The organism is Streptomyces venetus (assembly GCF_039540295.1).
Taxonomy (GTDB): Bacteria; Actinomycetota; Actinomycetes; order Streptomycetales; family Streptomycetaceae; genus Streptomyces; species Streptomyces venetus.
In genome coordinates this window covers 452,461-564,948 of sequence record NZ_BAABET010000003.1, presented here as the reverse complement: position 1 = coordinate 564,948, position 112,488 = coordinate 452,461, and the positions used below count along the sequence as shown (strand labels likewise).

Sequence of the window (112,488 nt, the reverse complement as noted above, 5' to 3'; positions counted from 1 at the left end):
CGCCCATGATGAGCTCATAGCGGGCCGGTCCCACCTGCCGTACGACAACCGGCTGGAGGAGCCCCACTTCCTTGATGGAGGTGATGAGCTCGGACAGCGCGTCCTCGTCGAAGACCTCACGCGGCTGCCGCGGGTTCGGTGTGATGGCGTCGAGGGGGATCTCGGCGAAGTGCGCACCGATCGGCGCCGCAGGCGCGGCCGGCGCGGCAGGAGCAGCGGGCTGTGCCGGCTCTTCTGTTTCACGTGAAACAGGCGGCAGAGTTGCCACCTTCGCCGCCGCCACCCCACGGTCGTTCGGCAGCGCGGGGACTGCCGTGGGTGATGTCGAAGCGGCTCCCGCCGCAGCCTGAGCCACCGACTTCTCCGTCGGCGCAGCAGGGATCAGTGCGCCGAGACCACGGCCCAGCCCCCTCCGTCGCTCGCTCACTGGATGCCCTCCACCATGCTCGGGTCGTTCTGCTGTGCGCCGATGTGAGCGTGCGTCGCGTCATAGCTGACGCCAACGCCCTTCAGCGCAATCTCTCGTGCCGCCTCAAGATAGGAGAGGGCACCACTCGATCCAGGATCGTAGGTCAGTACCGTCTGCCCATAACTCGGCGCCTCGGAGATACGGACGGAACGGGGGATGCTCGTCCGTAGGACCTCGTCGCCGAAGTGGGTGCGCACCTCGTCCGCGACCTGGGACGCGAGGCGCGTCCGGCCGTCGTACATGGTGAGCAGGATGGTCGACACATGCAGGGCGGGGTTGAGGTGCCCCCGTACCAGGTCGACGTTGCGCAACAGCTGGCCCAGGCCCTCCAGTGCGTAGTACTCGCACTGGATCGGGATGAGGACCTCCTGGCCCGCCACCAACGCATTGACCGTCAGGAGGCCGAGAGAGGGCGGACAGTCGATGAGGATGTAGTCCAGCGGCTGCTCGTACGCCTGGATGGCGCGCTGCAGCCGGCTCTCCCGGGCCACCAGGGACACCAGCTCGATCTCCGCACCGGCGAGATCGATCGTGGCCGGAGCGCAGAAGAGGCCTTCGACATCGGGAACCGGCTGGACGACCTCGGAGAGCGGCTTACTCTCCACCAACACGTCGTAGATGGACGGAACTTCCGCGTGATGGTCGATGCCCAGCGCGGTGGACGCATTGCCCTGTGGATCGAGGTCGACCACCAGAACCCGGGCGCCGTGCACGGCCAGCGACGCGGCAAGGTTGACGGTCGTCGTCGTCTTGCCCACACCGCCCTTCTGGTTGGCGACCACCATGATCCGGGTCTGCTCGGGCCGCGGCAGGCCCTCGCCGGCGCGGCCCAGAGCCTCCACCGCCAGTTGGGCAGCACGACCGATAGGAGTGTCGTCCATCGGAGGCGGTGTTTCACGTGAAACATCCGCCCCCATCGACTCGGTACGGGGACCGGGGACCGGATCGGTCATCGGTCCCGCGATGTTGGCGTCGGACCGCAAGGATTCACTCTCCTCGACTTCAGGCTCGCAATGAACAGAGCCTCCCATGTCTTCGGGGTCATGAACCAGTGAGGCCGGGCGTTCTGTGGAGAAATCCACCTCTGTGGACAACTCAGATCCCTCATCGAGTGACCCAAGAGGCTTACGGTCGCGGGGTTCGGCCGCAGCGCGGCCACGACTGATGATGCCGTGCAGAAGTGAGCGACGTTTCACGTGAAACACGATGCACAGCAGCCGCGGCCGGATCGGCGCGACACTCCGGCATGCGTAGGTTTGGCAGCTTGTGTGGAGTACGTCTCGTCCGCAGGACGGATCAGCGGCGTCGGCGTGCACGCCCCGTGCGAGCCGCCTTGGCGCGCTTCGCGGCGAAGCGCACACCGCCGGGGCTCTCCCCGACCTCGACCCGTACGACCGTGGACATCGGGTCCACCACGCCCTCCCCCACATGCAGGATGGACGTCTCGACCGCACCCAGCTTACTCAGGGCCGCCGACGCGCTCTTCAGCTCTTCCTCGGCGGTGTCGCCCTTGAGCGCGAGCATCTCCCCGTAGGGCCGCAGCAGTGGGATGCCCCATGTGGCGAGACGGTCGAGGGGTGCGACAGCTCGAGCCGTCACCACGTGGACGGGCTGGATCTTCCCCATGACCTCCTCGGCCCGGCCGCGCACCACGGTCACATGATCGAGACCGAGCAGCTCCACGACCTCGGTGAGGAAGTTGGTACGCCGCAGCAACGGCTCCAGCAGCGTGATCTTCAGGTCCTCCCGGACCAGCGCCAGCGGAATGCCGGGAAGACCGGCACCGGAGCCCACATCGCACACCGTCACGCCCTCGGGCACGACCTCCGAGAGCACCGCGCAGTTCATCAGATGCCGCTCCCACAGGCGGGGTACTTCACGCGGGCCGATGAGGCCGCGCTGTACGCCCGCCTCAGCGAGCAGCTCGGCGTACCGCACCGCATCCGCGAAGCGATCACCGAACACCTCGCGCGCCTGCTCGGGCGCGGGGGGAAGCTCCGCTGCCTCCGTCACGGGGGACCGTCCTTCCGTACCGCGTCAGCGCACCCGGCGCCGACACCAGAACCACCAGAACTATCAAGGCTGACAAAGTTCGGCCCCGCCTGCGCAACAGACGGGGCCGGAAATGTGGGGGCCGATCAGGCGGGCAGCACGACGACGAAGCGCTGCGGCTCCTCGCCCTCGGACTCGCTGCGCAGACCGGCGGCCTTGACCGCGTCGTGCACGACCTTGCGCTCGAACGGCGTCATGGGCTTCAGCTTCACTGCCTCACCGCTGCTCTTGGCCTCGGCCGCCGCCTTGGAACCCAGCTCGGACAGCTCGGAGCGCTTCTGTGCCCGGTACCCCGCGATGTCGAGCATCAGACGGCTGCGGTCGCCGGTCTCCCGGTGCACGGCCAGGCGGGTGAGCTCCTGGAGCGCCTCCAGCACCTCGCCGTCACGGCCGACCAGCTTCTGCAGGTCGCGGCCGCCCGTGTCGCTGATGATCGAGACGGAGGCGCGGTCGGCCTCGACGTCCATGTCGATGTCGCCGTCGAGGTCGGCGATGTCGAGCAGACCCTCCAGGTAGTCCGCCGCGATCTCGCCTTCCTGTTCCAGGCGAGTCAGGGTGTCTGCACCCTCGGCAGCGGCGGAGGTGGTGCCTTCCGTCACGGGATGGACTCCTTCTTACTTCTTGGACGGGGACTTGGGCCGCTGCGGGCCCTTGCGCTGTCCGGACTGGGCCTTGCTGCGGGTACCGCCGGCGGGCTTCGCTCCGCCCTTCTGGGCAGCGGCGGCGGGCTTGGCGTCCTGGGGCTCGTCGGACTTGGTCAGCGACGTCTTCGGCTCGTGCTCACCGGCCGCCTTGGCGCCGGCGGCGCCACCGTGCTGGCGCTGGGACTTGCTCTGCCGCTTGGGCTGCTGACGCTTCGGGGCAGCGGTGGTCGGCGTACCGTCCTCAGTCTGCGCGACGGCCGCCGTGTCGCCCTTGATCACGGTGCCGTCGGCCTGGGCCACGAGGCCTGCCTTGCTGAGGCCGTTGATGAACTTGCGCTCGAACTCGTTGCGGTCGCGTCCCTTGGCCACGATGGCCTTGACGATGACCCGGTCCCGGCGCCGGCCGACCTTGTCGTGCTGCGTGATGTGCTTGGTCAGGCGGTCCAGGTACGCGGCCTGGGCCTTGGAACCCGGGGTCGGGTTGTTGTGGATCACGTACATCTGCTGGCCCATGGTCCACACGTTGGTGGTCAGCCAGTAGACGAGGACACCGACGGGGAAGTTGATGCCGAAGACGGCGAACATGACCGGGAAGACGTACATCAGCATCTTCTGCTGCTGCATGAACGGCGTCTTCACCGTGGTGTCGACGTTCTTCGTCATCAGCTGGCGCTGGGTGAAGAACTGCGAGGCCGACATCAGGACGATCATGATGGCGGTGACCACACGGACGTCGGTGAGCGAGGCGCCGAGCGCCTCCACCTTCGAGGCACTGTCCGTGAACTTCGCGGCCAGCGGAGCCCCGACGATGTGCGCCTTCTGCGCGCTCTGCAGCAGGCTCTGGTTGATCACGCCGATGGTGTCGCCCGTCGCGATGCCGTTGAGCACGTGATACAGGGCGAAGAAGAACGGCGACTGCGCCAGGATGGGAAGGCACGAGGAGAGCGGGTTGGTGCCCGTCTCCTTGTACAGCTTCATCATCTCTTCGGACTGACGCTGCTTGTCGTTCTTGTAGCGCTCTTGGATCTTCTTCATCTCGGGCTGCAACGTCTGCATGGCCCGAGTCGACTTGATCTGCTTCACGAAGAGCGGGATGAGGCAGATACGGATGAGGATCACCAGGGACACGATCGACAGGCCCCAGGCCCAGCCGGTGTCGGGGCCGAAGATGGCGCCGTACACCGAGTGGAACTGGACGATGACCCAGGAGACGGGTGTGGTGATAAAGCTGAAGAGGCTGGCAATCGTGTCCACTAATCATGCTCCTTGGGCATGGGACGGTGTCTCTGCGGCCGGGCTCGAAGGACTGGACTGACTTGTGGGAGAAGTCTGTCCCTCGGTGGCCGGTTCGCCGGCGGAGGTCCCGCCCTTGCGTGCACGCCACGCGTTACGCAGCATTTCGTGCCACCGCGGGCGCTTACGCGGCGGGACATGGTCCACACCGCCCAGCGACCACGGATTGCACCGCAGGATGCGCCAGGCCGTGAGTGCCGTTCCCTTGATGGCACCGTGCCGGTCGATGGCCGTGTAGCCGTAGTGGGAACACGACGGGTAGTACTTGCAGACCGGCCCCAGCAGCGGACTGATCGTCCACTGGTAGAGCTTGATCAGAGCCAGCAGCGGGTACTTCATCGCGCGCCCCCTCCCAGCAACCGCTGGAGAGCGGCATCCAGGTCTCGGGCCAGCTGTGCGTGGTCGACGTCGCCCGATCCGGGCAGCGCTCGTACGACTACCAGGCTACCGGGGGGCAGCTGGGCGACTCGCTCGCGCATCAGGTGGCGAAGCCGGCGCTTCACTTTGTTGCGTACGACCGCGCCACCCACCGCCTTGCTCACGACGAAACCCGCACGCGTCGGGGGAGCGCTCTCCCCAGGCGCATGCGGGTCCGTGGCACCGCTTCGAAAGTGGACGACGAGGTGCGGGCGTCCTGCCCGACGCCCTCGCCGTACCGCGGTCGCGAAGTCCTCGCGCCGCCTCAGCCGGTTCTCGGTGGGCAGCACGACGTCATGACCTGATCGAGATCAGGCGGACAGACGGGCGCGACCCTTGCTACGGCGGGACGCGAGAATCGCGCGGCCGGCACGGGTGCGCATACGCAGCCGGAAGCCGTGGGTCTTCGCGCGACGACGGTTGTTCGGCTGGAAGGTGCGCTTGCTCACTCGGGGGCTCCAGAAGAAATCGGTAGTTGCGGGGTGCCGTCCTGGCTGTCACCGTGCGCCCACGAGTAGCTCGCAGTTACGCCCGAGTGCACCGCTGACCGATCACCCAAATGATCTGTGCCCATCGGAGGCAGGCGGCAGCAGCCATCGACAACTCGACCTGGTTACGGTACGCGCGGCTACGCCATCCGGTCAAACCAGGAGTCGCCGGGAGACACTTGTCCACAGGCTGGGGACAACAACTTGAACCGTACCGGCCGCCCTGACTACCGTGACGGAACTCCGATTCGTTCCCTTGTCCCTGCCCCAGCGGGTTTGCTCCCGCCACCCGGATGACATCCCGACCCGTCCCAGAACCACACGTTCGTGGGACCTGTGAGAGAGCGTGCCCTGTGGCTGACGTACCTGCCGATCTTGCCGCAGTGTGGCCACGCGTACTGGAGCAACTCCTCGGAGAAGGTCGCGGCCAGGGTGTCGAGACGAAGGACGAGCACTGGATCCGGCGCTGCCAGCCGCTGGCCCTGGTCGCGGACACCGCCCTGCTCGCCGTACCGAACGAATTCGCCAAGGGCGTACTCGAGGGACGCCTCGCGCCGATCGTCAGCGAGACGCTGAGCCGTGAGTGCGGCCGCCCGATCCGGATCGCGATCACCGTCGACGACTCCGCGGGCGAGCCCCCGGCCACCCCTGCGCCCCCGGCCCGGCCCCAGCCGCGCTACGAGGAGCCCGAGCTCCCGGCCGCACGCCAGGAACGCGAGGGATACGAGCGCCAGGACCGCGACGGATACGAGGGGTACGGCCGCCACCGCGCCGACCCACTGCCGGGAACGGCCGGCGACCAGCACCCGCCTACGCGCGGAGATCAACTGCCCACCGCCCGTCCCGCCTACCCGTCCGAGTACCAGCGCCCCGAGCCCGGCTCCTGGCCGCGGCCCACGCAGGACGATTACGGGTGGCAGCAGCAGCGCCTCGGCTTCCCCGAACGTGACCCGTACGCGTCACCGAACCAGGACACCTACGGTTCGCAGGACTCTTACGGCACCCCGGACTCGTACGGCTCCCCCCAGGACTCCTACGGATCCCACGGATCCCACGGATCCCACGGATCCCACGGATCCCACGGATCCCACGGATCGCAGGGATCGCAGGGATCGCACGGCTCCCACGGATCGCACGGCTCCCAGGACTCGTACGGGCCCCGCGGATCGCAGGACGCCTACGGCTCGTCCGCCCAGGACTACCGCCCCCAGTCCATGGAGCGCCCCTCCTACGAGCCCCCGCGCTCCGACTACGAGACGCCTCGCGCCGAGTACGACCAGCGCGACCCCGTCCGCCGGGAACTGCCCGAGCCGCCGCCCGGCTCGGGGCACGTGCATCGCGGCGGCCCCGTCGGACCGAACCTGCCCACGACCGGTGCGCCCGGCCCGCTGGCCGCGCAGCCCGCGCCGGCGACCGGCCCGGGTGAGCCCACCGCGCGGCTGAACCCGAAGTACCTCTTCGACACCTTCGTCATCGGCGCCTCCAACCGCTTCGCGCACGCGGCCGCGGTCGCCGTCGCCGAGGCACCGGCGAAGGCGTACAACCCCTTGTTCATCTACGGGGAGTCCGGGCTCGGCAAGACACACCTGCTGCACGCGATCGGGCATTACGCGCGCAGCCTCTACCCGGGCACCCGCGTGCGGTACGTGAGCTCGGAGGAGTTCACCAACGAGTTCATCAACTCCATCCGCGACGGCAAGGGCGACAGCTTCCGCAAGCGGTACCGCGAGATGGACATCCTGCTCGTCGACGACATCCAGTTCCTGGCGGACAAGGAGTCGACGCAGGAGGAGTTCTTCCACACCTTCAACACGCTCCACAACGCCAACAAGCAGATCGTGCTCTCCAGCGACCGGCCGCCCAAGCAGCTGGTCACGCTGGAGGACCGGCTGCGGAACCGTTTCGAGTGGGGTCTGATCACCGACGTCCAGCCGCCGGAGCTGGAGACCCGCATCGCGATCCTCCGCAAGAAGGCGGTGCAGGAGCAGCTGAACGCCCCGCCGGAGGTGCTGGAGTTCATCGCGTCCCGGATCTCGCGCAACATCCGCGAGCTGGAGGGCGCGCTGATCCGGGTCACGGCGTTCGCCTCCCTCAACCGGCAGCCGGTGGACCTGGGCCTGACGGAGATCGTCCTGAAGGACCTGATCCCCGGTGGCGACGACGCGACGCCGGAGATCACCTCGACGGCCATCATGAGCGCGACCGCCGACTACTTCGGCCTCACGGTGGAGGACCTGTGCGGCAGCTCGCGCGGCCGCCAGCTCGTCACGGCCCGGCAGATCGCCATGTACCTGTGCCGTGAGCTCACGGACCTGTCGCTGCCGAAGATCGGCGCGCTGTTCGGCGGCCGCGACCACACGACGGTCATGCACGCGGACCGCAAGATCCGCAATCTGATGGCCGAGCGCCGCTCCATCTACAACCAGGTCACCGAGCTGACCAACCGCATCAAGAACGGCTGACGGCCACCGCAGCAGGCCGCTGAGGGCGCTCCCGGAGACCTCCTCCGGGAGCGCCCTTCGTCATGTCGCGGATGCCAGCTGTTCGATTACCTGCGGGGTTACGGCCACTCTCCACAGATTCGGTGACTTTTTCCCGTCCACATCCTGGGGACCGGGAAGTTGTCCAGACTGTGTCCACAGGCAGCGTTGTTGAAGGACCATCAGACCAGGTCACCGGGGTGTGGATTCGTGGACGAAGACTCTCCACAGACTGTGGACGAAGAGTTGATCCACAGGCTGTGCATCGAGTTGTCCACCGGCAACCCACAGGCTGAGGTCGGTTGTCCCCAGCGATCCCCAGCTTCTCCACATGACTGTCCACTGTTCGGCAACGCGACGCGCCTCCTCACCGGGTCGAGTGAAAGGCGTCACACAAAGGTGCCGGGTTGGCTTGTGGGAAACGTGGGTAAAGCTGGGGACAGCGCTGGGGAGAACTCGCCTCCCCCTGTGCACGGGGTGTGCAGAACTTTCTGTTCTCCACAGAGACCCCAGGTTGTCCACCGCCGCCACCCACAGGCCCCGTGGACAAAATTTCCGCTCTGAGCTGGGCAAACGTGGTTATCCACGGTATCCACAGGCCCTACTACTACTCCCAACTAGAGAGAGCTGGGAATTCGTTTCGAAGCGGGTCCTGTGCACAACTCGCTCTCCGGTGCCCGACCGCCCCTCGTCACGACTTGACCCCGAGAGGCACCTACTGTCAGTGCGGTGCGTCAGACTGGTCCCCGGTGTCCTCCCCGTCACAGGGGCCGTCGACACCGAGACAGACGACGAGGGCCAGGCAGAGCGAGAAGCGCCGGCAACAGCAGGAGGCGGCAACAGTGAAGATCCGGGTGGAACGCGACGTACTCGCGGAGGCAGTGGCCTGGGCGGCACGCAGCCTCCCGGCCCGTCCGCCGGCGCCTGTCCTCGCCGGCCTGCTGCTGAAGGCCGAGGACGGCCAGCTGAGCTTGTCCGGCTTCGACTACGAGGTCTCCGCACGGGTGTCCGTGGAGGCCGAGGTCGACGAGGAGGGCACGGTCCTGGTCTCCGGCCGGCTGCTCGCCGACATCTGCCGCGCCCTCCCCAACCGTCCGGTGGAGATCTCCACAGACGGTGTGCGGGCGACCGTGGTCTGCGGCTCCTCCCGGTTCACACTCCACACACTGCCTGTGGAGGAGTACCCGGCCCTGCCGCAGATGCCGAACGCCACGGGCACGGTCCCCGGTGAGGTCTTCGCCTCCGCGGCCGCCCAGGTGGCCATCGCGGCCGGCCGTGACGACACGCTGCCGGTCCTCACGGGCGTGCGCATCGAGATCGAGGGCGACACCGTCACGCTGGCGTCCACCGACCGCTACCGCTTCGCGGTCCGCGAGTTCCTGTGGAAGCCGGAGAACCCGGAGGCCTCCGCGGTCGCCCTGGTGCCCGCCAAGACGCTCCTGGACACCGCCAAGGCCCTGACGAGCGGCGACCAGGTGACCCTGGCGCTGTCCGGCTCCGGCTCGGGCGAGGGCCTGATCGGCTTCGAGGGCGCCGGCCGCCGTACGACGACCCGCTTGCTGGAGGGCGACCTCCCGAAGTACCGCACGCTGTTCCCGACGGAGTTCAACAGCGTCGCCGTCATCGAGACCGCCCCCTTCGTGGAGGCCGTCAAGCGCGTGGCCCTGGTCGCCGAGCGCAACACCCCGGTGCGGCTCAGCTTCGAGCAGGGCGTGCTCATCCTGGAGGCCGGCTCCAGCGACGACGCACAGGCTGTGGAAAGGGTTGACGCGCAGCTCGACGGCGACGACATCTCGATCGCCTTCAACCCGACGTTCCTGCTGGACGGCCTGAGCGCCATCGACTCCCCGGTGGCCCAGCTGTCCTTCACGACGTCCACGAAGCCGGCGCTGCTCAGCGGCAAGCCGGCGCTGGACGCCGAGGCGGACGATGCCTACAAGTACCTGATCATGCCGGTGCGTCTCAGCGGCTGAGCCCTCGAAAGCCGTCGGCGGTTGTCCACAGGCTGAGGGAAACCCTGCAGGTGAGGGCCTACGACTGAGCGCGTATGCCCACAGATGTGCGCGAGCGTCCGGGTTTAGGCTCGGACGCGGCACGAGAGTGCCGGAACGCCACGTCGGACACCTGTACACCTAAGGAACACAACTGATGGAGCTCGGTCTCGTCGGCCTCGGCAAGATGGGCGGCAACATGCGCGAGCGGATACGCCGCGCCGGCCACACCGTCCTGGGATACGACCGCAACCCGGACCTCGCCGATGTCCACAGCCTGGAAGAGCTTGTGGGCAAGCTCAGCGGCCCGCGCGTGGTCTGGGTGATGGTCCCGGCAGGCGAGGCCACGCAGTCCACCGTCGACGAGCTCGCCGAGCTGCTGGAGCCGGGTGACGTCGTCGTGGACGGCGGCAACTCCCGCTGGACGGACGACGAGAAGCACGCCGCGGAGCTGGCGGCCAAGGGCATCGGTTTTGTCGACTGCGGTGTCTCCGGCGGCGTCTGGGGCCTGGAGAACGGCTACGCGCTGATGTACGGCGGCGACAGCGAGAACGTCGCCAAGGTGCAGCCGGTCTTCGACGCCCTCAAGCCGGAGGGCGACTTCGGCGCGGTGCACGCCGGCAAGGTCGGCGCGGGCCACTTCGCGAAGATGGTCCACAACGGCATCGAGTACGCGATGATGCAGGCTTACGCCGAGGGCTGGGAGCTCCTGGAGAAGGTCGACTCGGTGACCGACGTCCGGGAGGTCTTCCGCTCCTGGCAGGAGGGCACGGTCATCCGCTCCTGGCTGCTGGACCTCGCGGTCAACGCGCTCGACGAGGACGAGCACCTGGACAAGCTCCGGGGTTTCGCACAGGACTCCGGCGAGGGACGCTGGACTGTGGAAGCCGCGATCGACAACTCGGTGCCGCTGCCGGCGATCACCGCGTCGCTGTTCGCGCGGTTCGCCTCCCGGCAGGAGGACTCGCCCCAGATGAAGATGATCGCGGCGCTGCGGAACCAGTTCGGCGGCCACGCGGTCGAGACGAAGTAAGCAGCATCCGAGGGTTTGGGAGGTCGGCGAAACGACCATGCACGTCACGCATCTGTCGCTGGCCGACTTCCGCTCGTACCCCCGGGTCGAGGTCCCGCTCGATCCGGGGGTGACGGCCTTCGTCGGGCCGAACGGGCAGGGGAAGACCAACCTGGTCGAGGCCGTCGGCTATCTCGCCACCCTCGGCAGTCACCGGGTCTCCTCCGACGCCCCCCTGGTCCGCATGGGCGCCGAGCGCGCGATCGTCCGGGCGCAGGTCCGGCAGGGCGACCGGCAGCAGCTGGTCGAGCTGGAGCTGAACCCGGGGCGTGCCAACCGGGCCCGTATCAACAGGTCCTCGCAGGTCAGACCGCGTGACGTGCTGGGGATCGTACGGACCGTGCTGTTCGCTCCGGAGGATCTCGCCCTGGTGAAGGGGGATCCCGGTGAGCGGCGGCGTTTCCTCGACGAGCTGATCACCGCCCGCTCGCCGCGCATGGCCGGGGTCCGTTCCGACTACGACCGGGTCCTCAAGCAGCGCAACACCCTGTTGAAGTCGGCCGCGTTGGCCCGTCGGCACGGCGGGCGTTCCATGGACATGTCCACCCTCGACGTGTGGGACCAGCACCTCGCGCGCGCGGGTGCCGAACTGCTCGCCCAGCGGCTTGATCTGATCGCCACGATCCAGCCGCTGGCCGACAAGGCCTATGAGCAACTGGCGCCCGGGGGCGGTCCGATCGCCCTGGAGTACAAGCCGTCCGCGCCGGGTGAGGCGCACACGCGCGAGGACCTCTACGAGCAGCTGACGGCCGCGCTCGCCGAGGCGCGCAAGCAGGAGATCGAGCGGGGTGTCACGCTGGTCGGCCCGCACCGGGACGACCTCCAGCTCAAGCTCGGCCAGTTGCCCGCGAAGGGTTATGCCTCGCACGGCGAGTCCTGGTCCTACGCCCTGGCGCTGCGCCTGGCCTCGTACGACCTGCTGCGCGCCGAGGGCAATGAGCCGGTGCTGGTGCTCGACGACGTCTTCGCCGAGCTGGACACCCGTCGCCGTGAGCGTCTCGCCGAGCTGGTGGCGCCCGGTGAGCAGGTCCTGGTGACGGCCGCCGTCGACGACGACGTGCCGCATGTGCTGTCGGGGGCGCGTTACGCGGTGTCCGAGGGGGCGGTGGAGCGCGTATGAGCGCAGAGGAACCGAAGAACACCCCCGAGCCCTCCGGCGTCGACCTCGCGCGGGTGGCGCTCCGCGCCGCCAAGGAGGCCGCACGCGCGCGTGGGGACGCGGCGCAGCAGAAGAAGCAGGCACGCCGTGGCGGGCTGCGCTCCGGCGCGCGTGCCGACGGCCGCGATCCCATGGCGCTCGGCTCCGCGATCAACCGGCTGATCACCGAGCGGGGCTGGGAGGCGCCGGCGGCGGTGGGCGGTGTGATGGGCCGCTGGCCGCAGATCGTCGGTGAGAAGCTGGCCGATCACTGCACTCCGCAGAGGTACGACGAGGACGAGCGGGTCCTGATCGTGCAGTGCGAGTCTCCGGTCTGGGCGACCGAGGTGCGCCGTCTGGCTCCCAGCCTGGTCGCGCGCCTCAACGAGGACCTGGGGCATGGCACCGTGCGGCAGATCAAGGTCCTGGGGCCCGGTGGACCGGCCCGCCGCTGGGGGCCGTTGCGGGCCCCGGGAAGCAGTGGTCCCGGCGACTCCTACAGGTGACTTACGTCACGTCTTTCCGGCCCGCGGCGACTGGCTGGAGGCTCCCGTCATGCCACCGCACACGGTTGCGAATCGCGACCTGACTCCGAAGTAGCCAAGGGTTGACGGCCGGAAGCGCTGAGTGGCTCCGTGAGCCTCTTGGAGCCCCCATCCGCATATCGGGAGTCGGGGAAGACCGGTTGAGGGCGGCACATGCGGACTCAGGTACCGGCAAACCCCCATCAGTGTCGGTGCTACCGGTAGACTGGAAGCAATCCCGCCCCACTCGCTGGGGACCGTCCGGGAAAAGCTGAGCAACGCTGATCAAGGCTTACCAACGCAACATGCCGCAGCCGCTCCGGCAACCCGCCGACGAGCCTGGCTCGTGCTGTGCCAGAAAGGGCGCTTCGTGGCCGATTCCGGCAACCCCAACGAGAACAATCCGTCCGTCGAGGCCCTGGCCGGAGTCGCCGAGGCCTCAGCCACTGCTTCGTACGACGCCAGTGCCATCACCGTCCTCGAGGGTCTGGACGCGGTCCGCAAGCGACCCGGCATGTACATCGGCTCGACCGGTGAGCGAGGGCTGCACCACCTCGTGTACGAGGTCGTCGACAACTCGGTCGACGAGGCGCTGGCCGGCCACGCGGACACCATCGACGTGACGATCCTCGCCGACGGCGGCGTCCGGGTCGTCGACAACGGCCGTGGCATCCCGGTGGGCATCGTCCCGTCCGAGGGCAAGCCGGCCGTCGAGGTCGTGCTGACCGTGCTGCACGCGGGCGGCAAGTTCGGCGGCGGCGGCTACGCGGTCTCCGGTGGTCTGCACGGCGTCGGCGTCTCGGTCGTGAACGCCCTGTCCAGCAAGGTCTCCGTCGAGGTCAAGACCGACGGCCACCGCTGGACGCAGGAATACAAGATGGGCGTCCCGACGGCCCCGCTGGCCAAGCACGAGGCCACCGAGGAGACCGGCACCTCGGTCACCTTCTGGGCCGACGGCGACATCTTCGAGACCACCGACTACTCCTTCGAGACGCTCTCGCGGCGCTTCCAGGAGATGGCGTTCCTCAACAAGGGTTTGACGATCAAACTCACGGACGAGCGCGAGTCGGCGAAGGCCGTGACCGGTGCCGACGAGGCCGGGGCGGACGAGAAGGCCGAGGTCAAGGCCGTCACGTACCACTACGAGGGCGGCATCGTCGACTTCGTGAAGTACCTCAACTCCCGCAAGGGCGAGGCGGTGCACCCCACCGTCATCGACCTGGAGGCCGAGGACAAGGACAAGCACCTGTCCCTCGAGATCGCCATGCAGTGGAACGGCGGCTACACCGAGGGCGTGTACTCCTTCGCGAACATCATCCACACCCACGAGGGCGGTACGCACGAAGAGGGCTTCCGGGCCGCGCTCACGTCGCTGATCAACAAGTACGCGCGCGACAAGAGGCTGCTGCGCGAGAAGGACGACAACCTCACGGGTGACGACATCCGCGAGGGTCTGACCGCGATCATCTCGGTCAAGCTGAGCGAGCCCCAGTTCGAGGGCCAGACCAAGACCAAGCTCGGCAACACCGAGGCCAAGACCTTCGTCCAGAAGGTCGTCTACGAGCACCTCGCGGACTGGCTGGACCGCAACCCCAACGAGGCCGTGGACATCATCCGCAAGGGCATCCAGGCGGCCACCGCGCGCGTGGCGGCCCGCAAGGCGCGCGATCTGACGCGCCGCAAGGGCCTGCTGGAGACGGCTTCCCTCCCGGGCAAGCTGAGCGACTGCCAGTCGAACGACCCCACCAAGTGCGAGATCTTCATCGTCGAGGGTGACTCCGCCGGCGGCTCGGCCAAGTCCGGCCGCAACCCGCAGTACCAGGCGATCCTTCCGATCCGCGGCAAGATCCTCAACGTGGAGAAGGCGCGGATCGACAAGATCCTGCAGAACCAGGAGATCCAGGCGCTGATCTCCGCCTTCGGCACCGGGGTCCACGAGGACTTCGACATCGAGAGGCTCCGCTATCACAAGATCATCCTGATGGCGGACGCCGACGTCGACGGCCAGCACATCAACACCCTGCTGCTGACCTTCCTGTTCCGCTTCATGCGGCCGCTGGTCGAGGCCGGGCACGTGTACCTCTCCCGTCCGCCGCTCTACAAGATCAAGTGGGGCAAGGACGACTTCGAGTACGCGTACTCCGACCGCGAGCGCGACGCCCTGATCGAGATGGGCCGCAACGCCGGCAAGCGCATCAAGGACGACTCGGTGCAGCGCTTCAAGGGTCTCGGCGAGATGAACGCCGAGGAGCTGCGCATCACGACCATGGACCAGGAGCACCGCGTCCTCGGCCAGGTCACCCTCGACGACGCCGCCCAGGCCGACGACCTGTTCTCGGTCCTCATGGGCGAGGACGTCGAGGCCCGCCGCGCGTTCATCCAGCGCAACGCCAAGGACGTCCGCTTCCTCGACATCTGAGTCGGTCTCAGCTGACCGCACCAGGAAGGACCTTCACCAGCAATGACCGACGAGAACACTCCCGTCACGACGCCCGAGGGCGACGCCTTGGCCATGCGCGTCGAGCCCGTGGGGCTCGAGACGGAGATGCAGCGCTCGTACCTCGACTACGCGATGTCCGTCATCGTCTCGCGTGCCCTGCCCGACGTGCGGGACGGCCTCAAGCCCGTCCACCGCCGCGTGCTGTACGCCATGTACGACGGCGGCTACCGCCCGGAGCGCGGCTTCTACAAGTGCGCCCGCGTCGTCGGCGACGTCATGGGCAACTACCACCCGCACGGCGACTCCTCGATCTACGACGCGCTCGTGCGCCTCGCCCAGTCCTGGTCGATGCGCATGCCGCTCGTCGACTCCAACGGCAACTTCGGCTCTCCGGGCAACGACCCGGCCGCGGCCATGCGCTACACCGAGTGCAAGATGGCGCCGCTGTCGATGGAGATGGTCCGTGACATCGACGAGGAGACCGTCGACTTCACGGACAACTACGACGGCCGCTCCCAGGAGCCGACCGTCCTGCCGGCCCGCTTCCCGAACCTGCTGATCAACGGCTCGGCCGGTATCGCGGTCGGCATGGCGACCAACATTCCGCCGCACAACCTGCGCGAGGTCGCCTCCGGTGCCCAGTGGTACCTGGAGAACCCGGAGGCCTCGCACGAGGAGCTCCTGGACGCGCTGATCGAGCGCATCAAGGGCCCCGACTTCCCGACCGGTGCGCTCGTCGTGGGCCGTAAGGGCATCGAGGAGGCGTACCGCACCGGCCGCGGCTCCATCACCATGCGCGCGGTCATCGAGGTCGAGGAGATCCAGAACCGCCAGTGCCTGGTGGTCACGGAACTGCCGTACCAGGTCAACCCGGACAATCTCGCCCAGAAGATCGCCGACCTGGTGAAGGACGGCAAGATCGGCGGCATCGCGGACGTCCGTGACGAGACCTCGTCGCGCACGGGCCAGCGCCTGGTCATCGTGCTGAAGCGGGACGCGGTCGCCAAGGTCGTCCTGAACAACCTGTACAAGCACACCGACCTGCAGACGAACTTCGGCGCCAACATGCTGGCGCTGGTGGACGGCGTGCCGCGCACGCTCTCCCTCGACGCGTTCATCCGCCACTGGGTGACGCATCAGATCGAGGTCATCGTCCGCCGTACGCGCTTCCGGCTGCGCAAGGCCGAGGAGCGGGCGCACATCCTGCGCGGTCTGCTGAAGGCCCTGGACGCCATCGACGAGGTCATCGCGCTGATCCGGCGCAGCGACACCGTCGAGATCGCGCGCCACGGCCTGATGGACCTCCTGGAGATCGACGAGATCCAGGCCAACGCCATCCTCGAGATGCAGCTGCGCCGTCTGGCCGCCCTGGAGCGCCAGAAGATCGTCCAGGAGCACGACGAACTCCAGGCGAAGATCAACGAGTACAACGAGATCCTGGCCAGCCCGGTCCGCCAGCGGGGGATCGTCAGCGAGGAACTGGCCGCGATCGTCGAGAAGTACGGCGACGACCGCCAGACGAAGCTGATCCCGTACGAGGGCGACATGTCCATCGAGGACCTGATCGCCGAGGAGGACATCGTCGTCACGGTCACCCGGGGCGGCTACATCAAGCGCACCAAGACCGACGACTACCGGGCCCAGAAGCGCGGCGGCAAGGGCGTGCGCGGCACGAAGCTCAAGGAAGACGACATCGTCGACCACTTCTTCGTGTCCACGACGCACCACTGGCTGCTGTTCTTCACCAACAAGGGCCGCGTCTACCGCGTCAAGGGCTACGAGCTGCCGGACGCCGGCCGGGACGCGCGTGGTCAGCACGTCGCGAACCTGCTCGCCTTCCAGCCCGACGAGGCGATCGCGGAGATCCTGGCGATCCGCGACTACGAGGCGGTTCCGTACCTGGTCCTGGCCACCAAGGCCGGACTGGTGAAGAAGACGCCTCTGAAGGATTACGATTCGCCCCGTTCCGGCGGTGTGATCGCGATCAACCTCCGCTCGATGGAGGACGGTTCGGACGATGAACTGATCGGCGCCGAACTGGTTTCGTCGGACGACGATCTGCTTCTGATCAGCAAGAAGGCGCAGTCGATCAGGTTCACCGCCTCGGACGAGACCCTGCGTCCCATGGGCCGTGCCACCTCGGGCGTCAAGGGCATGAGCTTCCGCGAAGGCGACGAGCTGCTCTCGATGAATGTTGTTCGACCCGGTACGTTCGTGTTCACTGCCACAGACGGCGGGTACGCGAAGCGGACCAACGTCGACGAGTACCGCGTCCAGGGTCGCGGCGGCCTCGGTATCAAGGCCGCCAAGATCGTCGAGGACCGCGGTTCTCTCGTGGGCGCGCTGGTGGTCGAGGAGACCGACGAGATCCTCGCCATCACGCTGTCGGGCGGCGTGATTCGTACGCGAGTCAACGAGATCAGGGAAACCGGCCGTGACACCATGGGCGTCCAACTGATCAATCTGGGCAAGCGCGATGCCGTCGTGGGCATCGCTCGCAACGCCGAGGCGGGACGCGAGGCGGAGGAGGTCGACGGCGACATCGTCGTCGACGAGACCGCCGAGGGTGTCGCGACCACCGGCACGGACGAGGGTGAGGCGCCCTCGGCCGAGTAGCACGAGGAGTGAGTCAGCGTGAGCGGAGCCACGGGCGCCGGACCGACCGGTACCTCCAAGGGTACGGACGAGGACGGCGGCGGCCGTGGCTCCGCCGCGCGTGCTGCGGACCCGCACACGACCAACCTGAAGGCGGTCAAGTCCCCGACCAAGGACTCGCCCTCAGCTGACTCGCATGGATCCCAGGGGGGAACTGTGACGGACACCCGAGGCGGGCAGACCGCCGAGGCGGGCCCGGCCGCACCCGGCGCGCAGCCGCAGCCACAGCCGCAGCGCAAGGCGGCCGCGCAGGAGCAGGGCACCGCAGGGCAGGCGGCCTCCCCCCTGCCGGGCGAACGGCAGGCCCAGCAGCCGGCCGGGCCGTACCACCCGCCGCAGGCCTACCCCGCGCAGCAGGCGCCCGGTGCCGGCGCCGCCGCCGTACGGCGTCCCCGCACGGGCGCGCGCACCACGCCCCGCGTCCGCAAGGCCCGCCTGCGGGTCTCCAAGGCCGACCCGTGGTCGGTGATGAAGGTCAGCTTCCTGCTCTCCATCGCGCTCGGCATCTGCACGATCGTCGCGGCAGCGGTGCTGTGGATGGTCATGGACGCGATGGGCGTCTTCTCGACGGTCGGCGGCACGATCTCCGAGGCGACCGGCTCGAACGAGTCAAACGGCTTCGACCTGCAGGCTTTCCTGTCGCTGCCCAACGTCCTGATGTTCACGTCGATCATCGCGGTCATCGACGTCGTCCTGGCGACGGCCCTCGCGACGCTCGGCGCGTTCATCTACAACCTCTCCGCGGGCTTCGTCGGCGGTGTGGAGCTGACGCTCGCCGAGGACGAGTGACGTCACTTCGACCTTGCTGTGACGTCGTCCTGTCGTTGTCCCGACAACCGATTTTGGGACTGCCCATGTCGTGCGCTAATCTTCAGGAGTCAGCGCGCGGGACACACACCGCAGAGCGCGGCGGGGCTATAGCTCAGTTGGTTAGAGCGCATCCCTGATAAGGATGAGGCCACAGGTTCAAATCCTGTTAGCCCCACAGCATGATCACCCCCAACCGGTAGCGGTTGGGGGTTTTCTGTGTTGTCTCCTGTGTCTCGGGGGGCACGTCGGGACATGAGGAAGCCCGGCGGCTCTGGTGAGCTGCCGGGCCCGTACGCGGGATCGCCGTGCGGATGTGCCGAGGTTCAGCGTTGCAGGGGAGCGAGGTGGCCGGCCGTAGGGTCCGCTTCGGAGTCGTCGTCGGTGCAGTCGGGGGTACGGGAGGACGGCGGGTCCGTGAGGGGGCGGTGGCGGCAGCGGGGGGTCTTGCCGTGGGCCTCGGCGCGGATGCGCTGTTTCATCGTGGGAGGCAGGGCCTTGGCTTGGCTCCTGGGAGACGCCGATGTCGTCCGCTGCTGCGGGATGCGCTCGCTGTTGCGCTTCTGCTCGGTCTGGGGTACGGCCGCCGCGGCGGCCGTCGTGATGAATCCGAGCGCCGTGAACAGCGCGACGAAGGCGGTGACGATGGTGGTCCACAGCGTCATGACCTTGTTCCGGGCCATAACCCCTCACTTTCGGGTCGGGCGATTTGCGTACTTTCCTCATGATGTGTATGTGGGGCGAGAAGTGGTGGACCGACGCCCGTGGCGCCGCGATGTTCAGATGAACACCACCCGAATGGTCGCAAGAGGGGCGAAAATGTGAGGAGAGGGGAGAAGGGCGGTCAAAGTAACCGTCCGTCGGCGTGTGATCACCCTCCGATCGGAGCGGTGACCTCCGCTTCTACCCCGGTTGTCCGGAGGGGAGTTGAGGGCCGACGCAGGTCACCGATCGGTATCGGTCGGTGTGTATAGTCGGGCGCCAGAGGTCCCCTACGTCAAGGAAAGACGAGGTCGCGCGGTGAAGAAGCTTCTCCTGGTCGCACTGGCCGCCATCGGCGGGCTCCTCGTGTACCGCCAGATCCAGGCGGATCGCGCCGAGCAGGATCTGTGGACGGAGGCGACTGACTCCGTGCCCACGGGTTCGTGAGTCACGACAACCCCTAACGAGCACACCCCGGCCGCCTCGCGGTCGGGGTTTTGTGTGTCGAGGGACACGCGTGGACCCGGCCGGCGGGGCAGGATGGGCCACGGTTTCACGGTTCGTGGCCCGGCGACGGTGAGGGGTGGAGTGTGAGGGGACGGTGTCGTACGGCGCGGGGGCGGAGTGCGAGGGCGTGGCATGGCCGGCCGCCGGTGGCTCTGCGCATGGGCGCCGTGGCGGTGGTACTGGGGACAGCGGGCGCCGTGGCGCCGGGCCCGGCCGCCCTGGCTGTCCCACGGGACTCCGGCACGACGGTGTCACCGAGCCCGTACGCCTTCGCCGACGGCGCGCAGAACATCGACGGGGCGAAGAGCACCGCCGATGCCGAGAGCCTGACGCCCGGCACGCCCTACAGGAGCTCCCTCCCGAGCAGCGGCAAAGTCAGCTACCGCGTCGAGCTCGACGACGCCTCGAACGCCTACGTCTCCGTCACCGCCGTACCCTCCCCCGGCACCACCGTCTCCGTCATCGACGGGCTCAAGGTCTCCCTCCAGGACGACGACGGCACCTCCTGCTTCGTCGACACCGAGAGCTTCGGGGCCGCCCGCAGTCCGCACCCCATCGCGGCGTGGGGCCGACGCGACATCTCGCCCGCCCGGCCGCTCTGCCAGGAGGCCGGCACCTACTACGTCACCGTCGAACGCGCAGACCCCGACGGCGCGGGCTCCTCGCCCGGCGCCTGGGATCTGGAACTCCTCGCCATGACGGAACCACGCACGGCGAAGGCCGGGGCCACCAGCGCGCCCGAGGCGTGGAACTCCGCCTCGCCCCAACCCCTCCAGGGGGAAGCCGAGCGGCGTCGCGGCGGCGCCGGGTTCACCCGGGCGACACCCCTCGACCAGGGCGTCTGGCGGGACGACATCCGGCCCGGCCAGACACTTTTCTACGAAGTCCCCGTCGACTGGGGCCAGCAGCTCCACGTCACCGCCGAGCTGGGCAGCTCGGACTCCGGCGGCACCGGCTACGCCTCGGGCGCGCTGGACCTGGACCTCTACAACCCCGCACGCGGCCATGTCGCCGACGTGGGCGTCGGCTACGACGGCGCCCAGAAGTCCGGCAGCCTGCCTCCCCTGCCGCCGGTCGACCACGCCAACCGCAACGCCCCCACCGAACAGATCGGTGCGCTGCGCTTCGCCGGCTCCTACTACCTCGTCGCGCACCTCGCGGAGAGCGTCGCCGACGACTTCGGGGACGGGCCCTTCGCGATGACCCTGCGCGTGCGGGTGAGCGGGGCGGCACAGGATGGGCCCGGGTACGCGGGGGAGTCCGTGCCGAACGGCGTCTTCGAGGTCTCGGACCAGGACCGGGAGGCGGCGGCCGAAGGTGTGCCCGGAGGTGATGACACCACGATGCGCGCCCTCGCCGTGGGCGGGATCGGCACCGGGAGCGCACTGCTGGTGGGGCTCGGGGTGTGGACCGTGCTGGCCAGACGGAGGGGCGCCGCCGCATAGCTGGACGTGCGGGCCGGGCCGGCTGTGCGGCTCAGATACGGCTCAGGGCCCAGAAGCCGACGGCGTAGCAGACCAGGGCGAGAAGCAGGAGCGGGATCGCCACCTGGGCCGGAGGGCCGGGGCGACGACGACGTGGCGCTCGGTGCCGGGACGTCGCCTGCCCGGGCGCTGGGGTCTGCGGGGACTGGGCGGTGTAGGAGGCGGTGGAAGTGCCGCCGGTGGGCTGCTGTGCCGCGAGCGGCAGCGGCTGGCTCGGGTAGTTCGAGTGACTTATGGGACCGCCGTGACTTGTGGACCTCGCGTGACTCAGAGGCCCGGCGTGACTCATGGGCCCAGCGTGGCCCGGGTGGGCCTGGGGGAGCGGCTGAGAGGGGGACTGCGGGTGCGCAGGGGGCGGCCCACCGGGCGAGGTGGACGGAGTGACGGTGGCCTGGGGAGGGGGCAGGTGGAAGCTGCCGGTATCCGACATGGAGGGCGGCTGGGAGGGAGTGGCCGGGGTGGCCGGGGTGTGCCCCGTGCTGTCGATGCCGCCGGAGGATCGGGGCGAGGGGGCTCCTGAGGGCGACTGGGCGTCCTGGCGGGGCCGCTCCTCGCCGGCCCTATCGCCGTCCCTCTGATCGGCCCTGGGGTCGAGCCTCTGGCCGGGTCTCTCCCGGCCCGTCCCCGCACCGGCCGGCTCCCCCCTCGGGCCGAGCCCCCGCGCTCTCTCCAAGGGGCCCTCCGGGGCGAACCCCTGGGGAAGCGGGCCGAGTTGGTCGAAGATCTCGATCAGTTCGTCGTCCGGGCCGGGCTCCGGGAGAAGCTCCGCGGCGGCGGCGAGCGCCTTGCGCGCCCCCGTGGCCGTACGGAACCGCGCCCGCGGGTCCGGCTGGAGCAGCGTCGCCACCACCTGCCACAGCGGCTCCGGAATGCCTTTGGGCGCGCCGGGCGTCCCGTGCTCGGCGAAGTACTGGATGAGCGCCTTGCTGTCCGGCTTGGCGCCCTCCAGCAGATACAGCGCGACCAGCCCAGCGGCGAACAGATCGGCGGGGAAGTCCGGCTCGGCGCCCATCATCTGCTCGGGCGCGAGATAGCCCGGCGTCCCCACCACGAGGTTCGTCTCCGTCAGCCGGGGCTCGCCCAGCCGCATCGCGATGCCGAAGTCGGACAGCCGCAGCCGAGGCCGGCCCGTGCCGGTCGGCTCCAGCAGCACGTTGGCGGGTTTGACGTCACGGTGAACGACGTCCTCCGCGTGCACCGCGGCCAGCCCCGACAGCAGCTGGTCGAGCAGGGTGCAGACGAAGGCCGGCGGGAGGGGACCGTAGTCCCCGACGAGATGGACCAGGGAACCGCCCGCGACCAGGTCCATCGTGAACAGGACCTTGTCGTCGTCGGCGGCCCAGCTGGTGGGGGCGAGCACATGCGGGTGATCGATCCGCAGGGCCTGTTCGCGGACGAAGCGCAGCAGCGAGTGCGCGTCACTCTGCAGCAGGACCTTGGCGGCCACGTAGCGACGGCGGCGATGGTCCCAGGCGCGCCATACGGCGCCGACCCCTCCGCGTCCGATCGGGTCGACCAGTTCGTACCGGCCGGCGAACACCTCACCCATGGCTGTACGTCGCTCCTCCCCCTGTGGTCTCCCCCCTTGCTTCCCCCTCGGCGAGCCAAACGACTCCCCGACGGGCGGTACGACTCCCCCGATGAGCGGTACGGCTCCCCCGATGAGCGATACGAAGCCCCCGTGCCGGCCGGGTCCCCCGTGCGGAACACGCCCCCACGTGTCCGCCTGTGCCGTCCAGGCCTCGCGCTGTCCCCCGTAACAGCGGTCCATTCCCCCGCACCCCCCGTGCCCCCGTCACGTCACCCGAGCCCGCTGCCGAACCCCCTTCGGCCGCCGGGCTGCGGGATCAGCTCTGGTGGGACTGGTAGTGCGAAACCGCGTCCGACGTGCGGCCGGCGCCGTACACCCGGAGGAACTCGGCCAGCTCCGGGTGGGTCGGGGCGAGCGTGTCCGCCGCCTCGATGATGTCGCCCGCCGCCGCGACCGAGCGCAGCAGCGACTGGATCTCCCGGACGACGCGCTTGACGGTGGGCGCCCCCGAACTGCTCGTCGTCTGCGTGGTGTTGCTGAGCACTGAACCCCCCTGCGACTTCTTGATCTCCTCCATGCGTTCCGTGGCCTCGGCCGCGCTCACGCTGCCGTCCGCCACCTGCCCCGCCAGGTCCTGCAGCAGCTGCACCCGCTGCACCACAGCGGGGTTGCCGATCTTCGCCCGCTGACCGCTCATCAGCTGCGACAGCATCGGCGCGGACAGTCCCAGAACCCCCGCGAGACGAGCCTGGTTGAGCCCAAGATCGTCGATCAGCCTACGGAAGAGCGCCCCCAACGGCTCCCCGTACCAGTTCCGCTGCAGTTCCCGCGCTCTTGCGGTGGCTTCCTGCTGTGCGGCGTCCATTGCGTCTCCCCATCGCTTCCCCAAGTACGGCGGTTCGCGGTAGCGAACCACGCCGAGCATCTTACGGAGAGTGGTCGGTCACGGGGACCCCCAATCCTTTTGCGGAATCACGGGGGTGACCCGGTACTCTGGTCTCCGACGCCCACCGAGACGTGGTTTCTCCGGTTGGCGTTCCTCTTCCGGGGCCTTAGCTCAGTTGGTAGAGCGCTGTCTTTGCATGGCAGATGTCAGGGGTTCGACTCCCCTAGGCTCCACAACCGAATGCCCTCCGAACTGCGGAAACGCGGTTCGGAGGGCATTTTCCGTGACCTGGGTACCGGTCGCGACGGGTGTTTCACGTGAAACAGCACGGCGGGGCGGGGGACTCAAGGGCGAACCTCAAGTCTCCCGCCCCGCCGTGCTGTCAGGGCGGCGGACCGTCAGGAACGGTCGTCGCGCTGGGCGGCCTCTTCCTCGGCCTGCTTCGCCTCGACCTCGGGGTCCAGAGCCGACTGACCACTGCCGTCCACAGAGGACAGACGGCCCGACTCAGGGACCTCCGTCGCCGCGGGCGGCTCCACCAGCCAGTCCGGATTGGCCTGCTTGTCCCACCACTTCCAGGCGGCGAAGGCACCGCCGGCCACGGCGCCCACGATCACCAGGGACTTCACGGCCCGGCCGGCCTTCGCCCGCCGTTCCTGCTTGCGGACCAGCTTCTTGATCTCCTTCGACGAGACCTGACCGCGCAGCGCGGCCAGCGCGGCCACGCTCCGTGCCGCGGCCTCGGTCGTGACGGGTCCGGCCGCGGCCACCGCCTGCTCGAGCCTCGGCCTGGAGTACTCCGCCGCCTGCCGGGCGGCCTTACGCGTGCGGACGGCGGCGTCATGGGCAGCCTGGTCGACCTTCGGCGGCACATGTGAGCGGGCCTGATCCAGATACGGCTGCACATGGGCGCCGTACTGGACACGTGCCTGTCCGGCGGCCTGCGTCACCTTGGGCGCCAGCCGTACGCGCGCCTCGTGTGCGTAGTGCGCGGCCCTGTCCTTGGCCGTGTCGGCGTAGGGCGCCACCACTTCCGCGGCGTGCAGCACGCTGTCCTTCGCCGAACCGGTCGCGGCGCGCACGCTGTCGATGCGGGTCACGGGTTCCTCCTCCTCGGTGGCGTACGGTATTTCGACTTTCCACCCTTTTACGGATCATGCCTGTCCGGACGCATCGCGCCATGCGAGACGGGCATACGGGTGCCGATGGCGTTGATCGAGTACAAGTACGGATGAATAGGGGGCAACGTGAGCTTGTCGTCGACAATGCCACGGATCGCTGCCGCGCGCCCCCGCCCCGGGACGACTCGACCGGATTTCCGCAACCCTCCGCCCCGGTTTCCCCTCCCGGTGAACCGAGGTCGGGCGACGCCGAGCCCCGTCCATGCGAGGATCAGGGAGTCACGGAAAGACAACGGAAGGCAGATCGTGGCTGAGCAGCTCTACGCCACCCTGAAGACCAACCACGGCGACATCGAGGTCCGGCTGCTGCCGAACCACGCCCCCAAGACGGTCAAGAACTTCGTCGAGCTCGCCCAGGGCGAGCGGGAGTGGACCCACCCGGAGACGGGCCAGAAGTCCACGGACAAGCTCTACGACGGCACGGTCTTCCACCGGGTGATCAGTGGCTTCATGATCCAGGGCGGTGACCCGCTGGGCAACGGCACCGGCGGACCCGGCTACCAGTTCGAGGACGAGTTCCACCCGGACCTCCGCTTCGACAAGCCCTACCTGCTGGCGATGGCCAACGCCGGCCCGGGCACCAACGGCTCGCAGTTCTTCATCACCGTCTCCCCGACGGCCTGGCTGAACCGCAAGCACACCATCTTCGGTGAGGTCACCGACGCGGGCAGCCAGAAGGTCGTGGACACCATCGCCACGATCCAGACGAACCCGCGCACCGACCGCCCGCTCAACGACGTGGTCATCGAGTCGGTCGTCATCGAGACCCGCTGAGCGCGAAGGCTCCCATAGGGAACCAATCGCCCCGCTCATCCGTAAGGAAGGGCGGGGCCGGCTCTTCTTCACCAACGACCCAGGGGATCTCATGGACGACCAGGCTGCGGGCAGCTCGCAGGACGCCCACAGCGTCCCCATGTGCTACCGCCACCCGGACCGCGAGACCGGCATCCGCTGCACCCGCTGTGAGCGCCCGATCTGCCCCGAGTGCATGGTCAACGCCTCCGTCGGCTTCCACTGCCCCGAATGCGTCCGCACCGGCTCCGGCACAGGTCACGCACCCACGGCCGCCAGGCCCCGGACCATCGCGGGCGGCAGCATCGCATCCGACCCCCGCCTGCTCACCAAGATCCTCATCGGCATCAACCTGGCGGTGTTCATCGCCGTCCAGGTCCACGAGTCGCTGCTGACCGACCTCGTCCTGCTCGGCGCCTGGCCGCCGGCACCCTACACGCCCACCCAGGGCGTGGCGGGAGGCGAGTGGTACCGCCTGGTGACCTCGATGTTCACCCACCAGGAGATCTGGCACATCGCGTTCAACATGCTCAGCCTGTGGTGGCTCGGCGGCCCGCTCGAAGCGGCACTCGGCCGCGTCCGCTACCTCGCGCTCTACCTCGTCTCAGGACTCGCGGGCAGCGCCCTGGCCTATCTGCTGGCCTCGCCGGACACGGCCACACTGGGTGCCTCCGGCGCGATCTTCGGCCTGTTCGGCGCCACGGCCGTGCTGATGCGCCGGCTCAACTACGACATGCGGCCGATCATCGCGCTGCTGGCGATCAACCTGATCTTCACCTTCAGCCCGGGCTTCAACATCTCCTGGCAGGCCCACATCGGCGGCCTCGTCGCCGGAGTCGTCCTCGGATACGCCATGGTCCACGCCCCGCGCGAGCGACGCGCCCTGATCCAGTACGGCACCTGTGCGCTGGTGCTGGGCGTGGTCGTCCTGCTGACCCTGTTGAGGACAGCCCAGCTCAGCTGAGCGCAGGCGTTGTCCACAGCGGGTGTCGGATCTTGTGCACACGGTGCGGGAACACATGTGCCCCCTGTAACTGACTCGCGTTTCCGCAGGCCAGACAGGGGGCGAACAGGTTTTCGACTACCGGTACTTCCGTCATACCGGCGTCAACGTCCAACGAGTTATCCACAGATCGTCTTTCTTTTCCACCTGTGGATAACTGCTGTGGATAACTCAGCGAACAGCCCTGGGCAGAGCTGGGTTCACCTTGCGGAGACCGCTACTTCCACTGGGTCGAGACACCGAATCCGGCGGCGATGAAGCCGAAGCCCACCACGATGTTCCAGTTGCCCAGCGAATCGATGGGCAGCGAGCCGTCGGTGACGTAGAAGACGACGATCCAGGCCAGGCCCACGAGGAACATGGCCAGCATGACGGGGGCGACCCAGGCACGGCTGTTCAGCTTGATGGCGGTCGCCTGCTTCGCGGGCGGCGGCGTGTAGTCGGCCTTCTTGCGGATACGTGACTTCGGCACGAGGGTCTCTCCTGTCGATGCGCTGCGTGGCCGCGCAGGGAACTGGGTCGGGCTCGGGGTGGCTAGGGGACTCCGAGTGCTCCCCCGGGCGTCCGTTAGCGTAGTGCTTCCGCGGCGCCGAAGGAGATAAGGGTACGTTGAGCAATTCTGCCGACTCCCCCGGGACGGGTTCCAGCCCTGAGCGCGCGCGTCGTTTCCGGCCCGTGCGGGTCCTCACGGCGGCCGTCTTCGCTCTCGCGGGGCTCATTTTCTTCACCAGCTTCGACACCGCCAAGGGCACCAACATCCGGACGGACACCTCGCTGCTGAAGCTGTCCGACCTCATCCACGAGCGCAGCCGGGGGAACGGTGAGCTGGACGAGGCCAACGGCACCCTGCGCAAGGAGATAGAGGCGCTCGCCGAGCGCGACGACGGCAGTACGAAGGCGGAGGACGAGAAGCTCGCCGCCCTGGAGAAGCGGGCGGGCACGCAGCGGCTCAGCGGCAAGGGGCTCACGGTCACGCTCAACGACGCTCCGCCGGACGCCACGGCCAAGCTCCCCGGTTACCCGGAGCCGCAGCCCGACTACCTGGTCATCCACCAGCAGGATCTCCAGGCCGTGGTGAACGCGCTGTGGCAGGGCGGCGCCAAGGGCATCAAGGTCATGGACCAGCGGCTGATCTCCACCAGCGCGGTGCGTTGTGTGGGCAACACCCTGATCCTCCAGGGCCGTGTCTACTCCCCGCCGTACAAGATCACGGCGGTCGGGGACCCGGACAAGCTCCAGAAGGCGCTGGCGGCCTCCCCGGCGATCCAGAACTACATGGTCTACGTCAATGTCTACGGGCTCGGCTGGAAAGTCGAGGAGAACGGCCCGGTGACTCTGCCCGGCTACTCGGGCACAGTGGATCTGCACTACGCGAAGCCCGTGGAGCAGTAGCCAAGCCGGGGGAGCTGCCGGTGCGCGTGATCGTCAGGACCGTCAGCGAACTGTGCGTCACCGTGGGCAGCCTGATCGTGCTGTTCGTCGTCTACGTGCTGTTCTGGACGGGTGTGCGGGCCGAGGACGTCATGGACGACCAGATCGATCAGCTCCAGGAGCAGTGGTCGAAGTCGGGCACGCGTCCCACGACGACCGGTTCCTCGCCCGCGCGCTCTGCGAACCCTGCGAGTCCTGCGAGCCCCGCGAAACCGGCTCCGTACGCCAAGGGCAGGCCTTTCGCGATCATGTACATCCCGCGTCTTGGTTTCACGTGGAACAAGCCGGTTCTGGAAGGCACCGGCACCGGCACCCTGAAGAAGGGGCTCGGGCACTACGCGGAGACCGCGCAGCTGGGTCAGAAGGGGAACTTCGCGGTCGCCGGGCACCGCCGCACCTACGGTGATCCCTTCAAGGACTTTCCCCAGCTCCGGCGGGGGGACGCCGTGGTGCTGACGGACGGCACGACCTGGTTCACGTATCGGATCGACAAAGGCCCGTACAAAACAGTTCCGACGGATGTCGAGGTGATCGACCCTGTCCCACGTACATCCGGGTACACGGGTTCGGGCCGCTACCTGACGCTGACCACGTGCGAACCGGAATGGGGGCACAGTCATCGGCTGATCGTCTGGGCGCACCTGGACTCCACACAGCCTGTGGAGGCCGGGAAACCCGAGGCGTTGCGCCGTTAGTCTGGTGGATGTACGGCGTGGGTCTGGTGCCGTGGTACGACGGAAGGGACGGCATGTACGGCTGGATCTGGCGGCATCTGCCGGGGAACACGTGGGTGAGGGCGTTGATCTCACTCGCCCTGGTCGTGGCCGTGGTCTACGTCCTCTTCCAGTACGTGTTCCCGTGGGCGGAACCGCTGCTGCCTTTCAACGATGTGACGGTGGACAACCAGTGAGCGCGCGCATTCTCGTCGTCGACAACTACGACAGCTTCGTCTTCAACCTGGTCCAGTACCTGTACCAGCTGGGGGCCGAGTGCGAGGTCCTGCGTAACGACGAGGTGTCGACGGCGCATGCCCAGGACGGCTTCGACGGTGTCCTGCTCTCACCGGGGCCGGGCACTCCGGAGGAGGCGGGCGTCTGCGTCGACATGGTCCGGCACTGCGCCGGCACCGGCGTCCCTGTCTTCGGCGTCTGCCTCGGCATGCAGTCGATGCAGGTGGCGTACGGCGGTGTGGTGGACCGGGCGCCTGAGCTGCTGCACGGCAAGACCTCGCTGGTCGAGCACAGCGGTGGGGGTGTCTTCGCCGGGCTGCCGTCGCCCTTCACGGCGACGCGCTATCACTCGCTGGCCGCCGAGCCGGCCACGGTGCCGGCCGAGCTGGAGGTCACGGCCCGGACGCGGGACGGCATCGTCATGGGCCTGCGGCACCGTGAACTCCGCGTCGAGGGTGTGCAGTTCCACCCCGAGTCGGTGCTGACCGAGCACGGGCACCGGATGCTGGCCAACTGGCTGGTGGAGTGCGGCGACCAGGGTGCGGTGGAGAGGTCGGCCGGGCTCGCCCCGGTGGTGGGCAGGGCCACGGCGTGACGGCGCTGCGCCCCGAGCGCGAGTCCGACACCTCGTACGGGCAGCAGTCGTACGGGGTGCCGGGTGCGTTCGAGGACTGGCCGGCGGGTGGGGAGTACGGGGCTTCTCCGCAGCCGGAAGCGCGGCCGCAGCCTGAGTCGTACGCGCCCCAGCCTGAGCCGTACGGGTCTCAGCCCGAGCCGTATGCGCCCCAGTCCGAGCCGTATGCGCCTCAGCCGGAGTCGTACTCCGCGTCGTACGAGCCGCTTCCGGACGGGTCACTTCCGGGCGAGTCGTATCTGCCGCCTGTCGACGAGGAGACGGTGGCGCTGCGGATACCGGATCCGCCGCCCGCGGGCGGTGACGCGGTGTCGGGTTCTCCGGCCCCTTCCGCCGCGCGCCGCGACGGGTCCTCCCCGGGCGGCCGGGCGGCCCGCAGAAAGGCCGCCAAGCGCCGTCACGGGCGTCATGGGGGCGCTCCGGAGACCGGCCAGGCTCAGGAGGAGGCTCGGGAGAAGCGGCGGGCGCCGCAGTCGCGGGTGGAGGCGAGGCGGCAGGCGCGGGCGCGCAAGCCGAGTCCGGCGGTGGTGGCCAGCCGGGCGATCGGTGAGGTGTTCATCACCACCGGGGTGCTGATGCTGCTGTTCGTCACTTACCAACTGTGGTGGACGAACGTCCGGGCGCACGCGCAGGCGGGGAGCGAGGCGAGCAGCCTGCAGAACGACTGGGCGAGCGGCAAGCGCAATCCTGGGGCCTTCGAGCCGGGGCAGGGTTTCGCGATCCTGCACATCCCGAAGCTGGACGTGGTGGTGCCGATCGCCGAGGGGACCAGCAACAAGGGAGTGCTGGACCGGGGCATGGTCGGTCACTACGCCGAGGGTGCGCTGAAGACCGCGATGCCCGGTGACAAGTCAGGGAACTTCGGGCTCGCGGGTCATCGCAACACGCACGGTGAGCCGTTCCGGTACATCAACAAGCTCTCTCCGGGCGATCCCATCGTCGTGGAGACGCAGGACGAGTACTACGTCTACAAGATGTCGTCCATCCTGCCGGTGACCTCGCCGAGCAATACGAGCGTCCTGAACCCCGTCCCCACGGGCTCGGGATTCACCGAGCCCGGCCGGTACATCACGCTGACCACGTGCACGCCGGAGTTCACCAGCAAGTACCGGATGATCGTCTGGGGCAAGATGGTCGAGGAACGGCCGCGCAGCAAGGGCAAGCCGGATGCGCTCGTCAGTTAAGGGCAGATGACCAGTGGCAGCGACCACCGACACGGAGCACGAAGAGCACACCGGCGCGGCTGCGTCGCGGACGTCGGCGGCACGGCGCCGTCCCGGTCCGATCGCGATGGCGGTCAGTGTCTTCGGGGAACTCCTCATCACCGCGGGCCTGGTGCTGGGCCTGTTCGTCGTCTACTCGCTGTGGTGGACGAACGTGGTCGCGGACCGGGCGGCCGGGAAGCAGGCCGACAAGGTCCGTGACGGCTGGGCGCACGGCCGGGGCGGGCCCGGGGCACTGGACACCAAGAGCGGCATCGGTTTCCTGCACGTGCCGGCCATGAAGAACGGTGAGGTGCTCGTCGAGAAGGGCACGTCGAGCAAGATCCTCAACGATGGTGTGGCCGGTTACTACACCGACCCCGTCAAGTCGGCCCTCCCCATGTCGGGCAAGACCGGCAACTTCGCCCTCGCCGCTCACCGCGATGGTCATGGTGCCAAGTTCCACAACATCGACAAGATGCAGAAGGGCGACCCGATCGTCTTCGAGACGAAGGACAAGTGGTACGTCTACAAGGTCTACGACATCCTTCCCGAGACCTCGAAGTACAACGTCAAGGTCCTCTCGGCGGTCCCGGAGGAGTCCGGCAAGAAGAAGCCGGGGCACTTCATCACCCTGACGACCTGCACGCCGGTGTACACGAGCACGTACCGGTACGTGGTGTGGGGTGAGCTGGAGCGGGTGCAGAAGGTCGACAGCGAGCGGACACCGCCGAAGGAGCTGCTCTGACTGCCCTTCCTTGTGGGAGGTCAGTCGCTATCATGACGAAAGGCCCGAAGCCGCAACCTTCTTTTGCGGCTTCGGGCCTTTTGTGCAGTCCGGTTGTCAGTCCAGGACGGTGAGCCCGGCGCTCCACTCCAGTCGCTGCAGGCGGGCGTGGTGCCGGCGGAGCCGTTTCTCGATGCGCTGGACGCCTGCCCGGAGGGCGACGATTTCTCGGCGGTGTTCGCCTGAGGTTTCGATCAGCGCGTTGAACATGGGGACGACGGTCTTGCTGAGGATGTGGGTGATGCGTTGGTCGATGCGTTCGTCGAGGGCTGTGGTGTCGGCCGGGGCGGGGTTTTCCACAGGCTGTGTGCGGGCCAGGTACTCCATGTCCAGGAGGTAGACACGCACTTGACGTGCAACTTCGCTGTCTCGGAGCAGCATGGCGACGTTGAGGACGGCGCGTCGGGAGAAGAGGGCGAGGGATCGGGTGCGGGACTGGATCCCACTGAGGTTCTTGAAGGACCTCAGTTCTTCGCCGGTCAGCAGACGGTAGCCGTTGGCCTCCAGCTCGGTTCGGTGGTCCTTGACGAGTGACTTGATGGCTTCGAGGCCGACCTCGAAGTACGCCGCCACCATCGCCGTCGTCACATGCATCCCGTCCGGCAGCAGAGCCAGTGTCTTGACCCTGTCGAGTACGTCCGTGCGGTCGAGCACGCCGCGGCGCAGGGTCTGCGATTCCAGCAGCGCCATTTCGTTGATGATGTTCTGCCCTTCGGCTCGTCCGGCGGGCAGAGTCTCGATTCCCCACCCCACCCGATGAACGAGTCATGAAATGTGAAGACACGATCAGGGGGCGTATGGGTGTCCGAGGAGGGCTGTGGCGGTGGTCGGTGTCGACGAAGAGGGTTAATCTCGGGGGGATTTCGCTCTTCCTTGGTAGGGTAATCGCACGGTTGACCACCTGGGGGGATGGGTTTTCTGTGGATGTCGCTGTGCTGTCATCGCCAAGATCATCGGCTGGTCCGATGGAAGCGGTCATCCTTTCTCCCCGGGCGTCGTCCCGGCCAGTGAGGCCGGTTCCTTCCTCGACGCCCTCGGGCGCGGCGTCGTAGCGCGCCTCATTCCTGCCGGATTTTTCCTGACTTCATCGGCAGGTTCTTCCGTAATCCCACTTTTCGGCAAGAGGGCTTGATCCGGGGTTCCCGGAACGCCCTCCTGTGTTGTGGCGTGTCAGGGGCACGCCAAGAAAGGCCTGCGCATGTTCAAGAAGTCACTGGCTGCCGGTATCTCCGCCATCAGCGCCGCCGCCCTCCTCGGCCTGGGCAGCGCCCCGGCTCAGGCCGCGGACAACCCGTGCGGTGGCCCGTACCAGACCATCGCCTACGTCGACGGACGCCTCCCGGGCGACGGCGGCGACGACGACGGCAGCATGGTCGCCTACGCGGGCGGCACCGGCTACCTGTGCGTCGTCTTCTACAACGAGACGCCGGGCGGCGCGAACAGGATGTACTTCAACGTCTGCCCGGGCAAGGTGAGCGGCCCCGGATGCGGCACCGACGACGGCAAGTACGCGACGTACGCCGGTCCGATCAGGATCGAGGACACGGGGTGCTTCACCGCCGCGTACAAGATGCGGAACGAGGCGGACACCACCTGGCTCATCAGCGGCAAGCGCAGCTACGGGCCGCGCTGCTGATCCGTCTTCGGTGTTCCGCGATCCGCGATCTGCGATCCGCGGGCGGGGCCGTCACCGCCCCGCCCGCGCACCCGTCCGTGCCAAGGCTCGCCACACCCGGTGTGTCGTCGTCGTTCGGCTTCGAGGACCTCATCGACACACCGTCCTGGGGCCGGGCCGTAAGCAGCTCATCAGTCTGGGCGCCGTGTTGCCGGCGGTCTACCAGAATGCGCCGGGTGGATTCGACAAGCTCCAGAGGTTCGAGCAGGGATTCGTGGACGCGCTCCTCGCCCGCACGGGCATGGAGAAGAGCAAGGCGGCGCCCTACCGGGCCAACCACGAGGCCTTCCTCAAAGCGGCGCGCAGCCGCGCCGCGCGTTCCGCCAAGGACTGAGTCATGACCGGCGGGAACAAGTCCCTCTGGCCGGAACGCATCGCCTACCTGGCCGGACTGGCGGTGATGGGCGTCGCGCTGCTGTTCCTCCTCGGTGCCGGTGGCGTCGTCGTGGCGTCGGTGGTGGGGGTGCTGTGCGTCGGCATGGTCGCCGGAGGCCGTAGCGGTGTCCGGGCCGTGCGGGCCGGCCGGTGGGAGCGGCCCGGGACCTGGCTGTCCCTGGGGGTGGCCAGTGTGTCCACCGGCGTCGTCGGTTTCGCGGTGTCCTATCTGATCGGGATCTTCTCCGGTGGCCTGGACGTCGAGGAGACCTGTGTCCACGGGCACGGTGTCCGCTACGACGACGCTTTCCGGGAAGCGCACGCGGAGGAGTTCAACCGTTGGTTCCCGCTGCACAGCAAGTGCAACGAGGACTTCGACCTGGTTCCCGCCTGGGTCAACCCCGCCATTGTGTTCTTCGCGCTGCTGGGAGCGATCGGCGTGGTGTGTCTCGCTGCCGCAGTGGTGACGGCTCTGAGGACGAGGAGAGACAGATGAAGATGGGTGACCTGACGAGGCGTCGCTTCGCCGGTGCGACCGTCGGTGTGGCGGGGCGGCGGCCTTGGGCTCGCTGCTGCCCGCGGGGCAGGCCGTCGCGGTGGGCGAGCGCCGGATCTCGGAGGAGTACGAGTCGAACCACCTCTCCGGCACGGCGATCGCCATCCGGCCGCGGTCGTACCCGGTCGGCGTGAAGGGCGGCGGCCTGTACCCGAACGAACTCGTCGTGGTCCGGGACATCCTCGCCGAACTGGACGGCGTCGTCCGCTGGGGCGGGGACTTCACACCGGCGAAGGAGTCCCACTTCGAGATCGGCGTCAAGCCGGGGCACCCGCGGCTGAAGGGCGTTGCCCGGAAGATCCTCGGCTGGGAGGAAGGCCCCGAAGACCAGGGGGCGGGGGCGACGGAGGCGTTCGACCCCGAGCGGCGCGGCAGGGCCCGCGCGTTCGCACGCCGCGCGGCCTAGCGGGACACGCAAGAAGGGCCGGACCGCAGGTCCTGCGGTCCGGCCCTTCTTCAACCAGTCGTCACCGCGTCGCGGATCAGGTGGTCAGGTTGTACTTGAAGCCGCTGAACTTGTCGCCGCTCTTGATCAGCGAGACGCGCACGCCGACCTTGATGTTCTCGGGCACCTGGCTCCCGAAGCACTTGTACTCGTGCGACAGGGCGGGCTGCGTCGTCCTCAGTTCGGCGATCGTCTTGTAGTCGCTCATCCTGAAGAGGTGGATCTCGACGGCGTACCCGTCACTCTGGTCGTCGTAGACGGTCAGGCAGTCCCCGTCATGACCGAAAGCACCCTTGCCGCCCGGGTCCCAGTCCGTCGTGTAGACGAAGCCGCTGTTGGTCCCGGCGTTCGCCGTTCCCGACGCGAGGAAGGTCAGGGCGCAGGCAGCCCCCAGGGCGGCCACGATTCGCTTCTTGATGATTACCCCCATGTGGTCATGTCGCGTTCAAGACGCGAACAAGACGTGATCATAGACCAGTAACAGGCCATGCCTGTGGGCCTTTTGGCGTGGTGCCCGTCACTCCTTTTCGGCCACGCAGACGGACAGCAAGACGCCCCGGCACGGAGAGTGCCGGGGCGCCTTGCTGCACGCGGAGGCGGGGTCAGTCCTCGTTGCGGCCGGTGATGCCGCCGAAGAGGCCGCCGTTGCCGTTGCCGCCGTTGTTGTTGTTGCCTCCGGCGCCGATGGTCTGCAGGGTGACCGTCGTGCCCGCCGGGTCGTCGACCTCCTGGTTGGGCTGGGGGTCCTGGCCGGCGACGAAGGCGTTGTCGCTCTGGTCGCTGCCGTTCGCGAACTGGATGTTCGTGAAGCCGGCCTGCGCGAGGGTCTGCTTGGCCCGCTCGAACTGGTAGTCGTCGCCCCGAGCTTCGCTATGGCGTCCTTGAGGCTCAGACCGATCATGCTCGGTACCGCCCTTTGTGCGGTGCAGCACAGCGAAGGTGGGAACGGCGCGACCCCGGGGGGAGAGAGAGCACAAGTGATCGTGTGCGTTGCTGGATTCCAGTGAGTTGCTGGAAGTCACTGAGTTCTGTCCCACCCCTAAGTCTTGGGTGGGCTGAATTTCGAGTGGTTCGAACTCGAAGAACTGACCACTCGGTTAGCAAAGCAGTGAGGACTTCCTTGGTCTGGTGGCGTTTAACTTCGTGGTCCGGGTCGGGGGATTCCGTCCACATCTTGGTGTGTTGGAAGGTGCTTCGTCTCCCGTACTGAATGTGAGTCCGAGGTCCTAGAGAAGCACCTCAAGTACGGCCGTTCATGATCGCATTGTGGTGCCCTCCCTGACTCCTGCACTAAAAATGATCCAGTACTTAGGTTCAGGGATCGCCGACTGTACGCAGCGACCAGTGGGCGAAAGGCTCGCCGAGCTTGGTGGGGCGGGGCTCGGTCGTGACGACGAAGCCCTCTTCATCACGATCGAGCGGGCGAGGACGCTCTCCCGCCCACCGAAGCTCCACGCAAACGAGGCTGACCCCCGGTTGGACCGGTGGATGACATCGCGGACGAATTCCTCGTTTTTGCTGCGCCAGCTGGGCGATCGGTGGTGGCAGGTTGCCGCCGGCCGAAGCCGGCATCCGCGCGCCGGCAGCGCAACGCCACACCGAGCTGGTGCAGCCCGGTCGCATGTGTTGCAGCTTCTGCCCTTCTGGTCGGTCAGCCCGAGCGTATGGACAGGTTCGGCCACCGCACCTTCAGCGGTCGGATCGGATAGCGCTGCACACCCAACCGCCACGACTACCAACCCGGCGAACTAACGTGCTTTGTCCGTTAGTTCCAATCGGTGCAGGAGTTGAGCTTCCTGTCACCTTCGAAGCGCGCCACCTCGACCCCAGTGTGCTCAATGCCTGCCTCGCTCTGTGCGGTGGTGCTGACCGACAGAGTTTCCCCACTGCCCGCGGTGTTAGAGCGCCACGGCCACGTGAAAACTTGTTGACTCCCGACAGGCTTGTGGAGAAGGCGGACTCGTACGTGGTGTCCGTCGGCTGCCGTGTCCGTGACCGAGAGCGCGATTTTGAACTCCATGAAGGGCCAGTGGTCTCCGGAAGGCTTAGTCGCCCCCATGCTGCCTCGCGCCCCGGACGTGGTGCAACTGGCGGTGCCGCCCGCACCTTGGGGTGCGAGCACGGAAGCGGCGGATTCAGCTCCAGTGTCGGCGGACCGGGGCGTGGCCGATGCCTGACCGCTCAAAGTGATCGAGGACACAACCGCTGCTGCGCAGGCTGTGGCTAAGCGCGTGCGAGTTCTCATGTCGTTCTCCCCATCGGTTGCCGGTGTCCCGATCTACCTACAGACGGGACCTCCCGGTGATCACGGAGATGATCGTTGCGGAGGTACTCAGAGATCGCAAGCAGTTTATCGAACTGGTGGACGATATTCAGCCAGTCCTGTGAGCTATAGCTCAAGGGCCCTTGTAAGCGGGAGGGTTCCCTCTCTCTGGGGGAGGGGTGCTTCTAGATTGCGGAGTCTTGAGGGTGAGAGTCACGTAGTCGGCAAGCTGGCAAAAGCGTCGTGCACGCCGTATGTGGTTTTCCAACGGGTTCATAGGCGGCATGGTCCGCGGAGCCTGGCGATAGCGACTCGGTGACCCACCGGATGCGACCCAAAATGGCTCAGAACCCTACCTGATCCGAACCCATTCCCCGGTGTCGGAGTGAGGGCGCGGATACGAGAACGGCCATCGGCTGATCCTCGAACTATTGGAGACCGAAAGAGATCAGCACGATGACCGTACTCGGCATGCGTCCCTTGCCGCAGACAACCTCAAGGTGAGTTCTCATCTGCTGCGCACGATGGTCAAGACGTTCGCGCGCTAATGTCCGCAGAGGCCACGACACCCTCAACAGCAGAGCCTGGGCTCCTTTCGGTGACTCAAGCTCCGCCTGCCCAAAGCGAGGTGTCAGTCCTCGTTGCGGCCGGTGATGCCGCCGAAGAGGCCGCCGTTGCCGTTGCCGCCGTTGTTGTTGTTGCCTCCGGCGCCGATGGTCTGCAGGGTGACCGTCGTGCCCGCCGGGTCGTCGACCTCCTGGTTGGGCTGGGGGTCCTGGCCGGCGACGAAGGCGTTGTCGCTCTGGTCGCTGCCGTTCGCGAACTGGATGTTCGTGAAGCCGGCCTGCGCGAGGGTCTGCTTGGCCTGGCCGACCGTCTGGCCGACGACCTGAGGCACACGCGTCTTCTGCTTCTGCTTCTTGCCGATCTGGATGTTGACCGACGAGTTCTTGTCGACCGAGGCGCCGGCCTGCGGCGTGGTCTGGATGACCTTGCCGACCTGGTTGTCGTCCTGGGTGTCGACCTCGGTGCAGTTGCCCACCAGGTCGTTGGCCGTCATCTGCGCCTTGGCCTGGTCACAGCTCTGGCCGAGCACGTCCGGGACGGTGGACTTCGCCTCGGCCTTGGCGATGGTGAGGGTGATCTTGGAACCCTTCTCCACCTCCTTGCCGGAGGTCGGGTCCTGATCCAGGACGGTGCCCGGTTCCTCCGAGACCTCCCGCGTCTCCGTCGCGATCTCGAACTGGTAGTCGTCGCCCTCGAGCTTCGCCTTGGCGTCCTCGAGGCTCAGACCGATCACGCTCGGCACCGCCACCTTCGGCGCGCCCGTCGACACCACGAGGTTGATGGTGTCGTTCTTCTTGACGCTCGTCCCGGCCTTCGGGTCCTGCGAGCAGACCTTGCCCTTGCTCTGGCTCTCGCAGGGCTTGTTGGTGGTGCTCAGCTTGAGATCGCTGTTCTTCGCCCGTTGTTTGGCGGTGTCCAGGGTTTCGCCGACGAGGTTCGGAGCGGGAACACTGTCGCTCGCGACCCCGTCTCCGCTGAACGCCCACCGCCCGATCAGGATCGCGCCCACCAGCACCAGGACGCCCGCCACCACCAGCAGGATCGTCGAGGTGTTGCCCTTGCGCTGCTGCCCACGGCGCCGGTCCGGGCGGTCGTCGTAGCCGTAGCCGCCGTCGTCCGGGTTCATGGGGGGCAGCATCGAGGTGGCGCCCGCGCCGGAGTCCGCGCGCAGGGCCGTCGTCGCCTGGTCGTCGGGGTAGCCGCCGTAGCCCACCGAGCCCAACGCGGCCGTCGCCGCGACCGGCTGGCCGTCGAGGCAGGCCTCGATGTCGGCGCGCATCTCGTCGGCCGACTGGTAGCGGTAGTCCGGGTCCTTGACGAGCGCCTTCAGCACGATCGCGTCCATCTCGGGCGTGATCTCGGGGTCGAAGACACTCGGTGACTGCGGCTCCTCCCGGACGTGCTGGTAGGCCACGGCCACCGGGGAGTCGCCCACGAAGGGCGGGCGGACGGTCAGCAGTTCGTACAGCAGACAGCCGGTGGAGTACAGGTCGGACCGGGCGTCGACCTGCTCGCCCTTCGCCTGCTCCGGCGAGAGGTACTGGGCCGTGCCGATGACCGCCGCGGTCTGCGTCATCGTCATGCCGGAGTCGCCCATGGCGCGGGCGATGCCGAAGTCCATGACCTTGACCTGGCCGTTGCGCGTCAGCATGACGTTCGCGGGCTTGATGTCGCGGTGGACGATGCCGTTTCTGTGGGCGTACTCCAGGCCCTGGAGGATGCCGATGGTCATCTCCATGGCGCGCTCCGGCAGCAGCTTGCGGCCGGAGTGAAGCAGCTCACGGAGCGTCGAGCCGTCCACGTACTCCATGACGATGTACGGGATCGACACGTTGTCGATGTAGTCCTCGCCCGTGTCGTAGACCGCGACGATCGCGGGATGGTTGAGCGAGGCGGCCGACTGGGCCTCCCGGCGGAACCGGGCCTGGAAGGAAGGGTCGCGCGCGAGGTCCGCGCGCAGCGTCTTCACCGCCACGGTGCGGCCGAGGCGGGTGTCATGCGCGAGGTAGACCTCCGCCATGCCACCACGCCCGAGCACCTGGCCCAGTTCGTACCGGCCGCCGAGGCGACGCGGCTCTTCCATAGCTACCTACCAGCCCTCTCCGTCGGTCCCGACCGCAAACTGCTGCGGCCGGAGGCTGCCGTCCGGGCCTACCGTACCCGGCTCGCTTTGTGTGACCTGGCCAAGCCCGTCAGCCGATACAGGACCGGTATCGCAACGTGCACCGATGTGAAACAGACGTGAGCGGGGTCACTTCTTGCTGTTGATGACCGCCTCCATCACGTTCCTCGCGATCGGTGCCGCGAGGCCACCGCCGGAGATGTCGTCACGGACGGCCTTGTCGTCCTCGATCACGACCGCCACCGCCACCGGGGAGCTGCCGTCCTCGCCCTTTGCGTAGGAGATGAACCACGCGTAGGGGTTCTCGCTGTTGTTCTCACCGTGCTGGGCGGTACCGGTCTTGCCGCCCACGGTGACGCCCTGGATCTTGGCGTTGGTGCCGGTGCCCTTCTCGACGACCGTCTCCATCATCGACTGCAGGATCTGGGCGTTGTCCGAGGACAGCGGCTGGCTGAGCTCTTCCGGCTCGGTCTTCTCGATGGTGTCGACGCTGCGGGCCTGGAGTTCGTCGACCATGTACGGCTTCATCAGCTTGCCGTCGTTGGCGATGGCGGAGGACACCATGGCCATCTGCAGCGGCGTCGCGGCGGTGTTGAACTGGCCGATCGACGACAGCGCGGTCTCCGACGGGTTCATGTCCTCACCGAAGACCGAGGCGTTGGCGCGGACCGGGGTGAACTGCTCCTCGGTGAAGCCGAACTTCTTGGCCATGGCCAGCATCTTCTCGTTGCCGAGGTCGGAGCCGATCTTGCCGAACACGGTGTTGCAGGAGTACTGGAGCGCCGTCCGCAGGGTCGCGTTCTTGCAGGGGATGTTCCCCTCGTTCTTCAGCTGGGTCGTGGTGCCCGGCATGGTCCACGGCAGCGGCGTCCTGGTGTTCTGGTCCGCGTCCGTGTACAGCCCGTCCTCCAGGGCCGCGGCCGCGGTGACCACCTTGAAGGTGGAGCCAGGCGGGTACGTCTCGCGCAGCGCCCGGTTGAGCGTCGGGTCGTCGGGGTTGTTCTTCTTCAGCAGCTTCTGCCAGGCCTTGGTGTCCGTCGTCGTGGAGTTCCCGGCGAAGGACGACGGGTCGTACGACGGGTAGGAGGCCAGGGCGAGGATCTTGCCGGTGGACGGCTCGATGGCGGCGACGGCGCCCTTGGCGCCCTGCTTCTTCAGACCGTCGTACGCGGCCTTCTGGGCGGCGCCGTTCAGGGTCGTGACGACGTTGCCGCCCTCCTGCTTCTTCCCCGTGAGCATGTCGAGGGTGTTGCGGAAGAAGAGCCGGTCGTCGTTGCCGGTGAGGATGCCGTCCTCGAGGTTCTCCAGCTGCGTGGCACCGAAGGCCTGCGAGGCGTAGCCGGTGACCGGCGCCCACATCGCGCCGTCCTTGTAGGTGCGCTTCCACTTGAAGTCGCTGCCCGACGTCTCCTTGGAGCCGGTGATCGGCTTGCCGTCGACGATGATGTCGCCCCGCGGCGAGGCGTACCGCTCGATGATGACGCGGCGGTTGTTCTTGTCGGTGCGGAGTTCGTCCGCCTGGACGTACTGGATCCAGTTGTCGCGGATGAGGAGCGTGAGGACCAGCAGACCGCAGAAGATCGCGATCCGGCGCAGGGGCTTGTTCATGACGGGCGGACCACCTGGGTCATCTCGGCATCGGGATTGCCGGCGGGAGCGGGTGCCGGCCGGCGGGCGGTGTCGCTGATCCTGAGGAGGATGCCGATCAGTGCCCAGTTGGCGATCACGGAGGAACCTCCGTACGCGAGGAACGGCATCGTCATACCGGTCAGCGGGATGAGGCTCATCACACCGCCGGCCACGACGAACACCTGGAGCGCGAAGGCGCCGGACAGGCCGACGGCGAGCAGCTTGCCGAACGGGTCGCGGGCGGCGAGGGCGGTGCGCACGCCGCGCTCCACGATCAATGCGTAGAGCAGCAGGATCGCCATGATGCCGGCGAGGCCCAGCTCCTCGCCGAAGGTGGCGAGGATGAAGTCGGAGTTGGCGGCGAAGCCGATGAGGTCGGAGTTGCCCTGGCCGAGGCCGGTGCCGAGGGTGCCGCCGGAGCCGAAGGCCCACAGGGCCTGCATGGACTGCTCGGTGTGGCCCAGGACGCCCTCACGGCTGAGCTTGAACTCGTTCATCGGGTCGAGCCAGGCCTGGACGCGCTGCTGCACGTGCGGTTCGAAGGAGGCGACGGTGACGGCACCGGCCGCGGACATCAGCAGACCGAACACGATCCAGCTGGTCCGCTCGGTGGCCACGTACAGCATGATCACGAACATGCCGAAGAACAGCAGCGAGGTACCGAGGTCGGTCTCGAAGACGAGGATGAGGATGGAGATCGCCCAGACGACGATGATCGGTCCGAGGTCGCGGCCACGCGGCAGGTACAGGCCCATGAAGCGGCGACTGGCCAGGGCCAGTGCGTCACGCTTCACCATGAGGTAGCCCGCGAAGAACACCGCGAGGACGATCTTGGCGAACTCACCGGGCTGGATGGTTCCGAGACCCGGGATCTGGATCCAGATGCGCGCACCGAAGACGTTCTTGCCGAGGCCCGGGACCAGCGGAAGGACCAGCAGCAACAGGGCGCCGGCCATGGAGATGTAGGTGTAGCGCTGCAGGACGCGGTGGTCCTTGAGGAAGATGATCACCGCTACGAAGAGGGCGACACCGAGCGCGGAGTACATCAGCTGGCGGGGGGCCGCCTCGACGAACGTGTTGGACGCCTGTAGCCGCTTCGACTGGTCCAGGCGCCAGATGACGACGAGACCGATGCCGTTGAGCAGGGTGGCCAGCGGCAGCATCAGCGGATCCGCGTACGGCGCGAACTTCCGTACGACGAGATGGCCGACGCCCGCGAGCAGGCCGAGGCCGAGCCCGTAGCTCAGCAGGCCCGGAGGCACCGAGTCGTTGATGGCCAAGCCGACGTTGGCATAGGCGAACACCGGAATGACAACGGCGAACACCAGCAGCGCCAGCTCGGTGTTGCGGCGGCTCGGCGCACCGATCGCGCCGATCGTGGACGTGTGGTGCGTCGGCGAGTTCGTAGTACTGCTCATCGTGTGACGGGGCCTCTCACGGCTTGCCTACTGCTTACCGCACAGCGAGACGACCTTCTGCTCTTCCTCCGAGAGGCTGGGGCCGGGGCTGGGAGTGGGTGCGGTCGTGGTCGGGGGCGTGGACTTCTCAGGCGTCGACGGTGAGCCCGACGGGTTCGACGGGTTCGGTGTCGGTGTGGCCTTGGACGTGAAGGAGGCGGGAGTGGTTCCCGTGGTGCCCCCGGCCTCGCCTTGGCCGGTCTTGGAGTTGTTCCGGCTCTCGGCCTCGCGTCGCTGCGCCTGCTTCTTGCACGCGGAGGCCTGCAAGGACAGCTCCTCGATCTTCGCCTGGGCGTTCTTCAGCCCGCCCTCGGCGATGGTCGCCTCGACCAGCTTCTGCTGGTAGGGCGGCAGGTACTTGAGTTCGATCTCGGGGTGGTCCTTCTCGACCTTCGAGAGGGAGACCCAGGCCAGGTCCTGGCTGATGCCCCGGTACAGCGCGACGTGCTCGTCCTCGGCGCCGACGTAGTACTGCGTCTGCGTCCAGCGCCAGCCGCCGTACAGACCGCCGCCGACGACGGCCAGTGCCAGGGCGCCGTAGAACGATCTCTTCAGCCACCTGCCGCGCTTCTTCGGCTTCACGAAGTCGTCGTCGCCGTAGTCGAAGCCGGCCGCCGGGACGAAGCCGGTGGTGTCGCCGGAGCCGGGCGGGCCGAACTCGCCGCCTCCGCCGCCGTGGCCGTGGCCCTGGCGGCCGAGGCCGGAGGCGCGGCCGGCGGGGGTCTGCATGATGCCGTTGTCGTGCAGCTGGTGCTGGTTCTCGGCGACGGCGCCGACCACGACCGGGGTGTCGGACAGCTGGCCCGCGAGGGTGTCGCCGGTGTCCAGGTCGAGGACGTCGGCGACGATGACGGTGATGTTGTCCGGGCCGCCGCCGCGCAGCGCCAGCTCGATCAGGTTCTGGACGGTCTCCTGGGGGCCCTGGTAGCTGGCGAGGGTGTCCTCGAGGGTCTGGTGGGACACCACGCCGGACAGGCCGTCGGAGCAGATCAGGTAGCGGTCGCCGGCGCGGACCTCGCGGATGGACAGGTCCGGTTCGACGTGGTCGCCCGAGCCGAGCGCCCGCATCAGCAGCGAGCGCTGCGGGTGGGTCGTGGCCTCTTCCTCGGTGATGCGGCCCTCGTCGACCAGGCGCTGCACCCAGGTGTGGTCCTGGGTGATCTGCGTCAGCACGCCGTCCCGCAGGAGGTAGGCGCGGGAGTCGCCGACGTGGACCAGGCCGAGGCGCTGGCCGGTCCACAGCAGTGCGGTCAGGGTGGTGCCCATGCCCTCCAGCTGCGGGTCCTCCTCGACCATGGAGCGCAGCTGGTCGTTGGCGCGCTGGACAGCGGTGCCGAGGGAGGTGAGGACGTCGGAGCCGGGGACGTCGTCGTCGAGCGCGACGATGGTGGAGATGGCCTCGGAGGAGGCGACCTCACCGGCCGCGGCGCCTCCCATGCCGTCGGCGATGGCGAGCAGGCGCGGGCCGGCGTAACCGGAGTCCTCGTTGCCCTCCCGGATCATGCCCTTGTGCGATCCGGCGGCGAAGCGCAGGGACAGACTCATGCGCACCTCGCCTGTCGGCTCCGGGTACAGCCGGTCGTGTCGAGCCACACTGCCCACCCTCCGGTCGGGAGCGCGCCGGGGCCCGGGGTGGTGCCCGCCACTGCGTGCTCGCTCCGCTCGCTCATTTTCGTACTACTTCCGCAGCTCGATGACGGTCTTGCCGATGCGGATCGGCGCGCCCAGCGCAATCGGTGTGGGAGTCGTCAGCCGGTTCCGGTCCAGGTACGTGCCGTTGGTGGAGCCGAGGTCCTCGACGATCCACTGACCGTCACGGTCCGGGTAGATCCTGGCATGGCGGCTGGAGGCGTAGTCGTCGTCCAGCACGATCGTCGAGTCGTGAGCCCGGCCCAGGGTGATGGTCTGGCCCTGGAGCGCGACCGTGGTGCCGGTGAGTGTGCCTTCGGTCACGACCAGCTTGGTGGGGGCGTTACGGCCGCGTCTGCCGCCGGCGGACTGCTGGCGCTGTTGCGGCGGCGCCTGGCGGGCGGCCTGCTGCTGCCGGCCGGCCTCGCGGCGCGATCCGCGCTGCGTGACACGCGTACCGAACAGGTCGCTTCGGATGACCTGCACGGCCACGATCACGAACAGCCACAGTACGGCCAGGAAACCCAGCCGCATGACCGTGAGGGTCAGCTCTGACATTGCCCCCGCTTCACCCTTCGGCTTGCCGGTAAATGATGGTGGTGCTGCCCACGACGATCCGCGAGCCGTCGCGGAGCGTAGCGCGGGTGGTGTGCTGCCCGTCCACCACGATGCCGTTGGTGGATCCGAGATCCTGGATCGTCGAGGGCGTTCCGGTCCGGATCTCGCAGTGCCGGCGGGAGACGCCGGGGTCGTCGATCCGCACGTCGGCGTCGGTGCTGCGGCCCAGCACCAGCGTCGCGCGGGAGATCTGATGGCGGGTGCCATTGATCTCGATCCAGTGGCGGGTACGTCCGCCGGAGGCTGTCGGGGCGGCCGCGGGCCGCTGGCCGCCCGCGGGCTGCGGGTAGCCGTAACCGCCGGGACGGCCGCCGGGCGGCGGCGCGGACGGCATGGGCGGGGCGCCGGCGGGCGCGGCGGACGGCGGGTAGCCGTAGCCGCCGGGGCGTCCGCCCTGCGGGGCGGCGGGTGCGGCGCCGCCGCCTCCCGGGCCGCCCTGCTGGCTGCTGGAGGAGGCGAGCGTACGGCTGCGCACCCGGTACAGGCCGGTGTCGAGGTCCTCCGCCTTCTCCAGGTGCACCTTGATCGGGCCCATGAAGGTGTAGCGCTGCTGCTTGGCGTAGTCGCGCACCATGCCGGCGAGCTCGTCGCCGAGCTGGCCGGAGTAGGGGCTGAGCCGCTCGAAGTCCGGTGTGCTCAGCTCGACGATGAAGTCGTTGGGCACGACCGTGCGGTCACGGTTCCAGATGGTGGCGTTGTTGTCGCACTCACGCTGGAGTGCTCCCGCGATCTCCACGGGCTGGACCTCGGACTTGAACACCTTGGCGAAGGTGCCGTTGACCAGACCTTCGAGACGCTGCTCGAACTTCTTCAGGACTCCCATGGGGCACCTCCTCCGTCGCTGCCGTCCTGTGTACTGCCCTGCGGGCCGCTTGCCTGTGCTTGGTACTGCTTACTGATCGTATCCACGCGCCGCTCGATCGGCTGGTTCCCCCTGTCAGGCCGGTCGACGGGTGTCGACGCATGACGAAGTTCCCTGTGGGGCTCTCCTTCGAACTCCTCCGGTGTCACTGCTGCGCGGAACCGCTTCGTGTACTCCTCGCAAGGATCGTAGAGGCGGCTGTGGACCAGTGTCCCGCACCCGACTGTGGACCCGGACCGCCTCCTGGGCAGAGAGGCGGTACCGGTACGAGGTTGATACGTGAAGCAGTACGCGTTGATACGTGGGCAGGACACCGAAGGTTCGGCGGGGCTCCTGCCTGCGGAAGAAGGGATGTGAACCCACCCCGTCCAGCGTGCTAATGTTCTGGGTGTCGGAAGGCGCCAGCCCCCAAGGGGCCAACGCCCAGGACACACCCAATGCGCGGGTGGCGGAATAGGCAGACGCGCTGGATTCAGGTTCCAGTGCCCGCAAGGGCGTGGGGGTTCAACTCCCCCCTCGCGCACAGTGAGAAACCGACGAAACGGGTCTCTGCAGGTGACGGAAGTCACCGCAGGGGCCCGTTTCTCGTTTCCATGATCGCTGTGAAGCATGACACAGCCTGGTCCGATCACACGGGAGGCCCCGACACGTGAGCTAACTCACGAGTGGGGCCTGCTCCTCGCGCTGCTGCCAGAGCCGGGGTCGGATCGATCTATGCCGCTGGCGCCAGGTGGCCGGTCGGGGTCCAGCTCCTCGCTTCGTTCCGGGTCGATGAGCGGCAGGTGGATACCGGAACGCTGTCCTGCGCGCCGCCCACGGAGAGCGGTTCTTCACCGACGCGCCCCTGGCCGTCTTCCCCGTCAGCCGGCAGGACACCGGCTCCGGCGTCTTCGCCCTCGCCACTGCCGCCCTCGCCCTCGGCTTTGGCCCGCTCCGCCACGAATCCGCCCGCCACACGGTCGCCTACGCTCTGCTCGTCGGCCTGGTGGCCCTGGCTGTCGACGTCTACCTGTACTGAGGCGCCGAGAGGCGGTGAGGCGGCCAAGGCGCAGCGCTGTTCTTGTTCCCGCCAGTTCGCCCGACGACCACTCAAGACGGTCACAGCAGGGGCGAGGCGGCTGGCGAGTAGGGCCGGGAGGGTGGCCGCCGCGGCGGTCAGGTGCCGGTGAGAAGCCGCGGTACGGCCCTGCTGCCGGCATCAGGCGATCAAGAGCTTTCCGGACGAGCCGCCTCTTAAGGGATCCAGCACCCGCTCCGACCGGAGGATGCCGGATGATGGGCGGGCCATGACCAAGCTCCGTACGACGACGCGCCCCGCGCCGCTGCCCGTTCTGCGAGCGGCGGTGTTCGCGCTCGTCGGGACGGTGCTCGGGGTGAGCGCGCACCACTTGGTTGCAGAAGGGCCGGTGCCGTGGCGGCAGTCGGTGCTGGGGGCCGCGGTGCTCTTCGGGGCCGGCCTTGCGGGTGCGCGACGTCCCCGCCCGCTCGTCGCTGTCGTGACGGCCTGCGGCGCGGCACAGACAGCCCTGCACCTGTGGCTCATGGCGGAGCATCCGGACGCTACGTCGTCCATGGCCATGTCCGGGCACACGCATCACGCCGTGGACACCCACACAGCCTGGCACGACCAAGTGCACGATTCGCTGGCGATGACCGCGGTGCACGCAATAGCGGCCGTACTGGTCGCCGTGCTCCTGCACCGGGCGGACACCGCCTTCTGGTCTCTGACACGCGGTGTGACGAGTGCCGTCGAGGGGGCGTGCGCACGTATCGCCACGGCGGGGAGGCTGTTCACGGAGCGAACAGCACCGGCGCACACCACGCCGCCGGTGCTCGTCCACCCCTGGTTGGAACGCCCGCCCCTGAAGGGGACGGTGCTCGCAGACGTGGTGGTACGGCGGGGCCCTCCCCGGGCGGGGCTCACTCGCGCCATCTGATCTTGCCGGGACAGCCCTCGCGCCGTCCCGCGCCACCACCCTGCCTGGAGACACCCATGTCCCACACCAAGATCAAGCACAGTGCGCTCCGCCGTCTGACCCTTGTCACCGCGGCGACCGCGACCGCGCTCCTTGTCACCGCCGGCCCGGCCTCCGCCCACGTCGAAGTGGAGTCCGACAAGGCCCAGGCCCTCGCCGAGAACGTCGAGATCTCCTTCGAGGCCGAGTCGGAGTCCGACACCGCCGGCATCACCAAACTGCGCGTGGTGCTGCCGGAGGGCATCGCGCCCGCCGACGTGACCTACGGGGAAGGCCCCAAGGGCTGGAAGTTCACCTCCGCCGACGACGGCTACACCATCGAAGGACCGGCGGTGAAGAAGGGCGTCAACGCCGAGTACTCCATCGTCGTCAAGCAACTGCCGGACGCGAAGGAGCTGCCGTTCAAGACGCTCCAGACCTACGAGGACGGTCGCATCGACCGCTGGATCGAGTTGGACGAGAACAGCGACAACCCGGCGCCGTTCCTGAAGCTGAAGGCGGCCGCACCCGGCGCGAAGCCGATCAGCCCGTCGCCGAGTAGGACCGAGACGGCGCCCTCACCGGCGCCCACCCCCGAGGCGGCCGAGTCCCCGGCCTCCTCGTCCGCACGGGCCGAGAAGAAGGACGACGACAGCGGGCTGTCGGCCGGTGCCTGGGCAGGCATCGCTCTCGCGGTGGTCGTCGTGGCCGGCGGCGCTGTGTATCTCGTACGCCGTCGGGCCGCCGCGTCCGAGTAGTTCTTGATCTGACGGCCCGGCCGACCCTCAGCAGGGAGGCCGGGCCGTCCCGTTGCCGGTGCCGGTCGGCTCACCCACCTATGTGTGCCGTGCCGAACAGCAGTACCGCCGGTGCCAGGGCGAGCGCCGCCGGCAACAGGAACGAAGCGACGGCAGCGGCCGAGACGAGAGCACCGGCGAGTGGGCTCGGTGACACCGCCGATGGCGCGATCAGACGGCGGATGCGCTCGGCAGGGTCCGGCCCCGTCATCGCCGCCGCCGATCCACCGACCACCCCGGACGGCGCCGCCTCGCACATCCCCAGCAGCGCCGAGGCCACGGTGCGCCGACCGTGCCGCCGTGCCGCCTGGTCGTCGGCTGCCATCTCCGCGAGGCGGCGCACCTGATCCGCGTACGGCCGCAGCAGGCCCGTCCAGGTGAGGGCCGCGGTCAGGATGTCCGCGACGAGCATGGACCGGTGGTGACGCAGCCGCAGGTGGGCCCGTTCGTGCTCGAGGGTGGCGGCGTATTCGGCAGGTGAGAGCAGGTCACGGGCTGCCGTCGTGACGACGATGCGGGAGCGGCCCTGCGCTCCGGGGATGCAGAAGACGGTCGGAGCCGAGTGCGCCAGCACGCGGAGCGAAGGGTCGCCGTCGCGGTCGTGAGAGCCCTGCGCGTCGGCGGTCAGCCGGTAGCGGTCCCGCTCGCGGCTGACCCGCACGAATCTGCGCACCGCGATGGCCGACAGTCCGCCCGCGCCCAGGAGCAGGACCAGCAGCGCCGCGTCCGCCATTCCTCGCGCCTGCCAGGTGCCTCCGTAGGCGGCGTGAATCAACGGCTTGTCCGCGTGGAAGAGCCACACCATGCCGTGTTCCCACAGGTCGTGGGCGGCCAGAACGAGAGCTCCGGTCACCGACGTCAGCATCCCCAGGGCGCAGGCATGCCACAGCCGCAGGGCCGCCTGAGGGTGACGGCTGACCCAGTCGGCCCTGGCCAGTCGCGCGGCCAGCGGCCCACCGATCAGGACCGCGTACACCAGCAGTCCGGCGATGACGAGCATGGCCTGCCGCCTCAGCCGCCGGTGTCCGGGTCCGCCGGCATGTCCGCCAGCGCCTGGCGCAGGGCCGCGGCCTCCGACGCGTCGAGGCGCCCGGCGAAGCGGAGCAGGGCGCTCTCCCGGTCGGTGGACGATTCCAGTGCCTGCTCCATGAGTTCGGCCGAGTAGTCGTCGGCGTTGCGCAGGGGGCTGTAGCGGAAGGAGCGGCCCTGCTTGACCCGCTCCAGCCAGCCCTTGGTGCGCAGGCGCTCGGTCACGGTCATGACCGTGGTGTAGGCCGACTGGCGCCCGTCGCGGTGGAGGGCGTCGACGATCTCATGAATGTTGAGCGGCTCGCGGCCTGCCCACATCACCCGCATGATCTCGGCTTCGAGTTCGCCGAACGGCCTCATCACGCCCGTCTCCGTCTCTCGTCCCACGCCGCCGGTCTCTGCGGCGCCGCTCCGACGGTACAGGGAGCCGCCGGGCGCCGACGCCCTACTTTCTACGCCGCGTAGAAATTTTACTCACGATCGGACTTCTACCCTCTGTAGAACTTCTACGTGCCGTAGTAGTTTGCTTTCGTGGACGTCGATCGAGGCGCATCCGCGCCACTGAGCCCTGCCCTGCCCGCCCTCGACCCCTCCGGTCCCGTCGGCCGCGTCCCTCCATCGCGCACCCCCAGCCGAGGCACCCCCTTCGGCTGCGCACTGCGTCCGATGGGGCCGGAGGACCTGCCGTTCGTGGTCGCCGAGCACCGCGCCCACTTCCCCGACGGCTTCTTCGCCCGGCTCGGGCTGCGCTACCTGACGGCTTACAACCGCACGTACCTGACGAGCCCCCACGCGCGGGCCTACATCGCCGAAGCCGACGGCCGGCCCGTCGGCTTCCTGGTCGGCGTCACCGATCCCGTGGCCCACCGGCAGCACGTGGTCCGCGTCCACGGCCGGGGGCTCGCCCTGCGGGCCTGCGCCTCCCTTTCCGTCCGTCCCGGCCTGGCCCTGCACTTCGTCCGGACCCGCCTCGGCCGCTACGTGCGCAAGCTCATGCCCGGCCGCAACGAGCCGATACAGCCGACCGCCGATGTCCCACCTCGCGCCGGGGTCACCGCCGTCCTGGCTCATGTCGTTGTCCTCGGCCGGGTCCGCTCGTACGGCCTGGGGTCGGCACTGATCGGCCGCTTCATTGAAGACGCTGTCTCGGCCGGGTGCGCCCGGATGAGTCTGGTCACCGCGGCCGGGACCGACGGCGCCGGCGGCTACTACGAGCGCTTCGGCTGGCGGTTCGCGGGTGAGACCCGCACTCCTGAAGGCCGGACCCTTCTCGCGTACGAGTACGACCTCTCCCACGAAGCCCCAAGAGGAACAGCGCAGTGATCCGCACCTCCCGTCCCTGGCCGTTGCTCGTGCTGGCGGCCGCGTTCCTGGCCACGGCCTGCACCGCCGCCGCCGAGACCGGCACCGCCGAGCCCCGGCCTGGGACCGCCGCCCCGGCGCCGCCCCCCGCGCCTTCCGCCGACGCGGCGGTCCGCACGGTCCCCGCCGGGCAGTGGCAGAAGATCAAGGACGCCGGGATGGTGCGCAAGGGCTGCCCGGTGACCTCGCCCGATCAGCTGCGCCGCGTCGAGATCAACCACCACGGCTTCGACGGCAAGGTCCACCGGGGGGTGCTCGTCGTCAACGCGGACACCGCCGACAGCGTCGTGCGCGTCTTCACCGAACTCTTCGATGCGAAGTTCCCCATTCGGCAGATGAAGCCGTTGGAGGAGTACGGCGGAGACAACACCGCGAGCCTGGCTGCCGACAACACCGCCGCCTTCAACTGCCGCCGCGCCAACCAGATCAACGCCCCCACCAAGGAATCCCCGCACGCCAACGGCCGCGCCATCGACATCAACCCGCTGGAAAACCCCTGGCAGGACCTGCGCTGCAAGTGCTGGCAGCCGAGCGCGGAGCACAGCGCACGCACCGAGGGCAAAGGCAAGATCCTCAAAGGCGGCCTGGTCTGGCGCACTTTCGTTAATGAAGGCTGGGTGTGGCAGAACATCGACGTGCCCGACTACATGCACTTCGACACCGGCTACCCGTCCAAGCCGTACACCGGGCCGAGCCCCTCGACGTCGTAGGCCTTGTGCCGGCCGACTGTCAGTCGTGCGGGGCCTGGCCGCTCACCCGGTGGTCGGCGTGGCTCAGCGCTTCCATCACCAGCCGCCGCAGATGCCCGTCGCGCAGGCTGTAGTAGATGTGCCGCCCGTCGCGGCGGGTCTCCACGAGGCCCGCCAGCCGCAGCTTCGCCAGGTGCTGGCTCACCGCCGTCCGGGACGCCTCGCACCGCTCGGCCAGTGAGCCGACGTCCGACTCTCCTTGGGCGATCAGCCACAGCAGGTGCAGCCGGGTCACGTCGGACAGCATCGCGAACACCTCGGTCGCCTCCGCCAGGCGCGCGCTGTCCGGGGGACGCAGATGCGCACCAGGTGCAGTTGGCAGGGACTCGCGAGCAGGCATGCAGACAGCGTAGAGGCCACAGCGGGCAGATGTGGGCGCCAGGGATCTCGGCTTGAAGCCAACATGTGCGCAGGTGCGCACTTATGGGTACTGTGAAGCCGGCCGTGCTCGTCTCCCAACCCGCCGAGGGACCGCCGCATGCTCTGCGTCCTGCGCAACCGCACGTACCGGCACCTGTTCATCGCCCAGGTCATCGCCCTCGTCGGCACCGGCCTGGCCACCGTCGCGCTCGGTCTGCTGGCGTACGACATCGCGGGCGCCGACGCCGGTTCGGTGCTCGGCACCGCGCTCGCGATCAAGATGGTGGCGTACGTGGCGATCGCACCGGTGATCGGTGCGATCGCCGACCGGCTGCCGCGCCGGGCCCTGATGGTCGGCGCGGACCTGGTCCGGGCCGCGGTGGCGCTGATGCTGCCGTTCGTGGACCAGGTGTGGCAGGTCTACGTCCTGATCTTCCTGCTCCAGTCGGCGTCGGCCGCCTTCACGCCGACCTTCCAGGCGGTCATCCCCGACGTGCTGCCGGCCGAACGCGACTACACCCGGGCCCTGTCGCTGTCCCGACTCGCCTACGACCTGGAGAGCCTGTTCAGCCCGGCTCTCGCCGCAGTGCTGCTGTCGCTGGTGACCTACAACTGGCTGTTCCTGGGCACGGTGGCCGGCTTCCTCGCCTCGGCGGCCCTGGTGGTCTCGGCGGTCCTGCCGAAGCCGGTCGCCGCGGCTGTGTCACGCACGGGCGGCGCGTACGCCAAGGCCACTGCCGGGACCCGCCTCTTCTTCGCGAGGCCGGAGCTGCGTGCCCTGCTCGTGCTGAACCTGGCGGTGGCGGCGGCGAGCGCGATGGTCACGGTCAACAGCGTGGTCTACGTCCGCGACCAGTTCGGGCGCGGTGCGGCGGACCTGTCGTTGGCGCTCGGGGCGTTCGGCGGCGGCTCGATGGTGGTGGCCCTGTTGCTTCCCCGGCTGCTGGAGCGGGTGTCCGACCGTTCGGTGATGCTGCGCGGAGTCCAGCTGCTCACCGTCGTGTTCGCCGGGCTCGGTGTGATCACGGCGGCCGGCAGCGGAGGCCGGCGCTGGACCGCGTTGCTGCTCGCCTGGGCCGCCTTCGGCGCCGGGTGCTCGATGGTTCTCACCCCGGCCGGCCGTCTGATCCGCCGCGCTGCTCCTCCCGAGGAGAGGACGGCGGCGTTCGCGGCGCAGTTCTCCCTCTCGCACGGCTGCTGGCTGCTGACGTATCCGCTGGCCGGCTGGCTCGGCGCGGTCACGGGGATGCGATCGGCGGTGGCCGCGCTCGGTTCGATCGCCTTGGTGTCCGCCCTGCTCGCGGCACGGCTGTGGCCGTCGCAGGCACCGGGCCCGGTCGAGCACGAGCACAACGACCTCCACGACGGCCATCCCCATCTGGTGGATGCGGCTCGCGTGCAGGGCGGCTGGCGGCACCGGCACCACCACCTGCCCGACGGGCTGCACGCACACCGGTGAGGAGATGCCGTCGAGCACCGGATCAGCACTCGACGGCTTGCGATTCTCCTGTGATCAGATCCTGGCGATCAGCCCGTACCGTTCGTCGCTGACCGGGTGCCCCCACAAGTCGCTCTGGTGACTGAGGCCTTCGACGCGCAGGTCGGCCACCAGGGGCCGTACAGCGGCGGACGGGTCCTCGGCGCCGGTGCCTAGGGCAGCGTCTCGGCACCGGCCACGTAGGGCTTGCCGGTCTGACCTGCCTCCCTCCACCGGCCCTCGACCAGGATGAGCCTGCCGCCCGGACGGAGCCGGGCGATCCAGGCGCGCAGTGCGGACTCGGGGTCGGGCGGAGTCCACAGCAGATGGCGTGACAGGACGACATCGAGCCGGTCCGCCTCGGTGGGCGGATCGGCGGCGTCGCCCGCCATGAATCGGCCGGGAAGGCCGGCTGCCGTGAACTTGTCCCGGGCCTGGTCGGCCATTTTCGGAGCACAGTCCACCCCGGTGACCCGGTGACCGCGCTCGGCCAGCAGGCGGGAGAGCGACCCCGTGCCGCACCCCACATCGAGGACGTCCGCGGCTGCGTCAGGCATCCAGGACGTCAGGCGCTGGGCCCACGCCGTTCGGGTCGTCTCATGGCGCAGGCCATGATCCCGTTCTTCGTCGAACACGTCGGCGGCGGCGTCCCAGTAAGCGGTGATGGCAGCTGAGTTCGTCGTGGGGGCGACGCTGTCAGCCGGCACCGACATCGCCTGCTGCCGACGCCGGCACGGCCACTGGCCGCGGCACGAGGTATCCGGCACGGTGCAACTGAGCCACCAGCGCCGCACAGGCCAACCCCGTGGTGGCCAGCACGGCCCACGGCAGCCAGGACACGCCCACGTCGAACAGTGCCCCGACGGCGAGGTTCCCGAGCGAGATCGCGATACCGGAGGCGGTGTTGTAGGCGCCGTAGTACGTCGCGACCAGCCGATCGCCGGCCAGACGTACGACGGTGTCCATCTCGAAGGGGTAGAGCAGCGCACCGCCCCAGGCGAGCAGCGCTGCGCACACCATCAAGGCACCCACCCCGAGGGCCGTGTCGCGCGAGTCGGGCAGCAGAGGCAGAAAGGCCGCGCCCATCACCGCCAGCCCGCACACGATCGCCCTGGGTCCGGGCAGGTTCCGCTTCGCCCAAGCCGTCAGCTTCGGCTGGCCCGACAGGGCCGCCAGCGCCGAGACGGCGAAGATCGCGCCGGTCACCAGCCCGGCCCGCTCGCCGAAGAGGTCGCGGGCCCGCAGCGGGAGGGCGAGGTAGACCTGGAAGGCCAGGACGTACGAGCCGCTCATCGATGCGGCGAAGAGGAGGAAGGGCCGGTTGGCGGCGATGGTGCGCCAGTCGGCGGCGACCGCCCGCCAGGCCGGCTCGGCACCGCGGTCGGCCGGCGGCCGTGCGGGCAGGGCACGTGACTGCAGGACGGCCAGCACGCCGAAGATGAGCGCCGCGACCGCGCACACCGCGCTGAAGTCCCAGGCCAGCAGGGCGAGCCCGGCGAGAGGACCGACGAGGATGCCCGCCTGGTAGAAGACGTTGAAGGCCGCGAACGCCTCCACGCGCCGATCCTCACCAGCCTCGGCGGCCAGATAGGCACGCACGGCCGGATTGAACAGCGCCCCGGCCAGACCCGTCAGCGCCGAGGCCAAGATCAGCACCGGCAGGCTTCCCGCCATCGCGAGCAGCCCGAAGGCGACCGTCCGCAGGGCGCATCCGGCCAGGATCATCGGCTTGCAGCCGTAGCGGTCGGCGAGGGTGCCGCCCACCAGGAACATGCCCTGCTGGGAGAGGTTGCGCACGCCCAGCACCAGGCCGACGGCCCACGCCGCAAGTCCGAGGCCGTGGGCGAGATGGTCGGCGAGGTAGGGCATCAGCATGTAGAAGCCCAGGTTGATGGCGAACTGGTTGACCATCAGCAGCCGGGCCGGCCGGTCGAAGGAGGCCACCTGGGCCCACAGCCGCCTCATCGGACACCTGCCTGCGCCGCCGCCTCGCGCCCCAGCGGATCCCGCACCCGGCCGCACCGGGTCCAGCGGTTCACCACGCACTCGTCCGGCTCGGCGATCTCGTCGGGCCCCGGCGCGGGCTGATGGGCGAGCAGGTTGTGTTCGAGGCACCAGGCGTCGTTGTAGACGGTCTCCAGGTAGCGGTGCGGGCCGTCCGGGAAGATCGCGGCGATCCGGGTGCCTGCGGGATACGTCCGCGCCACCCACCCGGCCACCAGCGCAACGGCCCCGACACTCCAGCCGCCGGACGCGTAGTGACGGCGGGCCAGCTGGCGACAGGCCCACACCGCCTCGGCCGGTGCCACCCAGTGGACCTCGGTGAAGGCGTCGTAATGGACGTTGGTGGGGTGGATGCTCGACCCGAGCCCCCGCATGAGGCGTGGCGCGGCGGGCTGGCCGAAGATGGTCGAGCCGATCGAGTCCACCCCGATCAGCCTCAGCTCGGGACAGCGTTCGCGAAGCACCGCCGCCGTGCCGGCCGAGTGCCCGCCGGTACCCACCGCCGCGACCAGGACGTCGATGCGGCCGAGTTGGGCGACGAGTTCGGCGGCCAGCGGGCGGTAGGCGGCCGTGTTGTCGGGATTGTGGTACTGATCCGGGCAGTACCCGCCCGGAGCGGCATCCAGGAGGGCGGCGACCCGCGCGCGGCGGGCCTGCTGCCAGCCGCCGTCGGGATGAGGCGCGTTCACCATGTCGACCCGCGCTCCGACGGCGGTGAGCAGCCGGACCACCGACCGCTCCATGCCGGGATCGGTGACGACGGTGACCGGATGGCCGTACGTCAGTCCGGCCAGGGCCAGGCCCAGGCCGAGGGTCCCGCTGGAGGACTCGATGATCGGAGCGCCGGGTACGAGATCGCCGCGGCGCAGCGCCTCGCGGACCATGTGCAGGCCGGGCCGGTCCTTGATGCCGCCCGGGTTGGCGCCCTCCAGCTTGGCGAAGAAGCCGTGGCCTGAAGGGGCGAAAGGCTCGTCGATCCACAGGATCGGGGTGTTGCCCACCAGGTGGGCCGGGCGGCCGGCGATCTGCGGGGCGGGGGCGACGGCCCCGAGGGCCGAAGAGGATTCGAGCAGGGAGAGGTCCATGAACGTAGGGCTCCTTCGCGTCCGCCGGTCGGGCGGGCGCGGTGCTGGCGGTGTGGGGGCGCGCGGGCACGCCGAGCCGCGATCCGCTGCCTCGGGGCGCGGACCCGGTCACGGCGTGGGGGTCGCCTACTGCCGCCAGAGGCAGTGCTGGGCGCACATGGACCGGCCGTGTGCGGGTGGGCGGGCATCGTCCCTAGCGCCGTCACGGCCCGGAAGTGCGCTCGGCACGGGGCGGTCGACGACCGGATCGGCCGGCTGAGGCGTGCGGGCCGGGAGGTCTGCCTCGCCCCTCACGCGGTCAACCGCATGGTCGAGAACTTCCCCGGTGTCACCATGTGTGTGTCCATGGGCGGCCCCGAGCGTCACCGGCGCCGCGGCCTCCACTGCGGGAGCGGTCACGGTGAGCGGCCTATGGGGGCTCAGGAAGCCCGGCGCATGCGCACCCAGCAAGTGGGTGGCTACCAGCAGGATCAGTCCGATGAAGAGGACAGACGGCGCGAGGCGGCGCTGAGCGCGGCTGGCGGCCATCAGACTGATCACGCACGCATCGTAATGAATCGACAGCACAGGGTCATGATCCGGCGCGCTGAGCACCGCCGATCCACCGGATCAGAGTCTCTGGATGCCCCAGAAGGCGGCGATGAGCACGGCGACCGCCGCGGCCACCACTGCGACGGCCCACGCGGCGCGCCGTATCCACGGGCTCACACTCCTTCGATGCCCGGGATGCCGCACACCATGCCGTGTGGAGGATGAGCGCGGGGAAGGGGGGGAACACGGGACAAGAGACACCTTCGAGGAGGAAGAGGCCATGGGGCCAGGCCGGCGATCGCTCTGCGCCGTCGTCATGGCAGCCGCGCTCTCGTCATCCGTCATTTCCTGCACGGACGACGAACCCCGGCCCCAGCCCGTCCCGTTCTCGACACCGGCCGGAACTTCGACTCGCCCCCTCCCGCCCACCACCTCCGCTACCCCCACGCCGACCGCAACCGCCCCCGAGGATCCGGCAGAGGCAGAGGAGCAGGTCCGCGACTCCTGGGCTCGCTTCTTCAGCCCGGAGACCTCGGTCGAGGAGAAAACGGACGTCGCTGAGAACGGCGGTTTGTACCAGCTGATGATCGAGGCACTCGCCAAGGACCCCAAGACCCGCGCCCTACGAGTGCGCGTCGATGCGGTGACCTTCACCTCCGGTCTGCACGCCCGTATCGACTACACCCTGTTCTCCGGAGACCGGAAGGTCGAACCGGACGGCCCGGGGACGTCCGTGCGGCAGGGAGACACATGGAAGGTCTCGGCGAAGACCGTGTGCTCCCTGACGAAGTACGGCGACGACGTCCCCCAGGCCCCGATCTGTTCGGAGCCCCGCGGCCAGGGCCCACGGGTCGGAGCCGCGCTGCCCGCACAGCACGGGCCCGCGCCGGGAGCATCCAACCGGTGACGGCTGTGTCCCGAACGCCGACTGTGTCCCGAACGCGGTGGACGACCCCGCCGGAGTCTCCGGTCGGGGCCGTCGGAAGGACGTGCTCACTGCGGCACGGGGGCTTTCCGTGTGCCACTGCTCTGTTCACCGGCACCGGCCCTCGAGGGAGCCATCACCCGTTCGGCGAGAGCTCCGAAGACCAGCCCGAAGGCAGTCCACAAAGTCACCTGTACGGCGAGCGCGGCCAGCCGGAACTCCCACAGCACGGCGGCCGGGAAGTGCTCCGGGACCTTGTTGAAGGACGGCAGGAACGCGTACGCGAGCCCGACGGCCAGGACGAAGAACGCGCCCGCGGCGACCGTTGCGTTCCAGTTGCCCAGCCGTGGCGCCAGGCGCTTGCCCAGGATCACCGCGCCGACGGTGAGCAGCACCCCGAGCACCATCATCAGGAAGTACAGCGTGGTGCGCTGGCCGATCGTGTCGGGATCACCGACCGCGGGCGGATTGGCCGGGTACTTCAGGAACGGCACGACGTACACGGCGACAAGGCCGGAGGCCGCGAGGAGCAGTGCACTCGCACGCGGCCCGAAGCGCCCGATACGGCCGAGCGCGAAGCAGTACGCGAGGGCGGCGATGCCGCCGAAGGCGACACCATAGATGAGTACACCGGTCGACAGGCCGGCAGTGGACTGCACGGTGCGGCTGACGACTTCCACGCCGTGTTCGTGTTCGTGGGCATGCGCTTCCTCATAGGCGATCGCCGCGTCGACGCTCGGCTCACCCAGGAAGTAGGAGACGAGGAGCGCGAGCAGGCCCGCGGCGAGTCCCGCGAGCATGCCGCGCACCAGAAGTTTGCGGACAGTTGCCGAGTTCATGGGCTCGTGCGTTCCCTGCTGCCGTCAGTGGCAGGGGAAGCCGAGCAGGTGGCGGGCGTCGTGCACCCATTCGTGAACGTCCTCTCCGCTCATCACGGAGGTGGCGCTCTGCTCGACCCCGACGAAGTAGAGCAGGACCAGCATCAGGATGCCGAAGAAGACCGCCCAGGGCGCGATGGCGCCGATCGGCAGTTTGGCGGGTACGGCGGTGGGTGTGGTGGTCGGCTGAGCGACAGACTGCGCCATGGCAGGCCCTCCTGGGGAACTCGCGTCCCGTCTCGGTGGTGCACAGGACGACGGGGCGGGTCTGACTTGCGCGGCCCGCACCAGGGGTGCGAACCGGGCTTACAGTGGCGCGACCGTGCCGGAATTCCACCGGCTTCCGCGAAATCCGTCGTCGATATCGACGAGAAGGTACCGCGCGGGGAGCGGTCGGCCAAGGGCGCGTGGAAGCACGACATTGAGGCACGGGGGCTGTGAAGTGCCTGAGACAGCAGCGGCGTTGGAGGCCAGGGCGGACGTATGACGAGCCGAGTGACGTTGATCTCACCAGCCATCAGCGCGGCGCTGCGGGAGGCCCGCTTCGACGACGGGTGCCCGTTGGACGCCTCCGGCCTGAAGCTTGCACGGGCATCGGCTGAGGGCCTTCCGCCGGTGGACCGTGCCTGGGTCGCTCCAGCAGTGCGCTGTCGTGAAACGGCGAAGGCTCTCGATCTGGACGCGACTGTCGTACCCGAGCTGGCCGGGCTGGATGTAGGGCGCTGGCGTGGCGCGACCCTGGCCGAGGTGAGCACACAGGAGCCGGCGGCAGTGGGCGAGTGGCTGGCGGATCCGGAGTCGGCACCACACGGCGGAGAGTCGGTACGGCACTTCTGCGATCGGATCGCCGCGTGGATGGAGTCGGCCGCGGAGTCGGCAGGCCGGAGCGTCGCCGTGGTGGAGCCGGAGGTGGTGCGGGCCGTGGGGGTGCGAGTGCTCGGCGCCCCAGAGTCGGCATTCTGGCGGATCGACGTCCCGCCTCTGTCCACAACGGAGCTCAGCGGGCGTGTGGGGCGCTGGAACATACGGCTCGGCCAGCCTCTCAGGCAGCCGACCGAGCCGCCCTGACAACGTCCTCTGGGCATATGAAGCCGCCGCTCAGAGCCTCGAAGCCCCGGGGCGCTACACCGTGCGAGGCAGCCAGGGCGCACCGGGGGCGGTCAGGGCGGCGGTCCGGTATGGAAGGTTCGGGGCTTCAGCCTCGCGTCCAATGGAGAGCATGACTGATCAGCCCTCGTCCACGGGGCTGCGCGGTGGAACCCTGGGACTCCACCCACCAGTGTTCGTCAGCCGCGGTGCAGCCAAGCCCTCTGGCGGCTCCCGACCGGAATGCCACTGGCGCTGTGACGATCGACAGGCGTCAAGCCCAGGTAATCAGCCCGCCCCTTCTCCTCCCCCTCCTCAATGTCCTCGCGGGCCTCACGTCCGGGCCGCAGCGACCACAGCAGCATCGTGAGCGCTGATCGGCAGCAGGAAACGTAGAACATGCGGGCACAGCGAACACTCCGGTGTCGGTTAAGGCACGCCGAAGCCAGGCGTGCATGGTGACGTGGTGCGGTGGAGTGCCGTGTGGTTACGGCGCGCAGGGCTGGGCCCGGTGCAGCAGGACCGTGAGCCGCTGCGGGCATGGCAGTGACGCTGCGGGTAGCGGTCGGCGCGCCGGCCGGGGCAGCGGTGTACCCGCCAGCCTCAGGACGAGGCCGATGACGTACAGCAGCCACGGCCACCAGCCACGCACCGTGCCACCATGTCCCGCACCACTCGTCGTCTGACCGTGGCCGGGATCAGCACGCGAGGGGCGCGGTACGTCACTCCCGCACACCCGCCAGCTCCACCGGGCGTCGGCGCAGGGCGAGCGCGGCCGGGACGGTCGCGGAGGCCACGGCGAGGACGGCACAGGCCGCCGTCGTCATGCCCAGGGCCTGCCACGGCAGCGTGATCGCGGCCGGGGCCGACAGCAGGGCGAGGGCGCCCCCCATTCCGGCCAGGTTCACGGCGGCGACCAGGAGGCCGAGGAGCGCGCCGGCCGCCACCACCGCCAGGGCCTCCGCGCCGGTCAGCCGCAGCACCTGCCACCGGGTGGCACCGGCCAGCCGCAGCGCCGCCAGGTCGCGGACCCGGTCGGACGTCGCCATGACCATGGTGTTGGACACCGAGATGCCCGTGTAGAGCAGGGCGATGCCGAGGACCAGCAGGAGGCCGAGGCGGGTGGTGCGGTTGGTGCCGGGGTGGCTGTCCCGGATCCACTGGTCCCGGGTGAGGACCTGCCCGTTCCCGGCGCCGAGCGCCGTGCGCAGGGCGGTGGCCACGGCTCCCGGCTCCGCCCCGGCGGCCAGGGCCACGTCCACCCGGTCGACCGTGGCGCCGGGGGCGTTGCGCGGGGTGAGGTAGACGCCGTTGCCGCCCGTGCCGGTGGTCATCACCGCGGCGATCCGCAGGGTGCGCGGCGTCCCGTCGCCCAGCCATACCCGGACCCGCTCGCCCACCCGGTGCCGCTGCCACTCCTCGTTGACGATGATCGAGTCGTCGTCGAGGCCGCCCACCTCCCCGGCGGACAGCGGCAGGCGCGCGGTGGCCGCCAGCGGGCCGGGGGCCGCGGCACGGGCCTCGGAGCGCACCAGGGCCACGCCGTCCTCCAGGACGTGGACGGCCGTGGAGGACGAGGGCGAGACGACCGTGCCCGGTACCGCCCGCAGCTTGCGCAGGGTGCTGGCGTCGAAGCCCGTTCCGCCCGCCGGGGTCACGACGAAGGCGGCGGTGGTGCGTTCGTCCGTCTCGGCGGCCCTCGCCCCGTTCAGGGTCGCGGTGGCGCCGAGCAGGGAACCCGCGAGGGCGACCGTGACCAGGACGGGGGCGGCGAGGGCGGCGGTACGGCGTACCCCGGCGGCGGTGTTCTCCCGCACCAGCAGGGCGCAGGCCCCCGGCAGCGGGGCGAGCAGCCTGACCAGGGGACGCAGCACGAGCGGGGAGAGCAGGGCGGCGGCGCTGATCAGCAGCATGGGCCGGCTGACGTAGGTCTTGCGGTGCAGCAGGTCGCCCGGGTCGCCGGTGAGCGCGAGGGCCAGGGTCACCGCGGCGGTCAGCAGCAGGGCCGTACCGCACAGCAGGCGGCCCCGGGGCAGGGTCCCGCTGTCGGCGGACGCCTCGCGCAGTGCCTCGGTGGGGCCGGTGCGGCCCGCCCGCCAGGAGGCCGCGGTCGCCCCGCACAGTGCGACGAGCAGGCCGGTCCAGAAGGCCGCGTGGTAAGGCCAGGTGGCAGCGACCAGGGTGAACCAGGCCGGGGCGAGGCCCTCGTCGACCACCCACGCGGCCAGCAGCGGTGCCCCGTGGGAGCCGAGCGCGCAGCCGGTGGCCGAGGCGAGCGCGCCGACGGCGAGGGCCTCGGCGAGGACGGTCCGGCGGATCTGGCCCGGGCTCGCCCCGGCGGAGCGCAGCAGCGCGAACTCCCGGCGCCGCTGGGCGACCGCGAAGGCGAACGTCGACGCCACGACGAAGAGCGACACGAAGGCGGTGACACCGCCGGCGGTGCCGAACAGGGCGTTCATCGCGGTGAGCGCCTCGGCGTCCCGGTCGGGGTCGGTGTCGGCGAGGCGGCGCGCGTCCCCGGTGAGCACCTGGGCGCTGTCCCGCACGGCCTCCCGTACGGCGGCCGGTTCGGCGTCGACGACCAGTTGATGGCTCACCGGCCGCAGGTGGGCGGCCCGCGCGTCGGTGAAGAACACGGCGTGCTCGAAGCCCCGCGAGGTGAGGGTGCCGACGACGCGCAGTGTGCCCCGGTCGGTGCCGAGTCGTGCGCCGGGGCGTGTCCAGTCGCCGGTGACGGCCACCTCGCCGGCCGTGCGGGGTGCCCGGCCGGCGGTGAGGTCGTACGGGGCGAACGCGGCGGTGGACCAGGGGTGGCCGACGAGATCGGCGGGGCCGCCCTCGGCGCGCACGGCGAAGGACCGGTCCTCGACGACCCGGCCCAGCTCCTTCAGGCGCGCGACGGCCGCCGCGGGCACCGGGCGCGGGTGGGCGAGCCGGGCCTCGCGGTCGCCGGTCGGTGTGGGGACGCGCAGCGTGTCCGGTCCCTTGACGACGACCGGCGCCGCCGCGAAGCGTTCGGGCGCGCGCTGCGGGGCGGCGGCCGACGAGGCGAGGGCGAGGCCCGTCACGGTGAGCAGGGCCACGCCCAGCGCGAGCGCGACGAAGCTGCCGGTGAAGGTGACCCAGCGGGTGCGCAGGGTGCGCAGGGCGACGCTCAGCACGGGACGGCCTCCAGGCGGGTCATGCGCGCGGCGACGGCGTCGGCGCTCGGAGCTGTCAACTCCCCGTGCACGCGCCCGTCGACGAGGAAGACCACGCGGTCGGCGTACGCGGCGGCCACCGGATCGTGCGTGACCATGACGACCGTCCGGCCGTCGCGGTCGACCATGTCGCGCAGCAGCCCGAGCACCTCGTGGCCGGTCCGGGTGTCCAGGGCTCCGGTCGGCTCGTCGGCGAACAGCACCTCCGGCCGGGTGATCAACGCCCGGGCCAGGGCGACGCGTTGCTGCTGGCCGCCGGAGAGCCGGGCCGGTCTGTGCCGGGCCCGGTCGCCGAGGCCGACCTGCTCCAGCGCCTGGCGCACCCGGGCTTTCGGGACGCGGCGGCCGGCCAGGCGCAGGGGCAGGACCACGTTCTGCTCGGCGGTCAGCGTGGGCAGCAGGTTGAACGCCTGGAACACGAACCCGACGCGTTCGCGGCGCAGCAGGGTCAGCCGCCGCTCGCTCAGCCCGGTGATCTCGGTGCCGCCGACGGTGACCGACCCGGAGGTGGGCCGGTCCAGGCCGGCCGCGCACTGGAGCAGCGTCGACTTGCCGGAGCCGGAGGGGCCCATGACGGCGGTGAACGTCCCGGCGGGCAACGCCAGGGAGACCCCGTCGAGTGCCCTCAGGGGGCCGTACGTCCTGGTGACCGAGTCCAGCCGGACGGCGTCGTGTGCTGCGTGTGTCATGGCTTTCCCACCTCGTGTCGATGTCGCTTCCACGAAACCGGGCGGGGGCGGGCCGGCGCAGTGCGGCGGGGCCTAGACCTGGGGTAGGGCCAGGCCTACCCCCGGGCCTCCCTCTGGGCCCATGGCCGGGGCCGCGAGGGGCTTCTACGGTGATCCGCATGCACCCTCCCAACGTGTGGCGGGCCATGGCCCGGCCCGGCTATCTGCTGTCGGCGTGGCCCTGGCGGTCGGCCGGTTACCTGCTCACCGGCGCGGTGACCGGCGTCTTCGTGCTGGTGGGGATCGTGACGTCCGTGGCGGCCGGCGGGGTGCTCGCCCTGGCGCTGGTCGGGTTGCCGCTGCTGCTGGGGACGGCTCTGGCGGGCATTCCGGTGGCGGCGCTGGAGCGGCTCCGGCTGCGGCTGGTGGACCCGGGCCCGGCGCCCGACCCGCATGAGAGGCCCGGGGAGCCGGGTCTGCGGGCCTGGCTGTGGACGCGGCTGCGGGAGCGGGCCACCTGGCGCGAGTTCGGCCACGCCCTGCTGTTCGCGGGGCTGTTGTGGCCGGTGGACGCCCTCGCGTTCACCGTCTTCCTGCTGGGCCCCCTGACCGTGGTCGCGACCCCGTTGATCGTGGCCATCGCCGGTGAGGCGAAGGTGCTCAAGGTGTGGCTGGTGTCCGGTTGGCCGGCGGCCTTCGGCTTCGCCGTCCTCGGGCTGGCCCTGCTGGTCGTGGGCGCCTACCTGCTGGGTGTCGCGGCCGGTGCCCGGGCCGGTCTCGCACGGCTGCTGGTCGCCTCGCGGGAGGCCGACCTGGGGGCCAGGGTGGTCGAACTGGCCCGGTCCCGCGTGCGGTTGGTGGACGCTTTCGAGGCGGAGCGGCGGCGCATCGAGCGCGATCTGCACGACGGGGCCCAGCAGCGGCTCGTCGCCCTGACGGTGACCCTCGGCCTGGCCCGGCTGGACACCCCGCCCGGCCCCCTGGCCGACCAGCTCGCCAAGGCGCACGCGGAGGCGGGCACGGCCCTGGCGGAACTGCGCGAGCTCATCCACGGCATTCACCCCAAGGTCCTCGCCGACTACGGCCTCGAAGCCGCCGTGGCCGACGCCGCCGACCGCTCGGCCGTGCCCGTGGACGTCGACCTGGAGCTGCCCGGACGGTTGCCCCAAGCCGTCGAGGCCGCCGCGTACTTCGTGGTGTGCGAGGCGCTCGCCAACGTGGGCCGGCACAGCGGGGCGAGCCGGGCGGAAGTGAGCGGCGGGCACCGCGACGGCCGGCTGGTGCTGCGGATCCGCGACGACGGGTGCGGTGGCGCGCGGGCCGGGGAGGGCAGCGGACTGACCGGACTCGCCGACCGGGTGTCGGTGCTCGATGGCAGACTCTCCCTGTCCAGCCCGCCCGGCGGGCCGACCCTGCTGCGTGTGGAGATCCCTTGTGAACCTGCGAGTTGAGCGGCCGTGACGCTGCGAGTCGACCGGCCGCTGCGCGTGGTCCTGGCCGAGGACAGCGTGCTGCTGCGGGACGGACTGGTCGGGCTGCTCGGCCGCTGCGGACACGAGGTCGTAGCGGCCGTCGGGGACGCCGAGGCACTGGTCACGGCCGTCGGGGAGCACGACCCCGACGTGGTCGTCACGGACGTGCGGATGCCGCCCGGCTTCCAGGACGAGGGCCTGCACGCGGCCGTGCGCCTGCGCGCGGAGCGGCCCGCGCTGCCCGTCCTGGTCCTCAGCCAGTACGTGCAGCGCCGCTACGCCGCCGAACTGCTCGACTCCGGTGACGGCACGGGCGTCGGCTACCTGCTCAAGGACCGTGTCGGCCAGGTCGAGGAGTTCGTCGAGGCGCTCGGCGAGGTCGCCGACGGCGGCACGGTCGTCGACCCCGAGGTCGTACGGCAGTTGCTGCGTCGCCGCCGCGATCCCCTGGAGCGGCTCAGCCCACGCGAGCGGGAGGTGCTGGCGCTGATCGCGGAGGGCAGGTCCAACAGCTCCATCGCCCGCGAACTGGTCGTGTCCGAAGCGGCCGTGGGCAAGCACGTCTCCGGCATCCTCACCAAGCTGAACCTGCCGCCGGCGGACGGGACGCACCGCCGGGTACTGGCCGTGCTGGCGTATCTGCGGGCGTGAGGCCGGCCCAAGGCGCCGCGCCCGCCCCCGCGTTGTAGAAAAACCATCGAGTTGGTTTCATTGCGTCGCCCATCAGAGCCGTGCAGGGGAGCCACGGGTGACCAAACAGGACCGGGCCGTCCGGACCCGTCTCGCGCTGATCCGGTCGGCCGCCGAGCACTTCGAGTCACGGGGATACGTCAGGGCCAGCCTGGCGGAGATCAGTGCGGGAGCCGGAGTCAGCTCCGGCGCGCTGCACTTCCACTTCGTGAACAAGGCCGCCGTGGCCGAGGCCGTCGAGCACGTCGCCGCCCGCGCCCTGCGCCGGGCCGCGTCCCGGAGCCGCGGTGGTGACGGGTGCGCCTTGCAGCGCCTGGTGGACGTCACCCACCACGTCGGCCGGCTGCTGCGCGCCGACGTCGTGGTGCGCGCGGGGCTGCGGCTCAACGCCGAGGCGGCCACCGGGCGGGTGCGTGACCTGCGCCGGGAGTGGCGGGAGTGCGTGCAGGAGCTGCTGGCCGAGGCGGAGCGGAAGGGCGAACTCGCCGCCGGGGTGCCGCCGCACCGCACCATCGCCGTCGTCCTCGCCGCCACGACCGGCCTCGAGGTGCTGTCCCGGGACGACCACGGCTGGCTCGGTCGGCACTCGCTGACCGACCTGTGGCACCTGCTCCTGCCGTGCGTGGCCGCACCGCACGTGGCCGTCGCCCTGGACCCGGCGGGGAGCGGGCCGCACCTCGTGGAACCGGACACCGACGCGGATGCGGATGCGGACGCGGATGCGCCGCAGGGGGACACCGACCGGGCAGGGCTTGCGCTGCGGTAGCGGTGTCGCGGCCTCCCTCCGCCGCCCTTCACCGACGTCCCACAGCGTTAAGTCATGGGCAAAACAAACCGGTTGCCAAGTTTTTTCCGTCGCTCGCATCGGACGATGGTTCCCCCTGCCACTGGTTCAAGGAGCGATGTGTCATGGCACAGCAGGCCTGCCCCTTCCTGACGATCGACCCGTCCGGCGAGGATCTGTACGGCGAGATATCCCGGATCCGCGACCAGGGCCCGGCCGTCGAGATCGAACTCCCCGGCGGCGTACGGGCCTGGTGGATCAACGGCCTGGAGCTGAACAAGCGGCTCCTGGCCGGTCCCGAGACGAGCAAGGACGCCTTCCAGCACTGGCCGGCCTGGATCAACGGCGACATCTCCCGCACCTGGCCGCTCGCGATCTGGGTCTCGGTGCGCAACATGGTCACCGCCTACGGCCCCGACCACAGCAGGCTGCGCAAGCCGATGGCCGCCGCCTTCACCAAACGCCGCGTCGACGCGCTGCTCCCCCGCGTCCAGGAGATCGTCGACCGGGCGCTGGACGACCTGGAGCGGATCCCCGTCGGCGAAGTCGTCGACCTGCGGGCGGCGTTCGCGGCGTCGGTGCCGCACGAGGTGGTGTGCGAACTCTTCGGCGTACCGCACGGCGAGGACGGCCCGCGCAGGGCCCTCTACCGGATCATCAACAGCTTCTTCGACACGGCGATCTCCCTGGAGGACGCCCAGGCCAACGCCGTCGACCTGTACCGCACGCTGACCGCGTTCCTCCAGGACAAGCGCGAGCACCCGGCCGACGACCTGACGACCGCCCTCATCGCCGCCCGCGACGAAGGGAGCCTCAGCGAACAGGAGTTGATGGACAACCTGATCCTGCTGCTCACGGCGGGCTTCGAGACGACCGTCAACCTCATCGACAACACGGTGCACAGCCTGCTGGCCCACCCCGACCAGCTCGAACTCGTCCGCTCCGGGCGGGTGACCTGGGAGGACGCCATCGAGGAGTCGCTGCGCTTCGAGGCACCCGGCGCCATGTCGGGCCTGCGCTACGCCGTGGAGGACATCGAGATCGAGCCGGGGCTGACGATCCCGAAGGGCGACCCGGTCGTGGTGTCCTTCGCGGGCGCCGGACGCGACCCCGAGCGGCACGGTCCGGACGCCGACCGGTTCGACGTCACCCGCGCCACCAGCCGCGACCACGTGTCCTTCGGCCACGGCGTGCACCACTGCCTCGGCCGGCCACTGGCCATGGCCGAGACGACGGCGGCCCTGACGTCCCTCTTCGACCGTTTCCCGCGGCTGGCCCTCGCCGACCCGGGCCGGCCGCCGAAGCGGCTGCGGTCCATCATCTCGACGGGGCACCAGGAGCTGCCCGTGCTGTTGCACGGCCGGGACCCGGGCCCGGGCCCGGATCTGGGGCCGCGTGCGGAGGAGGCCAGGGCTGTCAGGAAGCTGACCGAGCCCCTCCGAGGAACGAGCGGTACCACGGTGCCGCCCGCGTGAACCCGGCGGCGAAACCGTCGCCGGGCGAGCAGTCGAGGCCCTTCCAGAAGGCGTCGTCCACGAACCAGTGGTCGACGGTGAGCATGCCCAGGTGATGCAGGGCGAACGGTGACCCGGCGGCCCGGTCCAGAGCGGTGGCGACATCCACCGCCGCACCGCCGCCGGGCTCCTCCACCTGCGCGCACACCGCACCGAGCAGCTCCGCAGCCCCGACCGGCTCGGGATGGTTGACGTGGTGCACCCCGCCGTCGAGCGCCGGCGACAGGGCCGCGGCCACCACCGCACGGCCCAGGGTGCCGACGTCGATCATCGACTGGAGTGCCGCGCAGCCGGTCAGGGTCGCCGACAACTCGCGCAGCAGCCGCACCAGTCCGGGGACGACCCAGCGGTCGCCCTCGCCGTACACCAGGTGCGGGCGCAGCACCAGGCCGCCGGCGTCGAGGACGTGCCGTTCGGCGGCGGCCCGGGTGCGGCTGGTGGCCGACGCGGGCGCGACCGGCACCTCCCCGGGGCGTACGCCGCGGAAGGGGCCCCGGCCGTAGACCGCGGCCGTGCTCACGTACACGATCCGGCCCACTCCGGCGCGGACGGCCTCCTCGACCAGGCTGCGGGTGCCCAGGTCGTTGACGGCCTCGACGGTCCCGGCGTCGCCGCCGATCCGCGTGGCGCAGTGCACCAGGACGTCGATGTCCGCGCAGACGCCGCGCAGGGACGGGGGGTTGAGGAGATCGCCGTGGACCAGTTCGCTGTGGCCGGGTTGGCCGTGGGCTGGTTGGCCGTGGGCCCGTTGGCTGTGGACGGGTTGGCCGTGGACGGGCCTGTCCTGGACCGGTTCGTTGTGGCCGGGCTCGCCCTGGACCGGTTCGCTGTGGCCGGGCTCGCCCTGGACCGGTTCGTCGTGGCCGCGTTCGCCGTCGGCCGGTCCCCCGGGGGCCGCTCCCGGCCGCGTCCGGCGGGACAGGTGCCGTACCCGGACGTCCGGTCGCCCCTGTGCGACGGCCGCCACCCGGCTGCCGACGAAGCCGCTCCCGCCCGTGATCAGAAAGTTGACCGTCACGAAAGGGACCGTATTCGGGCCGGCTGCGCGCAGGTCAGCGTGGCGCTGAAGACCGACTCGCCGTCCTGCCGTCCCGCGACCCGTACGGTGACCTCCCCCGGCTCCTCGGCGAGGACGCGCGTCTCGATCCAGCACGGGCTGTCCAGCTCGGCGTACCGGTCGAAGGTGGCCGTCATGGCGCGGGGCAGGAAGGGGTGCCGTCCGGAGGCGGCGGTCGCGGCCTGGCGGGCCGCCTCGAACAGGACCATGCCGGGCACGTGGTCGTTGGGCCGGGGGAAGAGCACCGGATGGCCGGTGTCGACGCGCAGTCGCCAGACGCCCGGCCGGCCGGAGGGTGCGAGGACGACGTCCTCGGCGCGAGCGCGGCCCGCCGCCTCGGGCGCGATGCCCGGCGGCAGCGGGAGGGGAGTGACCGGGGCGGCCAGCTGCCGGGCCCGCAGACGGCGGTAGGCGAGCGGGGAGGTGCAGGCGGTGCTGCCCGTGCCGCGGGCCACGAAGCGTCCCGCCCGGCGGAACTCCATGGTGGTGCGCATGCTGTGCAGCCCCCGGCCGCGGCGGCGGATCTCCGAGCACACGACGTCGATCTCGACCGGCTCGGCGGCGTCCGACAGCAGGAGTGCGGACGGATCGGTGGAGACGGTCAGGTCGTGCATGACGAAGTGGGTGTCGCGGGGGGCGCCGAACTCGGCGTGCGCGAGCACCATCGAGGCCTGCCGCAACGTTTCGCCCACGATCATCGGATCCTGGTGGCGGTCGTCCACGGGGTGGAAGAAGGTGTGGGTGGCCGGCCAGTGGGCGGTGAAGCGGAAGCGGGTCTCGGAGATTCGGCTCCACCGGGCGGGGAAGACGTCCGTGTCGACGGTGCGGTGGGCCAGCTCTGTGGTGACCGAGGTGGAGTCGGGGGGTTCGATGGGATCGACGACCGAGGCGTATGGCGCGTTCTCGACGGCCGCAGGCGTTTCGTTTGCCGGACCGGCCCGGTGTCCGGTCTGATCGTCCATGGGTGCGCTTAAAGGTCCTGACTGCTGCATGAGAACCCCCAGGATCGGCTGCCTGGCTGAGGTCGGCGTTTGACTAAGATACGGACTAGCCGGTTTTTTTCAAAGGGTGGACCACACTCGCTGGAACAGGCCTCTCGCGCCCCCGCTGCACAGCGGTTTCACAGGGATCGACCGAGATCAGGAGGCATGCGATGGCGCGACAGGAGCGCGCGATCCGCACCCGGCGGACCATCCTGGAGGCGGCCGCGGCCGTCTTCGACGAACGCGGCTACACCTCGGCGACCATCGGGGAGATCCTGGACCGGGCCGGGGTCACCAAGGGCGCGCTGTACTTCCATTTCGGCTCCAAGGAGGAGCTGGCGGTGGGAGTGTTCGAGGAGCAGCTCTCGATCGCGCTCCCGCCGCAGTCCAGCAAGCTCCAGGAACTCGTCGACTCCGGGCTGGTGCTGGCCCGCAGGCTCCGGTCCGAACCGCTGGTGCGGGCCAGTGTGGGGCTCGCCCTCGACCAGGGGGCCATGGACCTCGACCGCACCATGGCCTTCGGCATGTGGTTCGACCAGAACGTGCAGCGGCTCGGCGAGGCGAAGGCCCAGGGCGAACTGCTGCCGCACGTCGACGTGGCGGAGACGGCGGAGCTGCTGGTCGGCAGCTTCTCGGGGGTGCAGCTGCTGTCCCAGCTGCGCTGCCAGCGGCAGGATCTGGAGCGCCGTGTCGTCGTGATGTTCGAACACTTCCTGCCGAGCATCGCCGTCCCCGCGGTGCTGGCCCGACTCGACATCTCGGTGGAGCGGGCGGAACGGGTGCTGGCGGAGGGGCGGGAACAGATGGGGGCCGTGCCGGCGCAGGCCTCGCCCGGGGTGGTGCGGGCGTCCTCGGGGACGTAGGCCGACCGGCCGGGGCAGGGGCGGCTTCGGGCGGTCCGGCGGGTGGGCAGGGTGGCTCCGGCTTCGGCGGCCTCCGACCGGCTCCCGCACGAGTTGTCCACAGTCGTGGAGTTGTCCCCAGGGTCTGACGCGTTTCGGCCGCCGGTTGTACGGTCGGCATGAGTTGATGTTCTTGCGCGTGCGGGGGAAGGCGGTCGGTATGACCAGGGCTGAAGCAGAGGGCGGGACCGGGGCGCAGGACGGGACGACGCGTCGGCTGCCCCGGGTGCGAGGCTTCGCCGCATGGCCGCCCGAGGGCTCGCCCAAGGACGAGGGCAAGGCCCTGCGCAAGCGGATCCCCCGCGGCGCGCACGCCACGCTCGACCTGGACGCGTCCCGCCCCGACGCGGTGAGCGCCGTCGAGGAGTCGAGCCGCGGCAGGCTCCCGGAACTCACCCCGATCCGGGTCGGCCGCATGGCCGCCACACCGTTCGCCTTCCTGCGCGGCGCGGCGGGCCTCATGGCGTACGACCTGGCGCGCACCCCCATGACCCGGATACGAGCGCAGATCTGCGGCGACGCGCATGCGGCCAATTTCGGCCTCTACGGCGACGCGCGCGGCGGACTCGTCATCGATCTGAACGACTTCGACGAGACGGTGCGGGGCCCCTGGGAGTGGGACCTCAAGCGCCTCGCGGCCTCCCTGGTGCTGGCGGGCCGGGAGGCCGGTGCCGACGAGGACCGGTGCCGCAAGGCGGCCCACGACGCGGTGGGCGCCTACCGCCGCACCATGCGGCTGCTGGCGAAGCTCCCGGTGCTGGACGCGTGGAACGCCATCGCGGACGAGGAACTCGTCTCCCACGCCGACGCCCATGACCTGCTCGGCACGCTGGAGCGAGTCTCCGAGAAGGCCCGCCACAACACCAGCGGCCGCTTCGCGGCCAAGTCGACGGAGGCCACCGAGGACGGCGGGCGCCGCTTCGTCGACGCCCCGCCGGTGCTGCGGCGGGTCCCGGACGCGGAGGCCGCGGCGGTGGCGGCGTCCCTGGAGGAGTACGTCGGCACGCTGCCGGAGGACCGCCTGCCGCTCCTCGCCCGGCACGCGGTGCACGACGTGGCGTTCCGCGTGGTCGGCACCGGCAGCGTCGGCACCCGGTCCTACGTCGTCCTGCTGCTGGACCACCGGGGTGAGCCACTGGTGCTCCAGGTGAAGGAGGCGCGGCCCTCGGCACTGGTGCCGCATCTGGTGACGGCCGGTTTTGAAGCGCCGGAGGCCGAGCACGCGGGACGGCGGGTCGTGCACGGCCAGAAGCGGATGCAGGTCGTCAGCGACATGCTGCTCGGCTGGACGACGGTCGACGGGCGTCCCTTCCAGGTCCGCCAGTTCCGCAACCGCAAGGGCAGCGTCGACCCGGCCGCCCTGGCCGCCGACCAGATGGACGACTACGGCCGCATGACCGGCGCACTGCTGGCCCGGGCCCACTCCCACAGCGTCGATCCGCGGCTCGTCGCGGGCTACTGCGGGAAGAGCGAGGAACTCGACGAGGCGGTGGCGGGGTTCGCCGTGGCCTACGCGGACCGGACCGAGGCCGACCATTCCGACCTGGTGACGGCCGTCCGGGAGGGCCGGATCGCGGCGGAGATGGGGGTATGAACCGGCTGCGAACCGGCTGTGGGCAACAACGCGGGCGCGGCACCCCGCTCCGCTGGGTGGCATGAGCACGGACACAGCCCCCACGCGACCGTGACCTAGGCTGGTCGGGTGACGACCCCGGAAGCTGAGCAGGATGGCGGCGACGCCGCCCGCCCCGAGGCGCGGCTCGAGCGCGCCGTACGGGCCGCCGAGCAGGCCTTGATCGAATACGAGATCGCGGTGGAGACCTTCCGCGTCGAGGTCGAGAACTTCTCCCGGCTGCACGAACAGAAGCTCGGCCCGCTCTACGCCCGGCTGGAGGAGCTGGACGCCCGGATCCTCGAGGCCAGAGCCGCCCGCAGCGGCGACCCCGACGACCGGCGCCGGGCGGAAGAGGCCCGGGCCCGCCTCGCACCGATCCCCGGCGTCGAGGAGCTGCTGCACGGCTGGATGGACGACAGCGGCCTGTTCCCGGAGGCCGTGGCGATGCTCACCGACCAGGCGGTCCGGCCGCCGCAGCGGGTCCGCCCCAGCGACGAGGCCCGCAAGCTCTACCGCGACCTCGCCCGCAAGGCCCACCCGGACCTGGCCCAGGAGGAGAAGGAACGCGCGCGGCGCGAGGAGTTCATCACCCGGGTGAACGCCGCCTACGCCCGAGGCGACGAGGCGGAGCTGCGCGAACTCGCCGAGGAGTGGGCCGCGGGGCCCGAGCTGAAGCGGGTCCCGAGCCGCGCCGAGGAGCTCTACGCCCGGCTCGAATGGCTCGCCCAGCGCAAGGAGCTGCTCGCCCTGCTCGCCAAGGAGCTGGAGGAGAGCGCCATAGGCCACATGCTCCAGCTGGCGCCGGACGACCCCGACGGTCTGCTGGACGAGATCGGCCAGCAGCTGCGCACCCAGGTCACCGAGCGCGAGAACGAGCTGGCCGGGCTGCTCACGGAGGGCTGAGCCGCGTCCCGTCCGGCCCGCGTCCCGTCCGGTCGGCGGGTCGGTTCGGGTAGCGTCGGGCGCATGAGTTTTGGAGCTGGTGTGCCCACGGTCGCGGTCGCGGACCTCAAGGACGGCGACTTCCTGCTGGACGTCCGCGAGGACGACGAGTGGAAGGCGGGTCACGCCGAAGGGGCGCTGCACATCCCCCTCAGCGATTTCGTCGCCCGCTTCGGTGAGCTGACCGAGGCCGCCCCGCAGGACGGCCGGGTCCATGTCATCTGCCGCTCCGGCGGCCGTTCCGCCCAGGTCACGATGTACCTGGCCCAGCAGGGCATCGACGCCGTGAACGTGGACGGCGGCATGCAGGTGTGGGAGGCGGCGGGCCGTGCCGTGGTGACGGACGACGGACAGCCCGGGTTCGTGGTGTAGCGGCCGTTCGCCGGACCGTTCAGGCCAGTGGGTGGGCCGCCAGCAGGTCGCCCAGGGCCTCCTCGTGCGCCGCCGCCGGGCCGAGCGACAGCTCCAGGTGCTTGGCCCAGGCGTGGTAGCGGTGCAGCGGGTAGTCGACGTCGGCGCCGAACCCGCCGTGCAGATGCTGCGCGGTCTGCACGACCCGACGTACGCCCTCCGCCGCCCAGATCTTGGCGACGGCGACGTCACCGGAGGCGGGCAGCGCGCCCGGGGCACCCGTGGCGAGCCGCCAGGCGGCCTGCCACAGGGTGGCCTCCATCGCGCGCAGGTCGATGTAGCGGTCGGCGGCCTGCACGGCGACGGCCTGGAAGGTGGCGATCGGGAAGCCGAACTGCTCTCGCTCGCCCGTGTACTGCCCGGTCATCCGCAGCACCCGCTCTCCCAGCCCGAGTGCCAGCGCACAGGTGCCGGTGGCCAGCAGGTCCCGCAGCCACTCCCACGCCCCGTCGGCGTCGATCACGTCCCGGGCCGCGAGCCGCGCCGACTGAAGCCGCAGTTCGCCGAGCCGCTCGCCGCTCGTGGAGAACTGCTCGGCGAGGTCCACCCCCTGGTGCCCGCGCGGGACCAGGGCCAGCAGGGCCCGGCCGGACCCCGTGTGCGCGGGGACGACCGTGACGTCCGCGTCGTAGGCCCACGGCACCGCCGTCTGCACCCCGTCCAGCACCCAGGTGTCGCCGTCCTGCCGTGCGGTCACGGCGAGCTCGGCGGGGTCGTGGCCGGTGCGGCCGTGCGCGGCGACGGTCAGCACGAGCTCGCCCCGGCCTGCCCGGGCGAGCAGGGCCGACCTGGCTTCCTCGGCGCCGTGGGCCTGTATCACCGCGGCGGCCGCGCTGCTCTCCAGCAGCGGCACCCTGGCCAGCACCTTCGCCGACTCCCGCAGCACCAGGCAGAGCGCGATGGCGTCCAGCCCCGCCCCGCCGTACCGCGCGTCGAGCAGCAGGCTGAGCAGGTCCGCGTCGGCGAGCCTGGCCCACAGGGCGCGATCGCAGGCGTCGGCGACGGCGCCCGGGGTGAGGGCCGGGCTGGGCACGGCGTCCGGCGCGACCCCGGCGAACACGCCCTTCGCCGCCTCGGCCGCCGCCTGCTGCTCCTCGGTGAAGGTGAAGTCCACGGTGCCTGTCCTTCCGGCCGGTCCCGTTGAGCTGACGGGCCGCAAGATAGAACAGGTTCTAGAAGAAGGGAATGGGCGTGCGGCGGGCGCCGTAGGGTGTCACTCCTGTGCTGCCTCCGGGGGGTGTGGCGACGGCCACGGCAGGGACCGGCGGACGGGGGCTGTGCCCGGGTGGGCGGCCTGAGTACCGTTCCCGTGCCGACGCCGCGCAGCGGTTGCGCGGGCGGTGGCCGCCCTCGCGGCCGGCCGGGCGGACGGGACGACGGACCGGGATCGTGGAACGGGGCGGAATTGGACGCGTACGACGAGGGCTCGAACGCCCGGCACGGGCCGGACGGGCCGGTCGGGCCGCGCGAGCCGGTCGGGCGGAGTGCGCCGGCCGACCAGGGCCTGCCCGTCGCCGCGTCGGCCGAGCCTCTCGACCAGGGCCTGCCTCTCGACCAAGGCCTGCCTCTTGACCAGGGCCTGCCTCTTGACCAGGGCCTGCCTCTTGACCAGGGTCTGCCTTTCGATCAGGGCCCGCCTCCCGACCCGGGCCCGCCCATGGCCCCCCGCTCCGGCATAGCCGCGCTCTCCCTCCCCGGTCAGATCGTCGTCGTCCTGGCCCTCGCGGTCGTCGCGGTCGGGGTCTGTGTGCACCTCGGGATGACCTTCCTGCACGTCGCGCCGGCGAACACCGTCACCAGGGAGCACGGCAAGGCCGTGGACGACTGGATCTACCCGGAGTTCGAGCAGAACTGGAAGCTCTTCGCGCCCAACCCGCTCCAGCAGAACATCTCCATCCAGGCCCGCGCCGAGGTCCGGGACGGGGAGGGCGGGACGGTGACCACCGGCTGGTACGACCTGTCCGCCGAGGACGGCCGGGCCATCGACGGCAATCTGCTGCCCAGCCACACCCAGCAGAACGAGCTGCGTCGCGCCTGGGACTTCTTCCTCGCGACGCACGACACCGAGAACCGCCCGGTGGGTCTGCGCGGCTCGCTCTCCGAGACGTATCTGCGCCGGATCGTGGAGCTGCGCCTCGGCCGCGACGACGCGGTGCGGGCCGCGACCGGAGGCGGCGGTGCCGTCGAGCGCGTGCAGGTCCGGTCACGCACCAGCAACGTGCCCCCGCCCGCGTGGAGCCGGGAGAAGGTCTCCACGACACCGTCCTACCGCGAGCTGCCGTGGTGGCCGGTGCCGGCGGCCGGGGCCGGGGAGGGCGTGCGGTGAACGGTTTCTCCCTGGCCGTCTCGCGCGGCATAGCCCGCGTCACCGAGGCCGCCCTCGGCCCTTACCAGACCGCCGTGATCCGTATCGGCTTCAGCGCGACCTGGCTGCTGTTCCTGCTGCGCGAGCTCCCGCACCGCGGCGAGCTCTACGGCCCCGACGGGCCCTGGAGCTGGGATCTCGCCGAGCAGCTGATCAGGACCAACGAGGCCTTCACCGTCCTGATGTGGTCGGACGGCCGGATCTGGTTCGAGATCGTCTACGCGCTCGCGATCCTCTCCAGTGCCCTGCTGCTGCTGGGCTGGCGCACCCGCACCATGTCGGTGCTGTTCATGGTCGGTGTGCTGTCCTTGCAGAACCGCAGCGTCTTCATGGGCGACGGCGGTGACAACGTGCTGCACCTGATGTCGGTCTACCTGGTGTTCACGCGCTGCGCCCAGGTGTGGTCGCTGGACGCCCGGCGGGCCTGGCGCGCCCGGGCGGCACGTGAGCGGGGCGAGCGCGTCACCGACCGGATCGGCCCCGCCCTGTGGTGCGTGTCCGGGTTCGTGCTGGTCGCGGTCACCCTGGCCGGGCGGATGGAGGGCGACTGGCTCATACCGGCGCTGCTGTGGACGGTGTGGGCGGCGCAGGCCCTGTGGTGGCTGGTCGGCCGCCGGGCGACGTCCGGTGAGCCGCGGATGCTGCTCGATGTCGTCGCCAATATCGTGCACAACGGTGCCCTGCTCGTGATCATGGCGGAGGCGTGCCTGATCTACGCGACGGCCGGCTGGTACAAGATCCAGGGCTCCCGCTGGCAGGACGGCACCGCGGTCTACTACCCGCTCCACCTGGAGTACTTCTCGCCCTGGCCGGCCCTCGCCGACCTGCTGTCCGCGAGCGGCACGCTCGTGATGCTGGTGACCTACGGAACGGTCCTCGTGCAGGTCGCCTTCCCGTTCACGCTGTTCAACCGCCGGGTGAAGAACGTCCTGCTGGCACTCATGATCACCGAGCACGCCGTGATCGCCGTCGTGCTCGGCCTGCCGTTCTTCTCGCTGGCGATGATCGCTGCGGACGCGGTGTTCCTGCCGACGTCCTTCCTGCGCCGCCTCGGCGGCTGGGCGTCCCGCGCGCGTGACCGCCTCCTCCGCCGCGAGGGGCGTACCCCGCCCACCCAGCGGCACGCCCCGGAGAGCCCCGAGGCCACGCACGTAGGCTTCGGGACATGACCGACCCCGTCCCCGTCTGGCACCGGCTCGCCGGCAGCAGTGTCCTGCTCGACGGTTTCCACGCTCTCAAGCACGCCGTGCGGTTCGGCGCCGAGGTGCCGGTGGCGGTCACCGCCGACCGGGCGGCCACGCTCGCCCTCGCCGACGAACTGGCCCCGGACGTACGGGACGCGCTGGCCGGCCTGCTGACGGAGGTGCCGTACGAGACGTACGCGTCCCTCGTGCCGCGCCCGCATCCCACGGCGGTGGCCGCGCTGGCGGTACGGCCGTCCCGCGAGTCCCACCTCGCGCGGCTCGCGCGCACCCCCCGCACGGCCCCGGTCGTGGTCCTCGACAACCCGCGCAACCTCGGCAACGCGGGGGCGGTGATCCGCCTGGCCGCCGGTTTCGGTGCGACCGGCGTGGTGACGACGGGCACGGTCGACCCCTGGCACCCGACGGTCGTACGCGGCGGGGCGGGGCTGCACTTCGCGACGGCGGTGGAGCGGCTGGAGGTCGCCGACCTGCCGGCCGGCCCGCTGTTCGCCCTCGACCCGGAGGGCGACGACCTCCGGGCCACCAAGCTCCCGGACGACGCCGTCCTCGCCTTCGGCTCGGAACGCACGGGCCTGTCGACGGAACTCCGCGCCCGCGCGGACCACCTGCTGTCCCTCCCGATGCGCCCCCAGGTCAGCAGCTACAACCTCGCGACGAGTGTGGCCATGACCCTGTACCACTGGAGCCTCGCAGCGCCCCTTCAGGGGCGCGGGGAACTGCGCGAGTAACCACAACGGACCGGCACCCGCGCGACAACGACGGCCCCCGAGCTCCTAGGCCTCCCTGCGCACCTCGACCACCCGGAACCGGTTGGCCACGAACGCCCCGTCGCACAACGCCGCACTCGCCGCCGGGTTACCTCCCGACCCGTGGAAGTCGGAGAACGCGGCGGTCTGGTTCACATACACCCCACCCGTGAGATTCAGCGACAGCTGCGCCGCCTCCTCCAGACAGGCCTCCTGCACGTCCCGCTCGACCTCCGGGTCGGTCGTGTACGCCCCGACGGTCATCGCGCCCTTCTCCCGCACGGTGCGCCGCAGCAGCTCCACCGCGTCGGACGCCGAGTCGACGGCGACGGCGAACGACACGGGCCCGAAGCACTCGCTCATGTACGCGGCCTCGTCGTCCGGCTTGGCCCCGTCCAGCTTGACGATCACCGGCGTCCGCACGACCGCGCCAGGGAAGTCCGGGTTGGTGATCTCGCGGGAGGCCAGGGCGACCTCGCCCAGCCCGGCCGCGGCCTCCAGTCGCGTCTTCACGTCCGGGTTGACGATCGCACCCAGCAGGGCGTTGGCCCGCGCGTCGTCACCCAGCAGCCCGTCCACCGACTGGGCGAGGTCGGCGACCACCTCGTCGTAGGACTTGGGGCCCTGGTCCGTCGAGATGCCCTCCCGGGGGACCAGCAGGTTCTGCGGGGTCGTGCACATCTGGCCGCTGTACAGGGACAGCGAGAACGCCAGGTTGGAGAGCATGCCCTTGTAGTCGGACGTGGAGTGGACGACGACCGTGTTGACGCCGGCCTTCTCCGTGTAGACCTGGGCCTGGCGGGCGTTGGCCTCCAGCCAGTCACCGAACTCGGTCGATCCCGTGTAGTCGATGATCCGGATCTCCGGGCGCGTCGCGAGGGTCTTGGCGATGCCCTCACCGGGGCGCTCGGCGGCCAGCGCCACGAGGTTCGGGTCGAAGCCCGCCTCGGTGAGCACCTCGCGCGCGACCTGCACGGTGAGCGCGAGCGGCAGCACCGCGCGCGGGTGGGGCTTGACCAGGACCGCGTTGCCGGTGGCGAGGGAGGCGAACAGGCCCGGGTAGCCGTTCCACGTCGGGAAGGTGTTGCAGCCGATCATCAGGGCGATGCCGCGCGGGACCGGCGTGAACTGCTTGGTCATCGCCAGCGGGTCGCGCTTGCCCTGCGGCTTGGTCCACTCCGCGTTGTCGGGCGTGCGCACCTGCTCGACGTACGCGTACGCCACCGCCTCCAGGCCGCGGTCCTGCGCGTGCGGCCCGCCCGCCTGGAACGCCATCATGAACGCCTGGCCGGAGGTGTGCATGACCGCGTGCGCGAACTCATGCGTCCGGTCGCTGATGCGCTTGAGGATCTCCAGGCAGACCACCGCGCGCTGCTCCGCGCCCGCGTCCCGCCAGGCCCGCTGCCCGGCCTTCATGGCGGGCAGCAGCACGTCGAGGTCCGCGTGCGGGTACGTCACGCCCAGGTCGATGCCGTACGGGGAGGTCTCGCCGCCGACCCAGTCGTCCGTCCCGGGCTGGCCGAGGTCGAGGCGGGTGCCGAGCAGGGCGTCGAAGGCGGCCTTGCCCGCCGCCGCGTCCAGGCTGCCGTTCTCCCCGTAGGCCTTGGGGTGCTCGGGGTGCGGGGACCAGTACGCGCGTGTGCGGATCGCCTCCAGCGCCTGGTCGAGGGTGGACCGGTGCCGGGCGATCAGCTCGTGCGCCGAGAGTGCGGCGGTCATGGGTGACCAACTCCTCGTATCGAGAACTCTTCGTCGAGTTCAGGACCTGGGCAGAACCCTGGGCAGGAACGGACGGACAGGGCTAGAGTAACCGAACGATCGGTCGGTTCAAGGGGGTCCGCCGCATCTGTGGAAAACCCCGTGCGGGAGGATCGCGCACATGACAGCACTCGACCTCAGCAGCCCCGTGGCCGTCGTCGGCACCGGCACCATGGGCCAGGGCATCGCCCAGGTCGCGCTGGTCGCGGGCCATCCCGTACGGCTGTACGACACCGCCCCCGGGCGGGCTCGGCAGGCCGCCGACGCGATCGGGGCCCGTCTCGACCGGCTCGTCGAGAAGGAGCGGCTCACCGGCGCCGACCGGGACGCCGCCCGCGCCCGGCTGCTGCCCGCCGAGACCCTCGCCGAGCTCGCCGACTGCGCCCTGGTCGTCGAGGCGGTCCTCGAGCGGCTGGACGTCAAGCAGGACCTGTTCCGCGAGCTGGAGGGCATCATCGACGACGACTGCCTGCTCGCCACCAACACCTCCTCCCTGTCCGTCACCGCCATCGGCGGCGCCCTGCGCGCCCCCGGCCGCTTCGTCGGCCTGCACTTCTTCAACCCGGCGCCGCTGCTGCCGCTGGTCGAGGTCGTCTCCGGGTTCGCCACCGACGTCTCGTCGGCCACGCGCGCGTACGAGACCGCCCGCGCCTGGGGCAAGACGCCGGTCGCCTGCGCGGACACCCCCGGCTTCATCGTCAACCGCATCGCCCGGCCCTTCTACGCCGAGGCCTTCGCGGTGTACGAGGCGCAGGGTGCCGACCCGGCCACCATCGACGCCGTGCTGCGCGAGTCGGGCGGCTTCCGGATGGGCGCGTTCGAGCTGACCGACCTGATCGGCCAGGACGTCAACGAGTCCGTCACTCGGTCGGTCTGGCAGTCCTTCTTCCAGGACGTGCGCTTCACGCCGTCCCTCGCCCAGCGGCGGCTGGTCGAGTCCGGCCGCCTCGGCCACAAGACCGGCCACGGCTGGTACGACCACCGGGACGGCGCCGAGCGCCCCGAGCCGGACACCGCCGAGAAGCGGAAGCCGCCCGCGTACGTCGTCGCCGAGGGGGACCTGGGTCCGGCGTCCGACCTGCTCGAGCTGATCCGCGAGGCGGGCATCCCGGTCCGTGACGACGGCGACGACGAGGACCAGGGGGCGTGTCTGCTCCTCCCGAGCGGCGGCCGGCTCGTCCTCGCCGACGGGCAGACCGCCGGCGAGTACCGGGACTTCGTCTACTTCGACCTCGCCCTGGACTACCGCGCGGCCGGCCGGATCGCCCTGTCCGCCTCCCAGGACACCTCCCCGCAGGTCCTCGCCGAGGCCATCGGCCTCTTCCAGGCGCTCGGCAAGCGGGTCAGCGTCATCGGCGACGTCCCCGGCATGATCGTCGCTCGCACGGTCGCGCGGATCATCGACCTGGCGCACGACGCGGTCGCCAAGGGCGTGGCCACCGAGGAGGACATCGACACCGCGATGCGCCTCGGCGTCAACTACCCCCTGGGCCCCTTCGAGTGGAGCCGCCGCCTCGGCCGCACCTGGGCCTATGTGCTCCTGGACGACCTGCACCGGCGCGACCCCTCGGGGCGCTACGCGCCGTCCCTCGCGCTGTACCGCCACGCCCACGCCTCCGACAAGCGGGAGGGCACCGCCTCATGACCACCGCCAAGCGCGACACCTACACCCCGGACACGCTGCTGTCCGTCGCCGTCCAGGTGTTCAACGAGCGCGGCTACGACGGCACCTCCATGGAGCACCTCTCCAAGGCCGCCGGCATCTCCAAGTCGTCGATCTACCACCACGTCGCCGGCAAGGAGGAGCTGCTGCGCCGGGCCGTGAGCCGGGCCCTGGACGGCCTCTTCGGGATCCTCGAGGAGGAGCACGCGCGCGTGGGGAGCGCCGCCGAGCGCCTGGAGTACGTCGTGCGGCGCATGGTCGAGGTGCTCATAGCCGAGCTGCCCTACGTGACGCTCCTGCTGCGGGTGCGCGGCAACACCGAGACCGAGCGCTGGGCCCTGGAGCGGCGCCGCGACTTCGACCACCGGGTGGCCGACCTGCTGAAGGCGGCGACCGCGGACGGCGACGTGCGCGGGGACATCGAGGGACGGCTGGTGACCCGGCTGGTCTTCGGGATGATCAACTCGATCGTGGAGTGGTACCGGCCGGACGGACGCGGTATGAGCGAACGCGAGGTGGCCGACGCGGTGGTGCGGCTGGCGTTCGGAGGGCTCCGCAAGGGCGCCTGAGCTCAGCTCTGCGGCTCCAGGTCCTCCTCCTCGAAGACCAGCAGCGTGCGCGAGCTGAGGACCTGCGGGATGGCCTGGAGGCGGGTGAGCACCAGCTCGCGCAGCGCCCGGTTGTCGGACACGTGCACCAGCAGCAGGACGTCGAAGTCGCCGCCCACCAGGGCGATGTGGGAGGCCCCGGGCAGCTGTCTGAGCTCCTCGCGCACCGTGCGCCAGGAGTTCTGCACGATCTTCAGGGTGATGTACGCGGACGTCCCCTGACCCGCCCGCTCGTGGTTGACGCGGGCGCCGAAGCCACGGATGACCCCGTCCTCGACGAGCCGGTTGATCCGGGCGTAGGCGTTCGCGCGCGAGACGTGGACCCGCTCGGCGACCGACCGTATCGAGGCGCGGCCGTCCGCCTGGAGCATGCGCAGGATGTCCTGATCGATGGCGTCCAGCGGCCGCGGCGGCGGCATCACACCGTGGTCGTCCGGGCTCGCGGCCGTGCTCTCGGCCATTTGTTCAGATGCCACCTGCGCCACCCTCCCTGCCATGGACGTACTGCGTCCATCTCAGGCTGTGGAGAACCGTTTGTCCACAGCCTGAGGCCACCCATAGCCAAATTGTGCCGTCGACCGAACAATCGGTAGGTGAGGCGGGTCACAGCCGACGCGTCTCCCGTAGCCGCTCCCACGAGGAGGTGCCGTCATGACGGTCATGGAGCAGCGGGGCGCGTACCGGCCGACCCCGCCGCCCGCCTGGCAGCCCCGCATGGACCCCGCGCCGCTGCTGCCCGACGCGGAGCCGTACCGCGTCCTCGGCACCGAGGCGGCCGCGAAGGCCGACCCGGAGCTGCTGCGGACGCTGTACGCGCAGCTGGTCCGCGGCCGCCGCTTCAACGCGCAGGCCACCGCGCTCACCAAGCAGGGCCGCCTCGCCGTCTACCCCTCCACCACCGGCCAGGAGGCCTGCGAGGTCGCCGCCGCCATGGTCCTGGAGGAGCGCGACTGGCTCTTCCCGAGCTACCGCGACACGCTCGCCGTGGTGGCCCGCGGGGTGGACCCCGTCGAGGCGCTCACCCTGCTGCGCGGCGACTGGCACACCGGCTACGACCCCTACGAGCACCGGGTCGCCCCCCTGTCCACGCCGCTCGCCACCCAGCTGCCGCACGCCGTCGGCCTCGCGCACGCCGCCCGCCTCAAGGGCGACGACGTGGTCGCGCTGGCCTTGGTCGGCGACGGCGGCACCAGCGAGGGCGACTTCCACGAGGCGCTGAACTTCGCCGCCGTCTGGCAGGCCCCGGTCGTCTTCCTGGTGCAGAACAACGGCTTCGCGATCTCCGTCCCGCTCGCCAAGCAGACCGCGGCCCCGTCGCTGGCCCACAAGGCCGTCGGCTACGGCATGCCCGGACGCCTGGTCGACGGCAACGACGCCGCCGCCGTGCACGAGGTGCTGAGCGACGCCGTACGCCACGCCCGCGCGGGCGGCGGCCCCACCCTGGTCGAGGCGATCACCTACCGCGTCGACGCCCACACCAACGCCGACGACGCCACCCGCTACCGCGGCGACGCCGAGGTCGAGACCTGGCGCGAGCACGATCCGATCCAGCTCCTGGAGCGCGAGCTGACCACGCGCGGTCTGCTCGACGAGGCCGGGAAGCAGGCCGCCCGGGACGCCGCCGAGGCGATGGCCGCCTCCTTGCGCGAGCACCTGAACCAGGACCCGGCGCTCGACCCGATGGACCTGTTCACCCACGTCTACGCCGAGCCCACCCCGCAGCTGCGCGAGCAGCGCGACCAGCTGCGGGCCGAGCTGGAGGCCGAGGCCGAGCCGGAGGGGGGCACCCACCGATGACCACCGTCGCCGTCAAGCCGGCCACCATGGCGCAGGCCCTCACGCGCGCGATGCGCGACGCGATGGCCGCCGACCCCGCCGTGCACGTCATGGGCGAGGACGTCGGCACCCTCGGCGGCGTCTTCCGCGTCACCGACGGACTCGCCAAGGAGTTCGGCGAGGACCGCTGCACCGACACACCGCTCGCCGAGGCGGGCATCCTCGGCGCCGCCGTCGGCATGGCCATGTACGGCCTCAGGCCGGTCGTGGAGATGCAGTTCGACGCGTTCGCCTACCCGGCGTTCGAACAGCTCATCTCGCACGTGGCCCGCATGCGCAACCGCACCCGCGGCAGGATGCCCCTGCCGATCACCATCCGCGTCCCCTACGGCGGCGGCATCGGCGGCGTCGAGCACCACAGCGACTCCTCCGAGGCGTACTACATGGCGACCCCGGGGCTCCACGTCGTCACGCCCGCCACCGTCGCCGACGCCTACGGGCTGCTGCGCGCCGCCATCGCCTCCGACGACCCGGTCGTCGTCCTGGAGCCCAAGCGGCTGTACTGGTCGAAGGACACCTGGAACCCGGAGGAGCCGACGCCCGTTGAACCGATAGGCCGCGCGGTGGTGCGGCGCTCGGGCCGGAGCGCCACACTCATCACGTACGGGCCGTCCGTACCCGTCTGCATGGAGGCGGCCGAGGCGGCCCGGGCCGAGGGCTGGGACCTCGAAGTCGTCGATCTGCGCTCCCTGGTGCCGTTCGACGACGAGACGGTGTGCGCCTCGGTGCGGCGGACGGGACGCGCGGTCGTCGTCCACGAGTCGGGCTCCTTCGGGGGCCCGGGCGGGGAGATCGCGGCCCGGGTCACGGAGCGCTGCTTCCACCACCTGGAGGCGCCGGTGCTGCGTGTGGCCGGGTTCGACGTCCCGTATCCGCCGCCGATGCTGGAGCGCCACCACCTGCCCGGTGTGGACCGGATCCTGGACGCCGTGGGGCGCCTGCAGTGGGAGGCCGAGAGCTGATGGCACAGGTGTTGGAGTTCAAGCTGCCCGACCTCGGGGAGGGGCTCACCGAGGCGGAGATCGTGCGCTGGATGGTCGAGGTCGGTGACGTGGTCGCCATCGACCAGCCGGTCGTCGAGGTCGAGACGGCCAAGGCGATGGTCGAGGTGCCCTGCCCCTACGGGGGTGTGGTCACGGCCCGCTTCGGCGAGGAGGGCACGGAACTGCCCGTCGGGGCGCCGCTGATCACCGTGGCGGTGGGGGAGCGTGTGCCCGCCGACAGCACCGGAGCCGACACCGAGGGCTCGGGCAACGTCCTGGTCGGCTACGGCACCTCCGAGGCACCGGCGCGCCGGCGCCGGGTCCGGCAGGAGCGGCCGGGGCCGGGCAGGGACACGGCGGCCGGGCAGGACGGCACGCGTCCCGCGGCGCCGGCACCCGCCCACGCCGGTGCCTCCCACCAGGTGGTCGACGGGCAGGCCGGTGGCCCCGACTCCGAGGACGGCCCCGTTCCCGTGATCTCCCCACTGGTGCGTCGGCTCGCCCGCCAGAACGGCCTCGATCTGCGGGAGCTGACCGGCTCCGGCCCGGACGGGCTGATCCTGCGGGCGGACGTGGAATACGCGCTGCGCGCGGCGGGCCAGGGCGACACGGCGGCACCCCCGGCGCCCCGCACCGCGCGCGCACCTCAGCCCTCCCCCGCACCGGCCCTCGGCGAGACGCGCACCCCGCTCAAGGGCATCAGGGGCGCCGTCGCCGACAAGCTGGCGCGCAGCCGCCGCGAGATCCCGGACGCGACGTGCTGGGTGGACGCCGACGCCACGGAACTCATGCGGGCCCGCACGGCCATGAACGCGGCCGGCGGACCGAAGATCTCCGTCCTGGCCCTGCTGGCCCGGATCTGCACGGCGGCCCTCGCGCGCTTCCCCGAGCTCAACTCCACCGTCGACACGGAGGCCAGGGAGGTCGTCCGGTTCGACCAGGTGCACCTGGGCTTCGCCGCGCAGACCGACCGGGGGCTCGTCGTGCCGGTCGTACGGGACGCGCACGCGCGCGACGCCGAGTCGCTCAGCGCCGAGTTCGCCCGGCTCACCGAGGCGGGCCGGGCCGGGACGCTGACCCCTGGGGACCTCACCGGCGGGACCTTCACCCTCAACAACTACGGCGTCTTCGGCGTCGACGGCTCCACCCCGATCATCAACCACCCCGAGGCGGCGATGCTCGGCGTCGGCCGCATCGTGCCCAAGCCCTGGGTGCACGAGGGCGAGCTGGCGGTGCGGCAGGTCGTCCAGCTCTCGCTCACCTTCGACCACCGGGTGTGCGACGGCGGCACGGCGGGCGGCTTCCTGCGGTATGTCGCGGACTGCGTGGAACAGCCGGCGGTGCTGCTGCGGACGCTGTGATTCCTGTTCCTCGCATGAGCTGGTGCTCGTGATCGGGTCGGTTCCCCCGCGTTCCGTGTGATCGCGGGGGCCCGCATACTCGGGGGATGACCGCCTACGAGCCTCCCGGTGAACCCGGCGCCCCCCGGCAGCACACCGCCGGGCCGGACACCCATGGGCAGGACACCGCCGTGTACGACGCCGTCGTGCTCGCCGGAGGTGGCGCGCGCCGACTGGGCGGCGCCGACAAACCCGGTGTGCGCGTGGGCGGCCGGGCCCTGCTCGACCGGGTACTCGCCGCGTGCGCCGGAGCCCGCAGCACCGTCGTCGTCGCCGCGCCCCGGCCGACGGCACGGCCGGTGACCTGGGCCCGCGAGGACCCACCCGGCGGCGGGCCCCTCGCCGCGCTGCACGCCGGGCTCCGGGCCACCACGGCGGAACACGTCGTGGTGCTCTCCGCCGACCTGCCGTTCCTTCAGGAGCGGACCGTCGGCCGACTGCTGGGCACCCTGCGCACGAGCGGCGCCGACGGTGTGCTGCTGACCGACCCCGACGGCCGTGACCAGCCGCTCGTGGCCGCGTACCGCACGCCCCGGCTGCACGAGGTGTTCGCCCTTCTCGCCGACCGGCACGACGGACTCACCGGTCTTCCCCTGCGGCGCCTCGTCGCCGAGCTGAGCCTCACCCGCATCTCCGACCCGGTCGCGTCCTTCGACTGCGACACCTGGGACGACATCGCCACCGCCAGGGCACGTATCAGGGAGCATGGGCACGTGTTGGATGAATGGATTTCCGCCGCCAAGGACGAACTGGGCATCGACCTGGACGTCGACACCGGCGTCCTGCTCGACCTCGCCCGTGACGCCGCCCACGGGGTGGCCAGGCCCGCGGCGCCGCTGACCACCTTCCTCGTCGGCTATGCGGCGGCGCGTGCCGGTGGCGGCCCCGAAGCGGTCGCCGAGGCCGCCCGCAAGGCCGCGGCCCTCGCCGCCCGCTGGGCGGCGGAGAGCACGGGGGGCTCGTCCTCCGGTACCGCGCCCTCCGGCGCCCCGTCCGACGTCGCCCCGGACGCGACCCCGGACACCCGCCCGGACGCCGCCGGATGACCGCGCACGGCACCCGGGCCGGTGAGGACGCAGAGGACCTCGACGTCGAGGAGGTGCTCGCCCTCGTGAACGACCACGGCAACCACCGGCCCGCCCCCGCCCCACGAGCCGAGACGGACGGCGGCCGCACCCCCGACCGTCCGGACACCTCTCCTCGGTCCGACCGCCACCGCGCCACCCCCTGGCCGGACGCCCGGGCCGTCGCCGAGCGCGCCGGCCGGAACGCCGCCCGGACCGCGCGGCGCGCCCCCGTCTCCGTCCCCCTCGAAGCCGCCCTCGGCCTCACCCTGGCCACCCCTCTCGACGCCCTCACCGACCTCCCCTCCTTCGACACCTCCGCGATGGACGGCTGGGCGGTCGCCGGCCCCGCCCCCTGGGACGTACGGGACGAGGGCATCCTGGCCGGGCACGCCGCGCCCACGCCGCTGACCGACGGCGAGGCCGTCCGGATCGCCACCGGCGCCCGCATCCCCCCGGACACCACCGCCGTCCTGCGCAGCGAGCACGGCCGGACCGACGACAAGGGACGGCTGTACGCGACCGGGGCGGTCGCCCCAGGCCAGGACATCCGCCCGCGCGGCCAGGAATGCCGCACCGGCGACCAGCTGCTGCCCGTCGGCACCCTCGTCACCCCGGCCGTCCTGGGGCTCGCCGCGGCCGCCGGATACGACTCCGTCGACGCCGTCCCGCGTCCTCGCGCGGAGGTGCTGGTCCTCGGGGACGAGTTGCTCACCGAGGGGCTGCCGCACGACGGTCTGATCCGGGACGCCCTCGGCCCCATGCTGGAGCCCTGGCTGCGGGCGCTCGGCGCCGAGGTCGTCGCCGTGCGCCGCGTCCGCGACGACGCCGGCGCCCTGCACCGGGCGATCACCACGTCCGACGCCGATGTCCTCGTCACCACCGGCGGCACCGCCGCCGGTCCCGTCGACCACGTCCACCCCACCCTGCGCCGCATCGGCGCCGAACTCCTCGTCGACGGCGTCAAGGTGCGGCCGGGCCACCCCATGCTGCTGGCGCGCACCACGGAGACCCAGCACCTCGTCGGACTGCCGGGCAACCCGCTCGCCGCCGTCTCCGGGCTGCTGACCCTCGCCGAGCCGCTGCTGCGGACCCTCGCGGCCCGCACGGCCCCGGAGCCGTACACGCTGCCGCTCAGGGACACCGCGCAGGGACACCCGTACGACACCCGGCTCGTCCCCGTCGTCCTGCGCGGCGACCAGGCCGTGCCGTTGCACTACAACGGCCCGGCCATGCTGCGCGGTATCGCGGCGGCCGACGCGCTGGCCGTCGTACCGCCGGGCGGTTCCCGTGCGGGGCAGGAGGCGGAACTGCTCGACCTGCCCTGGGCGTCCGGCGGCATCGGAGTGTGTTTCACGTGAAACTTCCGGGCCACGACGCCATCGCACGCCAGGCGGACGAGCATCTGGTCACTCATCGGGTGAAACTTCCGAGGAAGGTGGTGGAGCACCCGTTCCGCCAGGTCGCCAAGCGGCTCTCCATCGCGCTGCTGGTGCTCGTCGTGACCGCTCTGATCGTCTACGCCGACCGGGACGGCTACAACGACAACGCGGGCGGCGGCATCTCCCTCCTCGACGCCTTCTACTACGCGACCGTCACCCTCTCCACCACGGGGTACGGCGACATCACCCCGGCCAGCGAAAGCGCCCGGCTCACCAACATCCTCGTCATCACGCCCCTGCGCGTGCTGTTCCTGATCATCCTGGTCGGCACCACTCTCGAGGCCCTCACCGAACGCACCCGGGAGGAGTGGCGGCTGACCCGCTGGAGGTCCACGTTGCGCGATCACACCGTCGTCGTCGGTTTTGGCACGAAGGGCAGGTCGGCGATCCGGACCGTCTGCGCGACGGGCCTGAAGAAGGAACAGGTCGTCGTGGTCGACCCGAGTTCCAAGGTGGTGGACGCCGCGGCCGCCGAGGGTTACGCGGGCATCGTCGGGGACGCGACGCGCAGCGAGGTGCTCAAGCGGGCCGAGGTGCACAAGGCGCGCCAGATCATCATCGCGACCCAGCGCGACGACACTGCGGTCCTGGTGACGCTGACGGCCCGGCAGCTCAACCGCGGAGCGAAGATCGTGGCCGCGGTACGGGAGGAGGAGAACGCCCCGCTGCTCAAGCAGTCCGGCGCCGACGCGGTCATCACCAGCGCCAGCGCCGCCGGCCGTCTCCTCGGCCTGTCCGTGCTCAGCCCGTCGGCCGGCATGGTGATGGAGGACCTCATCCAGCAGGGCACCGGGCTCGACCTCGTCGAACGACCGGTCGTGAAGGCCGAGGTGGGCAAGACTCCGCGCGAGGTCGCCGACCTGGTGGTGAGCGTCATACGCGGGCACCGCGTGCTGGGGTACGACGACCCGGCCATCGGGAGGCTGGAGCTGGCCGACCGGCTCATCACGATCGTCCGGAAGACACCGGGCGCCCAGGTCACGCCCGACATCCGCCCGCTGCCCCGCACCTGACCGGCGGGGCGAGGGAACGGCCGGCCGCCACACGCGCGACGACCGGCCGAGGACGGCGAACCGGCCGGCCGCCCCGCGTGCGCGCCGGGCCGGCCGGCCCGGAGTCCGCCTGCTTCCGGCTACTTCCGGTTGTACAGCCGCATCGTGACCGGCCCGAAGACCAGCACGAACAGCCCGGCCCACCCCAGCGACCAGGCGACCTCGGCGGCCGGCCAGTCCCCGGCCATCAGCCCCCGCACCGCCGACGCCAGATGCGTGACGGGGCTGTTGTTGACGAAGGCCTGGAGCCAGCCCGGCATGGTCTTCGGGTCGACGAAGACGTTGGACAGGAAGGTGAGCGGGAAGATCACCATCATGCTGACGCCCATCACCGACTTCTCGGTGCGCAGCATCAGCCCGAACATCGTCCAGATCCACGAGAAGGCGAACGAGAACAGCACCAGCAGCGCGACCCCGGCGAGCACCCCGGCGATCCCGCCGTCCGGCCGGTAGCCGAGGACGACCCCGACGGTGAGCATCACGACCGACGCGATCGTGTACCGCAGGGCGTCACCGAGCAGATAGCCGACCATGGTCGACGGCCGCCAGATCGGCAGGCTGCGGAACCGGTCGAAGACGCCCTTCTCGATGTCCGTGTTGACCGAGACACCCGTGTACATCGTGATCATCACGACCGACATCACGAGGATGCCCGGCAGCAGGAACTGGATGTACTCCTCCGGCGAGCCGGCCAGCGCCCCGCCGAACAGGTACGTGTACATCAGCACCATCATGATCGGGAATGCCGTGACGTCGAAGAGCTGCTCCGGCACGTGCTTGATCTTGAGGATGGCCCGCCAGCCGAAGGTCATAGAGGCCGACCAGGCACTGGGCCGGGGCGGTCGCTCCTTGGAGATGAGCAGCGCGGCGAGGGACTCGGCGCTGACCGGGGCGAGGTCCTTGCTCTCGGTCGTCGTCGCGGTGCTCATGCCGCCACCTCGTCCTTCGGGTCGTGGGAGCGGCCGGAGTCGTCGGGTCGGCCGGGGTCGTCGGGTCGGCCGGATTCGTGCGTGTCGTGGCCGGTGAGGGCGAGGAAGACCTCGTCCAGGCTGGGCTGGCCCAGCGAGAAGTTGTCGACGGTGATGCCGGCCCCGGCCAGCTCGTTCAGCGCGCGGGCGGCCTGCTGGGCGGCGCTGTCGTCGCTCGCCGCCGTACCGAGGCGGGCGGTCAGGGCGACCGGGTCGGGATCCGGCTGCACCTGCGCGTCGAGGGCCCGGCGCAGCAGGGCGGCCGCGAGGTCCCGCTGGTCCGGATCTCGTAGCCGAAGATGGACGGACCCGGCGCCCACGGACGACTTCAGTTCGCCCTTGGTGCCCTCGGCGATCACCCGGCCGCGGTCGATGACGGCGATCCGGGAGGCCAGCTGGTCGGCCTCGTCCAGGTACTGCGTGGTCAGCAGCACGGTGGTGCCCTGGGAGACGACGGCCCGCACGATGTCCCACACCTGGTTGCGGCTGCGCGGGTCGAGACCCGTGGTGGGCTCGTCGAGGAACAGCAGGTCGGGGGTGTTGAGGATGGACGCGGCGATGTCGATCCGGCGCCGCATGCCGCCCGAGTAGTGCTTGACCTGCTTCGCGGCCGCCTCCGTCAGCCCGAACGCCTCCAGGAGCTGGGCGGCCCGGTCCCGGGCGGCCCTCTTGTGGTGGCCGAGCAGCCGGCCCAGCAGGACCAGGTTCTCGGTGCCGGTGAGGTCCTCGTCCACCGACGCGTACTGGCCGGTGAGGCTCACCCGGCCGCGCACCTCGTCGGCCTCGCGGACGATGTCGTGGCCGAAGACATGCGCCTCACCACCGTCCGGCCGCAGGAGCGTGGCGAGCATCTTGACGGTGGTGGTCTTGCCGGCGCCGTTCGGGCCGAGGACGCCGTAGACCGCGCCCGCGGGCACGGACAGGTCCACTCCGTCGACCGCCCTGGTCTCACCGAACGTTTTCACCAGGCCCGCGGTCTCGATCGCCAGGCCGGACGTCTGTGTGCGCATGCTTCGGGTCCTTCCGTGCGCTTGGGCTACGCAGGGGGAGACCTTTACTGTCGCGGGAACTCATCGGTCCCGCACACGGGTTTTCGCCGGACCGGACCAACGGAGCGGGAGAAGCCGTACCGGGGACGGAGGGGACTCCGTCCGGGGACCGAGGGGTACCGTCCGTGACATGCATGCGATCACGATTCCTGAACCTGGTGGACCCGAGGCGCTGGTCTGGGACGAGGTCCCCGACCCCGTGCCCGGCGAGGGTGAGGTCCTGGTCGAGGTGACGGCGGGTGCCGTCAACCGGGCCGACATCCTGCAACGGCAGGGCTTCTACGATCCGCCGCCCGGCGCGTCCCCCTACCCCGGCCTGGAGTGCTCCGGGCGGATCGCCGAGACCGGCTCCGGTGTCTCCGGCTGGAGCGTCGGCGACGAGGTGTGCGCGCTGCTCTCGGGCGGTGGCTACGCCGAGAAGGTGGTCGTCCCGGCGGGACAGCTGCTGCCCGTGCCGGACGGCGTCGGCCTGAAGGAGGCCGCGGCCCTGCCCGAGGTGGCCTGCACCGTCTGGTCGAACGTCTTCATGATCGCCCACCTGCGTCCCGGCGAGACCCTGCTCGTGCACGGCGGCTCCAGCGGCATCGGCACCATGGCCATCCAGCTGGCCAAGGCCGTCGGCGCCCGGGTGGCCGTCACGGCGGGCACCAAGGAGAAGCTGGAACGGTGCGCCGAACTGGGCGCCGACATCCTGATCAACTACCGCGAGCAGGACTTCGTCGAGGAGGTCAGGAACGCCACGGACGGCGCGGGTGCCGACGTCATCCTCGACAACATGGGCGCCAAGTACCTGGAGCGCAACGTCAAGGCCCTCGCCGTGAACGGCCGGCTCGCGATCATCGGCATGCAGGGCGGTGTCAAGGGCGAGCTGAACATCGGCGCGCTGCTCGCCAAGCGCGCCGCGATCAGCGCGACGTCCCTGCGTGCCCGGCCGCTGGAGGAGAAGGCGGCCATCGTCGCGGCCGTGCGCGAGCATGTCTGGCCCCTGTTCAGCGGCGGCCACCTGCGCCCCGTAGTGGACCGCGAGTTCCCGATGCCGGACGCTCCCGCCGCCCACCGGGTCGTGGAGGAGAGCGGCCACATCGGCAAGGTCCTGCTGATCACGCCACAGGGCGCCTGACCCCGGATCTAGGACCGCCGCAGCCGCAGCGCGAAGAAGGCGAGGCCCAGGCCGAGGCCGATCAGTACCAGGCCGCTGCCCAGGGGCAGGATCCGCAGGACCGGACCGACGGGGCGCTCGCCACGCGCGGCGGCGGCGTCCCGTACCGGCTCCTCCGTCTGCGCCGGGGGCACGGGGAGGGTTTCAGGGGGTTCCTCGGGTACGGCGGTGGAGTCGTCGGCGCCCGTGTCGGCCTCCTCCGGCCTGCCTGGCCGCCCCGGCCGTTCCCGCCCCTCACCGGCCCGGCTCCCGGCCCGCGAGGGCTCGCCCCGGGCGGACGGTACGTCCCCGGCCCCGGCGCCCGCCCCGGTCTCATCGCCGTGCCCGGTCTCGTCACCCTGCTTGGTCTCGTCGCCGTGCTGGGCCTCGTAGTCGTACGCGAGGACGGCACCGTAGGACGGAACGGACCCGTACGGTGAGACGACCGCGCCCGCCCCCAGGGCGACCACCAGTCCCGTCGCCCGTAGTGCGCGTTGCCATGGAGTCACGTTGGTGACCCCTTCCCGCCGTGCCCGGTAGGGCAAGATCGGCAAGTTCGGTCATTTCGAGGCAATAGCCTCACACCGGTGCACTCGTCCGGCATGCCGGGCTCGGCCGAGAGACGGAATCGCTGCACAATCCGTTTATGTCGATACGCCACGGGCTGCTGGCGCTCCTGGCGGCCGGCCCCCGCTACGGCTCTCGCCTGCGCACCGAGTTCGAGGACCGCACCGGCGGGACCTGGCCGCTGAACATCGGGCAGGTGTACACGACCCTCGACCGTCTGGAACGGGACGGACTGGTGGTCCAGGAGGGCGCCGACGAGGCCGGCCGGGCGCTGTACGCGCTCACCGAGCAGGGCCGGGCCGAACTGCGGGACTGGTACGCGCGGCCCGTGGAACGGGCGGGCCCGCCGCGCGACGAGCTGGCGATCAAGCTGGTGATGGCGGTCGGGGCGGACGGCGTCGACGTACGGGAGGTCGTCGAGGCCCAGCGCCGGCACGTGGCCGAGGCCCTGCACGAACACGTACGACAGCGGGCCGAGGCACTGGCCCGCGCCCCCGGACACCCGCAGGAGGTGGCCCGGCTGCTCGTGCTGGAACAGCTCGTCCTGCACACCGAGGCCGAGATCCGCTGGCTGGAACACTGCGAGGTTCGCCTGCTGCGCCTGGCACGCGAGCCGCGTTCACCCGTTCGGGAGCAACCCGACGGCTGAGCAACTCGTCTTCTCGAACACGGTGGATCAGCCTTCCACGGGGGCACCACGGAGGTGAGGTGCAGTCGTGCGAGAGAATGGCGGCATGGAGATGCCGAGGAACGAACGGTCGCAGGAGAACCCGCAGATCCTGGTCGTGGGCCAGGACGGCATGGCGCTCGGCGGTGGGGGCGGGGACGACGACTCCCGCGAGACTCCGGTCACGGAACAGGTGGAGCAGCCCGCCAAGGTCATGCGGATCGGCAGCATGATCAAGCAGCTTCTCGAGGAAGTGCGCGTGGCTCCCCTGGACGAGGCCAGCCGGGCCCGGCTGAAGGAGATCCACGCCAGCTCGGTGAAGGAGCTGGAGGACGGTCTGGCACCCGAGCTGGTCGAGGAGCTGGAGCGGCTCTCGCTGCCCTTCACGGACGAGGTGACCCCCAGCGACGCGGAGCTGCGCATCGCCCAGGCCCAGCTGGTCGGCTGGCTGGAGGGGCTCTTCCACGGGATCCAGACCACGCTGTTCGCCCAGCAGATGGCGGCCCGCGCCCAGCTGGAGCAGATGCGCCGCGCCCTCCCGCCGGGCGTCGGCCACGAGGGTCTCGATGAGAAGCACCCGGGCGCCCGTACGGGCGGCCCGTACCTGTAGGACGCCCGCTGACGAAGCGCCCGTCCAGGTGGCGCCCGCGCAGGAACCGAGAAGAAGGGCCCGGCAGCCGAAGCTGCCGGGCCCTTCCACGTGGGCGGGGTCAGGAGGGCGGGTTGCCCGTCGAGACGCTGAGCTCGATCTGGGGCATGTCCTCCGGATCGACATCGGTGCTCTCGGACGGGAACTGCTGCATGACGGTGCCCTCGCCGTAGGTGTTCTCGTCCACCCTTTTGATCTTCGACTGCCAGCCGGCCGCCTGGAGGCACGCCTTGACCGAGGTGATGTCCTTGAACTGGAAGTCCGGGATCCGGATCTTCTCGGGGTCGTTGTACGACTCCTGCGGCTCCGTGCACTCCTCGCTGTCGATCGTGCGCGTGGTGTCCGGCCCGCGGTAACCGGGCTTCTTGGCCGCCGAGGCCGACGTGTCCGGGCTGCTGCCGCCGCCGCCCTGGTCGTCCTCGCCGCCGCCGCTCATCATCAGGGCCGCGATCAGGCCGCCGACCGCGAGGACGGACACGATGACCGAGCCGATGATCACCGGCTTGTTGCTCCTGCCGCCGCCGGGGGAGCCGGGTGCGCTCTGGGGCGTCAGGTTGTACGGCGGCGGGGTCGACGGGCCCGGCGCTTGCGCGTAGGGGGCCGGGGACGGCGTCTGGTAGCCGCCCTGCTGCGGGTAGCCGTAGGCCGGGGACGGCGCCGACGGCGGGGGCGTGCCGTACGGGTTCGGCGGCGGGGTCGGCTGGTACGGCGTCTGGACCTGGCCCGAGGGCGCCGGGGATGCCTGGTCGACCGGCGGGAACACGGCCGAGCCGACACCCGCGCCGCTCGGGGTCTGCGCGCCCGGGACGATGCTCGGCGGCGTGGCCTGGAGGGACGCGGCCACGCGCAGGCACTCGTCGCGCATGGCCTCGGAGCTCGGGAAGCGCTCGTTCGGGTTCTTCTTCAGGGCACGGGCGATCAGCGCGTCCACGGCCGGGGGCAGCGAGCGGTTGATCGAGGACGGAACCGGCGGCTCCTCCTGAACGTGTGCGTACGCGATGGCCAGCGGCGAGTCAGCCTCGAACGGCAGCCGTCCGGTGACCAGTTGGAACAGCATGATGCCGACCGAGTACAGGTCGGAGCGGGCGTCCACACCGCGGCCGAGGGCCTGTTCCGGCGAGAGGTACTGCGGGGTGCCGACGACCATGCCGGTCTGTGTCATCGACGTCACACCCGACTGCATGGCGCGGGCGATGCCGAAGTCCATGACCTTCACCACGCCGCGCTTGGTCATCATCACGTTGCCCGGCTTGATGTCGCGGTGGACCAGCCCCATCTCGTGGCTGATCTCCAGCGCGGCCAGCACGTCCGCGGTGATCTTCAGCGCCTTGTCGGCGGGCATCGCGCCCTGCTGCCGCACGTCCTCGTCGAGCACCGAGCCGAGCGGGCGGCCCTCGACGAACTCCATGACGATGTACGGAGTGGTCATGCCGTCGAGGGTGTCCTCGCCGGTGTCGAAGACCGAGACGATGTTGGTGTGCGTGAGCTTGGCCACGGACTGGGCCTCGCGGCGGAACCGCTCGCGGAAGGCTTGTTCCCGACCGAGATCGGTGTGAAGTGTCTTGATCGCGACCTGCCGGTCGAGCACGCTGTCGTACGCGAGGTGCACCGAAGCCATGCCGCCCTGGCCGAGGAGATCACGCAGTTGGTAGCGCCCACCGGCGAGCGCCCGCCCCGTGTACTGGCCCTGTGCGCCGTCCTGGCTCATGTTCCGTATCCCCCGTAGCCCTTGAGGCGCCGCCGACTTGTCGCAGATCCGTCGTTGATCCACACCGCCATTCCCGGCCAAGTCTGCCCCAGGGCCCTGCCACGTCAAGCGCGGTGCCCGTTCCGTGACCGTACGCGAAGGAAGCGTCGCGGAAGCGTTACAGGGGGAGTACGGCCGGTGCACAGAATTTGCACGACAGTACGGAGTAAAGGTTTCATGGCGCGTCCGTACCGTGCCGGTTCCGGCGCCCGTCTCGGACCGGCGGCTTGCGCCGAGGCTGTAGCGTGGCCGACGGAGACCGTAACAACACCGCGCGCACCGCGGGCAGAAACGACGGCGAGGACTGATGGCACAGCAGCAGCGCGCTCAGGGCCCGTCCGACCCCGAGGCGAGTGGCGGCGGGATGTCGGAGGCGCCGGAGTCCTGGGGTAACGGCGGGTTGGTCGGTGACGGCCGGTACCGGCTGACCCACAGACTCGGCCGGGGTGGCATGGCCGAGGTGTTCGCCGCCGAGGACGTCCGTCTCGGGCGCACCGTCGCCGTCAAGCTGCTCCGTTCCGACCTCGCCGAGGACCCGGTGTCCAAGGCGCGCTTCACGCGTGAGGCACAGTCGGTCGCCGGCCTCAACCACCACGCGATCGTCGCCGTGTACGACTCCGGCGAGGACGTCGTCGGCGGCCAGTCCGTGCCCTACATCGTCATGGAGCTGGTCGAGGGACGCACCATCCGCGACCTGCTGCTGAACGCGGAGGCGCCGGGCCCCGAGCAGGCGCTGATCATCGTCTCGGGCGTCCTGGAGGCGCTCGCCTATTCGCACCAGCACGGCATCGTGCACCGCGACATCAAGCCCGCCAACGTCATCATCACGCACAACGGCGCCGTGAAGGTGATGGACTTCGGCATCGCCCGCGCCCTGCACGGCGCGCAGTCCACGATGACGCAGACCGGCATGGTCATGGGCACCCCGCAGTACCTGTCCCCGGAGCAGGCGCTCGGCAAGGCCGTCGACCACCGCTCCGACCTGTACGCGACGGGCTGCCTGCTCTACGAACTCCTCGCGCTGCGCCCGCCCTTCACCGGCGAGACCCCGCTGTCGGTGGTCTACCAGCACGTCCAGGACATCCCGACGCCGCCGTCCGAGGCCTCCGACGCCTGCCCGCCGGAGCTGGACGGCCTCGCCATGCGCGCCCTCGCCAAGGAGCCGGACGACCGTTTCCAGACGGCCGAGGAGATGCGCGGGCTGGTCCAGTACGCGCTCCAGATGCTCTACGACCAGGGCGGCCACACGGGCACCTGGAACACCGGCCCGGTCGACATGCACGAGGGCCGGCACACCCCGTCGGGCGGCTTCGCCCAGACGGCCGTGATGGGCCATCCCGGTGACGTCTCCGGCACCGCGCAGATCCCCTCGCCGATCCTGCCCTCCGGCTACGGCGGCGGGGACGAGGGCGGCTTCGAGGGCCACGGCAACAAGGGCAGCGGCCGGGGCAAGCTGTGGATCCTCGCCGTGCTCGCGGTGATCGCCGTCGCGGCGGGCGTCGCCCTGGCGCTGCAGAACACCGGCGGCGACAAGAAGGACCCGAGCAAGGAGCAGAAGCCGACCTCCTCGCAGACGACCGAGAAGAAGACGCCCAGCGAGACGCCGAGCGAAGAGGAGACCGGCGCGCCGACCGACACCTCCACGGACGACGGCACGGGCAACGGCACCGGCGGCGGCTGGACGCAGCCGTCGTACACCCCCTCCTACTCGCCGACGCAGAGCGCTCCCGAGACACCCACGGACCAGCCGACCACCCCGGAGCCGACCGGGGAGCCGACCGGCGAGCCGACGGACGAGGAGCCCACCGACCCGGGCACCCCGCCGGACGACACGGGCGGCACCGACGGGGGCCCCACGGGCGGAGTAGTCGCCGGCGCGGGCGGCGGCGAAGGCTGACCCGCCCCCGCGGAAACGAACGATCCACGCGCGCGTGGGACCCGGAAACGGGCCCCACGCGCGCGTGCCGTTTCGCCGGGCCGTTTCGGCGCGCCGACAAGTTGACTCTTCCCGTGACCTGGGTCACCGGGTTAACGTGCGGTTGCTCCGGCCTCCTGCAAGGCTGTGACCAGGGCCCCTTCGGCGCCTTCCCGATTTACTTGGAAATCCAAGCAAAATCGCAGGTCAGATAGGGTTTCACAGAAATGTGGAGCACTGGGTAACGTGCTTTTTGCAGGGCGCTCGCCGGGGCACCTGTCACGCCTGTTCCCGGCCGAGTGGCACCCACCCCGTGCCCCGGTGGTCGAGAACAGGTGAGCCGCACTGGCCTACCGGCAACCCCGGGGGCCGGACCGACGGAGGAGCACACGTGACCGTGGAGAGCACTGCCGCGCGCACATCGCGACGCAGCGCCGGAAGCAAGGCCGGCACCACCGGCACCAAGCGCACCACCCGCACCACCGCCAAGAAGGACGCAGACGCTGCGAAGGGCACCGAGCCCCAGCTCGTACAGCTGCTGACGCCCGAGGGCAAGCGCGTCAAGAACGCCGAGTACGACAAGTACGTCGCCGGTGTCACTCCCGAAGAGCTCCGCGGCCTGTATCGCGACATGGTGCTCACCCGCCGCTTCGACGCCGAGGCCACCGCCCTGCAACGCCAGGGCGAGCTGGGACTGTGGGCGTCGCTGCTCGGCCAGGAGGCCGCCCAGATCGGATCCGGCCGGGCCACCCGCGAGGACGACTACGTCTTCCCGACCTACCGCGAGCACGGCGTCGCCTGGTGCCGCGGGGTCGACCCGACCAACCTGCTCGGCATGTTCCGCGGCGTGAACAACGGCGGCTGGGACCCGAACAGCAACAACTTCCAGCTCTACACGATCGTCATCGGCTCCCAGACGCTGCACGCCACCGGCTACGCGATGGGCGTCGCCAAGGACGGCGCGGACAGCGCGGTGATCGCCTACTTCGGCGACGGCGCCTCCAGCCAGGGCGACGTGGCCGAGTCGTTCACCTTCTCCGCGGTCTACAACGCCCCGGTCGTGTTCTTCTGCCAGAACAACCAGTGGGCCATCTCCGAGCCCACCGAGAAGCAGTCCCGCGTCCCGATCTACCAGCGCGCCCAGGGCTTCGGCTTCCCGGGCGTCCGGGTCGACGGCAACGACGTGCTCGGGGTCCTCGCGGTCACCCGCTGGGCCCTGGAGCGGGCCCGCAGCGGCGAGGGCCCGACCCTCGTCGAGGCGTTCACCTACCGCATGGGCGCCCACACCACCTCCGACGACCCCTCCCGCTACCGGGGCGACGAGGAGCGCCAGGCCTGGGAGGCCAAGGACCCGATCCTGCGCCTTCGCCGCTACCTGGAGGCCTCAAACCACGCGGACGAGGGATTCTTCGCGGAACTGGAGGCCGAGTCCGAGGCGTTGGGCAAACGAGTGCGCGAGGCGGTCCGCGCCATGCCGGACCCGGACCACTTCGCCATCTTCGAGAACGTCTACGCGGACGGGCACGCGCTCGTCGACGAGGAGCGCGCGCAGTTCGCCGCGTACCAGGCGTCGTTCGCCGATGAGGGGGGCAACTGACATGGCCGACAAGATGGCACTCGCCAAGGCGATCAACGAGTCGCTGCGCCGCGCCCTGGAGTCCGACGACAAGGTCCTCATCATGGGCGAGGACGTCGGCAAGCTCGGCGGCGTCTTCCGGGTGACGGACGGCCTGCAGAAGGACTTCGGCGAGAGCCGCGTCATCGACACCCCGCTCGCCGAGTCGGGCATCGTGGGCACGGCGATCGGCCTGGCCCTGCGCGGCTACCGCCCGGTCGTGGAGATCCAGTTCGACGGGTTCGTCTTCCCGGCCTACGACCAGATCGTCACGCAGCTCGCGAAGATGCACGCCCGCTCGCTGGGCAAGGTCAAGCTCCCGGTCGTCGTCCGCATCCCCTACGGCGGCGGCATCGGCGCGGTGGAGCACCACTCGGAGTCCCCCGAGTCCCTCTTCGCCCACGTGGCGGGCCTGAAGATCGTCAGCCCCTCCAACGCGTCGGACGCGTACTGGATGATGCAGCAGGCCATCCAGAGCGACGACCCGGTGATCTTCTTCGAGCCGAAGCGCCGCTACTGGGACAAGGCCGAGGTCAACCCGGAGGCGATCCCGGGCCCGCTGCACAAGGCGGCCGTCGTGCGCCCCGGCACCGACCTCACCCTCGCCGCCTACGGCCCGATGGTGAAGCTCTGCCAGGAGGTCGCGGACGCGGCCGCCGAGGAGGGCAAGAAGCTGGAGGTCCTGGACCTGCGCTCGGTCTCCCCGATCGACTTCGACTCGATCCAGGCGTCGGTGGAGAAGACCCGCCGCCTGGTCGTCGTCCACGAGGCCCCGGTGTTCTTCGGCTCGGGCGCGGAGATCGCCGCGCGGATCACGGAGCGCTGCTTCTACCACCTGGAGGCCCCGGTGCTCCGGGTCGGCGGCTACCACGCGCCGTACCCGCCGGCCCGCCTGGAGGAGGAGTACCTGCCGAACCTGGACCGGGTGCTGGATGCCGTCGACCGCTCGCTGGCGTACTGAGGAGAGGGTCGTGACGACGATGACGGAAGCGTCCGTGCGCGAGTTCAAGATGCCCGACGTGGGCGAGGGACTCACCGAGGCCGAGATCCTCAAGTGGTTCGTCCAGCCCGGCGACAGAGTCACGGACGGGCAGGTGGTGTGCGAGGTCGAGACGGCGAAGGCGGCCGTCGAGCTGCCCATCCCGTACGACGGCGTGGTCCGGGACCTGCACTTCCCGGAGGGCACCACGGTCGACGTGGGCACGGCGATCATCTCGGTGGACGTGGGCGGCGGTTCCGCCCCGGCCGCCGAGGAGCCCGCGGCCGCTCCGGCCGCCCCCGAGGAGCCGAAGGCCGAGGGCTCGGGCCGCCAGCCGGTCCTCGTCGGCTACGGGGTGGCGACCTCGTCCACCCGCCGGCGCCCCCGCAAGGGCCCGGAGGTCCCGGTCCAGCAGGCCTCGACGGCGATCCAGACGGAGCTGAACGGCCACGCCCCGGCCCCGGCCGCCCCGGCCCCCGCCGCCCCGGTCACCGCCGAACGCCCGCTGGCCAAGCCCCCGGTCCGCAAGCTGGCCAAGGACCTGGGCGTCGACCTGGCGACGGTCGTGCCGACCGGCCCGGACGGCATCATCACCCGGGAGGACGTGCACGCGGCGGTGGCCGCCGCCGAGCCGAAGGCCCCCGAGCCGGCGGTGGTGCCGGCCCCGGCCCCGGCCGCCGCCCCGGCCCCGGCGTCGTACGACACCGCCCGCGAGACGCGCATCCCGGTCAAGGGCGTGCGCAAGGCGACGGCGGCGGCGATGGTCGGCTCGGCGTTCACCGCGCCGCACGTCACGGAGTTCGTGACGGTCGACGTGACGCGCACGATGAAGCTGGTCGAGGAGCTGAAGGAGGACAAGGAGTTCGCGGGCCTGCGCGTGAACCCCCTCCTGCTGATCGCCAAGGCCCTGCTCGTCGCGATCCGGCGCAACCCGGACGTCAACGCGTCCTGGGACGAGGCCGCCCAGGAGATCGTGGTCAAGCACTACGTCAACCTGGGCATCGCGGCCGCGACCCCGCGCGGCCTGATCGTGCCGAACATCAAGGACGCCCACGCCAAGACGCTGCCGCAGCTGGCCGAGTCGCTGGGTGAGCTGGTGTCGACGGCCCGGGAGGGCAAGACGTCCCCCGCTGCGATGCAGGGCGGCACGGTGACGATCACCAACGTCGGCGTCTTCGGCGTCGACACGGGCACGCCGATCCTCAACCCCGGCGAGTCCGCGATCCTCGCGGTCGGCGCGATCAAGCCCCAGCCGTGGGTCCACAAGGGCAAGGTGAAGCCCCGTCAGGTGACCACGCTGGCGCTGTCGTTCGACCACCGTCTGGTCGACGGCGAACTGGGCTCGAAGGTCCTCGCGGACGTGGCGGCGATCCTGGAGCAGCCCAAGCGGCTGATCACCTGGGCCTGAGCCGGACGAAAGGGGGGCTCGCCGCCGGCTGCGGCGAGCCCCCCTTTCGCGGTGCTGTCCTGCTTGCTGCCTGTCCTACTTGGTGAAGCCGTAGTTGAGCAGCTTCGTCGCGTCCGACTTGCGCGTGTCCAGGTTGGTCGACGACAGGACCGTGCCGATGACCGTCTTGCCGTTACGGGTGGCGGCGAAGACCAGGCAGTACTTGGCCTCCGGGCCGGAACCCGTCTTCACACCGATCGCGCCGCTGTAACTGCTGAGCAGCGGGTTGGTGTTCTCCCACGGCGCCATCGTCCGCGTACCGCCGGACTTGGTGGTCGTCTTCGCCGTGTACTTCTTCGTCTTGACGACCGTGCGGAACGTGGAGTTCTTCATCGCCGCGCTCGCGAGCTTCGTCAGGTCGCGCGGCGTGGAGTAGTTGCTGCCCTTGCCGATGCCGTCGAACGAGTCGAAGTGGGTGTTGCTCAGACCCAGACTCTTGGCGGTGGAGTTCATCTTGCCGATGAACGACTTCACGCGCGCCGCGCGCGTCGAGCCCGAGCCGAACTTGTCGGCGAGCGCGTACGCCGCGTCGCAGCCGGACGGCAGCATCAGCCCGTACAGCAGCTGGCGGACGGTGACCTTGTCGCCGACGATCAGCTTGGCGTTGGACGCCCAGTTGTTCTCGACGATGTAGTCGCTGTACGCCTTCTGGACCGTGACCTTGCTGTCCAGGTTGAGGTTCGACTGCTTCAGCACCACCAGAGCAGTCATGATCTTGGTGGTCGAGCCGGTCGAGCGGCGCGTGTCGGCCGTCTTGGTGTAAAGCGACTTGCCCGTCGCGTTGTTCATCACGAAGCCGCCCTTGGCGGCGATCGAGGGCGCCGAGGCGGCCTGCGCCGGCGCAACGGTGAGGGCACCGGTCGCGAGCATGGCGCCGGTGGTGACGGCGACGGCCGCGGCTCTGCGGAGACGGGTGCCCTTAATGCCGGTTATCAAGTGAAATACCCCGATTATCTTGAATGCCCCAACGGTGCGGCCGAGTTGAGGACGAGGGGAAAGGGGCCGCACGTGTCTGACTCGTAACTAGCACAGTTGGTTGTGCCCAGGGCGAGTGGGACCCCGACTTTGCCGCAGATGTGTGACATTCGCGTCCGCATCATGGACGGAATCGGACATGCGTACCTGTTGTATCTATGCTGTCGGCATGACCCTGGCCGTGAAGCAACCCCCCGCCGCCGACCGCGTCTACGCCCACGTCAAGCAGGGCGTCCTGGAGCGCCGTTACGAGGGCGGGACCCTCCTGACCGAGGGGGAGCTCGCGGAAGCCGTCGGGGTCTCGCGCACACCGGTGCGCGAGGCACTGCTCCGGCTGGAGGCCGAGGGACTGATCCGGCTCTACCCGAAGAAGGGCGCCCTCGTCCTGCCCGTCTCCGCGCAGGAGATCGCCGACGTCGTCGAGACGCGGCTGCTCGTCGAGGAGCACGCGGCCCGCAAGGCCGTCCCCGCGCCCGCCGGGCTGATCGAGCGCCTCGAGGAGCTGCTGGCCCGGCAGAAGAGGCAGGCAGCCGCCGGGGACCTCGCCGGGGCCGCCGTCACCGACCGCTGCTTCCACGCCGAGATCGTCCGCAGCGGCGGCAACGAGATCCTCTCCCGGCTCTACGACCAGCTGCGCGACCGCCAGCTGCGGATGGGCGTCGCGGTCATGCACTCCCACCCCGACCGCATCGCCAAGACCCTCGCCGAGCACGAGGAGATCCTCGACGCGCTGCGCGCCGGTGACGCGGAGGCGGCCGTCGGGCTCGTCCACCGGCACGTCGGCTGGTTCTCGCACCTGGCCCGGGGGGAGGTCCGATGAGCTCGACCACGCTGCCGGGCGATCCGCCGGGCGGCCGGCGCGCCCTGGCCGTCTGGGGCATCGGCGTCTCGGTCTACTTCGTCGCGGTCATCTTCCGCACGTCCCTGGGCGTCGCCGGCCTCGACGCGGCCGACCGCTTCCACGTCAACGCCTCCGCCCTCTCCACGTTCTCCATCCTCCAGCTGCTGGTCTACGCGGGCATGCAGATACCGGTCGGCCTGCTCGTCGACCGGCTCGGCACCAAGAAGGTGCTGGCGCTCGGGGCGGTGCTGTTCACGGCCGGACAGCTGGGCTTCGCGTTCTCCCCGTCCTACGGCACGGCCCTCGCCTCCCGGGCCCTGCTCGGCTGCGGTGACGCACTGACCTTCATCAGCGTGCTGCGCCTCGGCACCCGGTGGTTCCCGGCCCGGCGCGGACCGCTCGTCGCCCAGTTCGCGGGCCTGGTGGGCATGGCGGGCAATCTCGTCTCCACGCTGGTCATCGCCCGGCTGCTGCACGGCGTGGGCTGGACGGCCGCCTTCGCGGGCAGCGCGGCCGCCGGCGCCGTGGTGTTCGTCCTGGTGCTGCTGTTCCTGAAGGACCACCCGGAGGGCCACGAACCGGAGCCGCACCCGCACCAGGGCGCGGCCTACGTACGACGTCAGATCGCCGCCTCCTGGCGGGAGCCCGGCACGCGGCTCGGGCTGTGGGTGCACTTCACGACCCAGTTCCCGGCGATGGTGTTCCTGCTGCTGTGGGGCCTGCCGTTCCTGGTCGAGGCGCAGGGGCTGTCCCGGGCCACGGCCGGTGAACTCCTCACGCTCGTCGTGCTGGCGAACATGGTCGTCGGCCTGGTCTACGGCCAGATCGTCGCCCGGCACCACGGGGCCCGGCTGCCGCTCGCGCTCGGCACGGTCGGCACGACGGCGGCCCTGTGGGCGGCGACGCTGGCCTACCCCGGCCCGCACGCCCCGATGTGGCTGCTGATCGTGCTGTGCACGGTGCTCGGGGCCTGCGGGCCCGCGTCGATGATCGGCTTCGACTTCGCCCGGCCGGCGAACCCGCCCGAGCGGCAGGGCACGGCGTCCGGCATCACCAACATGGGCGGCTTCGTGGCCTCCATGACCACGCTGTTCGCCGTCGGGGTGCTGCTGGACGCCACCGGCGACGACTACACCGTGGCCTTCTCGGCGGTGTTCGTGCTCCAGGCCCTCGGTGTGACCCAGATCCTGCGACTGCGCAGGCGGGCGGCCCGGCGTGAGCGGGAGCGGCTGGTGGCGAGCCGGGTGGAGACGGTGCACGTGCCGGTGTAGGTCACCGGGTCACTGGCTCACCGGGCCACCGGCTTCTCGGGCGACTGGGACAAGGGTGAGGTACGCGAGTCCCAGGACGCCTCGGTAGGTCAGCCAGGCGGCTCGGTGGCGGTCGACGCGCTCCCGTGTCTCGGCCGCCAGGGGGTGACCGGGGTGTTCGGCGAGCCACACCTCGGTGTCCGCCTGGTACGCCGACTCGAACTCCTCCCACTCGTCGAGGCTCGCGGTCTCCGTCCACTCCGGTCTGAACCCGGCCTCGATCGCCAGGTCGATGAGGGTCGCGAGGTCGTGGTGGTCGGTGGCGGCGGCGTCCGGCCACATGCGGGACAGTTCGGTTTCGGTCGGGGGGCGCTGCCAGAAGCCCTCCCCGAGCAGGACACGACCGCCGTCGGAGACCAGTCGGCGCAGTTCGGCGAGGGCCTCGGGGAGTTGGTCGGCGAGGGCTTGGCTCGCGCCGACGCACAGGACGAGGTCGGCGGGGCCGCGGGTGGTGCCGGTGGCGGACTCCTCGACGAAACGGGCCCGGGTGGTGAGTCCCCGTTGCTCCGCCGCCTTCCGGCCACGGGCCAGGGCATCGGTGTCGAGGTCGACACCGATGCCCTGTGCCTGCGGTGCGGCTTCCAGGATGCGGAGCATGAGCTCGCCCCAGCCGCAGCCGATGTCCAGGACGGTTTTCGGGGTGTTGTGGGTGAGGCGGGCTACGAGGTGGGCGGCCCGGGGTTCTGAGAGGGGGCCGTGGAAGGTGAGGCGGGTGTGGCGGGGTATGGCGGTCATGCCGGGGACGTTACGGACCTGGTGGGTGGGCGGCACGGGGTTTTCGGTGCCCGGGCCGGGTGGGTGCGCAGCCCGGCGTGGCGGGATGCCGCTGCGCCCACCCTCCCCCAAGCTCTCGGCTTCGCTCGAGCAGGGGGGACCCCCATCGCCCCAGCGGCACGACTGCCCGCAGCTGGGTCTACTGCGTCACCGTGAAGTTCCTCAGGATGGCTGTGGTCAGGTCCTGGTCGCCCTCCGTCTTTACGCGGTCCGCGACCGTTTCCGGTGTCACGCGGCCGCAGGCCAGGCGGACGTAGGTCTCCCAGTCGAGGGTGAGGGTCGCTGCGGGGCCGAGCGCGGGGGTCGTTTCGAGGGTTCCGCGGCCCTGGATGTCGACGCGGATCGTGCGCAGGAACTCGACAGGGCCGTGGACGTCGAAGACGACGGCCGAACTGCGCGGCGCCTGCGCGTCCTCGGCCACCACGCGCGGGAGTTCGCCGAGCAGCACGTCACGGGCGACGTGCGCGCCGGGGGAGTCGAGGCTGCCGGGCCGGCCGAGGGCTGTGCGCAGGTCCTGCTCGTGCACCCACACGTCGAAGGCGTGCCGGCGCATGGACTCTTCGAGGGTGAGCTCGGCCCCGAGCGGGCCCCGCACCTTCGTGCCCGGGTCGCGCGACTCGTTCCGCAGCTGGCGGTTGCGGCGGATGACCACGTACTCCAGCTCGGAGGTCATCTCCGGCGCCGTGTGGTGGCGGCGGACGTCGACCTGAATCTCCATGTAGCGCTGGTGGTCGTTGGTGACGTGGAACAGGTCGCGCGGCAGCGTGTGGATCGGGCGCGGGTCGCCCAGCATCTCGCAGTCCAGTCCGATGACATGGGAGACCACGTCCCGCACCGACCACCCGGGGCACGGCGTCCGCCGGTTCCACTCGGCCTCCGCGAGCGGCTGGAGCAGCTCGGATATCGCTTCGATGGAGTGGGTCCAGGCGTCGGCGTAGGGCTGGAGGGTGGGATGCAGACTCACGGAACGGGACCCCTCGGCGGTCGGTGCACGGGCAGGTGGTGGCGGGCTTGCCAGTGGGAGGTGGCGGCTGTCGGCGGGTGTCTTGCGAGCTAAGTTACGCTGCTGTGGGGCACCCCGGCAGTGCTTTCGTGTGACGATCGTAGGCCCGTGGGGAAGCCCGTGTGGACGGTCCGAATGCCGGGACGGTGGTAGTGTGCGCGCCTCTGTGATCCAAATCGCCGTAGACGAGGGCGAATCGGTCGAATCACGTCGCCGACGGGTGGCGTCGCTGGTCCGGCAGCAGGCCGGGTCCGATCTCGTCGTCCTGCCGGAGCTGTGGACCACGGGTGCCTTCGCCTACGAGGAGTTCGGGCGGGAGGCCGAGCCGCTCGAAGGGCCCACGTACGAGGCGATGGCGAAGGCCGCGAGCGACGCGGGCGTGTGGCTGCACGCGGGATCCGTCCCCGAGCGTGACCCCGAAGGTCCCCTGTACAACACCTCCCTCGTCTTCTCCCCCTCCGGCGACCTCGCCGCCGCCTACCGCAAGATCCACCGCTTCGGCTTCGACAAGGGCGAGGCCGTGCTGATGGGCGCGGGTGAGGAGCTGGTGACGGTTCGTCTGCCGCGGACCACCCTGGGCCTGAGCACCTGTTACGACCTCCGTTTCCCCGAACTCTTCCGTGCTCTGGTCGACGCCGGTGCCGAGACGCTCGTGGTGTCGGCGGGCTGGCCGGAGCGCCGCCGGTCCCACTGGACGCTGCTGGCCCAGGCACGGGCCGTCGAGAACCAGTCCTTCGTCGTCGCCTGTGGAACGGCCGGTACGCACGCCGGAGTTCCCCAGGCCGGTCACTCGATCGTGGTCGACCCGTGGGGCGAGGTCCTGGCCGAGGCGGGCGCGGGCGAGGAGGTCCTCACGGTGGAGTTCGACCCGGGGAAGGTCGCGGCGACCCGGGAGCAGTTCCCGGCGCTGAAGGACCGGATGCTGGGACTCCAGCCACCGCACAGGCCCTGACGCTCCCCGCCGGGGCTCCCGGAGGCGTTCAGTCCTCCCGCTCCTTCTCCGCCAGGTGGATCACACACACCGCCACCGCGATGAGCAGCGCCGGATCCGCGTCCTCCCGGACGATGTCCACGCCGTAGGTGTCGCGTACGGTCAGCAGGCGCCGGGAGATCACCGCCAGCAGCTCGCCGTCGTACTCGACGGCGAACTCCCGGTCGAGGATCTTGCCGCTGACGTCCAGTTCGTTGCCGTCGGCCAGGGACACCCGGTAGTGGTTGCGCAGCAGCGACAGCCGCTTCCGGCGGATCGTCGCCAGCGGCTCCCCGTTCCGCTGGAGCACCATCGTGTCGCGCAGGGCGAACATCTTCTGGTGGATGTCGACGAGGACGCGCCCCTGGAGGTCCTTCAGCTCCCAGGTGTCCCGCAGCCGCAGCGCCTTGCCGTCGACGAGGAACACCTTGGTGCCGCGCTCGTCCTCGATCCAGTAGTCGTCGCCGATGCCGAGGAGCCGGTCGTACACGAGGAATCTCATGAGACCAGGGCTTCCCCGCCGCCCGTCCCGAAACGCCGCCGATAGGCCGACGGGCTGAGCCCGGTCGCCCGCCGCAGCCGCGCCCGCAGGTTGGCGGCCGTGCCGAGCCCGCTCCTGGCCGCCACCACGTCCAGCCGCTCCTCGCCCCGCTCGATCAGCCGGCAGGCCAGCGCCACCCGCTCCCCCGTCAGCCACGCCAGCGGTGTCGTGCCGAGCTGGGCTCGGAAGCGCCGGTGGAGCGTGGCCGGGCTGACACGCGCGCGTGCGGCCAGCTCCGCCACCGTCAGCGGCTCACCCAGCCGCTCCTGGGCCCACGCCAGCAGGGGGCCCAAGGACTCGTCCCGCACCCTGGGCAGCGGCCGTTCCACGAACTGCCGCTGCCCGCCGTCCCGGTGCGCGGCGAACACCAGCCGCCGGGAGACGTGGTTGGCGATCTCCGCGCCGTGGTCCCGCCGTACGACGTGCAGTCCCAGGTCGAGGGCCGAGGCGCTGCCGGAGGCGGTGAGGATGTCGCCGTCGTCCACGAACAGCACGTCCGGCTCCAGCCTGACCCCTGGGAACCGGGACCGGAACGACTCCGCCCACATCCAGTGGCAGGCGGCCCGGCGCCCGTCCAACAACCCTGCCTCCGCGATCGTGAAGGCACCCGAGCAGAAGCCGACGAGTCGCGCGCCACGCGCGTGTGCCCGGCGTACGACGTCCAGGACGCGTGGCGCGCGGGGCGTGCCGGTGTCGGGCCGGTTCGGCACGATCAGGGTGTCCGCGTCCTCGGCGGCCTCGAGACCGGCCACCCCGGTCAGCGTGAAGAACCCGTCCCGCATGCGCGTGTGAGGTGCGGCGGCGCACAGCCGGAAGTCGTACAGCTCCCGCCCGAGCTCCGGCCTGCGCAGCCCGAAGATCTCGATGGCGCAGCTCATCTCGAAGGGGTTGGAGTTCTCGTCCACCAGCAGGACGACCCGGTGCGGGCGGTGCGAGGAGCGATGCGCCAAGTGGTGCGAGGATCCTTTCGGCATGTGCGATTCCTAGCACTCGTGCGGGGCGTACGGCACCCCGGAAGATCGCCTCATGACTCAGGAACCCGTCTCCCTCGCCCACGCCCTGGCCTCCTTCACCGACCGCTGGAGCCCACGCATCGTCACCGCCGTCAACGACTACGACGTCCGCGTCGCGAAGGTCGAGGGCGAGCACGTCTGGCACGTCCACGAGCACACCGACGAGTTCTTCCTCGTGATCGAGGGAGAGCTGCACATCGGCCTGCGCGAGACGGGCGGTGAGCGCACGGTCGTGCTTCCCGAGGGCAGCGTCTTCACGGTTCCGCGCGGCACCGAGCACAAGCCGTACGCGCCTCTCCCGACCGCGATCCTCCTGTTCGAACCCACCGGCACCCTCACGGTCGGTGACCGTCACGACGAGGTCCCGGACCACGTGGACGCCACGACGGGGCACGCGCTGAGCTGACTGTCAGTGACGGATGGCACCCTGGGGGCATGGACCACTCCGCACCCCGACGCGCCCGCGTCCGTGCCCCCGAGCTGACCGGCAAGGGCGGCTGGCTGAACACGGGCGGGCAGCAGTACACCCTCGCCGACCTGCGGGGACGCATCGTCGTCCTGGATTTCTGGACCTTCTGCTGCGTGAACTGTCTGCACGTCCTGGACGAGCTGCGCGAGCTGGAGGAGAAGCACCGGGACACGGTCGTGGTCATCGGGGTGCACTCGCCGAAGTTCGTGCACGAGGCCGATCACCGGGCGGTGGTGGACGCGGTCGAGCGGTACGGCGTGGAGCACCCCGTGCTCGACGACCCGGAGCTGGCCACCTGGAAGCAGTACGCCGTGCGGGCGTGGCCGACGCTGGTGGTGATCGACCCCGAGGGATACGTCGTCGCGCAGCACGCCGGTGAGGGGCATGTGCACGCCATCGAGCGGCTGGTGGAGGAGCTGGAGGCGGAGCACACCGCGAAGGGCACCCTGCGGCGCGGGGACGGGCCGTACGTGGCGCCGGAACCGGAGCCGACGGTGCTGCGGTTCCCGGGCAAGGCCCTGCTGCTGCCGAGCGGGAACTTCCTGGTGAGCGACACGACCCGGCACCAGCTGGTGGAGCTCGCCGGGGACGGGGAGAGCGTGGTGCGGCGGATCGGAAGCGGTGCGCGCGGGTTCGCCGACGGATCCGCCGACGAGGCCTGCTTCAACGAGCCGCAGGGGCTCACCCTCCTCGACGACGGGTCGGTGGTCGTCGCCGACACCGTCAACCACGCGCTGCGACGGCTGGACCTGGCCACCGGCGAGGTCACCACGCTGGCCGGCACGGGCCGGCAGTGGTGGCAGGGGTCGCCCACCTCGGGCCCGGCCCGCGAGGTCGACCTCTCCTCCCCCTGGGACGTGGCCTGGTGGCAGGACAAGGTGTGGATCGCCATGGCCGGTGTCCACCAGCTGTGGGCGTACGACCCGGCCGGGGACACGGTCGCGGTCACGGCCGGGACGACGAACGAGGGGCTCGTGGACGGGCCGGGCGGCGAGGCCTGGTTCGCCCAGCCCTCCGGCCTCGCCGCCACCCCCGACCGTCTCTGGCTCGCGGACTCCGAGACATCGGCTCTGCGCTGGGTGGAGCCCGACGGCTCGGTCCACACCGCTGTCGGCACCGGCCTGTTCGACTTCGGCCACCGGGACGGCGCCGCCGGACAGGCGCTGCTCCAGCACCCGCTGGGCGTCACCGCGCTGCCCGACGGATCCGTCGCCGTCTCCGACACCTACAACCACGCCCTGCGGCGCTACGACCCGGCGACCGGTGAGGTCACCACCCTCGCCACGGACCTGCGCGAACCCAGCGACGCCGTGCTCGTCGGCGAGGACATCGTGGTCGTGGAGTCCGCCCGGCACCGGCTGACGCGGCTGCGGCTGCCGGAGGAGGCGGTGAAGGTGCCGGACGTGGCCCACCGTACGCGGCGGGAAGCCACCGAAGTCGCCCCCGGGCGGCTCCGGCTCGACGTCATCTTCCAGGCCCCGGCGGGCCAGAAGCT

General features: G+C 70.5%; 105 protein-coding genes, 3 tRNA genes, 1 pseudogene and 1 riboswitch (2 of these 110 cut by a window edge). Of the genes and pseudogenes, 63 read left to right on the top strand and 46 right to left on the bottom strand.

Annotated features, from left to right (window positions below; genetic code table 11):
* From ABEA82_RS12435 to rpmH, 8 genes are all read right to left on the bottom strand, one after another.
* On the bottom strand, positions 1-427 hold the 5' end (the start) of the coding sequence (locus ABEA82_RS12435) for a ParB/RepB/Spo0J family partition protein (RefSeq protein ID WP_345661466.1). It extends 680 nt beyond the left edge of the window; the window shows 427 of its 1,107 coding nt (coding positions 1-427); the start codon lies at positions 425-427; its stop codon lies off the left edge, out of view.
* Positions 424-1,500 (bottom strand): ParA family protein, encoded by a 1,077-nt coding sequence (locus ABEA82_RS12430; protein ID WP_003991507.1) that lies wholly within the window; start codon positions 1,498-1,500, stop codon positions 424-426. The genes ABEA82_RS12435 and ABEA82_RS12430 overlap by 4 nt, the downstream gene beginning before the upstream one ends.
* A 265-nt stretch (positions 1,501-1,765) precedes the next feature.
* Positions 1,766-2,482, bottom strand: coding sequence for a 16S rRNA (guanine(527)-N(7))-methyltransferase RsmG (gene rsmG / locus ABEA82_RS12425; protein ID WP_345661465.1), 717 nt, complete (start codon positions 2,480-2,482; stop codon positions 1,766-1,768).
* 125 nt (positions 2,483-2,607) lie between these two features.
* A complete protein-coding gene (locus ABEA82_RS12420; protein ID WP_345661464.1) occupies positions 2,608-3,120 on the bottom strand; it encodes a Jag family protein in 513 nt (170 codons plus the stop codon).
* 15 nt (positions 3,121-3,135) lie between these two features.
* Positions 3,136-4,419 carry a membrane protein insertase YidC gene (gene yidC / locus ABEA82_RS12415; protein WP_345661463.1) on the bottom strand — a complete coding sequence of 428 codons (1,284 nt, stop codon included), beginning with the start codon at positions 4,417-4,419 and terminating at the stop codon, positions 3,136-3,138.
* Between the two features lie 3 nt (positions 4,420-4,422).
* Positions 4,423-4,797: a membrane protein insertion efficiency factor YidD gene (gene yidD, locus ABEA82_RS12410; protein WP_345661462.1), complete on the bottom strand. Its 375-nt coding sequence runs from the start codon at positions 4,795-4,797 to the stop codon at positions 4,423-4,425.
* Positions 4,794-5,165, bottom strand: coding sequence for a ribonuclease P protein component (gene rnpA / locus ABEA82_RS12405; RefSeq protein WP_345661461.1), 372 nt, complete (start codon positions 5,163-5,165; stop codon positions 4,794-4,796). The genes yidD and rnpA overlap by 4 nt, the downstream gene beginning before the upstream one ends.
* A gap of 21 nt (positions 5,166-5,186) precedes the next feature.
* The gene (rpmH, locus tag ABEA82_RS12400) at positions 5,187-5,324 is read right to left on the bottom strand and encodes a 50S ribosomal protein L34 (RefSeq protein ID WP_003956500.1); all 138 of its coding nucleotides are present in this window, start codon (positions 5,322-5,324) and stop codon (positions 5,187-5,189) included.
* Positions 5,325-5,656: 332 nt separating this feature from the next.
* On the opposite strand from rpmH, the gene dnaA reads away from it, so the two are divergent.
* From dnaA to ABEA82_RS12355, 9 genes are all read left to right on the top strand, one after another.
* Complete coding sequence (gene dnaA / locus ABEA82_RS12395; protein ID WP_425588513.1) at positions 5,657-7,825, top strand: chromosomal replication initiator protein DnaA; 2,169 nt, start codon at positions 5,657-5,659, stop codon at positions 7,823-7,825.
* Positions 7,826-8,685: 860 nt separating this feature from the next.
* On the top strand, positions 8,686-9,816 hold the full coding sequence (dnaN, locus tag ABEA82_RS12390; RefSeq protein WP_345661459.1) for a DNA polymerase III subunit beta: 1,131 nt from the start codon (positions 8,686-8,688) through the stop codon (positions 9,814-9,816).
* Positions 9,817-9,991: 175 nt separating this feature from the next.
* A complete protein-coding gene (gene gnd / locus ABEA82_RS12385; protein ID WP_345661457.1) occupies positions 9,992-10,867 on the top strand; it encodes a phosphogluconate dehydrogenase (NAD(+)-dependent, decarboxylating) in 876 nt (291 codons plus the stop codon).
* A gap of 37 nt (positions 10,868-10,904) precedes the next feature.
* Positions 10,905-12,026 carry a DNA replication/repair protein RecF gene (gene recF / locus ABEA82_RS12380; RefSeq protein WP_345661456.1) on the top strand — a complete coding sequence of 374 codons (1,122 nt, stop codon included), beginning with the start codon at positions 10,905-10,907 and terminating at the stop codon, positions 12,024-12,026.
* The gene (locus ABEA82_RS12375) at positions 12,023-12,550 is read left to right on the top strand and encodes a DciA family protein (protein ID WP_345661455.1); all 528 of its coding nucleotides are present in this window, start codon (positions 12,023-12,025) and stop codon (positions 12,548-12,550) included. Before recF ends, ABEA82_RS12375 begins: the two co-directional genes overlap by 4 nt.
* Positions 12,551-12,938: 388 nt before the next feature.
* Complete coding sequence (gyrB, locus tag ABEA82_RS12370; RefSeq protein WP_345661454.1) at positions 12,939-14,987, top strand: DNA topoisomerase (ATP-hydrolyzing) subunit B; 2,049 nt, start codon at positions 12,939-12,941, stop codon at positions 14,985-14,987.
* Between the two features lie 42 nt (positions 14,988-15,029).
* The gene (gene gyrA / locus ABEA82_RS12365; protein ID WP_345661453.1) at positions 15,030-17,624 is read left to right on the top strand and encodes a DNA gyrase subunit A; all 2,595 of its coding nucleotides are present in this window, start codon (positions 15,030-15,032) and stop codon (positions 17,622-17,624) included.
* Positions 17,625-17,642: 18 nt separating this feature from the next.
* Positions 17,643-18,452, top strand: coding sequence for a DUF3566 domain-containing protein (locus ABEA82_RS12360; protein ID WP_345661452.1), 810 nt, complete (start codon positions 17,643-17,645; stop codon positions 18,450-18,452).
* Positions 18,453-18,574: 122 nt separating this feature from the next.
* Positions 18,575-18,648, top strand: a tRNA-Ile gene (locus tag ABEA82_RS12355).
* Between the two features lie 148 nt (positions 18,649-18,796).
* Here the strand turns inward: ABEA82_RS12355 and ABEA82_RS12350 are convergent.
* Positions 18,797-19,153: a DUF6344 domain-containing protein gene (locus ABEA82_RS12350; protein ID WP_345661451.1), complete on the bottom strand. Its 357-nt coding sequence runs from the start codon at positions 19,151-19,153 to the stop codon at positions 18,797-18,799.
* Between the two features lie 337 nt (positions 19,154-19,490).
* Here ABEA82_RS12350 and ABEA82_RS12345 point away from each other — a divergent pair, with 337 nt between their 5' ends.
* Entirely contained in the window at positions 19,491-19,619 is a 129-nt protein-coding gene (locus ABEA82_RS12345; protein ID WP_003999697.1) for a DLW-39 family protein, read from the top strand.
* 218 nt (positions 19,620-19,837) lie between these two features.
* Positions 19,838-21,124 carry a hypothetical protein gene (locus tag ABEA82_RS12340; RefSeq protein ID WP_345661450.1) on the top strand — a complete coding sequence of 429 codons (1,287 nt, stop codon included), beginning with the start codon at positions 19,838-19,840 and terminating at the stop codon, positions 21,122-21,124.
* Positions 21,125-21,155: 31 nt separating this feature from the next.
* On the opposite strand, the gene ABEA82_RS12335 is transcribed toward ABEA82_RS12340, so the two are convergent.
* A complete protein-coding gene (locus ABEA82_RS12335) occupies positions 21,156-22,712 on the bottom strand; it encodes a serine/threonine-protein kinase (RefSeq protein ID WP_345661449.1) in 1,557 nt (518 codons plus the stop codon).
* 298 nt (positions 22,713-23,010) lie between these two features.
* The gene (locus tag ABEA82_RS12330) at positions 23,011-23,559 is read right to left on the bottom strand and encodes a helix-turn-helix domain-containing protein (protein WP_003991528.1); all 549 of its coding nucleotides are present in this window, start codon (positions 23,557-23,559) and stop codon (positions 23,011-23,013) included.
* A 181-nt stretch (positions 23,560-23,740) separates the two neighbouring features.
* Here ABEA82_RS12330 and ABEA82_RS12325 point away from each other — a divergent pair.
* Positions 23,741-23,813: transfer RNA gene (locus ABEA82_RS12325), tRNA-Ala, on the top strand.
* A 165-nt stretch (positions 23,814-23,978) separates the two neighbouring features.
* Here ABEA82_RS12325 and ABEA82_RS12320 read toward each other — a convergent pair.
* Complete coding sequence (locus ABEA82_RS12320) at positions 23,979-24,680, bottom strand: DUF5324 family protein (RefSeq protein WP_345661447.1); 702 nt, start codon at positions 24,678-24,680, stop codon at positions 23,979-23,981.
* 327 nt (positions 24,681-25,007) lie between these two features.
* Between ABEA82_RS12320 and ABEA82_RS12315 the strand changes: the two genes are divergently transcribed.
* A complete protein-coding gene (locus ABEA82_RS12315) occupies positions 25,008-25,535 on the top strand; it encodes a peptidylprolyl isomerase (RefSeq protein ID WP_345661446.1) in 528 nt (175 codons plus the stop codon).
* Positions 25,536-25,626: 91 nt separating this feature from the next.
* The gene (locus ABEA82_RS12310) at positions 25,627-26,517 is read left to right on the top strand and encodes a rhomboid family intramembrane serine protease (RefSeq protein ID WP_345661445.1); all 891 of its coding nucleotides are present in this window, start codon (positions 25,627-25,629) and stop codon (positions 26,515-26,517) included.
* 256 nt (positions 26,518-26,773) lie between these two features.
* On the opposite strand, the gene crgA is transcribed toward ABEA82_RS12310, so the two are convergent.
* A complete protein-coding gene (gene crgA / locus ABEA82_RS12305; RefSeq protein ID WP_003991532.1) occupies positions 26,774-27,028 on the bottom strand; it encodes a cell division protein CrgA in 255 nt (84 codons plus the stop codon).
* A gap of 137 nt (positions 27,029-27,165) precedes the next feature.
* Between crgA and ABEA82_RS12300 the strand changes: the two genes are divergently transcribed.
* Genes ABEA82_RS12300 through ABEA82_RS12275 form a run of 6 tightly spaced genes read left to right on the top strand, consistent with a single transcriptional unit; the run spans position 27,166 to position 31,521 of the window.
* The gene (locus ABEA82_RS12300) at positions 27,166-27,948 is read left to right on the top strand and encodes a DUF881 domain-containing protein (RefSeq protein ID WP_345661444.1); all 783 of its coding nucleotides are present in this window, start codon (positions 27,166-27,168) and stop codon (positions 27,946-27,948) included.
* Between the two features lie 20 nt (positions 27,949-27,968).
* Positions 27,969-28,682: a class E sortase gene (locus ABEA82_RS12295; protein ID WP_345661443.1), complete on the top strand. Its 714-nt coding sequence runs from the start codon at positions 27,969-27,971 to the stop codon at positions 28,680-28,682.
* An 8-nt stretch (positions 28,683-28,690) separates the two neighbouring features.
* Positions 28,691-28,897, top strand: coding sequence for a hypothetical protein (locus tag ABEA82_RS12290; protein WP_345661442.1), 207 nt, complete (start codon positions 28,691-28,693; stop codon positions 28,895-28,897).
* Positions 28,894-29,532 (top strand): aminodeoxychorismate/anthranilate synthase component II, encoded by a 639-nt coding sequence (locus ABEA82_RS12285; protein ID WP_345661441.1) that lies wholly within the window; start codon positions 28,894-28,896, stop codon positions 29,530-29,532. The genes ABEA82_RS12290 and ABEA82_RS12285 overlap by 4 nt, the downstream gene beginning before the upstream one ends.
* A complete protein-coding gene (locus ABEA82_RS12280) occupies positions 29,529-30,755 on the top strand; it encodes a class E sortase (protein ID WP_345661440.1) in 1,227 nt (408 codons plus the stop codon). Before ABEA82_RS12285 ends, ABEA82_RS12280 begins: the two co-directional genes overlap by 4 nt.
* A 13-nt stretch (positions 30,756-30,768) precedes the next feature.
* Positions 30,769-31,521: a class E sortase gene (locus ABEA82_RS12275; protein WP_345661439.1), complete on the top strand. Its 753-nt coding sequence runs from the start codon at positions 30,769-30,771 to the stop codon at positions 31,519-31,521.
* Between the two features lie 96 nt (positions 31,522-31,617).
* Here ABEA82_RS12275 and ABEA82_RS12270 read toward each other — a convergent pair whose 3' ends face one another.
* On the bottom strand, positions 31,618-32,250 hold the full coding sequence (locus tag ABEA82_RS12270) for a restriction endonuclease (RefSeq protein WP_345661438.1): 633 nt from the start codon (positions 32,248-32,250) through the stop codon (positions 31,618-31,620).
* A gap of 508 nt (positions 32,251-32,758) precedes the next feature.
* On the opposite strand from ABEA82_RS12270, the gene ABEA82_RS12265 reads away from it, so the two are divergent.
* The 4 genes from ABEA82_RS12265 to ABEA82_RS12250 all read left to right on the top strand — a co-directional run bounded on the left by ABEA82_RS12265 (position 32,759) and on the right by ABEA82_RS12250 (position 34,572).
* Complete coding sequence (locus tag ABEA82_RS12265) at positions 32,759-33,196, top strand: hypothetical protein (RefSeq protein WP_345661437.1); 438 nt, start codon at positions 32,759-32,761, stop codon at positions 33,194-33,196.
* Between the two features lie 184 nt (positions 33,197-33,380).
* A complete protein-coding gene (locus ABEA82_RS12260) occupies positions 33,381-33,569 on the top strand; it encodes a hypothetical protein (protein ID WP_345661436.1) in 189 nt (62 codons plus the stop codon).
* 3 nt (positions 33,570-33,572) lie between these two features.
* Positions 33,573-34,106, top strand: a complete 534-nt coding sequence (locus ABEA82_RS12255; protein WP_345661435.1) for a hypothetical protein — start codon at positions 33,573-33,575, stop codon at positions 34,104-34,106.
* Between the two features lie 64 nt (positions 34,107-34,170).
* Positions 34,171-34,572 carry a M15 family metallopeptidase gene (locus tag ABEA82_RS12250; protein ID WP_425588512.1) on the top strand — a complete coding sequence of 134 codons (402 nt, stop codon included), beginning with the start codon at positions 34,171-34,173 and terminating at the stop codon, positions 34,570-34,572.
* Positions 34,573-34,648: 76 nt separating this feature from the next.
* Here ABEA82_RS12250 and ABEA82_RS12245 read toward each other — a convergent pair whose 3' ends face one another.
* The 8 genes from ABEA82_RS12245 to ABEA82_RS12210 form a co-directional block, all read right to left on the bottom strand.
* Complete coding sequence (locus ABEA82_RS12245) at positions 34,649-35,014, bottom strand: hypothetical protein (RefSeq protein ID WP_345661434.1); 366 nt, start codon at positions 35,012-35,014, stop codon at positions 34,649-34,651.
* A 199-nt stretch (positions 35,015-35,213) separates the two neighbouring features.
* Positions 35,214-35,543: a hypothetical protein gene (locus ABEA82_RS12240; protein WP_425588511.1), complete on the bottom strand. Its 330-nt coding sequence runs from the start codon at positions 35,541-35,543 to the stop codon at positions 35,214-35,216.
* 1,962 nt (positions 35,544-37,505) lie between these two features.
* A complete protein-coding gene (gene pknB / locus ABEA82_RS12235) occupies positions 37,506-39,524 on the bottom strand; it encodes a Stk1 family PASTA domain-containing Ser/Thr kinase (protein WP_345661433.1) in 2,019 nt (672 codons plus the stop codon).
* 168 nt (positions 39,525-39,692) lie between these two features.
* The gene (locus ABEA82_RS12230) at positions 39,693-41,171 is read right to left on the bottom strand and encodes a peptidoglycan D,D-transpeptidase FtsI family protein (protein WP_345661432.1); all 1,479 of its coding nucleotides are present in this window, start codon (positions 41,169-41,171) and stop codon (positions 39,693-39,695) included.
* Complete coding sequence (locus ABEA82_RS12225) at positions 41,168-42,610, bottom strand: FtsW/RodA/SpoVE family cell cycle protein (protein WP_345661431.1); 1,443 nt, start codon at positions 42,608-42,610, stop codon at positions 41,168-41,170. Before ABEA82_RS12225 ends, ABEA82_RS12230 begins: the two co-directional genes overlap by 4 nt.
* 27 nt (positions 42,611-42,637) lie before the next feature.
* Positions 42,638-44,194 carry a Stp1/IreP family PP2C-type Ser/Thr phosphatase gene (locus tag ABEA82_RS12220; RefSeq protein WP_345661708.1) on the bottom strand — a complete coding sequence of 519 codons (1,557 nt, stop codon included), beginning with the start codon at positions 44,192-44,194 and terminating at the stop codon, positions 42,638-42,640.
* A gap of 132 nt (positions 44,195-44,326) precedes the next feature.
* Complete coding sequence (locus tag ABEA82_RS12215) at positions 44,327-44,836, bottom strand: FHA domain-containing protein FhaB/FipA (protein WP_345661430.1); 510 nt, start codon at positions 44,834-44,836, stop codon at positions 44,327-44,329.
* Positions 44,837-44,846: 10 nt separating this feature from the next.
* Positions 44,847-45,719 carry an FHA domain-containing protein gene (locus tag ABEA82_RS12210; RefSeq protein WP_345661429.1) on the bottom strand — a complete coding sequence of 291 codons (873 nt, stop codon included), beginning with the start codon at positions 45,717-45,719 and terminating at the stop codon, positions 44,847-44,849.
* Between the two features lie 478 nt (positions 45,720-46,197).
* On the opposite strand from ABEA82_RS12210, the gene ABEA82_RS12205 reads away from it, so the two are divergent.
* From ABEA82_RS12205 to ABEA82_RS12195, 3 genes are all read left to right on the top strand, one after another.
* Positions 46,198-46,281: transfer RNA gene (locus tag ABEA82_RS12205), tRNA-Leu, on the top strand.
* A 763-nt stretch (positions 46,282-47,044) separates the two neighbouring features.
* Entirely contained in the window at positions 47,045-47,695 is a 651-nt protein-coding gene (locus tag ABEA82_RS12200) for a hypothetical protein (RefSeq protein ID WP_345661428.1), read from the top strand.
* Positions 47,696-47,751: 56 nt separating this feature from the next.
* On the top strand, positions 47,752-48,471 hold the full coding sequence (locus tag ABEA82_RS12195) for a DUF1775 domain-containing protein (protein ID WP_345661427.1): 720 nt from the start codon (positions 47,752-47,754) through the stop codon (positions 48,469-48,471).
* A 70-nt stretch (positions 48,472-48,541) separates the two neighbouring features.
* On the opposite strand, the gene ABEA82_RS12190 is transcribed toward ABEA82_RS12195, so the two are convergent.
* Together ABEA82_RS12190 and ABEA82_RS12185 are read right to left on the bottom strand one after the other, a co-directional pair.
* Positions 48,542-49,510 carry a M56 family metallopeptidase gene (locus tag ABEA82_RS12190; protein WP_345661426.1) on the bottom strand — a complete coding sequence of 323 codons (969 nt, stop codon included), beginning with the start codon at positions 49,508-49,510 and terminating at the stop codon, positions 48,542-48,544.
* A gap of 11 nt (positions 49,511-49,521) precedes the next feature.
* Positions 49,522-49,926, bottom strand: coding sequence for a BlaI/MecI/CopY family transcriptional regulator (locus ABEA82_RS12185; RefSeq protein WP_425588510.1), 405 nt, complete (start codon positions 49,924-49,926; stop codon positions 49,522-49,524).
* Between the two features lie 144 nt (positions 49,927-50,070).
* On the opposite strand from ABEA82_RS12185, the gene ABEA82_RS12180 reads away from it, so the two are divergent.
* Positions 50,071-50,862, top strand: coding sequence for a GNAT family N-acetyltransferase (locus ABEA82_RS12180; protein WP_345661425.1), 792 nt, complete (start codon positions 50,071-50,073; stop codon positions 50,860-50,862).
* Positions 50,859-51,611, top strand: a complete 753-nt coding sequence (locus tag ABEA82_RS12175; RefSeq protein WP_345661424.1) for a M15 family metallopeptidase — start codon at positions 50,859-50,861, stop codon at positions 51,609-51,611. Before ABEA82_RS12180 ends, ABEA82_RS12175 begins: the two co-directional genes overlap by 4 nt.
* A gap of 19 nt (positions 51,612-51,630) precedes the next feature.
* Here the strand turns inward: ABEA82_RS12175 and ABEA82_RS12170 are convergent, their stop codons facing one another.
* A complete protein-coding gene (locus ABEA82_RS12170; protein WP_345661423.1) occupies positions 51,631-51,990 on the bottom strand; it encodes an ArsR/SmtB family transcription factor in 360 nt (119 codons plus the stop codon).
* A 138-nt stretch (positions 51,991-52,128) separates the two neighbouring features.
* On the opposite strand from ABEA82_RS12170, the gene ABEA82_RS12165 reads away from it, so the two are divergent.
* Complete coding sequence (locus ABEA82_RS12165) at positions 52,129-53,469, top strand: MFS transporter (protein ID WP_345661422.1); 1,341 nt, start codon at positions 52,129-52,131, stop codon at positions 53,467-53,469.
* Positions 53,470-53,523: 54 nt separating this feature from the next.
* On the opposite strand, the pseudogene ABEA82_RS12160 reads toward ABEA82_RS12165, so the two are convergent.
* From ABEA82_RS12160 to ABEA82_RS12150, 3 genes and pseudogenes are all read right to left on the bottom strand, one after another.
* Positions 53,524-54,200, bottom strand: a pseudogene (locus ABEA82_RS12160) (class I SAM-dependent methyltransferase).
* Positions 54,184-55,452 carry an MDR family MFS transporter gene (locus ABEA82_RS12155; protein ID WP_345661421.1) on the bottom strand — a complete coding sequence of 423 codons (1,269 nt, stop codon included), beginning with the start codon at positions 55,450-55,452 and terminating at the stop codon, positions 54,184-54,186. Before ABEA82_RS12155 ends, ABEA82_RS12160 begins: the two are co-directional and overlap by 17 nt.
* The gene (locus tag ABEA82_RS12150; RefSeq protein WP_345661420.1) at positions 55,449-56,576 is read right to left on the bottom strand and encodes a PLP-dependent cysteine synthase family protein; all 1,128 of its coding nucleotides are present in this window, start codon (positions 56,574-56,576) and stop codon (positions 55,449-55,451) included. Before ABEA82_RS12150 ends, ABEA82_RS12155 begins: the two co-directional genes overlap by 4 nt.
* A gap of 811 nt (positions 56,577-57,387) precedes the next feature.
* On the opposite strand from ABEA82_RS12150, the gene ABEA82_RS38835 reads away from it, so the two are divergent.
* The gene (locus ABEA82_RS38835; RefSeq protein ID WP_486389417.1) at positions 57,388-58,014 is read left to right on the top strand and encodes an MTB12 C-terminal domain-containing protein; all 627 of its coding nucleotides are present in this window, start codon (positions 57,388-57,390) and stop codon (positions 58,012-58,014) included.
* 86 nt (positions 58,015-58,100) lie between these two features.
* Here the strand turns inward: ABEA82_RS38835 and ABEA82_RS12140 are convergent, their stop codons facing one another.
* On the bottom strand, positions 58,101-58,871 hold the full coding sequence (locus ABEA82_RS12140; protein WP_345661418.1) for a CbtA family protein: 771 nt from the start codon (positions 58,869-58,871) through the stop codon (positions 58,101-58,103).
* Between the two features lie 24 nt (positions 58,872-58,895).
* Positions 58,896-59,117, bottom strand: a complete 222-nt coding sequence (locus tag ABEA82_RS12135) for a CbtB domain-containing protein (RefSeq protein WP_345661417.1) — start codon at positions 59,115-59,117, stop codon at positions 58,896-58,898.
* A 35-nt stretch (positions 59,118-59,152) separates the two neighbouring features.
* Positions 59,153-59,282, bottom strand: a riboswitch (cobalamin riboswitch).
* 111 nt (positions 59,283-59,393) lie between these two features.
* On the opposite strand from ABEA82_RS12135, the gene ABEA82_RS12130 reads away from it, so the two are divergent.
* Positions 59,394-59,978 (top strand): histidine phosphatase family protein, encoded by a 585-nt coding sequence (locus ABEA82_RS12130; protein ID WP_345661416.1) that lies wholly within the window; start codon positions 59,394-59,396, stop codon positions 59,976-59,978.
* Between the two features lie 740 nt (positions 59,979-60,718).
* Here ABEA82_RS12130 and ABEA82_RS12125 read toward each other — a convergent pair.
* Positions 60,719-63,157, bottom strand: coding sequence for an FtsX-like permease family protein (locus ABEA82_RS12125; RefSeq protein WP_345661415.1), 2,439 nt, complete (start codon positions 63,155-63,157; stop codon positions 60,719-60,721).
* Entirely contained in the window at positions 63,151-63,885 is a 735-nt protein-coding gene (locus ABEA82_RS12120; RefSeq protein WP_345661414.1) for an ABC transporter ATP-binding protein, read from the bottom strand. Before ABEA82_RS12120 ends, ABEA82_RS12125 begins: the two co-directional genes overlap by 7 nt.
* 185 nt (positions 63,886-64,070) lie before the next feature.
* Here ABEA82_RS12120 and ABEA82_RS12115 point away from each other — a divergent pair, with 185 nt between their 5' ends.
* The 4 genes from ABEA82_RS12115 to ABEA82_RS12100 all read left to right on the top strand — a co-directional run bounded on the left by ABEA82_RS12115 (position 64,071) and on the right by ABEA82_RS12100 (position 68,285).
* On the top strand, positions 64,071-65,315 hold the full coding sequence (locus ABEA82_RS12115) for a sensor histidine kinase (RefSeq protein ID WP_345661706.1): 1,245 nt from the start codon (positions 64,071-64,073) through the stop codon (positions 65,313-65,315).
* Between the two features lie 12 nt (positions 65,316-65,327).
* Positions 65,328-65,987, top strand: coding sequence for a response regulator (locus ABEA82_RS12110; protein WP_345661705.1), 660 nt, complete (start codon positions 65,328-65,330; stop codon positions 65,985-65,987).
* A gap of 97 nt (positions 65,988-66,084) precedes the next feature.
* Entirely contained in the window at positions 66,085-66,792 is a 708-nt protein-coding gene (locus ABEA82_RS12105) for a ScbR family autoregulator-binding transcription factor (protein ID WP_345661413.1), read from the top strand.
* A 143-nt stretch (positions 66,793-66,935) separates the two neighbouring features.
* Complete coding sequence (locus ABEA82_RS12100) at positions 66,936-68,285, top strand: cytochrome P450 family protein (protein ID WP_345661412.1); 1,350 nt, start codon at positions 66,936-66,938, stop codon at positions 68,283-68,285.
* On the opposite strand, the gene ABEA82_RS12095 is transcribed toward ABEA82_RS12100, so the two are convergent.
* Together ABEA82_RS12095 and ABEA82_RS12090 are read right to left on the bottom strand one after the other, a co-directional pair.
* Positions 68,227-69,342: an NAD-dependent epimerase/dehydratase family protein gene (locus ABEA82_RS12095; RefSeq protein WP_345661411.1), complete on the bottom strand. Its 1,116-nt coding sequence runs from the start codon at positions 69,340-69,342 to the stop codon at positions 68,227-68,229. The two genes, ABEA82_RS12100 and ABEA82_RS12095, sit on opposite strands and share 59 nt — an antisense overlap.
* Positions 69,339-70,343, bottom strand: coding sequence for a ScbA/BarX family gamma-butyrolactone biosynthesis protein (locus tag ABEA82_RS12090; protein WP_345661410.1), 1,005 nt, complete (start codon positions 70,341-70,343; stop codon positions 69,339-69,341). The genes ABEA82_RS12095 and ABEA82_RS12090 overlap by 4 nt, the downstream gene beginning before the upstream one ends.
* Before the next feature lie 191 nt (positions 70,344-70,534).
* On the opposite strand from ABEA82_RS12090, the gene ABEA82_RS12085 reads away from it, so the two are divergent.
* The 4 genes from ABEA82_RS12085 (at position 70,535) to ABEA82_RS12070 (ending at position 74,195) form a co-directional block, all read left to right on the top strand.
* Positions 70,535-71,227 (top strand): ScbR family autoregulator-binding transcription factor, encoded by a 693-nt coding sequence (locus ABEA82_RS12085; RefSeq protein WP_345661409.1) that lies wholly within the window; start codon positions 70,535-70,537, stop codon positions 71,225-71,227.
* Positions 71,228-71,426: 199 nt separating this feature from the next.
* Positions 71,427-72,860, top strand: a complete 1,434-nt coding sequence (locus ABEA82_RS12080) for a DUF2252 domain-containing protein (protein WP_345661408.1) — start codon at positions 71,427-71,429, stop codon at positions 72,858-72,860.
* A 108-nt stretch (positions 72,861-72,968) separates the two neighbouring features.
* Positions 72,969-73,784, top strand: a complete 816-nt coding sequence (locus ABEA82_RS12075; RefSeq protein WP_345661407.1) for a hypothetical protein — start codon at positions 72,969-72,971, stop codon at positions 73,782-73,784.
* An 81-nt stretch (positions 73,785-73,865) separates the two neighbouring features.
* Complete coding sequence (locus tag ABEA82_RS12070; RefSeq protein ID WP_345661704.1) at positions 73,866-74,195, top strand: rhodanese-like domain-containing protein; 330 nt, start codon at positions 73,866-73,868, stop codon at positions 74,193-74,195.
* 19 nt (positions 74,196-74,214) lie between these two features.
* Here the strand turns inward: ABEA82_RS12070 and ABEA82_RS12065 are convergent, their stop codons facing one another.
* On the bottom strand, positions 74,215-75,348 hold the full coding sequence (locus tag ABEA82_RS12065; RefSeq protein WP_345661406.1) for an acyl-CoA dehydrogenase family protein: 1,134 nt from the start codon (positions 75,346-75,348) through the stop codon (positions 74,215-74,217).
* Positions 75,349-75,639: 291 nt separating this feature from the next.
* Between ABEA82_RS12065 and ABEA82_RS12060 the strand changes: the two genes are divergently transcribed.
* From ABEA82_RS12060 to ABEA82_RS12050, 3 genes are read left to right on the top strand one after another with little or no spacing between them, the layout of a single operon-like run.
* A complete protein-coding gene (locus ABEA82_RS12060; protein WP_345661405.1) occupies positions 75,640-76,560 on the top strand; it encodes a DUF5819 family protein in 921 nt (306 codons plus the stop codon).
* Complete coding sequence (locus ABEA82_RS12055; protein ID WP_345661404.1) at positions 76,557-77,768, top strand: HTTM domain-containing protein; 1,212 nt, start codon at positions 76,557-76,559, stop codon at positions 77,766-77,768. The genes ABEA82_RS12060 and ABEA82_RS12055 overlap by 4 nt, the downstream gene beginning before the upstream one ends.
* Complete coding sequence (locus ABEA82_RS12050) at positions 77,765-78,532, top strand: TrmH family RNA methyltransferase (RefSeq protein ID WP_345661403.1); 768 nt, start codon at positions 77,765-77,767, stop codon at positions 78,530-78,532. The genes ABEA82_RS12055 and ABEA82_RS12050 overlap by 4 nt, the downstream gene beginning before the upstream one ends.
* Positions 78,533-78,577: 45 nt before the next feature.
* Here ABEA82_RS12050 and paaN read toward each other — a convergent pair whose 3' ends face one another.
* The gene (gene paaN, locus ABEA82_RS12045; RefSeq protein ID WP_345661402.1) at positions 78,578-80,269 is read right to left on the bottom strand and encodes a phenylacetic acid degradation protein PaaN; all 1,692 of its coding nucleotides are present in this window, start codon (positions 80,267-80,269) and stop codon (positions 78,578-78,580) included.
* A gap of 160 nt (positions 80,270-80,429) precedes the next feature.
* On the opposite strand from paaN, the gene ABEA82_RS12040 reads away from it, so the two are divergent.
* Both ABEA82_RS12040 and ABEA82_RS12035 read left to right on the top strand, forming a co-directional pair.
* On the top strand, positions 80,430-81,953 hold the full coding sequence (locus tag ABEA82_RS12040) for a 3-hydroxyacyl-CoA dehydrogenase (protein WP_345661401.1): 1,524 nt from the start codon (positions 80,430-80,432) through the stop codon (positions 81,951-81,953).
* Positions 81,950-82,540 (top strand): TetR/AcrR family transcriptional regulator, encoded by a 591-nt coding sequence (locus ABEA82_RS12035; protein WP_345661400.1) that lies wholly within the window; start codon positions 81,950-81,952, stop codon positions 82,538-82,540. The genes ABEA82_RS12040 and ABEA82_RS12035 overlap by 4 nt, the downstream gene beginning before the upstream one ends.
* Positions 82,541-82,542: 2 nt before the next feature.
* On the opposite strand, the gene ABEA82_RS12030 is transcribed toward ABEA82_RS12035, so the two are convergent.
* Positions 82,543-83,040: an Lrp/AsnC family transcriptional regulator gene (locus ABEA82_RS12030; protein WP_345661703.1), complete on the bottom strand. Its 498-nt coding sequence runs from the start codon at positions 83,038-83,040 to the stop codon at positions 82,543-82,545.
* 190 nt (positions 83,041-83,230) lie between these two features.
* Here ABEA82_RS12030 and pdhA (ABEA82_RS12025) point away from each other — a divergent pair, with 190 nt between their 5' ends.
* The 6 genes from pdhA (ABEA82_RS12025) to ABEA82_RS12000 all read left to right on the top strand — a co-directional run bounded on the left by pdhA (ABEA82_RS12025) (position 83,231) and on the right by ABEA82_RS12000 (position 90,317).
* Entirely contained in the window at positions 83,231-84,376 is a 1,146-nt protein-coding gene (pdhA, locus tag ABEA82_RS12025; RefSeq protein ID WP_345661399.1) for a pyruvate dehydrogenase (acetyl-transferring) E1 component subunit alpha, read from the top strand.
* Positions 84,373-85,377: an alpha-ketoacid dehydrogenase subunit beta gene (locus ABEA82_RS12020; protein ID WP_345661398.1), complete on the top strand. Its 1,005-nt coding sequence runs from the start codon at positions 84,373-84,375 to the stop codon at positions 85,375-85,377. Before pdhA (ABEA82_RS12025) ends, ABEA82_RS12020 begins: the two co-directional genes overlap by 4 nt.
* A complete protein-coding gene (locus tag ABEA82_RS12015; RefSeq protein ID WP_345661397.1) occupies positions 85,377-86,759 on the top strand; it encodes a dihydrolipoamide acetyltransferase family protein in 1,383 nt (460 codons plus the stop codon). The genes ABEA82_RS12020 and ABEA82_RS12015 overlap by 1 nt, the downstream gene beginning before the upstream one ends.
* An 86-nt stretch (positions 86,760-86,845) precedes the next feature.
* Positions 86,846-87,844: an NTP transferase domain-containing protein gene (locus ABEA82_RS12010; RefSeq protein WP_345661396.1), complete on the top strand. Its 999-nt coding sequence runs from the start codon at positions 86,846-86,848 to the stop codon at positions 87,842-87,844.
* The gene (locus ABEA82_RS12005; protein ID WP_345661395.1) at positions 87,841-89,223 is read left to right on the top strand and encodes a molybdopterin molybdotransferase MoeA; all 1,383 of its coding nucleotides are present in this window, start codon (positions 87,841-87,843) and stop codon (positions 89,221-89,223) included. Before ABEA82_RS12010 ends, ABEA82_RS12005 begins: the two co-directional genes overlap by 4 nt.
* Positions 89,220-90,317 carry a potassium channel family protein gene (locus ABEA82_RS12000; protein ID WP_345661394.1) on the top strand — a complete coding sequence of 366 codons (1,098 nt, stop codon included), beginning with the start codon at positions 89,220-89,222 and terminating at the stop codon, positions 90,315-90,317. The genes ABEA82_RS12005 and ABEA82_RS12000 overlap by 4 nt, the downstream gene beginning before the upstream one ends.
* Positions 90,318-90,436: 119 nt before the next feature.
* Here the strand turns inward: ABEA82_RS12000 and ABEA82_RS11995 are convergent, their stop codons facing one another.
* Both ABEA82_RS11995 and ABEA82_RS11990 read right to left on the bottom strand, forming a co-directional pair.
* Positions 90,437-91,285, bottom strand: coding sequence for an ABC transporter permease (locus tag ABEA82_RS11995; protein WP_345661393.1), 849 nt, complete (start codon positions 91,283-91,285; stop codon positions 90,437-90,439).
* Positions 91,282-92,334, bottom strand: coding sequence for an ATP-binding cassette domain-containing protein (locus ABEA82_RS11990; protein ID WP_345661392.1), 1,053 nt, complete (start codon positions 92,332-92,334; stop codon positions 91,282-91,284). The genes ABEA82_RS11995 and ABEA82_RS11990 overlap by 4 nt, the downstream gene beginning before the upstream one ends.
* Positions 92,335-92,503: 169 nt before the next feature.
* On the opposite strand from ABEA82_RS11990, the gene ABEA82_RS11985 reads away from it, so the two are divergent.
* Positions 92,504-93,493 carry an NAD(P)H-quinone oxidoreductase gene (locus tag ABEA82_RS11985; RefSeq protein WP_345661391.1) on the top strand — a complete coding sequence of 330 codons (990 nt, stop codon included), beginning with the start codon at positions 92,504-92,506 and terminating at the stop codon, positions 93,491-93,493.
* 8 nt (positions 93,494-93,501) lie between these two features.
* Here ABEA82_RS11985 and ABEA82_RS11980 read toward each other — a convergent pair whose 3' ends face one another.
* Positions 93,502-94,020 carry a hypothetical protein gene (locus ABEA82_RS11980; RefSeq protein ID WP_345661390.1) on the bottom strand — a complete coding sequence of 173 codons (519 nt, stop codon included), beginning with the start codon at positions 94,018-94,020 and terminating at the stop codon, positions 93,502-93,504.
* Positions 94,021-94,157: 137 nt separating this feature from the next.
* On the opposite strand from ABEA82_RS11980, the gene ABEA82_RS11975 reads away from it, so the two are divergent.
* Both ABEA82_RS11975 and ABEA82_RS11970 read left to right on the top strand, forming a co-directional pair.
* Positions 94,158-94,727: a PadR family transcriptional regulator gene (locus tag ABEA82_RS11975; protein ID WP_345661389.1), complete on the top strand. Its 570-nt coding sequence runs from the start codon at positions 94,158-94,160 to the stop codon at positions 94,725-94,727.
* Positions 94,728-94,812: 85 nt separating this feature from the next.
* On the top strand, positions 94,813-95,355 hold the full coding sequence (locus ABEA82_RS11970) for a bacterial proteasome activator family protein (protein ID WP_345661388.1): 543 nt from the start codon (positions 94,813-94,815) through the stop codon (positions 95,353-95,355).
* Between the two features lie 100 nt (positions 95,356-95,455).
* On the opposite strand, the gene ABEA82_RS11965 is transcribed toward ABEA82_RS11970, so the two are convergent.
* Entirely contained in the window at positions 95,456-97,102 is a 1,647-nt protein-coding gene (locus ABEA82_RS11965) for a protein kinase domain-containing protein (RefSeq protein WP_345661387.1), read from the bottom strand.
* Between the two features lie 346 nt (positions 97,103-97,448).
* On the opposite strand from ABEA82_RS11965, the gene ABEA82_RS11960 reads away from it, so the two are divergent.
* The 4 genes from ABEA82_RS11960 (at position 97,449) to ABEA82_RS11945 (ending at position 103,058) form a co-directional block, all read left to right on the top strand.
* On the top strand, positions 97,449-99,038 hold the full coding sequence (locus tag ABEA82_RS11960) for a protein kinase domain-containing protein (RefSeq protein ID WP_345661386.1): 1,590 nt from the start codon (positions 97,449-97,451) through the stop codon (positions 99,036-99,038).
* A 409-nt stretch (positions 99,039-99,447) separates the two neighbouring features.
* Entirely contained in the window at positions 99,448-100,653 is a 1,206-nt protein-coding gene (gene pdhA, locus ABEA82_RS11955) for a pyruvate dehydrogenase (acetyl-transferring) E1 component subunit alpha (RefSeq protein ID WP_345661385.1), read from the top strand.
* 1 nt (position 100,654) lies between these two features.
* The gene (locus ABEA82_RS11950) at positions 100,655-101,632 is read left to right on the top strand and encodes an alpha-ketoacid dehydrogenase subunit beta (protein ID WP_345661384.1); all 978 of its coding nucleotides are present in this window, start codon (positions 100,655-100,657) and stop codon (positions 101,630-101,632) included.
* Between the two features lie 10 nt (positions 101,633-101,642).
* Entirely contained in the window at positions 101,643-103,058 is a 1,416-nt protein-coding gene (locus tag ABEA82_RS11945; RefSeq protein ID WP_345661383.1) for a dihydrolipoamide acetyltransferase family protein, read from the top strand.
* 75 nt (positions 103,059-103,133) lie between these two features.
* Here the strand turns inward: ABEA82_RS11945 and ABEA82_RS11940 are convergent, their stop codons facing one another.
* The gene (locus ABEA82_RS11940; protein ID WP_345661382.1) at positions 103,134-104,033 is read right to left on the bottom strand and encodes a D-alanyl-D-alanine carboxypeptidase family protein; all 900 of its coding nucleotides are present in this window, start codon (positions 104,031-104,033) and stop codon (positions 103,134-103,136) included.
* 208 nt (positions 104,034-104,241) lie between these two features.
* On the opposite strand from ABEA82_RS11940, the gene ABEA82_RS11935 reads away from it, so the two are divergent.
* Entirely contained in the window at positions 104,242-104,892 is a 651-nt protein-coding gene (locus tag ABEA82_RS11935) for a GntR family transcriptional regulator (protein WP_345661381.1), read from the top strand.
* Entirely contained in the window at positions 104,889-106,184 is a 1,296-nt protein-coding gene (locus ABEA82_RS11930; RefSeq protein WP_345661380.1) for an MFS transporter, read from the top strand. The genes ABEA82_RS11935 and ABEA82_RS11930 overlap by 4 nt, the downstream gene beginning before the upstream one ends.
* 9 nt (positions 106,185-106,193) lie before the next feature.
* Here the strand turns inward: ABEA82_RS11930 and ABEA82_RS11925 are convergent, their stop codons facing one another.
* Together ABEA82_RS11925 and ABEA82_RS11920 are read right to left on the bottom strand one after the other, a co-directional pair.
* Positions 106,194-106,958 carry a methyltransferase domain-containing protein gene (locus ABEA82_RS11925; protein WP_345661379.1) on the bottom strand — a complete coding sequence of 255 codons (765 nt, stop codon included), beginning with the start codon at positions 106,956-106,958 and terminating at the stop codon, positions 106,194-106,196.
* A 178-nt stretch (positions 106,959-107,136) separates the two neighbouring features.
* Positions 107,137-107,961, bottom strand: coding sequence for a maleylpyruvate isomerase family mycothiol-dependent enzyme (locus tag ABEA82_RS11920; RefSeq protein WP_345661378.1), 825 nt, complete (start codon positions 107,959-107,961; stop codon positions 107,137-107,139).
* Between the two features lie 193 nt (positions 107,962-108,154).
* Between ABEA82_RS11920 and ABEA82_RS11915 the strand changes: the two genes are divergently transcribed.
* The gene (locus ABEA82_RS11915; RefSeq protein WP_345661377.1) at positions 108,155-108,952 is read left to right on the top strand and encodes a carbon-nitrogen family hydrolase; all 798 of its coding nucleotides are present in this window, start codon (positions 108,155-108,157) and stop codon (positions 108,950-108,952) included.
* Between the two features lie 28 nt (positions 108,953-108,980).
* On the opposite strand, the gene ABEA82_RS11910 is transcribed toward ABEA82_RS11915, so the two are convergent.
* Together ABEA82_RS11910 and ABEA82_RS11905 are read right to left on the bottom strand one after the other, a co-directional pair.
* The gene (locus ABEA82_RS11910; RefSeq protein ID WP_003991597.1) at positions 108,981-109,472 is read right to left on the bottom strand and encodes an LURP-one-related/scramblase family protein; all 492 of its coding nucleotides are present in this window, start codon (positions 109,470-109,472) and stop codon (positions 108,981-108,983) included.
* Complete coding sequence (locus ABEA82_RS11905; RefSeq protein ID WP_345661376.1) at positions 109,469-110,485, bottom strand: GlxA family transcriptional regulator; 1,017 nt, start codon at positions 110,483-110,485, stop codon at positions 109,469-109,471. The genes ABEA82_RS11910 and ABEA82_RS11905 overlap by 4 nt, the downstream gene beginning before the upstream one ends.
* Positions 110,486-110,537: 52 nt before the next feature.
* Here ABEA82_RS11905 and ABEA82_RS11900 point away from each other — a divergent pair, with 52 nt between their 5' ends.
* Positions 110,538-110,930, top strand: a complete 393-nt coding sequence (locus tag ABEA82_RS11900) for a cupin domain-containing protein (RefSeq protein ID WP_345661375.1) — start codon at positions 110,538-110,540, stop codon at positions 110,928-110,930.
* A 29-nt stretch (positions 110,931-110,959) separates the two neighbouring features.
* On the top strand, positions 110,960-112,488 hold the 5' portion of the coding sequence (locus ABEA82_RS11895; RefSeq protein ID WP_345661374.1) for an NHL domain-containing thioredoxin family protein. The gene runs 289 nt beyond the window's last position; only the first 1,529 of its 1,818 coding nucleotides appear in the window; it begins with the start codon at positions 110,960-110,962; the stop codon falls past the right edge of the window.

Coding starts and splice junctions, on each gene's coding strand:
- ABEA82_RS12310 (WP_345661445.1), top strand. CDS start 25,627: ATGGACGACCAGGCTGCGGGCAGCTCGCAGGACGCCCACAGCGTCCCC.
- ABEA82_RS12015 (WP_345661397.1), top strand. CDS start 85,377: ATGGCACAGGTGTTGGAGTTCAAGCTGCCCGACCTCGGGGAGGGGCTC.
- ABEA82_RS12090 (WP_345661410.1), bottom strand. CDS start 70,343: ATGGACGATCAGACCGGACACCGGGCCGGTCCGGCAAACGAAACGCCT.
- gyrA (WP_345661453.1), top strand. CDS start 15,030: ATGACCGACGAGAACACTCCCGTCACGACGCCCGAGGGCGACGCCTTG.
- ABEA82_RS11925 (WP_345661379.1), bottom strand. CDS start 106,958: ATGACCGCCATACCCCGCCACACCCGCCTCACCTTCCACGGCCCCCTC.
- ABEA82_RS11930 (WP_345661380.1), top strand. CDS start 104,889: ATGAGCTCGACCACGCTGCCGGGCGATCCGCCGGGCGGCCGGCGCGCC.
- ABEA82_RS12270 (WP_345661438.1), bottom strand. CDS start 32,250: ATGGCGCTGCTGGAATCGCAGACCCTGCGCCGCGGCGTGCTCGACCGC.
- paaN (WP_345661402.1), bottom strand. CDS start 80,269: ATGACCGCCGCACTCTCGGCGCACGAGCTGATCGCCCGGCACCGGTCC.
- ABEA82_RS12200 (WP_345661428.1), top strand. CDS start 47,045: ATGACCAAGCTCCGTACGACGACGCGCCCCGCGCCGCTGCCCGTTCTG.
- ABEA82_RS12170 (WP_345661423.1), bottom strand. CDS start 51,990: ATGCCTGCTCGCGAGTCCCTGCCAACTGCACCTGGTGCGCATCTGCGT.
- ABEA82_RS12430 (WP_003991507.1), bottom strand. CDS start 1,500: ATGGGAGGCTCTGTTCATTGCGAGCCTGAAGTCGAGGAGAGTGAATCC.
- ABEA82_RS11965 (WP_345661387.1), bottom strand. CDS start 97,102: ATGAGCCAGGACGGCGCACAGGGCCAGTACACGGGGCGGGCGCTCGCC.
- ABEA82_RS11900 (WP_345661375.1), top strand. CDS start 110,538: ATGACTCAGGAACCCGTCTCCCTCGCCCACGCCCTGGCCTCCTTCACC.
- ABEA82_RS12265 (WP_345661437.1), top strand. CDS start 32,759: ATGTTCAAGAAGTCACTGGCTGCCGGTATCTCCGCCATCAGCGCCGCC.
- ABEA82_RS12165 (WP_345661422.1), top strand. CDS start 52,129: ATGCTCTGCGTCCTGCGCAACCGCACGTACCGGCACCTGTTCATCGCC.
- ABEA82_RS11970 (WP_345661388.1), top strand. CDS start 94,813: ATGGAGATGCCGAGGAACGAACGGTCGCAGGAGAACCCGCAGATCCTG.
- ABEA82_RS11985 (WP_345661391.1), top strand. CDS start 92,504: ATGCATGCGATCACGATTCCTGAACCTGGTGGACCCGAGGCGCTGGTC.
- ABEA82_RS12335 (WP_345661449.1), bottom strand. CDS start 22,712: ATGGGTGAGGTGTTCGCCGGCCGGTACGAACTGGTCGACCCGATCGGA.
- ABEA82_RS12130 (WP_345661416.1), top strand. CDS start 59,394: ATGACGAGCCGAGTGACGTTGATCTCACCAGCCATCAGCGCGGCGCTG.
- ABEA82_RS12120 (WP_345661414.1), bottom strand. CDS start 63,885: ATGACACACGCAGCACACGACGCCGTCCGGCTGGACTCGGTCACCAGG.
- ABEA82_RS12255 (WP_345661435.1), top strand. CDS start 33,573: ATGACCGGCGGGAACAAGTCCCTCTGGCCGGAACGCATCGCCTACCTG.
- ABEA82_RS11950 (WP_345661384.1), top strand. CDS start 100,655: ATGGCCGACAAGATGGCACTCGCCAAGGCGATCAACGAGTCGCTGCGC.
- ABEA82_RS12100 (WP_345661412.1), top strand. CDS start 66,936: ATGGCACAGCAGGCCTGCCCCTTCCTGACGATCGACCCGTCCGGCGAG.
- ABEA82_RS11935 (WP_345661381.1), top strand. CDS start 104,242: ATGACCCTGGCCGTGAAGCAACCCCCCGCCGCCGACCGCGTCTACGCC.
- ABEA82_RS12150 (WP_345661420.1), bottom strand. CDS start 56,576: ATGGACCTCTCCCTGCTCGAATCCTCTTCGGCCCTCGGGGCCGTCGCC.
- ABEA82_RS12035 (WP_345661400.1), top strand. CDS start 81,950: ATGACCACCGCCAAGCGCGACACCTACACCCCGGACACGCTGCTGTCC.
- ABEA82_RS12330 (WP_003991528.1), bottom strand. CDS start 23,559: ATGGACGCCGCACAGCAGGAAGCCACCGCAAGAGCGCGGGAACTGCAG.
- ABEA82_RS12215 (WP_345661430.1), bottom strand. CDS start 44,836: ATGTCAGAGCTGACCCTCACGGTCATGCGGCTGGGTTTCCTGGCCGTA.
- ABEA82_RS12225 (WP_345661431.1), bottom strand. CDS start 42,610: ATGAGCAGTACTACGAACTCGCCGACGCACCACACGTCCACGATCGGC.
- ABEA82_RS12020 (WP_345661398.1), top strand. CDS start 84,373: ATGACCACCGTCGCCGTCAAGCCGGCCACCATGGCGCAGGCCCTCACG.
- pdhA (WP_345661399.1), top strand. CDS start 83,231: ATGACGGTCATGGAGCAGCGGGGCGCGTACCGGCCGACCCCGCCGCCC.
- dnaA (WP_425588513.1), top strand. CDS start 5,657: ATGACATCCCGACCCGTCCCAGAACCACACGTTCGTGGGACCTGTGAG.
- ABEA82_RS12195 (WP_345661427.1), top strand. CDS start 47,752: ATGTCCCACACCAAGATCAAGCACAGTGCGCTCCGCCGTCTGACCCTT.
- ABEA82_RS12050 (WP_345661403.1), top strand. CDS start 77,765: ATGACCGACCCCGTCCCCGTCTGGCACCGGCTCGCCGGCAGCAGTGTC.
- ABEA82_RS12085 (WP_345661409.1), top strand. CDS start 70,535: ATGGCGCGACAGGAGCGCGCGATCCGCACCCGGCGGACCATCCTGGAG.
- yidD (WP_345661462.1), bottom strand. CDS start 4,797: ATGAAGTACCCGCTGCTGGCTCTGATCAAGCTCTACCAGTGGACGATC.
- ABEA82_RS11910 (WP_003991597.1), bottom strand. CDS start 109,472: ATGAGATTCCTCGTGTACGACCGGCTCCTCGGCATCGGCGACGACTAC.
- ABEA82_RS12350 (WP_345661451.1), bottom strand. CDS start 19,153: ATGGCCCGGAACAAGGTCATGACGCTGTGGACCACCATCGTCACCGCC.
- ABEA82_RS12010 (WP_345661396.1), top strand. CDS start 86,846: ATGACCGCCTACGAGCCTCCCGGTGAACCCGGCGCCCCCCGGCAGCAC.
- ABEA82_RS12210 (WP_345661429.1), bottom strand. CDS start 45,719: ATGGGAGTCCTGAAGAAGTTCGAGCAGCGTCTCGAAGGTCTGGTCAAC.
- ABEA82_RS11975 (WP_345661389.1), top strand. CDS start 94,158: ATGTCGATACGCCACGGGCTGCTGGCGCTCCTGGCGGCCGGCCCCCGC.
- ABEA82_RS12080 (WP_345661408.1), top strand. CDS start 71,427: ATGACCAGGGCTGAAGCAGAGGGCGGGACCGGGGCGCAGGACGGGACG.
- ABEA82_RS11995 (WP_345661393.1), bottom strand. CDS start 91,285: ATGAGCACCGCGACGACGACCGAGAGCAAGGACCTCGCCCCGGTCAGC.
- ABEA82_RS12290 (WP_345661442.1), top strand. CDS start 28,691: ATGTACGGCGTGGGTCTGGTGCCGTGGTACGACGGAAGGGACGGCATG.
- pknB (WP_345661433.1), bottom strand. CDS start 39,524: ATGGAAGAGCCGCGTCGCCTCGGCGGCCGGTACGAACTGGGCCAGGTG.
- ABEA82_RS11905 (WP_345661376.1), bottom strand. CDS start 110,485: ATGCCGAAAGGATCCTCGCACCACTTGGCGCATCGCTCCTCGCACCGC.
- ABEA82_RS12340 (WP_345661450.1), top strand. CDS start 19,838: ATGGGCGCCGTGGCGGTGGTACTGGGGACAGCGGGCGCCGTGGCGCCG.
- ABEA82_RS11960 (WP_345661386.1), top strand. CDS start 97,449: ATGGCACAGCAGCAGCGCGCTCAGGGCCCGTCCGACCCCGAGGCGAGT.
- ABEA82_RS12230 (WP_345661432.1), bottom strand. CDS start 41,171: ATGAACAAGCCCCTGCGCCGGATCGCGATCTTCTGCGGTCTGCTGGTC.
- ABEA82_RS12375 (WP_345661455.1), top strand. CDS start 12,023: ATGAGCGCAGAGGAACCGAAGAACACCCCCGAGCCCTCCGGCGTCGAC.
- ABEA82_RS12040 (WP_345661401.1), top strand. CDS start 80,430: ATGACAGCACTCGACCTCAGCAGCCCCGTGGCCGTCGTCGGCACCGGC.
- ABEA82_RS38835 (WP_486389417.1), top strand. CDS start 57,388: ATGGGGCCAGGCCGGCGATCGCTCTGCGCCGTCGTCATGGCAGCCGCG.
- ABEA82_RS12030 (WP_345661703.1), bottom strand. CDS start 83,040: ATGGCCGAGAGCACGGCCGCGAGCCCGGACGACCACGGTGTGATGCCG.
- ABEA82_RS12140 (WP_345661418.1), bottom strand. CDS start 58,871: ATGAACTCGGCAACTGTCCGCAAACTTCTGGTGCGCGGCATGCTCGCG.
- ABEA82_RS12005 (WP_345661395.1), top strand. CDS start 87,841: ATGACCGCGCACGGCACCCGGGCCGGTGAGGACGCAGAGGACCTCGAC.
- ABEA82_RS12115 (WP_345661706.1), top strand. CDS start 64,071: ATGGCCCGGCCCGGCTATCTGCTGTCGGCGTGGCCCTGGCGGTCGGCC.
- ABEA82_RS12135 (WP_345661417.1), bottom strand. CDS start 59,117: ATGGCGCAGTCTGTCGCTCAGCCGACCACCACACCCACCGCCGTACCC.
- ABEA82_RS12190 (WP_345661426.1), bottom strand. CDS start 49,510: ATGCTCGTCATCGCCGGACTGCTGGTGTACGCGGTCCTGATCGGTGGG.
- recF (WP_345661456.1), top strand. CDS start 10,905: ATGCACGTCACGCATCTGTCGCTGGCCGACTTCCGCTCGTACCCCCGG.
- ABEA82_RS12220 (WP_345661708.1), bottom strand. CDS start 44,194: ATGAGTCTGTCCCTGCGCTTCGCCGCCGGATCGCACAAGGGCATGATC.
- ABEA82_RS12155 (WP_345661421.1), bottom strand. CDS start 55,452: ATGAGGCGGCTGTGGGCCCAGGTGGCCTCCTTCGACCGGCCGGCCCGG.
- gnd (WP_345661457.1), top strand. CDS start 9,992: ATGGAGCTCGGTCTCGTCGGCCTCGGCAAGATGGGCGGCAACATGCGC.
- ABEA82_RS11990 (WP_345661392.1), bottom strand. CDS start 92,334: ATGCGCACACAGACGTCCGGCCTGGCGATCGAGACCGCGGGCCTGGTG.